105 protein-coding genes (2 of these 105 running past the window's edge) are annotated in these 115343 nt (G+C 59.6%); 49 read left to right on the top strand and 56 right to left on the bottom strand.

Going from position 1 to position 115343, the window contains the following annotated elements:
* Both ACYVDM_RS11550 and ACYVDM_RS11545 read left to right on the top strand, forming a co-directional pair.
* Window positions 1-689, top strand: partial view of an RNA polymerase sigma factor gene (locus ACYVDM_RS11550; RefSeq protein ID WP_415785690.1) — the 3' portion only. The gene continues 589 nt to the left of window position 1, outside the view; the window shows 689 of its 1278 coding nt (coding positions 590-1278); its start codon lies beyond the left edge, outside the window; it ends in the stop codon at window positions 687-689.
* Between the two features lie 134 nt (window positions 690-823).
* Complete coding sequence (locus tag ACYVDM_RS11545; RefSeq protein ID WP_415785692.1) at window positions 824-1252, top strand: DUF4168 domain-containing protein; 429 nt, start codon at window positions 824-826, stop codon at window positions 1250-1252.
* 49 nt (window positions 1253-1301) lie between these two features.
* On the opposite strand, the gene ACYVDM_RS11540 is transcribed toward ACYVDM_RS11545, so the two are convergent.
* From ACYVDM_RS11540 to ACYVDM_RS11530, 3 genes are all read right to left on the bottom strand, one after another.
* Window positions 1302-3059, bottom strand: a complete 1758-nt coding sequence (locus ACYVDM_RS11540; RefSeq protein WP_415787027.1) for an ABC transporter ATP-binding protein — start codon at window positions 3057-3059, stop codon at window positions 1302-1304.
* Between the two features lie 4 nt (window positions 3060-3063).
* Window positions 3064-3282 carry a SlyX family protein gene (locus tag ACYVDM_RS11535; RefSeq protein WP_415785694.1) on the bottom strand — a complete coding sequence of 73 codons (219 nt, stop codon included), beginning with the start codon at window positions 3280-3282 and terminating at the stop codon, window positions 3064-3066.
* 177 nt (window positions 3283-3459) lie between these two features.
* A complete protein-coding gene (locus ACYVDM_RS11530) occupies window positions 3460-4038 on the bottom strand; it encodes a TetR/AcrR family transcriptional regulator (protein WP_415785696.1) in 579 nt (192 codons plus the stop codon).
* A gap of 122 nt (window positions 4039-4160) precedes the next feature.
* On the opposite strand from ACYVDM_RS11530, the gene ACYVDM_RS11525 reads away from it, so the two are divergent.
* The 4 genes from ACYVDM_RS11525 to ACYVDM_RS11510 all read left to right on the top strand — a co-directional run bounded on the left by ACYVDM_RS11525 (window position 4161) and on the right by ACYVDM_RS11510 (window position 8320).
* Window positions 4161-4895, top strand: a complete 735-nt coding sequence (locus tag ACYVDM_RS11525; protein ID WP_460475387.1) for an SDR family NAD(P)-dependent oxidoreductase — start codon at window positions 4161-4163, stop codon at window positions 4893-4895.
* Between the two features lie 64 nt (window positions 4896-4959).
* Window positions 4960-5727 carry an SDR family NAD(P)-dependent oxidoreductase gene (locus ACYVDM_RS11520; protein ID WP_415785700.1) on the top strand — a complete coding sequence of 256 codons (768 nt, stop codon included), beginning with the start codon at window positions 4960-4962 and terminating at the stop codon, window positions 5725-5727.
* A gap of 27 nt (window positions 5728-5754) precedes the next feature.
* Window positions 5755-6351: an NADPH-dependent F420 reductase gene (locus ACYVDM_RS11515; protein ID WP_415785702.1), complete on the top strand. Its 597-nt coding sequence runs from the start codon at window positions 5755-5757 to the stop codon at window positions 6349-6351.
* 121 nt (window positions 6352-6472) lie between these two features.
* A complete protein-coding gene (locus ACYVDM_RS11510) occupies window positions 6473-8320 on the top strand; it encodes a choice-of-anchor I family protein (protein ID WP_415785704.1) in 1848 nt (615 codons plus the stop codon).
* A 30-nt stretch (window positions 8321-8350) separates the two neighbouring features.
* On the opposite strand, the gene ACYVDM_RS11505 is transcribed toward ACYVDM_RS11510, so the two are convergent.
* The 3 genes from ACYVDM_RS11505 to ACYVDM_RS11495 form a co-directional block, all read right to left on the bottom strand.
* Complete coding sequence (locus ACYVDM_RS11505; protein ID WP_415785706.1) at window positions 8351-9610, bottom strand: multidrug effflux MFS transporter; 1260 nt, start codon at window positions 9608-9610, stop codon at window positions 8351-8353.
* A gap of 237 nt (window positions 9611-9847) precedes the next feature.
* Entirely contained in the window at window positions 9848-10255 is a 408-nt protein-coding gene (locus tag ACYVDM_RS11500) for a YbaN family protein (RefSeq protein ID WP_415785708.1), read from the bottom strand.
* A gap of 397 nt (window positions 10256-10652) precedes the next feature.
* Complete coding sequence (locus ACYVDM_RS11495) at window positions 10653-12053, bottom strand: aminotransferase-like domain-containing protein (RefSeq protein WP_415785710.1); 1401 nt, start codon at window positions 12051-12053, stop codon at window positions 10653-10655.
* A 157-nt stretch (window positions 12054-12210) separates the two neighbouring features.
* Here ACYVDM_RS11495 and ACYVDM_RS11490 point away from each other — a divergent pair, with 157 nt between their 5' ends.
* The 5 genes from ACYVDM_RS11490 (at window position 12211) to ACYVDM_RS11470 (ending at window position 17938) form a co-directional block, all read left to right on the top strand.
* Entirely contained in the window at window positions 12211-13497 is a 1287-nt protein-coding gene (locus tag ACYVDM_RS11490) for a hydroxymethylglutaryl-CoA reductase, degradative (protein ID WP_415785712.1), read from the top strand.
* Window positions 13498-13563: 66 nt separating this feature from the next.
* Entirely contained in the window at window positions 13564-14016 is a 453-nt protein-coding gene (locus ACYVDM_RS11485; protein ID WP_415785714.1) for a hypothetical protein, read from the top strand.
* Window positions 14017-14030: 14 nt separating this feature from the next.
* Complete coding sequence (locus ACYVDM_RS11480) at window positions 14031-15413, top strand: tripartite tricarboxylate transporter permease (RefSeq protein WP_415785716.1); 1383 nt, start codon at window positions 14031-14033, stop codon at window positions 15411-15413.
* A gap of 145 nt (window positions 15414-15558) precedes the next feature.
* Window positions 15559-17676: a TonB-dependent receptor domain-containing protein gene (locus ACYVDM_RS11475; protein WP_415785718.1), complete on the top strand. Its 2118-nt coding sequence runs from the start codon at window positions 15559-15561 to the stop codon at window positions 17674-17676.
* On the top strand, window positions 17666-17938 hold the full coding sequence (locus tag ACYVDM_RS11470) for a TonB-dependent receptor domain-containing protein (RefSeq protein WP_460475416.1): 273 nt from the start codon (window positions 17666-17668) through the stop codon (window positions 17936-17938). The genes ACYVDM_RS11475 and ACYVDM_RS11470 overlap by 11 nt, the downstream gene beginning before the upstream one ends.
* 55 nt (window positions 17939-17993) lie before the next feature.
* On the opposite strand, the gene ACYVDM_RS11465 is transcribed toward ACYVDM_RS11470, so the two are convergent.
* From ACYVDM_RS11465 to ACYVDM_RS11445, 5 genes are all read right to left on the bottom strand, one after another.
* Window positions 17994-19319: an ankyrin repeat domain-containing protein gene (locus ACYVDM_RS11465; protein ID WP_415785720.1), complete on the bottom strand. Its 1326-nt coding sequence runs from the start codon at window positions 19317-19319 to the stop codon at window positions 17994-17996.
* A 238-nt stretch (window positions 19320-19557) separates the two neighbouring features.
* Window positions 19558-21156 carry a GMC family oxidoreductase gene (locus ACYVDM_RS11460; protein ID WP_415785722.1) on the bottom strand — a complete coding sequence of 533 codons (1599 nt, stop codon included), beginning with the start codon at window positions 21154-21156 and terminating at the stop codon, window positions 19558-19560.
* A complete protein-coding gene (locus tag ACYVDM_RS11455) occupies window positions 21156-21962 on the bottom strand; it encodes a shikimate dehydrogenase family protein (RefSeq protein WP_415785724.1) in 807 nt (268 codons plus the stop codon). The genes ACYVDM_RS11460 and ACYVDM_RS11455 overlap by 1 nt, the downstream gene beginning before the upstream one ends.
* 81 nt (window positions 21963-22043) lie before the next feature.
* Window positions 22044-23024, bottom strand: a complete 981-nt coding sequence (locus ACYVDM_RS11450) for a transketolase family protein (RefSeq protein ID WP_415785726.1) — start codon at window positions 23022-23024, stop codon at window positions 22044-22046.
* A gap of 2 nt (window positions 23025-23026) precedes the next feature.
* Entirely contained in the window at window positions 23027-23842 is an 816-nt protein-coding gene (locus ACYVDM_RS11445) for a transketolase (RefSeq protein ID WP_415787031.1), read from the bottom strand.
* Between the two features lie 155 nt (window positions 23843-23997).
* Here ACYVDM_RS11445 and ACYVDM_RS11440 point away from each other — a divergent pair, with 155 nt between their 5' ends.
* On the top strand, window positions 23998-24702 hold the full coding sequence (locus tag ACYVDM_RS11440) for a GntR family transcriptional regulator (RefSeq protein WP_415785728.1): 705 nt from the start codon (window positions 23998-24000) through the stop codon (window positions 24700-24702).
* Between the two features lie 9 nt (window positions 24703-24711).
* A complete protein-coding gene (locus ACYVDM_RS11435) occupies window positions 24712-25779 on the top strand; it encodes a glycerol dehydrogenase (protein WP_415785730.1) in 1068 nt (355 codons plus the stop codon).
* 148 nt (window positions 25780-25927) lie between these two features.
* Here the strand turns inward: ACYVDM_RS11435 and ACYVDM_RS11430 are convergent, their stop codons facing one another.
* Genes ACYVDM_RS11430 through ACYVDM_RS11420 form a run of 3 tightly spaced genes read right to left on the bottom strand, consistent with a single transcriptional unit; the run spans window position 25928 to window position 28592 of the window.
* Entirely contained in the window at window positions 25928-26863 is a 936-nt protein-coding gene (locus ACYVDM_RS11430; protein ID WP_415785732.1) for a beta-keto acid cleavage family enzyme, read from the bottom strand.
* Window positions 26850-27794: a 3-hydroxyacyl-CoA dehydrogenase gene (locus ACYVDM_RS11425; protein ID WP_460475386.1), complete on the bottom strand. Its 945-nt coding sequence runs from the start codon at window positions 27792-27794 to the stop codon at window positions 26850-26852. Before ACYVDM_RS11425 ends, ACYVDM_RS11430 begins: the two co-directional genes overlap by 14 nt.
* Before the next feature lie 15 nt (window positions 27795-27809).
* Window positions 27810-28592 carry an SDR family oxidoreductase gene (locus tag ACYVDM_RS11420; protein ID WP_415785736.1) on the bottom strand — a complete coding sequence of 261 codons (783 nt, stop codon included), beginning with the start codon at window positions 28590-28592 and terminating at the stop codon, window positions 27810-27812.
* 334 nt (window positions 28593-28926) lie between these two features.
* Here ACYVDM_RS11420 and ACYVDM_RS11415 point away from each other — a divergent pair, with 334 nt between their 5' ends.
* From ACYVDM_RS11415 to ACYVDM_RS11390, 6 genes are all read left to right on the top strand, one after another.
* Entirely contained in the window at window positions 28927-30126 is a 1200-nt protein-coding gene (locus tag ACYVDM_RS11415) for an ABC transporter substrate-binding protein (RefSeq protein WP_415785738.1), read from the top strand.
* Window positions 30127-30226: 100 nt separating this feature from the next.
* Entirely contained in the window at window positions 30227-31093 is an 867-nt protein-coding gene (locus ACYVDM_RS11410) for a branched-chain amino acid ABC transporter permease (RefSeq protein ID WP_415785740.1), read from the top strand.
* A gap of 13 nt (window positions 31094-31106) precedes the next feature.
* A complete protein-coding gene (locus ACYVDM_RS11405) occupies window positions 31107-32888 on the top strand; it encodes a branched-chain amino acid ABC transporter ATP-binding protein/permease (RefSeq protein ID WP_415785743.1) in 1782 nt (593 codons plus the stop codon).
* A complete protein-coding gene (locus tag ACYVDM_RS11400; RefSeq protein ID WP_415785745.1) occupies window positions 32881-33585 on the top strand; it encodes an ABC transporter ATP-binding protein in 705 nt (234 codons plus the stop codon). Before ACYVDM_RS11405 ends, ACYVDM_RS11400 begins: the two co-directional genes overlap by 8 nt.
* Window positions 33586-33625: 40 nt before the next feature.
* Window positions 33626-34621 (top strand): NAD(P)H-quinone oxidoreductase, encoded by a 996-nt coding sequence (locus ACYVDM_RS11395; RefSeq protein WP_415785747.1) that lies wholly within the window; start codon window positions 33626-33628, stop codon window positions 34619-34621.
* A 5-nt stretch (window positions 34622-34626) separates the two neighbouring features.
* Window positions 34627-35388 carry an SDR family oxidoreductase gene (locus ACYVDM_RS11390; RefSeq protein WP_415785749.1) on the top strand — a complete coding sequence of 254 codons (762 nt, stop codon included), beginning with the start codon at window positions 34627-34629 and terminating at the stop codon, window positions 35386-35388.
* Between the two features lie 157 nt (window positions 35389-35545).
* Here the strand turns inward: ACYVDM_RS11390 and ACYVDM_RS11385 are convergent, their stop codons facing one another.
* From ACYVDM_RS11385 to ACYVDM_RS11360, 6 genes are all read right to left on the bottom strand, one after another.
* Entirely contained in the window at window positions 35546-36289 is a 744-nt protein-coding gene (locus ACYVDM_RS11385; protein ID WP_415785751.1) for a FadR/GntR family transcriptional regulator, read from the bottom strand.
* Window positions 36276-37037 (bottom strand): SDR family NAD(P)-dependent oxidoreductase, encoded by a 762-nt coding sequence (locus ACYVDM_RS11380; protein WP_415785753.1) that lies wholly within the window; start codon window positions 37035-37037, stop codon window positions 36276-36278. The genes ACYVDM_RS11385 and ACYVDM_RS11380 overlap by 14 nt, the downstream gene beginning before the upstream one ends.
* Window positions 37038-37059: 22 nt before the next feature.
* A complete protein-coding gene (locus ACYVDM_RS11375; protein WP_415785755.1) occupies window positions 37060-38490 on the bottom strand; it encodes a dihydrolipoamide acetyltransferase family protein in 1431 nt (476 codons plus the stop codon).
* Entirely contained in the window at window positions 38490-40754 is a 2265-nt protein-coding gene (locus tag ACYVDM_RS11370; RefSeq protein ID WP_415785757.1) for an alpha-ketoacid dehydrogenase subunit alpha/beta, read from the bottom strand. The genes ACYVDM_RS11375 and ACYVDM_RS11370 overlap by 1 nt, the downstream gene beginning before the upstream one ends.
* Window positions 40755-40780: 26 nt before the next feature.
* Complete coding sequence (locus ACYVDM_RS11365; protein ID WP_415785759.1) at window positions 40781-41587, bottom strand: SDR family NAD(P)-dependent oxidoreductase; 807 nt, start codon at window positions 41585-41587, stop codon at window positions 40781-40783.
* A gap of 245 nt (window positions 41588-41832) precedes the next feature.
* On the bottom strand, window positions 41833-43041 hold the full coding sequence (locus tag ACYVDM_RS11360; protein WP_415785761.1) for an RNA-guided endonuclease InsQ/TnpB family protein: 1209 nt from the start codon (window positions 43039-43041) through the stop codon (window positions 41833-41835).
* A gap of 137 nt (window positions 43042-43178) precedes the next feature.
* On the opposite strand from ACYVDM_RS11360, the gene ACYVDM_RS11355 reads away from it, so the two are divergent.
* From ACYVDM_RS11355 to sorU, 4 genes are all read left to right on the top strand, one after another.
* Complete coding sequence (locus ACYVDM_RS11355; protein WP_415787034.1) at window positions 43179-44663, top strand: SulP family inorganic anion transporter; 1485 nt, start codon at window positions 43179-43181, stop codon at window positions 44661-44663.
* A 178-nt stretch (window positions 44664-44841) separates the two neighbouring features.
* Window positions 44842-45903: an NAD(P)H-dependent flavin oxidoreductase gene (locus ACYVDM_RS11350; RefSeq protein WP_415785763.1), complete on the top strand. Its 1062-nt coding sequence runs from the start codon at window positions 44842-44844 to the stop codon at window positions 45901-45903.
* Between the two features lie 193 nt (window positions 45904-46096).
* Window positions 46097-47338 (top strand): SorT family sulfite dehydrogenase catalytic subunit, encoded by a 1242-nt coding sequence (gene sorT, locus ACYVDM_RS11345; RefSeq protein ID WP_415785765.1) that lies wholly within the window; start codon window positions 46097-46099, stop codon window positions 47336-47338.
* A 14-nt stretch (window positions 47339-47352) separates the two neighbouring features.
* Window positions 47353-47733, top strand: a complete 381-nt coding sequence (gene sorU, locus ACYVDM_RS11340) for a SorU family sulfite dehydrogenase c-type cytochrome subunit (protein WP_415785767.1) — start codon at window positions 47353-47355, stop codon at window positions 47731-47733.
* Here sorU and ACYVDM_RS11335 read toward each other — a convergent pair.
* The 5 genes from ACYVDM_RS11335 to ACYVDM_RS11315 all read right to left on the bottom strand — a co-directional run bounded on the left by ACYVDM_RS11335 (window position 47714) and on the right by ACYVDM_RS11315 (window position 51543).
* Window positions 47714-48532 (bottom strand): HpcH/HpaI aldolase family protein, encoded by an 819-nt coding sequence (locus ACYVDM_RS11335; RefSeq protein ID WP_415785769.1) that lies wholly within the window; start codon window positions 48530-48532, stop codon window positions 47714-47716. The two genes, sorU and ACYVDM_RS11335, sit on opposite strands and share 20 nt — an antisense overlap.
* 8 nt (window positions 48533-48540) lie before the next feature.
* Window positions 48541-48858, bottom strand: a complete 318-nt coding sequence (locus tag ACYVDM_RS11330; protein ID WP_415785773.1) for an NIPSNAP family protein — start codon at window positions 48856-48858, stop codon at window positions 48541-48543.
* Complete coding sequence (locus ACYVDM_RS11325; protein ID WP_415785779.1) at window positions 48855-49823, bottom strand: Bug family tripartite tricarboxylate transporter substrate binding protein; 969 nt, start codon at window positions 49821-49823, stop codon at window positions 48855-48857. The genes ACYVDM_RS11330 and ACYVDM_RS11325 overlap by 4 nt, the downstream gene beginning before the upstream one ends.
* 62 nt (window positions 49824-49885) lie before the next feature.
* Window positions 49886-50779, bottom strand: a complete 894-nt coding sequence (locus ACYVDM_RS11320) for an SMP-30/gluconolactonase/LRE family protein (protein ID WP_415785781.1) — start codon at window positions 50777-50779, stop codon at window positions 49886-49888.
* A 32-nt stretch (window positions 50780-50811) separates the two neighbouring features.
* Window positions 50812-51543 (bottom strand): RraA family protein, encoded by a 732-nt coding sequence (locus ACYVDM_RS11315; RefSeq protein ID WP_415785783.1) that lies wholly within the window; start codon window positions 51541-51543, stop codon window positions 50812-50814.
* Between the two features lie 167 nt (window positions 51544-51710).
* Here ACYVDM_RS11315 and ACYVDM_RS11310 point away from each other — a divergent pair, with 167 nt between their 5' ends.
* The 4 genes from ACYVDM_RS11310 to ACYVDM_RS11295 all read left to right on the top strand — a co-directional run bounded on the left by ACYVDM_RS11310 (window position 51711) and on the right by ACYVDM_RS11295 (window position 54683).
* Window positions 51711-52508 carry an IclR family transcriptional regulator gene (locus ACYVDM_RS11310; protein WP_415785785.1) on the top strand — a complete coding sequence of 266 codons (798 nt, stop codon included), beginning with the start codon at window positions 51711-51713 and terminating at the stop codon, window positions 52506-52508.
* 167 nt (window positions 52509-52675) lie between these two features.
* Window positions 52676-53272 carry a TetR/AcrR family transcriptional regulator gene (locus ACYVDM_RS11305; protein WP_415785787.1) on the top strand — a complete coding sequence of 199 codons (597 nt, stop codon included), beginning with the start codon at window positions 52676-52678 and terminating at the stop codon, window positions 53270-53272.
* Between the two features lie 152 nt (window positions 53273-53424).
* Window positions 53425-54360: a DnaJ C-terminal domain-containing protein gene (locus ACYVDM_RS11300; protein ID WP_415785789.1), complete on the top strand. Its 936-nt coding sequence runs from the start codon at window positions 53425-53427 to the stop codon at window positions 54358-54360.
* A gap of 2 nt (window positions 54361-54362) precedes the next feature.
* Window positions 54363-54683 carry a chaperone modulator CbpM gene (locus ACYVDM_RS11295; RefSeq protein ID WP_415785791.1) on the top strand — a complete coding sequence of 107 codons (321 nt, stop codon included), beginning with the start codon at window positions 54363-54365 and terminating at the stop codon, window positions 54681-54683.
* 75 nt (window positions 54684-54758) lie between these two features.
* Here ACYVDM_RS11295 and ACYVDM_RS11290 read toward each other — a convergent pair whose 3' ends face one another.
* The 5 genes from ACYVDM_RS11290 to ACYVDM_RS11270 form a co-directional block, all read right to left on the bottom strand.
* On the bottom strand, window positions 54759-55736 hold the full coding sequence (locus ACYVDM_RS11290; RefSeq protein ID WP_415785792.1) for a Bug family tripartite tricarboxylate transporter substrate binding protein: 978 nt from the start codon (window positions 55734-55736) through the stop codon (window positions 54759-54761).
* A gap of 151 nt (window positions 55737-55887) precedes the next feature.
* Complete coding sequence (locus tag ACYVDM_RS11285; protein WP_415785794.1) at window positions 55888-56826, bottom strand: LysR family transcriptional regulator; 939 nt, start codon at window positions 56824-56826, stop codon at window positions 55888-55890.
* Window positions 56827-56847: 21 nt separating this feature from the next.
* A complete protein-coding gene (locus ACYVDM_RS11280) occupies window positions 56848-58512 on the bottom strand; it encodes a thiamine pyrophosphate-dependent enzyme (protein WP_415785796.1) in 1665 nt (554 codons plus the stop codon).
* Between the two features lie 267 nt (window positions 58513-58779).
* Window positions 58780-66831: a hypothetical protein gene (locus ACYVDM_RS11275; protein WP_460475385.1), complete on the bottom strand. Its 8052-nt coding sequence runs from the start codon at window positions 66829-66831 to the stop codon at window positions 58780-58782.
* Window positions 66832-67108: 277 nt separating this feature from the next.
* Window positions 67109-68032, bottom strand: a complete 924-nt coding sequence (locus ACYVDM_RS11270; RefSeq protein WP_415787036.1) for a LysR family transcriptional regulator — start codon at window positions 68030-68032, stop codon at window positions 67109-67111.
* 305 nt (window positions 68033-68337) lie between these two features.
* On the opposite strand from ACYVDM_RS11270, the gene ACYVDM_RS11265 reads away from it, so the two are divergent.
* From ACYVDM_RS11265 to ACYVDM_RS11250, 4 genes are all read left to right on the top strand, one after another.
* Complete coding sequence (locus ACYVDM_RS11265) at window positions 68338-69534, top strand: acyl-CoA dehydrogenase family protein (protein WP_415785800.1); 1197 nt, start codon at window positions 68338-68340, stop codon at window positions 69532-69534.
* Between the two features lie 12 nt (window positions 69535-69546).
* Window positions 69547-70683, top strand: coding sequence for an acyl-CoA dehydrogenase family protein (locus tag ACYVDM_RS11260; protein ID WP_415785802.1), 1137 nt, complete (start codon window positions 69547-69549; stop codon window positions 70681-70683).
* A 4-nt stretch (window positions 70684-70687) separates the two neighbouring features.
* On the top strand, window positions 70688-71938 hold the full coding sequence (locus ACYVDM_RS11255; protein WP_415785804.1) for a CaiB/BaiF CoA transferase family protein: 1251 nt from the start codon (window positions 70688-70690) through the stop codon (window positions 71936-71938).
* Window positions 71939-72049: 111 nt separating this feature from the next.
* Window positions 72050-73021 carry a tripartite tricarboxylate transporter substrate binding protein gene (locus ACYVDM_RS11250; RefSeq protein WP_415785806.1) on the top strand — a complete coding sequence of 324 codons (972 nt, stop codon included), beginning with the start codon at window positions 72050-72052 and terminating at the stop codon, window positions 73019-73021.
* Window positions 73022-73110: 89 nt separating this feature from the next.
* Here the strand turns inward: ACYVDM_RS11250 and ACYVDM_RS11245 are convergent, their stop codons facing one another.
* The gene (locus tag ACYVDM_RS11245) at window positions 73111-74154 is read right to left on the bottom strand and encodes an endonuclease/exonuclease/phosphatase family protein (protein ID WP_415785808.1); all 1044 of its coding nucleotides are present in this window, start codon (window positions 74152-74154) and stop codon (window positions 73111-73113) included.
* 137 nt (window positions 74155-74291) lie between these two features.
* On the opposite strand from ACYVDM_RS11245, the gene ACYVDM_RS11240 reads away from it, so the two are divergent.
* From ACYVDM_RS11240 to ACYVDM_RS11225, 4 genes are all read left to right on the top strand, one after another.
* The gene (locus ACYVDM_RS11240) at window positions 74292-74642 is read left to right on the top strand and encodes an ArsR/SmtB family transcription factor (RefSeq protein WP_415785810.1); all 351 of its coding nucleotides are present in this window, start codon (window positions 74292-74294) and stop codon (window positions 74640-74642) included.
* Window positions 74639-75064 (top strand): SRPBCC family protein, encoded by a 426-nt coding sequence (locus tag ACYVDM_RS11235; RefSeq protein ID WP_415785812.1) that lies wholly within the window; start codon window positions 74639-74641, stop codon window positions 75062-75064. Before ACYVDM_RS11240 ends, ACYVDM_RS11235 begins: the two co-directional genes overlap by 4 nt.
* 15 nt (window positions 75065-75079) lie before the next feature.
* Window positions 75080-75754 (top strand): glutathione S-transferase family protein, encoded by a 675-nt coding sequence (locus ACYVDM_RS11230; protein WP_415785814.1) that lies wholly within the window; start codon window positions 75080-75082, stop codon window positions 75752-75754.
* 222 nt (window positions 75755-75976) lie between these two features.
* Window positions 75977-77188, top strand: a complete 1212-nt coding sequence (locus ACYVDM_RS11225; protein WP_415785816.1) for an MFS transporter — start codon at window positions 75977-75979, stop codon at window positions 77186-77188.
* Between the two features lie 43 nt (window positions 77189-77231).
* Here the strand turns inward: ACYVDM_RS11225 and ACYVDM_RS11220 are convergent, their stop codons facing one another.
* Window positions 77232-78173, bottom strand: coding sequence for a LysR family transcriptional regulator (locus tag ACYVDM_RS11220; RefSeq protein WP_415785818.1), 942 nt, complete (start codon window positions 78171-78173; stop codon window positions 77232-77234).
* Between the two features lie 209 nt (window positions 78174-78382).
* Window positions 78383-79036 (bottom strand): hydrolase, encoded by a 654-nt coding sequence (locus ACYVDM_RS11215; RefSeq protein ID WP_415785820.1) that lies wholly within the window; start codon window positions 79034-79036, stop codon window positions 78383-78385.
* 160 nt (window positions 79037-79196) lie between these two features.
* Between ACYVDM_RS11215 and ACYVDM_RS11210 the strand changes: the two genes are divergently transcribed.
* The 4 genes from ACYVDM_RS11210 to arsB all read left to right on the top strand — a co-directional run bounded on the left by ACYVDM_RS11210 (window position 79197) and on the right by arsB (window position 82469).
* Window positions 79197-80105, top strand: coding sequence for a LysR family transcriptional regulator (locus tag ACYVDM_RS11210; RefSeq protein WP_415785822.1), 909 nt, complete (start codon window positions 79197-79199; stop codon window positions 80103-80105).
* A gap of 159 nt (window positions 80106-80264) precedes the next feature.
* On the top strand, window positions 80265-80597 hold the full coding sequence (locus ACYVDM_RS11205; protein WP_415785824.1) for an ArsR/SmtB family transcription factor: 333 nt from the start codon (window positions 80265-80267) through the stop codon (window positions 80595-80597).
* A complete protein-coding gene (gene arsH / locus ACYVDM_RS11200) occupies window positions 80594-81361 on the top strand; it encodes an arsenical resistance protein ArsH (RefSeq protein WP_415785826.1) in 768 nt (255 codons plus the stop codon). The genes ACYVDM_RS11205 and arsH overlap by 4 nt, the downstream gene beginning before the upstream one ends.
* 40 nt (window positions 81362-81401) lie before the next feature.
* Window positions 81402-82469, top strand: a complete 1068-nt coding sequence (gene arsB, locus ACYVDM_RS11195) for an ACR3 family arsenite efflux transporter (RefSeq protein WP_415785828.1) — start codon at window positions 81402-81404, stop codon at window positions 82467-82469.
* Between the two features lie 21 nt (window positions 82470-82490).
* Here arsB and ACYVDM_RS11190 read toward each other — a convergent pair whose 3' ends face one another.
* The 5 genes from ACYVDM_RS11190 to ACYVDM_RS11170 all read right to left on the bottom strand — a co-directional run bounded on the left by ACYVDM_RS11190 (window position 82491) and on the right by ACYVDM_RS11170 (window position 87299).
* On the bottom strand, window positions 82491-82889 hold the full coding sequence (locus ACYVDM_RS11190; protein ID WP_415785830.1) for a RidA family protein: 399 nt from the start codon (window positions 82887-82889) through the stop codon (window positions 82491-82493).
* A gap of 129 nt (window positions 82890-83018) precedes the next feature.
* Window positions 83019-83981 (bottom strand): MlaA family lipoprotein, encoded by a 963-nt coding sequence (locus ACYVDM_RS11185; protein ID WP_415785832.1) that lies wholly within the window; start codon window positions 83979-83981, stop codon window positions 83019-83021.
* Between the two features lie 197 nt (window positions 83982-84178).
* Entirely contained in the window at window positions 84179-85564 is a 1386-nt protein-coding gene (locus ACYVDM_RS11180; protein WP_415785834.1) for a sensor histidine kinase, read from the bottom strand.
* Complete coding sequence (locus tag ACYVDM_RS11175) at window positions 85561-86226, bottom strand: response regulator transcription factor (protein ID WP_415785836.1); 666 nt, start codon at window positions 86224-86226, stop codon at window positions 85561-85563. The genes ACYVDM_RS11180 and ACYVDM_RS11175 overlap by 4 nt, the downstream gene beginning before the upstream one ends.
* 191 nt (window positions 86227-86417) lie before the next feature.
* Window positions 86418-87299: a LysR family transcriptional regulator gene (locus ACYVDM_RS11170; protein WP_415785838.1), complete on the bottom strand. Its 882-nt coding sequence runs from the start codon at window positions 87297-87299 to the stop codon at window positions 86418-86420.
* A 109-nt stretch (window positions 87300-87408) separates the two neighbouring features.
* Here ACYVDM_RS11170 and ACYVDM_RS11165 point away from each other — a divergent pair, with 109 nt between their 5' ends.
* On the top strand, window positions 87409-88287 hold the full coding sequence (locus tag ACYVDM_RS11165; protein ID WP_415785840.1) for an NmrA/HSCARG family protein: 879 nt from the start codon (window positions 87409-87411) through the stop codon (window positions 88285-88287).
* A gap of 82 nt (window positions 88288-88369) precedes the next feature.
* Here the strand turns inward: ACYVDM_RS11165 and ACYVDM_RS11160 are convergent, their stop codons facing one another.
* The 7 genes from ACYVDM_RS11160 to ACYVDM_RS11130 all read right to left on the bottom strand — a co-directional run bounded on the left by ACYVDM_RS11160 (window position 88370) and on the right by ACYVDM_RS11130 (window position 95179).
* On the bottom strand, window positions 88370-89116 hold the full coding sequence (locus ACYVDM_RS11160) for an enoyl-CoA hydratase/isomerase family protein (RefSeq protein WP_415785842.1): 747 nt from the start codon (window positions 89114-89116) through the stop codon (window positions 88370-88372).
* Window positions 89116-90348, bottom strand: a complete 1233-nt coding sequence (locus tag ACYVDM_RS11155) for a CaiB/BaiF CoA transferase family protein (protein ID WP_415785844.1) — start codon at window positions 90346-90348, stop codon at window positions 89116-89118. The genes ACYVDM_RS11160 and ACYVDM_RS11155 overlap by 1 nt, the downstream gene beginning before the upstream one ends.
* Before the next feature lie 87 nt (window positions 90349-90435).
* On the bottom strand, window positions 90436-91146 hold the full coding sequence (locus ACYVDM_RS11150; protein ID WP_415785846.1) for an ABC transporter ATP-binding protein: 711 nt from the start codon (window positions 91144-91146) through the stop codon (window positions 90436-90438).
* A gap of 1 nt (window position 91147) precedes the next feature.
* Window positions 91148-91906: an ABC transporter ATP-binding protein gene (locus ACYVDM_RS11145; RefSeq protein WP_460475384.1), complete on the bottom strand. Its 759-nt coding sequence runs from the start codon at window positions 91904-91906 to the stop codon at window positions 91148-91150.
* A complete protein-coding gene (locus ACYVDM_RS11140) occupies window positions 91903-92862 on the bottom strand; it encodes a branched-chain amino acid ABC transporter permease (protein ID WP_415785850.1) in 960 nt (319 codons plus the stop codon). The genes ACYVDM_RS11145 and ACYVDM_RS11140 overlap by 4 nt, the downstream gene beginning before the upstream one ends.
* Window positions 92862-93767 (bottom strand): branched-chain amino acid ABC transporter permease, encoded by a 906-nt coding sequence (locus ACYVDM_RS11135; protein ID WP_415785852.1) that lies wholly within the window; start codon window positions 93765-93767, stop codon window positions 92862-92864. The genes ACYVDM_RS11140 and ACYVDM_RS11135 overlap by 1 nt, the downstream gene beginning before the upstream one ends.
* A 26-nt stretch (window positions 93768-93793) precedes the next feature.
* Window positions 93794-95179: an ABC transporter substrate-binding protein gene (locus ACYVDM_RS11130; protein ID WP_415785853.1), complete on the bottom strand. Its 1386-nt coding sequence runs from the start codon at window positions 95177-95179 to the stop codon at window positions 93794-93796.
* Window positions 95180-95372: 193 nt separating this feature from the next.
* Here ACYVDM_RS11130 and ACYVDM_RS11125 point away from each other — a divergent pair, with 193 nt between their 5' ends.
* Entirely contained in the window at window positions 95373-97388 is a 2016-nt protein-coding gene (locus ACYVDM_RS11125) for a helix-turn-helix domain-containing protein (RefSeq protein WP_415785855.1), read from the top strand.
* 50 nt (window positions 97389-97438) lie between these two features.
* On the opposite strand, the gene ACYVDM_RS11120 is transcribed toward ACYVDM_RS11125, so the two are convergent.
* From ACYVDM_RS11120 to ACYVDM_RS11090, 7 genes are all read right to left on the bottom strand, one after another.
* Window positions 97439-98149: an ABC transporter ATP-binding protein gene (locus ACYVDM_RS11120; protein WP_415785857.1), complete on the bottom strand. Its 711-nt coding sequence runs from the start codon at window positions 98147-98149 to the stop codon at window positions 97439-97441.
* A complete protein-coding gene (locus ACYVDM_RS11115) occupies window positions 98146-98868 on the bottom strand; it encodes an ABC transporter ATP-binding protein (protein ID WP_415785859.1) in 723 nt (240 codons plus the stop codon). The genes ACYVDM_RS11120 and ACYVDM_RS11115 overlap by 4 nt, the downstream gene beginning before the upstream one ends.
* Complete coding sequence (locus tag ACYVDM_RS11110; RefSeq protein ID WP_415785861.1) at window positions 98865-99914, bottom strand: branched-chain amino acid ABC transporter permease; 1050 nt, start codon at window positions 99912-99914, stop codon at window positions 98865-98867. Before ACYVDM_RS11110 ends, ACYVDM_RS11115 begins: the two co-directional genes overlap by 4 nt.
* Window positions 99914-100789: a branched-chain amino acid ABC transporter permease gene (locus ACYVDM_RS11105; RefSeq protein WP_415785863.1), complete on the bottom strand. Its 876-nt coding sequence runs from the start codon at window positions 100787-100789 to the stop codon at window positions 99914-99916. The genes ACYVDM_RS11110 and ACYVDM_RS11105 overlap by 1 nt, the downstream gene beginning before the upstream one ends.
* Before the next feature lie 15 nt (window positions 100790-100804).
* The gene (locus ACYVDM_RS11100) at window positions 100805-102001 is read right to left on the bottom strand and encodes an ABC transporter substrate-binding protein (protein WP_415785865.1); all 1197 of its coding nucleotides are present in this window, start codon (window positions 101999-102001) and stop codon (window positions 100805-100807) included.
* A gap of 81 nt (window positions 102002-102082) precedes the next feature.
* On the bottom strand, window positions 102083-102853 hold the full coding sequence (locus tag ACYVDM_RS11095) for an SDR family NAD(P)-dependent oxidoreductase (protein ID WP_415785867.1): 771 nt from the start codon (window positions 102851-102853) through the stop codon (window positions 102083-102085).
* A gap of 16 nt (window positions 102854-102869) precedes the next feature.
* The gene (locus ACYVDM_RS11090; RefSeq protein ID WP_415785869.1) at window positions 102870-104393 is read right to left on the bottom strand and encodes an aldehyde dehydrogenase; all 1524 of its coding nucleotides are present in this window, start codon (window positions 104391-104393) and stop codon (window positions 102870-102872) included.
* A 348-nt stretch (window positions 104394-104741) separates the two neighbouring features.
* Between ACYVDM_RS11090 and ACYVDM_RS11085 the strand changes: the two genes are divergently transcribed.
* On the top strand, window positions 104742-105476 hold the full coding sequence (locus tag ACYVDM_RS11085; RefSeq protein ID WP_415785871.1) for an IclR family transcriptional regulator: 735 nt from the start codon (window positions 104742-104744) through the stop codon (window positions 105474-105476).
* 93 nt (window positions 105477-105569) lie between these two features.
* Here the strand turns inward: ACYVDM_RS11085 and ACYVDM_RS11080 are convergent, their stop codons facing one another.
* Window positions 105570-106628: a GlxA family transcriptional regulator gene (locus ACYVDM_RS11080; protein ID WP_415785873.1), complete on the bottom strand. Its 1059-nt coding sequence runs from the start codon at window positions 106626-106628 to the stop codon at window positions 105570-105572.
* Here ACYVDM_RS11080 and ACYVDM_RS11075 point away from each other — a divergent pair.
* The 5 genes from ACYVDM_RS11075 to ACYVDM_RS11055 are packed head-to-tail and all read left to right on the top strand — an operon-like array spanning window position 106627 to window position 111652.
* The gene (locus ACYVDM_RS11075; protein WP_415785875.1) at window positions 106627-107784 is read left to right on the top strand and encodes an ABC transporter substrate-binding protein; all 1158 of its coding nucleotides are present in this window, start codon (window positions 106627-106629) and stop codon (window positions 107782-107784) included. The genes ACYVDM_RS11080 and ACYVDM_RS11075 overlap by 2 nt on opposite strands.
* A 45-nt stretch (window positions 107785-107829) precedes the next feature.
* The gene (locus ACYVDM_RS11070; protein ID WP_415785877.1) at window positions 107830-108969 is read left to right on the top strand and encodes an ABC transporter ATP-binding protein; all 1140 of its coding nucleotides are present in this window, start codon (window positions 107830-107832) and stop codon (window positions 108967-108969) included.
* Window positions 108969-109811 carry an ABC transporter permease gene (locus ACYVDM_RS11065; RefSeq protein WP_415785879.1) on the top strand — a complete coding sequence of 281 codons (843 nt, stop codon included), beginning with the start codon at window positions 108969-108971 and terminating at the stop codon, window positions 109809-109811. Before ACYVDM_RS11070 ends, ACYVDM_RS11065 begins: the two co-directional genes overlap by 1 nt.
* Window positions 109812-109834: 23 nt before the next feature.
* Entirely contained in the window at window positions 109835-110596 is a 762-nt protein-coding gene (locus ACYVDM_RS11060) for an ABC transporter permease (RefSeq protein ID WP_415785881.1), read from the top strand.
* A 42-nt stretch (window positions 110597-110638) separates the two neighbouring features.
* Window positions 110639-111652 carry a proline racemase family protein gene (locus tag ACYVDM_RS11055; protein WP_415785883.1) on the top strand — a complete coding sequence of 338 codons (1014 nt, stop codon included), beginning with the start codon at window positions 110639-110641 and terminating at the stop codon, window positions 111650-111652.
* Window positions 111653-111679: 27 nt separating this feature from the next.
* On the opposite strand, the gene ACYVDM_RS11050 is transcribed toward ACYVDM_RS11055, so the two are convergent.
* Window positions 111680-112081, bottom strand: coding sequence for a helix-turn-helix domain-containing protein (locus ACYVDM_RS11050; RefSeq protein ID WP_415785885.1), 402 nt, complete (start codon window positions 112079-112081; stop codon window positions 111680-111682).
* Between the two features lie 82 nt (window positions 112082-112163).
* Between ACYVDM_RS11050 and ACYVDM_RS11045 the strand changes: the two genes are divergently transcribed.
* Both ACYVDM_RS11045 and ACYVDM_RS11040 read left to right on the top strand, forming a co-directional pair.
* On the top strand, window positions 112164-112652 hold the full coding sequence (locus ACYVDM_RS11045; protein ID WP_415785887.1) for a DUF2938 domain-containing protein: 489 nt from the start codon (window positions 112164-112166) through the stop codon (window positions 112650-112652).
* Window positions 112653-112918: 266 nt separating this feature from the next.
* Window positions 112919-113608: a hypothetical protein gene (locus ACYVDM_RS11040; protein WP_415785889.1), complete on the top strand. Its 690-nt coding sequence runs from the start codon at window positions 112919-112921 to the stop codon at window positions 113606-113608.
* A gap of 78 nt (window positions 113609-113686) precedes the next feature.
* Here ACYVDM_RS11040 and ACYVDM_RS11035 read toward each other — a convergent pair whose 3' ends face one another.
* Entirely contained in the window at window positions 113687-114871 is a 1185-nt protein-coding gene (locus ACYVDM_RS11035; RefSeq protein WP_415785891.1) for an RNA-guided endonuclease TnpB family protein, read from the bottom strand.
* Window positions 114872-115112: 241 nt separating this feature from the next.
* Window positions 115113-115343 carry the final stretch of an efflux transporter outer membrane subunit gene (locus ACYVDM_RS11030; protein ID WP_415785893.1) on the bottom strand. 1188 nt of this gene lie beyond the right edge of the window, so only the last 231 of its 1419 coding nucleotides appear in the window; its start codon lies off the right edge, out of view — the gene reads right to left on this strand; it ends in the stop codon at window positions 115113-115115.

Here is a 115343-nt window from a genome sequence, read left to right as displayed (position 1 = left end):
TACTCGAAGTCGTTTACCTCATTTTCAACGAAGGCTATGCAGCGACGGCAGGAGACGACTGGATACGTCCGGGACTATGCGACGAGGCATTGCGACTCGCACGTGTCCTCGCGGAACTGGCCCCACAAGAAGGCGAGGTACATGGACTGCTCGCATTAATGGAGCTGCAGGCTTCGCGGCTGGCCGCCAGAACGGATGCACAAGGTCAACCCATCCTGCTGATGGAACAAGACCGCGGCCGCTGGGATCCACAGCAGATCCGCCGTGGTCTGGCCGCACTGCAACGCGCCCAAGCACAACAAGAGCCCTTAGGTCCGTATACGCTACAAGCCGCGCTTGCCGCCTGCCATGCGCGCGCGGCGCACCCCGACGACACGGACTGGCCGCAGATCGTCGCCTGGTATGACGCCCTGATACAAGTCGCCCCTTCCCCTATCGTCGAGTTAAATCGCGCCGTAGCAGTGGGGTTTGCCGTTGGCCCACAAGCCGGGCTGGCACTGGCGGATGCGCTGACCACCGACCCCGCGTTAGCCCACTATCACTTACTGCCCAGCGTACGAGCCGATTTTCTAGAACGCCTCGGCCGCCGCGCCGAAGCCCGCGCCGAGTTCCAACGCGCTGCCGATCTCACACGGAACGCCCGTGAAAAAGAGTTTCTACTGGCTCGCGCCCGGAAACTCAACTCCTGATCCCCCTTGAAACGCCCTGTAATATTGCTCCCCCTGTAGGCAGACACATGCGTAAACATCCGAAAGCTTGAACCCAAGCGGGTGAACTTGTCATCATGGACCTCTACGAAGTTTACTTAACGAAGGAGGTCTCAATGCCGCGTTCGACCCACGCTTTCTTTGCCGCTGCTGCCATTGTTGCTGCGAGCTTTTCGCCCGCTATCGCTTTGGCTCAAACGGCACCGGCTGCGCAGCCCCCTGCCCAAGCACCCGCAGCAGCACAGCCGATCCTCAAACCGACCGATAGCCAACTGGAAAAATTTGCCAGTGCCTCACAAAAGGTCGCGATGGTCGCCGATGAATACCGGCCCAAGCTGCAAGCCGCCAAAGACGATCCCGCTCGCGAACAGGTTTATCGCGAAGCCGATGAAAAAATGGTCAAAATGGTCCAAGCCGATGGCTTGACCGTGGATGAGTTCAACGGCATCGGACAAGCTGTCGAACAGGATCCGGCACTGCGCAAGCGTGTCATCGACATCGCACAGAAAAATGCCCCCGCAGGCGGCGCAACGACACCGCAATAAACGCATCGCTTAGCGATATCAGGGTCGCCCCGGTGGCGACCTTTTTTTATTACTGTTGCGGCACCGCTGGCCGTTCGCCAATCTGCTGACGCCACATGGCGTAGTACAAGCCGGTTTGCGCCAAGAGCTCGGCGTGCGTCCCGCTTTCGATGATGCGGCCCTTTTCCAGTACAAAGATCGTATCGGCATGCATGATCGTCGAGAGTCGATGCGCGATCAACAACGTGATCTGCCGCCGACTGGCCGAGATGCCACGCACCGTATCGGATATTTGCTCTTCCGTCAGCGAATCCAGTGCCGAGGTAGCCTCGTCGAAAATCAGCAATCTCGGTTGACGTATCAAGGCGCGTGCGATGGATAGCCGTTGCTTTTCGCCTCCCGAGAGCTTCAACCCCATCTCGCCTATCGTGGTATCGAGGCCGTCGGGAGACTTGTTCAGCAGATACGCACAGGCGGCCTGCTCCATCGCATGCGTGATTTCCTCATCGGTCGCATCAGCGCGCACCAGGCGAATGTTGTCGCGCAGTGTCCCGGCAAATAAATAAGGCTCTTGTGTCACCAGTCCTACCTGGCGACGCGCCCGGTTATAGCGCAGCACACGCGTGGAAATATCGTTGTAGAACACCTCGCCTTGCGCGGGCGTATAAAGCCCCAGCAGCAGCTTGACCAACGTCGACTTACCCGAGCCCGATGGTCCCACAAACGCGACGGTATCTCCCAGTGCCACCGAGAATGACACGCTATCCAGGGCATTATCGCGTGCGCCCTTGTGGCGAAAGGTCACCTTGTCAAAACGCAATTGCGTGATGGGCCCGCAATCTTGCGCCGCCTCCGGGCGTCGATCGATGGGCGTTTTCATCAACGCCTCAAAATTCGACAACGAGGCCTCGGCCTCTCGATACGCCAGAATGATATTGCCCAACTCCTGCAAAGGCGCAAAGATCGCCACAGAGATGAATTGCATGGCGATCAATTCACCGGTACTCAGCACATTGCGAAAAATCAGCCACAACAAGGCAAACAGAATGGCCAGCTTCAACAGGCTGAGCGTCACGCCCTGCAAAAACGACAGCAACCGAATTCGTTTGACCTTCTGCATCTCGAGTTCAAAGATGCGGACGGTCTGCGCCTGCAAGCGCCGGATTTCGGGAAAAGTCAGACCCAGACTCTTGATCAATTCGATATTGCGCAGCGACTCGGAAATGAACCCGGCGCTGCGATTGGTCTCGCGCACAATGGAACGCTGCTGCGTCTTGATCTCGCGGCTTAATAACCCCGTCAAACCACCCAACACCAGCACGCCAATCAGAAATACCGGGACCAGCAGCCAATGCCGTGCGACGGCATACCACACCAGAAACCCCACCCCCACCAGCGCGGCAAACACCGTATTAATGAACGTATTGATAAGGCGCTCGCAATCACTGCGTACCTTTTGCAGGAGCGACAGCGTCTCACCGCTGCGAAGGTCTTCGAATTCCTGGAATTTCAGGCGCATGGCCTGCCTCAGGCCGTCATTGAATAATTGCGTACCAAATTTCTGCACGACCAGCCGCGTCGTGTATTCCTGCAAGGCTTTGGCCAACCGCGACAACACGGCAATCAACACCGCCAACCCCAACAGCATCAACACACCCGACACCAGTTCGTCGTCGGTCTTGCCTGCACGATTAATCGCGTAATCGTCGATGATCTTGCCAAAAATGATCGGATCGATCAGTGCCAATACCTGGCTAGCGGCTGCCAGCAGTAAGGCCAGTATCGCTAGGCGCCCGTGGGGCCGCAGATAAGACCACAGAATGCGCATCGGATCAGTAGTGCGGCGGAATTTCGTCACGCAAGCTACGGAAACTGCCTCCTGCGCCCTCGGGTACTTGTTGCCGCAACTCGCCCAGCTCGCGGGCCAAGCGCTCGATCAATTGTTGCTGACGAAACAGCGCCTGATTCAGTTGGTCCAGCATATCGTCGGCCAAGCCGAGCTTGATCTCGAGATCCGCCAAGCGACGATCCGTATCAGAAGACGCATCCATAGCAATTCCACCCTAAGACAATCCGAGGCGTGCAACCCCGCTGCCGCCATCGCAGGCATTATCGCAGCTTGTCAAAAAAACCGCGCCGACGAAAAATGTCCGCCATCAAGCTCCGAGCGCATCGGCCTTTTTTCGTGTGGCCGAGGGCGACCATCAAGCATCCGATGCTGATCTGATTCAGCCCGTTGCCTTCTTTGCATCGTTGCCAGGCCGGCTTGTCAGGATGGCGCTCGTAATGAGGTGGACGAGATGATCCGCCCGCGACGCGAATGACGGTTGGTCAACCGTCCAGCCGAGAGCCGTTATCAAGGCGAACAGGTCGTCCCCATTCATATCGGCGCGCGCCGTTCCCTCGCCTTGCGCACGGACCAGTAGTCGCGCGCCAGCTGAGTGCACCGCTGCACACGACGCATAAAGAGCAGAGTCCGGGTTCGAGTGAGCGGCCGCCATCATAGCGACAACGCCTCTGTAGCTTTGGGTAAATACGACCAATTCTCGAAACCAAGCAAGAAGGGCTTCGTCAGCCGAAGTCGATGTTTCGAGTTCGGCTGCCTTCTGCGTCAGTGCGTCCAGATTGGTACACAGCAACGCTTCGAATAGGGCTTCTCGCGTCGGGAAATGACGAAGCAGCGTCGCCAACCCAACGCCGGCTCGGCGAGCAATATCGCGCATCGACGCGTCGGCGCCATGCTCGCTGATGGCGTCGCGCGCGACCGTGAGGATTTGGTTGCGATTTTTTTTGGCGTCGGCTCGCATAGGAATGTTGACAAATGGATCAGTGATCCATATAGTTCACATATGGATCGGTGGTCCACATCATACAACGTCATACAGCATTTCTCCAACTTCCACGTAACTCCCACAACAGGGCACATGACATGAACAGACTTAATGGAAAGACGGCCGTGATTACCGGCGGCGCTACCGGCATCGGCCTTGCCGCGGCAAAGCGTTTCATCGAGGAAGGCGCCTTTGTCTACCTCTTCGGCCGCCGGCAGGAAGCACTCGACGCCGCCGTGGCCGACCTCGGGCCCAATGCCCGCGCAGTGAAGGGCTCGGTCTCCGATCAGGCCGATCTCGACCGGCTCTACGCGGCGGTGAAGGCCGAACGTGGAACCCTCGACATCGTCTTCGCCAATGCCGGGGCGGGAGGCCCGCTTGTGCTCGGCAAGATCACCGCCGAGCATATTGACGAAACCTTCGACACCAACGTGAAGGGCACGATTTTCACAGTCCAGAAAGCGCTTCCGCTGATGGGTGCGGGCGGCTCGATCATCCTAACCGGATCGAGCGCCGGCACCACGGGCGCCCCGGCATTCAGCGCCTATAGCGCGAGCAAGGCGGCAGTGCGCAACCTCGCGAAGACCTGGGCCGAGGATCTGAAGGGCACGGGCATCCGGGTCAACGTGCTGTCGCCTGGGCCAACTGCGACCGACCTTGCAAAGGCAGCGCTCGGCGAAGAGGGCCAAAAGGCCTTCGCCTCGATGAATCCGCTCCAGCGCATGGCCGATCCAGCGGAGATCGGAGCTGTGGCTACCTTTCTCGCATCGCCGGACAGCAGCTTTATGACCGCCAGCGAGGTCGCCGTTGACGGCGGCCTGGCGCAAATCTGACGCGTGACACTCAGCCGCTCACGCCAGTGATCTGGTTATCACTACACCTACAAAGGAAAATCAAATGGAACAAGCTCTTAAAGGAAAAACTGCTCTCGTCACCGGAGCATCGCGGGGCATTGGTCGCGCCATCGCCGAACGTCTTGCAAAGGATGGTGCGACGGTCGCGCTGACCTACAACACCAGCAAATCTGGCGCAGACGAGGCGGTCACGGCCATCGAAAAGGCGGGCGGCACTGCGTTCGCGATCCACACGGACCTCGTTGACCCGGCGACCATCCCGATCTTGTTCGAAAGACTCGATGAGGAGTTCACCAAGCGGAACGGAAGCAAGGCCCTCGACATTCTTGTCAACAACGCTGGCAATTCCGGCTGGGTCGGCTTCAAAGACGCGACGCCGGACAATTGGGATACTCTGATGGCGGTGTACACCCGCGCGCCCTTCTTCATCGTTCAGGCCTCTCTGGATCGTCTCGCCGATGGCGGACGCATCATCAACATCTCTTCCGCTGCCGCTACGAAGCCCGTGACAGCCGCGCCCATCTACTCGATGGCCAAAGCGGCCATCAACAATCTGACCCATGCACTGGCGTCCGAACTGGGGCCGCGCGGAATTACCGCGAACGCAGTAGCACCGGGTTACACGCGAACGGACGTAAACGCCGCCCTCCGAGAGAATCCCGAACTCGTAAAGGCGGTCGAAGCCGAAATCGCGCTGGGACGCTTTGGCGAGCCTTCGGAAATCGCCGCCGTCGTGGCGTTCCTGGCCTCCGATGAAGGTCGCTGGGTCACCGGCCAGACGATTGAAGCGAGCGGCGGCTACAAGCTCTGATCGCACCTAAAAATTCAAGGAAAATATATGAACTACGCAATTATCGGCTTCGGCAAGATCGGACAAGCCCTTGCCCAAGCGTTTGCCCGCAGTGGCATCGAAGTATCTGTTGCAACCACGCGCGACCCGGAAAGCTTTGCGTCCGAGGCGGCCGCGATCGGGCCCGCGATCATCCCCAAAACCCTCGAGGAAGCCGTCACGGCGGACGTCATCTTTTTGGCTGTCCGTTTCGAGTCGCACCCGGCGGTCGCAAAGGCCCTGCCGAACTGGAAGGGAAAAACCATCATCGACGCGATGAATACGTTAGCCCCGCTTGAGGAACTGGGCGGTCTTCCCTCCTCTGCCGTGGTCGCGAAGGCGTTCACCGGAACTAAGCTGGTGAAAGGCTTCAACCATTTAGTCGCTGGTGTCCTTGACCAAGATCCGGCCGTACACGGTGGCAGGAGAGTCGTGTTTCTGGCGAGCGATGATGACGGTGCCGCAGCGGAGGTCGGTGCGCTTGCAGAAAAGCTCGGTTTCGCGCCGATCAAACTTGGCGGGCTTTTGGAAGGCGGACTGCTTGTGCATGCGCGCGGAAATAGCTGGGGCCACCTGATCTTTAAGGATTTAGTCAAATTCGAATGATGAGTCGTGAGGCAAATTGCCATGCGATTAAATCCCAACAAATATATTGTTGTAACAAAATGGAAACAAACCGCACCTAGTCTGTCGACTCTTACACACTCCATATCAAGCGACAGCAAAAATGAAAAAATGGAAACTGGCTGCGGCAGCTACTCTTTTGCCGCTGATCCTGCTGGGTTGCGGCAGCAGCAATGACGACGACGATGAGGACGATGTGCCGCCGCCCGTATCCGAAACGGCTCGGCACATCGCTTCCGTCGACTTCATCGGCCGCTATGAGACCAAAGAGTATGGTGTCAGTGCCGCCGAAATTCCTGCCTACGACGCCGCCACCAAACGCGTCTTTGTCGTGAATGCCCTGTCCGGCAAGATCGACATCCTGGATCTGCAAACCCCCGCGACACCCAGCCACATCGGCACCCTCGACGCCGAAGCCGTTCTGGCCGGCGCCGAGATCAACAGTGTTGCGGTCAACGGCGGCAAGGTCGCCGTCGCCATTCAGGCGCCGGTCAAGACCGATCCGGGCTATCTGGCCCTCTACGACGCCCAATCGCTCGCGCTGCTGGGCTCCGTCAAGGTCGGCTCGCTGCCCGACATGGTGACCTTCACGCCCGATGGCAAGACGGTCCTGATTGCCAACGAAGGCGAGCCCTCTGACGACTACACCGTCGATCCCGAAGGTTCGATCAGCGTGATCGATATCACCAACCCCGCCGCCCCCACCGCGCGCACGGCCGGCTTTACCGACTGGAACGGTAAAGAGGCGGCGCTGCGCACACAAGGCGTGCGTCTGGTCGGCCCTCGTGCCACGGCCGCACAAGACATCGAGCCTGAATACATTGCCGTGTCCGCCGATGGCGCAACCGCCTGGGTGTCCCTGCAAGAAAGCAACGCACTCGCCAAACTGGACGTCGCCAACGCCCGCGTCACCGACATCCTGCCGCTCGGTGCCAAAGACCACGGCGCCGACGGTAACGGTCTGGACGTCAGCGACACAGATGGCAAAATCAAGATCGCTCCCCTGGCTGGCGTGAAGGGCCTGTATATGCCCGATGCGATTGCGGCCTACACCGCGGGCGGCGCTACGTACATCGTGACTGCCAACGAAGGCGATAGCCGTCCCTGGGGCGAGGACAACGACGACTACTGGAACTGGGGCCGCGACGCCGACGGCAACTGGCTGGGGCTGGATGCATCCAACGCGCCGGGCTTTGTCGACGAGTTCCGCGTCAAACACCTGGTACACAAGAGCGGCTTTGACCGACGCGCGGGTGACGACCTCCCGCCCCAGTTGCGTCAACTGGCGCCCGGCGGACTGCTGGATCCGACGGTCTTTGCCTATTGCGGCGCGACCGAAGGCGATCCAGGTGATTGCCGCGAAGACGACCAGCTAGGTCGCCTGACCGTGACCTGGACCATGGGCTACAAACAAAATGCCGATGGCACGCCGCAATTGAGCGATGACGGTCGACTGGTCTATGACACGCTCTATGCCTACGGCGCGCGCTCGTTCTCGATCCGCGATGCGGACGGCAATCTGGTGTGGGACTCTGGCGATCAGTTCGAAAAGATCACGGCCCAGGCGTATCCCGATTGGTTCAACTCGGGACACGACGAAACCCTGTTTGACGATCGCAGCGATAACAAAGGTCCCGAGCCCGAGGGTGTGGCGTTAGGGTCGATCAGTGACAAGACCTACGCCTTTGTCGGTCTGGAACGCATCGGCGGCGTCATGGTGTACGACATCAGCGACCCGGCGGCCCCGGTATTCACGACCTATATCAATTCGCGTGACTTCAGCGTGGATTCCGACAAGGATCCCGGTGCGGCCGGCGACCTCGGACCGGAAGGCCTGGTCTTTGTGTCCGCCGCCGACTCTCCTAACGGCGAGCCCCTGTTGATTGTGGGCAATGAAGTCAGCGGTACGACGTCGATCTATCGCATTGTTCTGGAAGACGACGCGCTGTAATCCTGGATAGTCAGCGCGGTGTGCGGGCGTTCAGCCCGGCGCCGCGCGCCCGCGCAACGCGATCCGGAATAGCAACTGTCCCGACAATCCCGCGCCTGTCAGCACCAATGCCGTTGACAGTGCGGGCGATGTCCCCAGTCCTGCCAACGCGGCGCAGACCGCCCCGACCCCCATCTGCAACGCACCATACAGGCCCGCTGCAGAACCGATCACCAGGGGATTGAGGCTGACCGCCATGCTCAACGAGATAGGCCCAGCCATGCCGCAGCCAAACATATAAAAAAACATGAGCGCGACAATCGGCACAACCGTCGCATATCCCGCCAGCACCACCACCAGAAACAGTACCGCGGCCAGCGCACTCAACGCACTGCCCGCAACCATCAGGCGACCCATCGGCATTTTGCCAAGCAGCCGCGACGTCAGCATACTGCCCAGCCACACGCCGGACACCAGTATCGCCAGATACACCCCGACCTCTTGCGCCGGCCGATGCAATTGATTCACAAAAATGAATGGAGCCGAGGCGACGAAGGCGAACATGGACGTCGTCGCGCATCCACCGCCGATCGCATAGCCCAGGAACGCCCTGGACGCGAGTAATTGCCGATAGTGGCGCAACAGGGTCGCCATCGAAACGCGGGCCAGCGTGATCCCTGTTTCGGGCAGCATCCGCCACGCCAGAATGAAATTCACGATGCCCAGCACACACAGGCTGAACAACACGGCCCGCCATCCCAGCCACCCTGCCAGCGCGCCCCCCACAACGGGTGCGACCCCCGGCGCTACAGTCACCATCAGGCTCATCAAAGCCAATCGCTTTGCGGCCTCGGTCGAGGTGGCCGTATCACGTACGATCGCGCGGCCCAATACCAGGCCCGCGCAGCCGCCCAGGGCCTGAAACAGGCGCGCGGCAATCAGGGCGTAGACCTGCGGCGCCAACGCCGCCACAAACCCCGCCACGGTATAAAGCACCAACCCCGCCATCAAGACACGGCGGCGCCCATAGCGATCGGAAAGCGGACCATAGATCAATTGCCCCGCCGCCAGCCCGATGATGTACAGGCTGACCGTCATTTGCATGGCGGCATTGCTTGCATTCAGGTCCTGGCCGGCCATCGCCAACGCCGGGACAAAGATATGCATGGCCAGTGTCCCGCTGAACGTAAACAACGCTAGCAGCCAAAGCGGCACATGTTCAACGCGAGGGGGAGATTGCGGCACGTCTGAGGTGGTCTGCGACGTGCGTTGGTCGTTAATAGTGCCTTGCGGCAACGTAGGAGTGTCCATGAGGAATTAAATGACGCATCAATTAATTGTAGCTCAAAGACCCTCCTGCTTAAAATCCTCGTCACGGCGTCGCCAAAGCGCCAACGACGCTCAGCGGACAAAGGGTCACTCAGTTTGGCACCAACGCGAGAGGACAAGCGTGCGCGCGATCGCGACGTTGCGCGCCCTGCTGTTCAGCGCCGGCTACCCATTGCGGCTGCGCCGAACCTGGGCCCAACAGCCGGAGCCATAGCGACCTTAAGAAGTACGCGGCGTGGGGCGAGCTAACAGCCATATTGCGCAGCCCGCCATCCCTATGCTGACCAGTGCTCCCAACCACCATACCGGGTCGACGGTGTACCAAAAAACCGCCAACCCTATTGCGATCCCCAAGACAGCAAACGCCTTGCCACGCGCAGAAATAGCGCCCTGCTCTCGCCACGCCACGATCGGCGGGCCGAACTGCGGGTGCTGCAGCAGATAAGCCTCCCAACGCGGTGAGGCTCGGCCAAAGCACGCCGCAGCCAAAATCAGGAAGATCGTCGTGGGCATCACGGGCAACAGGATACCGATGATCCCTAGCACCAGCATCAATATGCCCAGCGCCCCATACAGTCTGCGCGTCCAGCGGCCGGTGTGCCCGCGGTCTTGCTGCCCATCGGCCATACCCACGTCCTTTCAACCCTCAGTCCGACCGCCAGCCCTGTGCCAGGCAGTTCTGCGCAAATGGTACCCCTTCGGCCCCCTGTCCGGTGGCGCGCCGGTCTCGCGCCAGGTCATGCCGCGTCGTCAATCCTCAATGGCTGCGTACCGTTGCCATCGTGCACGACGCCAGGGCTTACGTGGCCACAAATGCACGCCGCGTCCAACTGCGTGAATCACCGGGTTATCGCCTGCAATTCCGTGACGACTTTGCGAGGGACGCGTCGCTGCTGTTTCGCGACATTAACCTGTAGGGTTATTTTTGCTACGTCGATAACCGGTCCGTCTCGCCGTTTTGGATGCGTTCTGGAGAGTGTATGTATCGCCTGGGACATTTACCACACCAGCCGAGACAAATCCGTCACCTCTCGCGGCTTAACAACCCCTCCACAGCCCGCTGAAAACGCGGGTCCAGCATGGCGGCAACGTTGCAGCGGGACCAGCGTGAGACAGCAGCCGAATCGAGGTGAAACAATCGTCCCGGCGCCATTTTCACGTTACGGGTCAACAGCTCCTGCGCCCATTGCAACGAGTCACGAACGCCCGGAAATGCCACCCAGAGATAGAGCGATTGTCCGCTGCGGACAAAGACCTCGCAGTCATGGTCGTCCAGCCACTGCTGGGCAGAGGCGCAAGCCGCGCTCAGTTTTTGACGCAGCTTGACAAGATGGCGCTCGTAGTGCCCTTCACGCAGCATGATGTCGACCATTCGTTCACAATACTCGGAGCCACTCACGTGAATCAGTGCGCTCAGATCCGCGAGGTCACTGGCCAGGGTGGCATTGCAGGCGATAAAACCTACGCGTAGCGCGGCCGAAAATGATTTGGAAAAGCTCCCGATATAAATCGTGCGCTCGAGCTGATCTAACGTAGAAAGACGCACACTCGATGGGGGTTTGAAATCGGCAAACGGGTCGTCCTCGACGATTAGCAAATTATGGCGTTCTGCCAGTTGCAAAACGCGATAGGCCTTTGCCGCGCTGATATCGGAGCCCGTAGGATTGTGTGCCACTGATTGCGTGAAAAATAGCCTTGGACGTTCACGTATCAAGATAGATTCCAACGCCGCTAAATCCGGACCATCAGGTAATCTCGGCACACCGATGACCCGTGCGCCAGCAAGTTTCAATTTTCCAAACAACAAGTAATAGCCCGGCTCATCCACCAGAACCGTCGCCCCTGGCGGCACAAAATAGCGAATCACCAAATCCAGCGCCTGATTTGCGCCTTGAGTCAGGACCAGTTGATTCACGCTGGTCTCTAGTCCCAACACGCCAAGTTTACGAACCAGACTATCGCGCAGCGGGGCATAACCGTAGCGATGCCCGTAACGAAACAACGAACTCAACCCAGTGCGCACCACCTTTTGGTGATAGCGGTCCATGCGCATATCGGCCAGCCATTCGATAGGCGGAAAGCCATCGCCCACGGCAGTGGTATCGGGATGACTCTTTAGCTGTTCGCGCATTAACCAGACCGTGTCCATCGCCCGATGCAGTTGCCCGGAGTCTTCGTCGGTCCGCACATTGCGCTGCAATTGCGGCAACACGAAAAAGCCCGAGCCCCGACGCGGCTCGATCATGCCGCGCGAAACCAGCATCTCGAACGCAGAGACCACCGTATTCGTTGCATATCGATGCAGACGCGCCAACTCGCGCAGCGATGGCAGCTTGTCGCCGGGTTGATACACCCCGTCGGAGATCTGCTGGCCAATCGCGTCGGCCAGTTTTTGGGCAATGGTGCCGGGACGTTGAACGCCCATGTGTGATGAACTCCCTTCTTACAACGGATACGCGGCAACACCGAAATTGTTGCACCGCAATGATACTGTTTGCACAAACTGTACCTTTTATAAATGGTGCAGCTTCAATACAGTGCGCTCCATTGTTCCGCATTCTCTACGCTTTTGGAGCCTTTCCGTGGTTGCTGATTCCCGTTTGCCCAACTTTCGTGCCCTGACCCCCGCTGAACGCTGGGATGCGCTGGCCACTGCTTGCGATCTGACTGATGACGAACGCGCGCTGGTCGCCCAGCCGGGTGCGCTGCCGACCACGCTGGCCGACGGCATGATCGAAAACGTCTTTGGGACATTTGAACTCCCCATGGGCGTGGCCACCAATTTCCAGATCAATGGCCGCGACGTATTAATTCCCATGGCGGTAGAAGAACCCTCTATCGTCGCGGCGGCTTCGTACATGGCCAAACTGGCCCGTGAGGATGGCGGTTTTCAGACCTCCAGCACCCTGCCCCTGATGCGCGCCCAGGTACAAGTCCTGGGCATGTCCGACCCCTACAGCGCCCGCATCGCCCTGCTCCAGGCCCGTGACCAGATCCTCGAACGCGCCAACAGCCGCGACAAGGTATTGATCGGTTTGGGCGGCGGCTGCAAGGACATCGAAGTCCATGTCTTTGCCGACACCCCCCGCGGTCCGATGATTGTCATGCACCTGATCGTGGACGTGCGCGACGCCATGGGTGCCAATACGGTCAACACCATGGCGGAATCGGTCGCCCCCCTGGTCGAAACGCTGACGGGTGGCTCCGTGCGTCTGCGGATACTCTCCAACCTGGCGGATTTGCGTCTGGCCCGGGCACGCGTGCGCGTCACGCCACAAACCTTGGCCACGCGAGAACGCAGCGGCGAATCCATCATCGAAGGCGTGTTAGATGCCTATACTTTTGCCGCGATTGATCCTTACCGTGCCGCAACGCACAACAAAGGCATCATGAACGGTATCGACCCCATCATCGTCGCGACCGGCAATGATTGGCGGGCCGTCGAGGCAGGCGCCCACGTGTACGCCAGCCAACAAGGTAGCTACACCTCGCTGACCCGTTGGGAAAAAGACAATAGCGGCGCGCTGGTCGGCACCATCGAGCTTCCCATGCCGGTAGGCCTGGTGGGCGGCGCGACCAAGACCCATCCCCTTGCGCGCCTGGCGCTCAAAATTATGCAGGTCAAGAGCGCCCAGGATCTCGGCGAAATCTGCGCTGCCGTGGGCCTGGCGCAAAACCTGGGCGCATTGCGAGCGTTAGCTACCGAAGGAATTCAGCGCGGCCATATGGCCTTGCACGCTCGCAACATCGCCCTGGTCGCGGGTGCCGTCGGTGACGAAGTCGACGCCGTCGCCAAACAACTCGCCGCCGAGCATGACGTGCGGACTGATCGCGCGCTCGAGATTCTGCAAGCCTTGCGCGACAAGTAAAGTCATCCCTCAAAAAAAGCGCCGACCACCTCAACGGCGCATTCAACATCCCTGGAGACACACCACATGACATCCAAGCACAAGGACCCTCGGGCCGGGCAGCTCGCCGAGGTCTGGGGCGATACGGTCGATCTCAGGCACTTGGCCTGGGCGATCGGGATCGGCATCGGGATTAGCGTGCTGGGCTTTTACAGCGCCAGCGAATGGTTGGCGTCGATCGTCGAGTCCCGACAACTTGCACACGCATACGCGATGCTGGCCGGCTTGGCGGGCTGCATCATCGCAGGCGTGATTTGCGCTCGTGCCTTTCCGCCAAAACGCGCCGTGACCGAAACGGAAATCTCCGTCGATCCACAATGGCGACAAGAGGTCCTGGACGAACTCGCCCAGCAATCAGGCGGCATGGGGCGCCTCGCGGACCTGCCGCCTGTCGCGGTCCAGGAACTCAAAGAGCTCAAGCTCTACGATCTGTTCGCCGAAGCCGAGGCAGCCGAGCGTGCCTCGGCCGCCGGCCGTTAACAAGGAGTCATCGCATGGATCCACATCTGATAGAACAGATTGCGGTGGCGGCCGGCATGGGCCTGATAGGCGCCGTGGTCTTCGCTGCCATCGGCCTGGTATCGGGCACCGACGAAACCACCACGCTCGCGCCGTTGACGCTGCTGACCGTCTTGCTGGGCGTGCCGCCCGCCGGGGTATTTACGTTCTTTCTGGCCGGTGCCGTCGCAAAACATATGACGCATGCCGTACCGACCGCGTTGCTGGGGATCCCCGGCGACACCATGGCCATGCCCCTGTTGCAGGATGCCAATCTGCTGCGCAAATTGGGTGTACCGCATATTGCCCTGCGAAAGATGGTCTCCGGCGGTATCATCGCCGCCTTCATCGCCGTCCCGCTGGCCGTCCTGTTCGCCGTCATGCTGGCGCCCTTTGGCGCCTTCATCACCAAAACGGCACCCTGGATTTTCCTGGCTGCCGCCGTGCTGATTGCCTACTTTTCCGCCGGTCGTTGGGCATCGGTCGCGTTACTGGTGCCCTTTGTCGTCCTCATCCTGGGCCTGCAAAGCTTGACAGCCCAATACGATGTGAAACTGAGCATCAGCTATTTTCTGGGCATTGCCATCGGGCCGCTCGTTGCGGACTTATTCACGGTACTGTCTCCCGCTGGCCGTCAGCGCATGTCACGCGATAGCGTACGTCAATTCAATCTGGCGCCCGATGTAAAAGGCTGGTCAGGATATTTCCCCAATCCGTTCAAAGTCCTGGATCGCACCCAGGCACGCTGGACCTTCGCCACCGCGGCCGTCTCCAGCGCCACCTTTGTTTTCAGTCCAGTAGCCATGACCGTTGTGCTAGGCGAGGTCGTCGGCTCGCGCATCAAGCACGCCTACCATCGCCTGACCACCGTGCTGAGCGCCCGTAATGGCGTCACCGAGGCCACCTATATCGCAGAAGCCCTGATCCCACTGATCGCCTTTGGCCTACCGTTAAGCCCAGTCGCGGCTGGCCCCGCTGCCCCCCTGTTCAATGCGCCGCCACGCTTTACCGTGGATGCCGCGACAGGTCAGACCCACAACTTGCACAACCTGTTGAGCCACTGGGAGTTCCTGGGTTACGGCATGCTTTCGGTGATCCTGGCTGCGATTGTGTCTTATCCATTCGCGATGAACTTCGCCCGACGCGCCGCACTGTTTGTCTCGCGCAAGGTGAGTCATGAGGCCATTATCGCCACCTTTGTCGGCCTGATCATTGTCATCAGCGTCTGGGAAGGCCAACTGCTGGGCTTACTGGTGATCCTGACCATGGGTCTGGTGGGCGGCTTGCTATCGCGCATTTTTGCCTTTAACACCGGCGTGCAGTTCATGGGTTACTACACCGCCGTACTGAGCGTGCCCGCCCTGGTCAAACTGCTGTAATAACGAAGGCATCATCTCATCAGGCCGATGGGATGATGCCCTCTTGAAAAATGGAGTTTGAGGGCGAACGCCATCCGAAGCATGCATAATAGGACGGTATATCTGGTCTTGCACAAGACCTCGTCTGAAATTATCTTGCATAGCGATGTCTCCCTTCTTGCCAGACTATCGTCCCACTTGGCGGCGATGGTACGCCACTGTCGCGCTGCTCCTCCTCACGCCCACCGCGTTCGCGCAAATCCGCGCCCTCGAACCGGTCGTCGTCACGAGCACTCGCTCTGACACCAGCCTGCTCGACACGCCGGCCTCGGTCAACATCGTCGATGGGGTCCAGCTGCGCGCGGACAGCCTGCAAATCAATCTGTCGGAAAACATGGGCAGCGTACCAGGCCTGCAGATTCAAAACCGGCAAAACTACGCCCAGGACCTTCAGATTTCAATACGCGGGTTTGGGGCACGCTCCACATTCGGCGTGCGCGGTATCAAGATATTTGTCGACGGCATCCCCGCCACCATGCCGGATGGCCAGGGCCAGACCTCCAACATCGATATTGCCTCGGCGGATCACGTCGAAGTCCTGCGGGGGCCATTTTCGGCCCTGTATGGCAATGCCTCGGGCGGTGTACTCCTGGTCGAATCCGAGACCGGTAGCGGGCCGCCCGCGCTACAAGCCAATTTCGCGGCAGGTAGCTACGACACCTATCACTATGGCGCCAAGGCCAGTGGCGAGGTCGATAATGTTGACTATGTGGTCAGCGCCAACCGGTTTACGACCGGTGGCTACCGCGATCACAGCGGCGCCCGTAAAAACCTGGGCAACGCCAAACTCGGTCTGCAACTGGACGACGACAGCCGATTAACGATCGTCGCCAACAGCGTCGACCTGACCGCGCAAGACCCCTTGGGCCTGACCCGCGAGCAATACGAAGACAACCCTCGCCAGGCCACATCACAGGCCGACCTTTACAACACCCGCAAGACCGTGCGGCAAAGCCAGGGCGGCCTCGTCTACGAACGCCAGATCAACGCCGACAACGAATTGCGCGCGATGGTGTACTACGGTCAGCGTCACACTGTGCAGTATCAATCCATCCCCACGTTCGTCCAGGCCAATCCGCGCCACTCCGGTGGCGTCATTGATCTACGACGCGAATATGCGGGCGCAGATCTGCGCTGGACGTCGCACCTGAGCCTGGCCAACCAGCCTTTGACCTTGATCGGCGGCCTGTCCTATGACACTCTCAGCGAGCGACGCAAAGGTTATGAAAACTTTCTAGGCAGTGCCAGCGCACCGACCGAGCTCGGCGTCAAAGGCAAACTGCGTCGCGACGAAACGAACGACGTCGACAGCCTGGACCCCTACCTCCAGGCATCCTGGCAGTTCGCGCCGGGTTGGAAGCTCGATGCCGGTGTGCGCTATAGCACCGTCAACTTTGACTCTGACGATCATTACGTTGATGCGCCCAACGTCGACGACAGCGGCTCGACGCGCTACCGCAAAGCCCTGCCCGTGGCCGCACTCAGCTACGCGTTCACGCCCCGGACCATGGCCTATCTCTCGTACGGGCGCGGTTTCGAGACCCCGACCACCAGCGAGCTCTCCTACCGTCCTGACGGCGACCCAGGCTTGAATCTGGGCCTGCAACCCGCCCTGAGCGACAACTACGAAGCCGGCGTCAAGACCGAGGTCGGCGATGGGCTGCTGTCCTTTGCGCTGTTCCATATCGATACACACGACGAGATCGTTTCCGCGGGCAGCCTGGATGGACGCACCGCTTATCGCAATGCTGGACGCACCCGCCGCGATGGCGCCGAACTCGGCTGGAGCGGCAATATCGCCTCAAACTGGCGCGCCGACCTCGCCTACACCTGGATCAACGCACGCTATCGGGATACCGTCGCTGACTCGAATATTCGCGCCGGCAACAAGATTCCGGGCATTGCCAGTCAGATGTTGTACGGCGCCCTTGCCTGGGCCCCTTCCGAAGGCTGGCGCGCGGGCATCGAGGGTCGTTACGTCGGCAAAATCTACGTCAACGACGCCAATAACGACACCGCGCCGGGCTACTTTGTCGCCTCCATATCCACCGGCTATCTCTGGCGCCGCGGCCCCTGGGAGTGGAACGCCTATGCGCGTATCGACAACCTATTCGATCGCGAATACATCGGCTCGGCCATCGTCAATGACGGCAACGACCGCTACTTCGAGCCCGCCCCGGGACGCAACTGGAGCGCAGGACTGAGCGTCAGTTATCAGTTTTGATGTCCAGAAACAACCCGGCGACTCCGACAGCGACTACAGCATCGACCGCGAAGTCACCCCCTACGTCGGCGTGATCTATGACCTGGAGGATAACCTCAGCCTCTATGGCAGCTATAGCGAGATCTTCGTTCCACAAAGCGCCTACGATGCCGGCGGCAGCCTGCTGAACCCCATGACGGGCGAAGACTACGACGCCGGCCTGAAAGGGGAATACTACGGCGATCCGCGCAACGTGATGGTGTCGCTAACCGCAAGGATGTAATGCCAGCGGCATAGCGGTGCACGACAGGGCGCCGGATTACATGTCTCGGCAGCCCTTAGTCATCATCGACGACGTCGCTATTGGCGCCATGGTCGTGCAATGCTTGAATCGTATCCAAATCTCCTTGAGCCACCGCCATCTTCAAGGGCGTCACCCGGTCCCAGGCGGAGTGATTGGGATTCGCGCCCTTGGCAAGCAAAGCGTTAATGGCCTGCGGATTCCGCATTTCGATAGCATGCATCAGTGCCGTGCGCGACTGCATCGCACGCTCCTCGATGTTTGCGCCGTACTGGCACAACGCATTGATGGCATCCGGTTTATTCTGCTCCGCCGCAATGAAAAGCGCTGTGCGAAATCCATAAGTCTGGGTCGCGTTGACATTTGCACCGGCCGCACAAAGCACCTTGATCGCCTCGACATTGCCGTCTCTCGAGGCGACGCCCAGCGCCGTAAAACCCTCTTCATCACGGCCCTCTAGATCCCCCACCCCGTGCGCCAGGATCTGCCTGAGGAAGGGCATATCGTTGGCGGCCACCACCCTGAGGGGGAGTGTCTTCATCCGCGTGCCGCCCATCTGTATCAGGCTGTCTAACCGGGCAGCCCCGTTCTCCGACGAAGTCAATGATTTTAATTTTTCCAGACTGCTATTGACGATCAGATCGGCCGGCAGGCGTTCTCCGTCGTCTATCATTGTCCCTACCGAATCCATGTCGCCGTTGTGCCATGCCGTCAACAAGGAGTTACTTCCCTCTGCCCCTTGCTTGACGACGTGTTCGCCCTCCTTTACGGAGGCAAGCGAGTTCGCCGCAAACAACAAGGTAACCATATCGAGGCCAGCCCCGTCCAGTAGCTTTTTGCAGTCTTGTGTCACGCTCGCGGGCGGATTCGCCGCTTCGTCACTGTTACGTCCAAAGCTCATGGGATTGACGCCCGCAGAAATCAGGACTTTGGTTGCCTCCACATTGCGATCGCTGACCGTACGCTCAAGTGCGTCCAGTCCGGACAGCCCAGCATCAATCAGCGATTTCACGACGTTGATATTGCCCCCTTCGGCGGCAGACAGCAATGCGTTGCAGCTATTTTGATCTTTGGCATTCAGGCGATCAGGCTGCTTCACAAAGCTCGGCAGCAATGCCAGAACGGCATCCTCGTCACCCAACGCAGCCGCAACATGAAGCAACGTTTTTCCGTCCCTGCCCGAGTCGGCATCCATCACTACCGGCGCATCTGGGCTGAGCTGCTTAAGCATATGGACGAGCCTGCCCAGATCGTGTTTTTCCACAGCATCGCGTAGCGCCTGCAGTGTGGATGGCTCATGGGCAAGGTTAGCGTAATGGTAGATAGACGTACCGGCAGCTGGGGAAATTGAGGAACGATACATGTTCGGTGTACTCCGTTGGCTAAACAGGGAGAAGACCTCTGAACAGAAGCAGTCACAACATCCGACAGCGATACGCTATCGATACAGCGTCCATTCGAGACGACGTAAGACGTACAGCGGTAGTAACGAAACGAACGGATGTAGTTCCATATTTCTATGGAATGTCACTTCACATTTCATTACGCGCCCGCTGACATCGGCCGCCGATCACCCCAAAGCCCTGCCAGGCCGTTTCGTCTTACACCACGCCTGCGTCCTCCAAAATCAAATCGGCCGCCTTTTCCGCCACCATCATCACCGCGGCCTGGGTGTTGCCCGACACCATGCGCGGCATGACGGAAGCATCCACGACGCGTAGACCGGCTACCCCGCGCACCCGCAAACGGGGATCCGTCACTGCGCGGTCATCACTTCCCATGCGGCAGGTGCCAATGGGGTGATAAATGGTCTGTCCGTTTCGACGCGCGAAATCCAGCCATTCATCATCGGACTGAACGGCATCGCCCGGACTGATCTCCTGTGCAACATAAGACCGTAGACTGGGTTGGCCGACGATGCGCCGCGCCAACTGCATCCCCCGCACCAGGCTGATGCCATCGCCCTCCTCGTTCAGAAAATTCGGGCGGATGACAGGTGGTTCAAATGGATCGGCCGTCTTAAGGTGGATACTGCCCACCGATTGAGGACGCAATTGCGCCACACCGATCGTCATTCCCGGATGGCGATCCAGAATGCGCTCGGCGGCATTCGCATAGCTGGCGTGGACAAAAAAGTACTGCACATCCGGTGCGGGCAGATCAGGCGATGATTTCACAAAACCATGTATCAGGCCTGTGCCCAGGGTCAGTATCCCTTTGTGCGCGGCGTAGTACGTCAGGACTTGTTTCGCTAAACGCCAGCCGCGCGACATCTCGTTCAGGGTCACTGTCCCCTGAACGCGCCAGTTCATCCGCGTGGCGAAATGATCGATATAGTTTTCGCCGACTTGGGGCTGGGCATGCACGAGCGGTATGCCCAACGCCTGCAGGCGCTGGGGGTCACCCACGCCCGACAACTCCAGCACCTGCGGCGTCTGGATCGCACCCATGCACAGCAGCGTTTCGCGTATCGCGCGCACCGTGTGTGGTTTGCCGTCCTTGTGATAGACGACGCCCACACAGCGTTGACCCTCAAACAACGTACGCAGCACATGCGCGTCGCAGATCACATCCAGATTTTTCCGTCCGAGGGCGGGCTTAAGGTAGCCATCCACCACACTCCAGCGACGCCCGCGGTGCTGCGCCACTTGGTAGTAGCCGAATCCCTCTTGATCGGCGCCGTTGTAATCCGGGTTGATAGGCTGGCCGTCTTCGCGAGCCGCGTCCAGGAGCGCCTGGGCGATGGGATAGCGTTCGGCCACTTGTTCGATATGCATGGGGCCGGAGGTGCCACGCCCCGTTCCGCCTGGTGCATAGTTTTCGATCTTGCGAAAATATGGCTCGACGTCTGCCGCGCCCCACCCGGTCGCCCCGCCATCGCGCCAGCCATCGTAATCGGCGGGTTGGCCCCGCACATAAATCATGCCGTTGATCAAGGTAGAGCCGCCCACGCCCTTGCCACGCGGCACCGCAATCGTGCGGCCCAGCACATTGTCTTCGGGCTCGGTGTGGAATCGCCAGTTATATACCGGATTAACCAGCAATTTGCTAAAGCCCGCCGGGATCGAAATCCACATGCTCTTTGCGGTGGTGCCGGCCTCGATCATCAAGACGCGATACTTGCCGTTGGCGGTCAGGCGATTGGCCAGTATGCAACCCGCCGTGCCGCCACCGGCAATGACGTAGTCGTATTGATCCATCAGTCACCGGCCCCCGGAACACCCAGCGCTTTCGCCATGAGCGGAATCTGGCTGGCCAGCATGGGCGCACCGTCATGCACGCGGCATCCTCGCGCCTGTGCAGCTTGCAACAAGGCCGTTTCCCTGGGCTGCATGATGATCTCGCACACCAGTTGATCTGGTGTCAGGCGACTCACGTCCAACGGCAACGCATCCCCGACCGCTAAACCCAGAGACGTCGCATTCACCACGACGTCATGCCCCGAGGGGTCCGGCGTGCCCACGTGGATTTGCGCATCCGGGATCAAGGTCAGGATGCGAGTTTTCAGATCTTGGGCTTTGGCTTGGGTACGATTCGCGATGGTCAGGCTGGCCACGCCGGCCTGCGCCAAGGCAAAGCCAATCGCGTTTGCCGCACCGCCGGCCCCGGCCAGATAGGCCGTCTTGCCTTTTAGTTCATGCCCATTGCCAAGTACACCGCGTACGAAGCCCTCTCCGTCCAGCATCGTCGCGATCAATCGTCCATCGGCCTCGCGGCGCACCACATTGGCCGCGCCGATCAGCTTCGTGGCATCCGAAGCCTCGTCCACCAGAGCCAATATGGCAGTCTTATGCGGCACCGTGACGATGAATCCGCCCAGATTGCGTAGCGCCCGAAGTCCCGCCACGACGGTCGCCAGCGTGTCTGGTGTTGCATGAAAGGGAACGCACACGCCATCGTGTCCGATCTGGTCGAAGTATTCATTCAAACGCTGCGGCGTTTTTACATGATGAATGGGATCGGCCACAATGCCGTACATGCGCGTAGCGCCGGTGATTTCTTTCATGTCACGAACTCCTGTTCTGGTGAGGCCTACGCCGCGCCGGCGACGCCACGGCCTTCTATTGCGTCATCCATACCGCGGGGTTCAGGCCCCCAATTGCTCCAATGCCACCGCCTCAATGCCGGCGGCATCCAGCTGGTAATGCTGATATAGCGTGGTCGGCGGCGCGATCAAACTATATTCATCGTAGATCCCGTGACGACGCAGGCGAGTACCCGAGCCCACATCGGTAAGGACTTCCGCCACTGCGGAACCCAATCCGCCCAAGACGTTGTGCTCTTCGACGGTCAACAATTGCGGGGCCGAGCGCGCGGCTTTCAGCACTGCGTCGCGATCCAGCGGTTTGATCGTGGGCATATCGATGACCCCCACGGAAATCCCCTGCTCCCGGAGCGCCTCGGCCGCCTGCAGTGCCCCACTCACGGTAATGCCGCAAGCGACGATGTTCAGATCATTCCCGATGCTGTGTTCAATCGCGCGGCCAAACTCAAACGACACGCCGTCTTCGTATACCTTCGGATCACGCCCGCGGCCTATCCGAAAGTAAATCGGCTCCGGCCAATGCACCGACGCCTTGATCGCGGCCGCCAATTGCGCGCCATCGGCCGGCGACACGATCGTCAATCCGGCGATGGCACGCATGGTCGAGATGTCTTCGGTGGCGTGATGCGAGGTTCCGTAAAAGCCCAGACTGATCCCCGTATGATGGCCAATCAGGCGCACCGGTAGTTTGGTATAGGCCACATCCATGCGTATCTGTTCGCAGCACAGCAACCCCATAAACGACGCAAATGTCGCCACGAAGGGCATGTAGCCCGTCGTCGCCAGCCCCGCCGCGGTGGACACCATGTTCTGCTCGGAGATACCGAATTGCACGTATCGTTCGGGGTACGCTTCGGCGAAACGATTCAGGCCGTTCGAATACTGCAAGTCGGCAGAGCCCGCTACTATCGGATGACCGTCTTTGACCAATTCGATCAGCGCATCGGACAGATAACTCAGCCCTGGGTTGACCGCATTCAGCGCGCGGTACTGCCAGGAGTCGGGCGTCAAGGTTTGCGTCATGCTCAAATCTCCCTGGACTGGATTTCGTTGATTGCGATCTGCGCATCGACGGGCGCCAGATAGCCCAAGTGCCAACCTGGCTCGGTTTCCATGAACGAGACGCCTTTGCCTTTCACGGTCCGGGCAATCAGGCATGCGGGTTTGTCTCGTGTATCGTCCGACTTCAGCTTGCGCAGGGTGTGCGTCAACGCATGGAGATCATGGCCGTCGACTTCGTGGACCTCCCATCCAAACGCGGTCCATTTGTCACTCAAAGATTCCACGCCCATCACGTCGTCGACCTTGCCATCCAGTTGATAGCCGTTGCGATCGACAATGGCAATCAACTTTGAGAGCTTGTTATGACCGGCAAACAGAGCGGCCTCCCATACCTGCCCCTCTTGCATTTCACCATCGCCCAGCATCACAAACACGTTGTAGGAACGCTGGCTCATACGGCCGCCCAGTGCCATGCCGATGCCGTTGGACAAAGCATGCCCGATAGACCCCGAACTGAAATCGATACCGGGCACCTTGGTCATATCCGGATGATCGCCCAAGGGGCTGCCCAAACGCGTATAGCCGTCGAGCAACTCGCGCGAAATGAAGCCATGGTCCGCCAATACAGGAAACAAGCCGACGGCAGCGTGGCCCTTGCCCATCAAAAAACGGTCACGATCGGGCCAGGCCGGCTCGCCTGCCCGTAGCCGCATCACGTCGTAATACAACGCGGCGAATATCTCGGCGCACGAAAACACCGAGCTGTAGTGCCCGGTCTTCGCGATTTCGATCAACCTGACGGTTTCCAGGCGGATATAGCGGGCCTTTTCACGCAACATCGCAATCTGCCGCGGGGTGGGAGGCTGAACGTTTAGTGTCATCGGCGTCTCCATTCTTCTTCAGGATATATGATATATAATATACCTGAATCGAGTTTATGGTCTATGCCGGGCTAGAATTCACCCGTCCTGTCATCTGCAAGCCTATTCACGTCATGTCCAGCCTGAAACCTGTCAAAAAAGAAAACCTCTCCGTCAGGGTCTACAACGAAATTCGTAATGCCCTGATCAACGGGCAATACGAACCCGGCGAGCGGCTGATCATCGGTGAACTGGCAGCAGAAATGGGCGTGTCCATCACGCCCGTTCGTGAGGCAATCTTTCGGCTGATCAGCGAACAGGGCCTGGAGATGCAGGCTGCGACCGCGGTGTATGTTCCCTATGTCAATTCGGAAAAATTGCGCGAAATTCAGCAAATCCGCTTTCACCTCGAGGGCATGGGCGCGGCCGAGGCCGCCAAGAACATTACCCGCAAGCAACTGGACAGCCTGGTCGCGCTGCAAAAGGAATTCATTTCCTGCACTTCGACAGACCCCAAGCGCGCCAGCGCCCTGAACCGCAAATTCCACTTCTCTATTCTCGAGGCCAGCAACAAACCCATCTTGCGCGCGACGGTGGAATCGTTCTGGGTCATCACCGGTCCCATTCTCAAGGTCTTTCATATCAAGACGGCGGGGTTGGACTACGCAACCGATGAACATCGCCACGAAGCGGTGATCGCGGCACTGCAGGCGCGCGACCCCGAGGCTGCCACCAAAGCGCTGCAGGCCGACCTCGTCTGGGGCGGACAGATCATGATCGACTGGCTGGTCGAAAAAGAAAAAGAGCAGAAATTCCTCAGTACGCCGCCACGCAAATAGGGAGACACCATGCTTAAGGTTTTCGGGGGGCCGAGCCGCTACGTCCAAGGACCGGGCGCCTTGCTTACCCTGGGTGAATCGGCCGCGTTGTTTGGCCGACGCGCGGCGCTGGTCATCGATCGCTATGTGCACGGTGTGCTTGGCGACCGGTTGGTCGATCTCTGCCGCGCCACCCAAGTGCAGTTGACCCCCTTGATCGTCGAAGGGGAAATGACGCCTGAAACGATCGCGTTGCTGCGCGAGCAAGCCCTGGCACTGGCGCCGGACATGACGATTGCGGTGGGCGGCGGAAAGGCTCTCGATGCGGGCAAGGCCGTCGCAAAAGCCCTGCACCAGCACTTGATCACCGTCCCCACCGTCGCGTCCAACGATGCGCCGACCAGCAAAAACTTCGTGCTGTATGACGCCGATCACCATCTGCTGGCGGTCGAGCATATGCTGTTCAACCCTACGCTCGTATTGGTCGATACCGAGGTCATCAGCACGGCCCCCGCCCTGTTTTTTCGCGCGGGGATGGGCGATGCCATTTCGAAAAAATTCGAGGCGGAACAGTGTTGGCGCAACGGCGGACAAAACATGTTCAATGCCTCGTCGACCCTCACGGCGCAACTGATCGCCGATGGCTGTTTGCGCATCTTGCTCGCCGATGGCGCCGCCGCCCTGGATGCCGCCGGCACGGGCAAACCGACACCGGCTTTCGAACGGGTTGTCGAGGCCATGATCCTGATGAGTGGCCTGGGCTTTGAAAGCGGTGGTCTGTCGATTGCCCATGCCTTGACGCGCGGACTGCCCCGGATTGCGGGGGTGGGTCAGGCATTGCACGGCCTGCAAGTCGCCGTAGGGCTGTTGGTGCAATTGGATCTGGAACATCGTTCGGATGGCATGCTGGAGGAACTGGAGACTTGGTATGCGAGAGTCGGCCTGCCTGCCCGATTAAGTGAACTTGGCGCCACCGCCATCGATGAGGCGGCGTTGCGCGAGGCCGCCACGTTGACTCTGGCTGCGCGGCACGCCCGTCATTTCGACCGCACCTTGACCGAGCAAGAACTCACCGACGCGCTACGGCGGCGCCGCTAACACAAGTGGCTTTGGCCAGAGGGCGCTTCGGCGAAACGCCCTCCTCCCACGGGCCACACGCGACTCGAGCAAAACCGATACGCGCCTGATTCTGCGTAGCCTGCGCAACCGCGTCAACGCTATCGGCGGCCCTGTTTCGCGGCTACGTTTAAAACGCCACCTGATCCGCGCCCTTCAGACCGAGTTTTTCACGGGCTTCGTCCGGCGTGGCGATATCCAGGTTCAACGCTTCGGCGATAGTACGGATGCGCTCGACCTGCACACGATTCGATTCCGCCAGTTGCCCCGGCCCTATCCACAACGAGTCTTCCAGGCCCACGCGGACGTTCGATCCCATCGCCGCGCCGATAGTCGCCAGCGGAATCTGATTGCGTCCGGCGCCGAGGATCGACCATTGATAGTCGTTGCCGAACAATCGATCCGCCGTACGCTTCATATGCATCAAGTCTTCGGGGTGCGGGCCAATGCCGCCCAACAGACCAAACACCGACTGAATAAAGGGCGGCGACTTGACCAGGCCACGATCCACGAAATGCGCCAGGTTGTACAGGTGGCTGATGTCGTAGCACTCGAACTCGAAGCGCGTGCCGTTTTGATTGCCGACCGTCAGGATGGACTCGATGTCCTCATAGGTATTGCGAAAAACCACCGCCCGGCTTTTCTCCAGATGCTCGCGCTCCCAGTCATGCTTGAATTCCTTGAAGCGATCAAGCATGGGATACAAGCCGAAATTCATCGAGCCCATGTTCAGCGACGCCAACTCCGGCTTGAACGTCGCAGCCGGCCGCATACGCTCCTCTACGGTCATATGCGGGCTGCCGCCCGTCGTAATGTTGATGACGGCGTTGGTGCGTTCCTTGATCTTCTGCAGGAACGGGCGAAACAATTCGGGATCCTGCGACGGCTTGCCGGTTTGCGGATCGCGCGCATGCAGATGCAGCACAGCCGCGCCGGCCTCGGCGGCCCCAATGGCCGCCTCGGCGATTTCGTCAGCCGTGACCGGCAGGTGCGGCGACATGCTCGGGGTATGAATCCCGCCCGTCACGGCGCAAGTGATGACAATCTTCGGTTTAGCGCGGGCCATTCTTGTCTCCAGTTTGAGTTTTATGGCGTATCAGTTTCATCAATTGCTCGTCGCGCCAGAATCGGCGCGCGTGCAGCTCACTAGCGGGTAATTGCTCTCGGCGCTGCTGATGCAGACTGCCCACCAGCGCCTCATCCCAAGGCACGGGTTCGGCCTGCGTCGCGCCTATAGAGTGATACAAGGGGCCGTACCGGGCGCAATAATCGGCCAATCCGGCGGGCGCATTCAGGTCGATCGTTTCGAACGGCCCCATAAACGACCAGCGTAACCCCAAGCCGTCTTTAATGGTAGTGTCGATGTCCTCGGCACTAGCCACCCCCGCCGCCGCCAGACGAAACGCTTCGTGCAGCAACGCGCCTTGCAAGCGATTGAGCACAAAGCCTTCGATCTCGTGACGAACCGTGATGGGCTTCTGACCCAGTTCCTGCATGATCTGTCGCGCCGTCTCAATCGCCTGCGGCGAGGTCCAGGGCGCACCGCAAAGCTCGACAAGCGGCACCAGGTACGGTGGATTCACGGGATGCACCACCAGGCAGCGATGCCGTCCAGCCAAGTGTTCCGTGTATTCGCTGGCGGGCAGACTCGATGTGGAACTGCCTATCACCGCGTGCGGCTCGGCATATTGATCCAACTCGGCAAACACCACGCGCTTGATTTCCAGACGTTCGGGTGAGTTTTCCTGGATATAGTCGGCGCCGGCCAGCGCCGCCGGCAGCGAGTCCACGATACTGACATGGCTGGCTGCCGCCTGAGCATCGTCAAGCAGCCCATAGCGCTGCAGCTCAGCCAGTTGCTGGACAACCAAGTCGCGCGCCTGGCCCAGGCTATCGGTCTGCACGTCGTAGAGCCGTACGTTCCATCCCTTGCGAGCAAACACAATCGCCCAGCCCTGACCTATCAAACCCGCGCCGATAATTGCAACGGTACGCATCGTGGTCTCTCCTGATCAGTAAAGTTTCTGGGTGAAGCCATCGATCACAATGGCTTGTCCGGTCACACTGCGGGCGGCCTCACTGGCATTGAACAACACCATATTGGCAATATCCCGCGCCGTCACCATACGACCCAGCGCCGCCTGGCTCTCGTATTGCTCGGCGATCTCGTCCACCGGACGCCCCAGGGTCTTTGCCTTGGCGGCGATCACCGCCCGGATACGCGGTCCTTCGACCGCCCCGGGCAGAATGGCGTTCACGCGAATGCCATGCGGGCCCAACTCGATCGCCAATGTTTTGGTAAAGCCGATGACCGCCCACTTCGAGGCAGAATAGGCGGACCGTCCCGCAAAACCCAAGTGGCCCGCCGCGGACGACAGGTTGATCATGACGCCGGCCTTGGACTGCTTGAGCATAGGCACCGCCTGGCGCGCGCAAAGAAACTGCCCGGTAATATTGACGGCCAGCGTCCGGTCCCAGTCGACCTTGGCCAGGGTTTCGACGTAGCCCGTCGGCCCTGCCACCCCGGCGTTATTGATCAGAATGTCCAGGCCGCCGAGCTCTGTATGGACCTGCCGGAACAAACGCTCCACACTGAACTCGTCCGACACATCTGCGTGCGCCGCATGCAAGCCCGGCATGCTCGCGGCAGCCTCAGCCAATCGGGTGTCGTTCACATCGCAGATGAACACGGTGGCGCCGGCACCATGAAATACCTTGGCCATTTCCAGGCCCAAGCCGTCGGCACCTGCCGTAATGAGGACCTTTTTATCCGCGTAGTTCACTTCCTCGAACATGATCGTTGTCTCCGTATGGTTATGGGCGCGGTGAGCCGTTTACGATATACGATATATGAGTATTTTGATCAACGGCGCGCAAATTTTTATCGTTTTTCAGACTCTCGAGCGCTCGCTACGCGCGCAACGAAATGTGACAAAAGAATGAAATAATTGCCCCAAAACCCTGTATTCATGCGGGTTTAGGGAAATCCCCGATTCATGACATCGCCCTGACCACTAGAATCAAACAGGGCTTATGGCAGCCCAAAATTACATATATCATATATCATCATAAAGCAGGCTGACACGACAAGCCCGCGTGAACTCCCACATCAACAACAGGAGCGAGACAGTGTTCAAAATCAAGAAAGTTGCAGTGGCGCTAGGGATATGCGGCGCACTATCGGCGACCAGCGTGTGGGCAGACATAAAGGTCGGCGCCCTGTTCCCCTTCAGCGGCGCACTGGCGCTACTGGGCCAGGAAAGCTATCGCGGCCTGGAGTTGGCGGTCAATGAAATCAACGCGGCGGGCGGCGTCAATGGCGAAAAAATCGAGCTCATCAAAGCCGATGCCGTCGATCCGACCCAGGCCGTGTCCGAAACCAAGCGTCTGACCTCGTCGGGTGTGGTGGCCGTGTTTGGCAGCTATGCATCCGGCATTTCCTATGCGGCATCGCCAGTGGCCGAATTGGCGGGGATTCCGTACTTTGAGCTGGGCGCGACCGCCCACAAGATCACCACGCGCGGCTACAAGTATCTGTTCCGCAGCAATCCCAACACCTCACTGTATGGGGTGGCCGTGGTCGATGCCCTGCACGACATCGTCGCCCCGGGCATGGGACTGGATCCGAAAGACATCGTCATCGGCATCATCCACGAAGACGGCCCTTATGGCACCGACGTCGCGGCTACCGAGCAAAAACGCGCCAAGGAACTGGGCTATACCGTCGCGGAAGTCCTGCCCTATTCGGCCAAGACCGTGGACTTGTCGTCCTTGATCCTGCGTCTGAAGGGCGCCAAGGTCAATGTGGTCTTGCAAACGGCCTATCAAAACGACGCGATCCTGTATTTCCGGCAGGCCCGCGCGGGCGGCTTTACCCCCAAGGTGGTCATCGGTGCGGGAGGAGGCTATTCGCTGGCTGACACCGCCAAGGCGGTGGGCGCCGACATGAACGGCGTCTTCGATCTGGACTTCCCGCAGGCGTCGATCAATCCGGCAGGCGCACCCGGGTTGGACAAGTTCCTGCAAGCCTATAAAACCACCTACAAGAGCGATCCGCAATCCGGCCATAGTCTGACCAACTATGTCGGCGCCAAGGCCTTCTTTGCGGCCATCGGCAATGCCAAATCCACCGATGCGGACAAAATCCGCGAAGCAGTGCTGGCCTACAAGAAGCCTGCTGGCGAAACGGCGAACGGTTGGGGCTTTGACTTTGGAGAGGATGGCCAGAACACTGCCTCGTCGTTCTATGTCATGCAGTGGCAAGGCGACGACCTCGTCACGATCGCCCCGTCGAATCTCGCTCAAGGCAAGCCTGTCTTCAAGAAATAGGCGACGTGCCCCGCGGGCCGCCCGGCAGAGACGGCCCGCGGTTCAAAGCGTTCTGGCCCACGCGGGCGCCGGGACGCTTTTTCATCATTGAGGTTGCACAATGGACATATTTGTTCAACTGGTCATCAACGGCTTGTTGCTGGGCGGCGCCTACACCATCATCAGCCTGGGGTTGACGCTGATTTTTGGTGTCGTGCGCGTCGTGAACTTTGCACATGGCGAGTTCCTGATGATAGGCATGTATCTGGTCTATCTGGTCGCGACACATTTAGGCGTGCACCCCTATGCCGGGTTGATTCCCGTCGCGGTTGTGCTGTTTGCGCTAGGCGCTCTGACGCAAAAAGCCATTATCCAGCCCCTGCTGAATGCCGATGAGCATATTCAGATTTTTGCGACAGTCGGCGTCTCGACGATCTTGCTGAATCTGGCGCTGGTGATCTTTGGCGCCAACGTCTATCGCGCGCCCGTCGAACTGGGCACCAACGTCTTCAACGTGGGTGCTTACACCGTGGTCACCGGCCAGTTGATCACCTTTGTGGTCGGCATCGGCTTGGCCATCCTGCTGCATTTGTTCATGCATCGCACCTATCTGGGCCGCGCGCTGCGCGCCGTCGCCCAACACCGTTATGCCGCCATGTTGATGGGCGTGAACGTCAATAACGTTTATGTCATTGCCTTTGGCCTGGGAACGGCATTTGTCGGGGTTGCCGCCGGATTACTGGCGCCGCAGTATCCCGTGTTTCCGACCGTGGGCACGTACTTTGTGCTCACGGCGTTTGTCATCGTCGTGCTCGGCGGACTGGGCAGCCTGTACGGCGCCGTCGCCGGATCGATGATCATCGGTGTGGTCGACACGCTAGCGGGCTATTACATTGCCCCCGACCTGAAAGAAGTCGTGTATTTCGTGATCTTTTTGCTGATCCTTGTCCTGCGTCCTACCGGCCTGTTTGGCATCGGCACAGAATAACAAGGAGTCTGCCGTGTTTCCCGATATCCGTCACCCCAAAACCTATATCAGCCTGCTGCTATTCCTGGTCATGTTCCTGGTGCCCGCCATCATGGGCACGGCATTCTGGACCAATTTGTTTGTCCTGTTGTTTGTGTTTGCCTCACTGTCGGTCGCCTGGAACATCGTGGGCGGTTATGCCGGCCAGTTGTCATTGGGCCACGCCGTGTTCTACGGCATAGGCGGCTATACGGCCACGCTGCTGACGCAAAACTTCGGCATCACACCCTGGATCGGCATGTTTGTCGGCGCCCTCATTTCTGCCGCGGTCGCCATCGTCATCGCCTACCCTACGCTGCGGTTACGCGGTCCGTTCTTTGCCCTGGCGACGATCGCCATCCTCGAAGTAGTGCGTCTGCTGGTCATCCACGAAGAAAGCTGGACGGGCGGATCCAGCGGCATCAGTTTGCCGTTGAACATAGGCTGGACCTGGATCGTCTTCCGGGAAAAAATCAATTACGTCATCATTGCCTTTGCGTTGTTCTTGTTCGTCGTGTGGGTCTCATGGTTTGTACGCAAGTCGCGCGCGGGCCATTATCTGATCGCCATCCGTGAACGCGAAGACGCAGCACTGGCCGTCGGTATTCATACGGTACGCGTAAAGATCCTGGCGGCGGTTGTGTCGGCGATGTTGACCAGCGTCATTGGCACCTTTCACATCACGTATCTGACCTTTGTCGATCCGAGCTCGGCATTTTCGCTGGACTTGTCGATCCAGATCGCCATGTTTGCCTTGATTGGTGGGCTGGGCACCGTCGGTGGTCCCATCGCCGGCACATTTCTGGTTCTGCCGGTCGCTGAACTGGCACGCGGCTGGCTCAGTAGCGTGGGCAACGGGATGCACGGGCTGATCTATGGCCTGATCCTGGTGATCGTCGTATTGACGATTCCCCGCGGCCTGGCCGGCGCGTTCGGCCCCACGATTGAACGCCTGCTAGCGCGCCTGCCGTATTTAGGTACGCGTAAACCCACGCCGGCAATGCAGCACGGACTGGTCACCACTCAGACCCCGCATCGTGGGGAACCGGTATTGCGTGCAGAAAATCTGTTCAAGAGCTTTGGGGGCTTGCGCGCCACGGATGATGTGTCGTTGCAACTGAATGAGCGCGAGATTCTGGGCATGATCGGCCCCAACGGTGCGGGCAAAACGACGGTTTTTAATCTACTGTCCGGATTTTTATCGCCAGACAAAGGTTCCGTCACATTACGGGACAAGGACGGCAACTGGGTCTCGTGCAGCACGCCCGATGCCTTCGCCCACAAGGGGCTAGGCCGGACGTTCCAGACCGCCAAGCCTTTCACCGGCCTGACCGTGTTGGAAAACATCATGCTGGGCGCGTTCATCAACACCCGCGACCCCGAACAGGCCAGGCAAATTGCGTTGTCGGTCGCCGAGCAAACGGATCTGCTGAAGTCGCTGAACACGGAAGCGCGCAGCCTGACCGTGGGCGGCATGAAGCGCCTGGAAATCGCCCGCGCCCTGGCGACGCAGCCACGCATTTTGCTGCTGGATGAGGTCATGGCCGGCTTGAACCCGACTGATATCCAGAAAGCGATTGAGATGATCCGGCGTATCCGTGATTCGGGTGTGTCCGTGCTGTTGATCGAACACATGATGCAGGCCACCATGGCTCTGTCGGATCGGATTATCGTGCTCAACGAAGGCGCTGTGCTGGTGACGGGATCTCCTAAGGAAGTGGTCGAAAATCCCGCGGTGATCGAAGCCTATCTGGGCAAGGAGTACCAAAATGCTTAAGGTATCGAATCTGAGCTCGGGATATGGCAAGACGCAAGTGCTCAACGGACTGGACTTTGAAGTCAATGCGGGGGAAATCGTCACCTTGATCGGTGCCAACGGCGCGGGCAAGACCACCACGCTGAAGACTTTGTGCGGCGTCATCGGCAGCACGACCGGCAAGGTGGAATTCGAAGGCCGGGATCTGACTAACCGCACCCCTTACGATGTCGTTGATGCGGGGATCACCATGGTCCCGGAAGGCCGCCAGTTATTTCCGCACTTCACCGTGCGCGACAACCTGCTGATGGGATCGTACAAGCGTGCCGCGCGACCGATGGTAAGCCGCAAACTGGACGAAGTACTGGCCATTTTTCCGCGTGTACGGGAACGCCTGACCCAATATGCAGGATCGTTGTCCGGTGGCGAACAGCAAATGGTCGCGATTGCGCGCGGCATGATGGCAGATCCAAAGCTGCTGGTATTTGATGAGCCTTCGCTGGGCCTCTCGCCGCTGCTGGTGCAGCAGATGTTCGACATCATCCGCAATGTGACGGAGCACGGCATGACGGTCTTGCTGGTCGAACAGAACGTCTTTCGCACGCTGCGCCTCGCGGACCGCGGTTATGTCCTCGAAAATGGGGCAATCGTGCTCACGGGCACCGGTGCCGAATTGCTAAGCAACCCTCATGTCAAAAAGGCCTACCTGGGCCATTGATGATTCACAATATTTTCTCTGCTTTATAAGGACTGGCGCCATGCCGCTGACTTGCACATTTATCGATCACGGCCCGGGAGGATCCCCCGACTGCATGAAAGTAGCTACGCGCCTGATGGAGGCGCCTCTGGGTCGGCAAGTACTGATCGAAGTGGCTTACGCCGGCGTCAATCGCCCCGACGTGCTGCAGCGTGCGGGGGCTTATCCTCCGCCTCCCGGCGCGTCTCCCTATCTGGGCCTCGAAGTCTCCGGCCACGTCATCGCCGTCGGTCCCGATGTTCATCATCAGAAAGTCGGCGACGCCGTTTGCGCCTTGACGCCGGGCGGGGGTTACGCCCAATACTGTCTGGCCGATGAACGACATTGCCTGCCTGTGCCGAAGGGGCTGGACATGCTGCAAGCGGCGGCCATCCCGGAAAACTACTACACGGTATGGACCAATGTCTTTGAACGCGCCGCCTTGCAATCCGGCGAAACGCTGCTCGTGCATGGCGGCTCGAGCGGCATTGGCCTGACAACGATTCAGTTGGCGCATGCGTTCGGATCCCGGGTGTGGACCACCGTCGGTAACTCGGCCAAAGCTGCCGCTTGCACGCAGGCAGGCGCGGATCACACGATTCAATATCGCGAGCAGGATTTTGAAGAAGTGCTGCGCGAGGCCACCAATGGCAAAGGCGTCGACGTCATTCTGGATATGGTGGGCGGCGATTACATCAACAAAAACCTGCGCAGCCTGGCGCTGAACGGCCGGTTGGTGCAGATCGCTTTTCTCGAGGGCAGCAAGACACAGATCGATGCCATGCCCATCATGCTCAAGCGTCTGTCGTTCACCGGATCGACGCTGCGCCCGCGATCCGACGATGACAAGGCGGCCATCGGCCAGGCGTTACAACAGCACGTCTTTCCGCTAATGGAGTCGGGGCGTTGCCTGCCACTGATCGATCAAGTGTTCTCCCTGGATCAAGCCAGCGAGGCCCACGCACTGATGGAAAGCAGCAAGCACATCGGCAAAATCATGCTCAAAGTCAAGGACTAACCTACATGCGCTTTCAGAATCAAGTCGCTATCGTGACCGGCGCCGCGGGCGGCATCGGCAGCGCCATCGTCGAAGGCCTGTTGGCCGAAGGGGCGTACGTGGGCTTGATCGATGCCAATGCGACGGCCGGCGCAGCCTATGCGGACCGTTTGCGGGCCGCGGGGCATCGCGTTCATTTTGTACCCACGGACGTGTCTCAATTCGATGCGTGCCAGACAGCCTACGACGCGATGACAGACGCGCTCGGCCCGGCCACGATTCTGGTCAATAACGTCGGCATTTCCCCCAAGACCGACGGCCGCGCACTCAACGTCTGGGAAATGCCGCCGCAGGAATGGGATAAGGTCGTAGACGTAAATCTGAATAGCGTGTTCTACATGACACGCTTGGCCACGCCCCATATGGTCAAACAGAACACGGGCCGCATCATCAACATGTCGTCCGTCGCCGGGCGAGCGTACTGCGACATTGTGGCGGCACACTATGCCGCGACCAAAGCCGCATTGATTGGGCTGACCCGGCATTGGGCTGCGGAGCTGGGGCCGCATCAGATCACCGTAAACGCCCTGGCGCCAGGCCGCATTGCGACGCCGCTTTTAAAAAGCGTGCCCCAGGAAATCAACGACGCCGTCGTTAATGTCACTGCGCTGAGACGCTTGGGCACCCCGGAGGAAGTCGCGGACGCGTGTTTATATTTCGCTTCGGATCAGGCGCGGTTCGTCACTGGCCAAGTGCTGGACGTCGCCGGCGGCTGGCTAATGACCTGACGGTGAGCGGGTCGTGGCCGCAGCGGGTGGGTCGCACTTGCTGCAGATCGATCATGCTCACTACAGATGGACTGTACTCGCCGCAGATCGACCATGGTCGCACCGCTCTGGTTATGATCCCGACGGATCGATCGTGCTAACCGCCCTCGCCCATGTCCTATTCCCGGTACGAGGCGAGCCGGGCGGCCGCATTGTGCAGATGCGTGGTGGCCGCTCGCGCCGCCAGTTCAGGGTCTCCCGCCTCGATCGCATCCAGGATGGCCTTGTGCTCGGCCTGCACCTGCCACACGAGATCCATCGACCGATTGCGCGTGTTTTTACGCGCGGTACGTATCAGTCGCCGTACGCGTGCATCCAGGAATTCCGCAAAGGCGATGAAGTGCTGATTGTGGCTGGCGCGTACGATGGATTGGTGAAACTGCTCGTCTTCGGCGGTGCCATCGGCCAACTCGCGCGTGGCATCATACAGGCGCGCATAGCTGTCGCGAATCTGCCGCAGCTCGTCTGCGGTACGGCGTTGCGCGGCCAGCCGGGTGGCCGAGACCTCGACGGATAGCAAAAACTCAAACAATTCAGCCAGGTTATCGCCATCGTCCATGCCCGTGTCCAGGCGAAAGACACTACTGCCATGCGGATTAACGAATTGACCTCTACCTTGTTGAGAAATAATCAGGCCATCCGACTTCAGCATGAAGATGGCTTCGCGGATGACGGGTCGACTGACTCCGTAGCTCGTCGCGAGACTCGCCTCGGAGGGAAGTTTCTGGTTTTGATCGACGATATCGCCCTGCAAAATCGCCTGACGCAGACGCTCGGCGACCTCGCCCGGCAATGTCGTAGGCCGGGGAATCAGGCTGGCGCGCAACGGATCTTGGACCCTTATGCGATCATCCGCAGACATAGAGCCCCCCGTTGACCTGCAGGACTTCGGCAGTGATGAAGCTGGCGTCGTCGCTGCACAAAAACGCCACCGCCGCGGCCACCTCGTGCGCCTGTCCCAGGCGCTTGACAATGGACTGATCGATGGACTCCGCAGCGCGTGTCTTGAGTAGTTCCGATGTCATAGGGGTTTCGATGATGCCGGGCGAGACGGCGTTAACGCGCGTGCGCGGCCCCAACTCTCGGGCGATACTGCGCGTAAAGCTCAATAGCGCGCCTTTGGACGCGCTGTAATGCGCATTACAAAACGCGCCCCGATGCGCGGCCATGGAGCTCAGGTTCACGATGGCGCTGCCCTCGCGTAACAAGGGCACGAGTCGTCGCGTCAGATAAAACACACCATCCAGGTTCACGGACAAGGTACGCCGCCACTGCTCATCGCTCATCCCGGCCAATGGCTCGGCCAAATAGATGCCGGCGCAGGACACCAGGAAATCCACACCGCCAAAGGCTTGCTCGATCAGTCGGGCTGCGTGTGTCGCGGCCTCGGGATCCGCCAGATCCGCCGCCATTGTGGCGATGCGGGCTCGACGGGTTGGGTCGCTGCCGCCTTGCAGCGTCGTGGCCAGCGTGTCCAACGCGTCCTGGTCCAGATCCAGCAAGAACACATTTGCGCCGTCGCGAAAAAATCGCTCTGCCACGGCACGCCCGATGCCGCCTGCGGCGCCCGTCACCACCAACGTGCGTCCGGAAAAATCATAAGTCGCCATGATGCCGCCTTCACAGATAAATTCAGACCAGCATGGCCCAGGGGTGCTCGATGTAATGGGCATAACGAGACAACCATTGTGCCGCCAACGCACCATCAATCGCGCGATGATCGACTGACAGAGTGCACTTCAATACTGGCTCGACACGGACCCGGTCGTCCACGGCGATGGGAATACGCTGCACCGCGCCAACCGCCAGAATCGCCGATTGAGGGGGGTTGATGATGGCGCCGAAACGCGCCACCCCGAACATCCCCAGATTGCTGATACTCAAGACACCGCCCTGATAATCGTGCGGCGCCAGTTGACCGGCGCGAGCGCGCCTCGCCAGCTCCGCCATGGTCCGACTGACCTCGGTCAGGGACATCGCGGCGACGTCTCGCAGCACCGGCGTGTATAGGCCTCCCTCCGTGGACACCGCGACACCGATATCCACGTCGCGATAACGCAGTAACGCGTCGTCCGTCCACGTCACGTTCATCTCTGGCATATCGCGCAACGCGCAGGCAACCGCCTTGATCACAAAATCGTTGATCGAGATTTTTCCTTCGACCGAATGGTTAATTTGATTGCGTAGTGTCAGCAACGCCTCCACTCGACAATCGACGTCCAGATAAAAATGGGGAATCGTGGATTTGCTCTGCGCCAGTCGACGCGCAATGGTCTTGCGCATATTGGAATGTGGGATACGGGTGATAGTGTCTGGATTACCGGCATCCTCGGGGACTGAACGCTGATGCTGCGCGTCAGCAAATTGGGCGTGCGCCAGTCGTGCTGACTGCAACGCTGGCTGCGATATCGACGACGATGCGAACGCCGTCTGGCTGGCATCGACGACATCGCGCTTGACGATGCGGCCATTGGGCCCCGAGCCCGGCAGATCGCGCAAATCGATCCCATGCTCGGCAGCCATGCGACGCGCCAGGGGACTGGCGAAGACTCGCCCTTGCTCACGCGTGGACTCGGGTGTCGAGCCCGCGCCGGGATCGGTGTCCATGGTCCGCACCTGGGTCGCACTCGCGTCGCTGGCCGCGCCTGTTTCCGCTGGCATTATTGCGACCGGCATCCTGTCGGCCCGAAACGATGACGATTTTGCCTCCTGAGACGATGTTTCCTCAGACGACGTTTCCCGAGACGATGCGGTCTGGGACGATGATGACGGTCCCGCTATCCGCACGGAATCCAGCAACGATTGTGCTTGGGCATCCGTTTCACCCGCCATGAGGAGCACGGCAACGGGCGCGCCTACGTTGACCGCCTGTCCGGCCGCTACCAACGTCCGGGACAACGTGCCATCGTGCTCGGCGAGCAGATCGACGGTTGCCTTGTCGGTCTCGATCAGCGCCAGCGTGTCTCCCTCGCGTACCGATGCACCGGGCTCGACCTCCCACGACAGCAGGGTAGCCGACTCCGCATTCGCCGCGATTTCGGGCATGCGTACCAGACTGGCCATCACGCCGCTCCTTTGTGTTGCATGACAAGCCGCAAACCGGCAACGACCTCCTCGGTACGCGCCGCGGCAGCGCGCTCGAGTACCTTGGAAATGCTGGGTGCGGCCTCACCGCCAGTGACACGCTGCACCGGTTGATCCAGCCAATCGAAAAAGCGTCGCTGAATTTCATCGGCCAGCCACGCACCATATGACGTCCCGCGCGCGCCCTGCTCTACGATCAACACGTTGTTGGTCTTGCGCAGGCTTTGTCCTACGGTGTCCCAATCCAGACTCGCACGATCCAGCCAACGCAAATCAATCAGATCCGCCGAGATGCCGGTCTCGTCCAATGCGTGTTCCGCGTGCTGCACCATCGAGAGATACGTGATCACCGTCAACTCAGATCCCGTCCGGCGCAAGCAGGCACGTCCCACAGGCAGGCAATAGTCATAGTCATCCACCGGGCCTATCGCCGTGGCGTTGTAGAGATCCACATGCTCGATCACCAATACCGGATCCTTGCAGCGCAAGGCCGTATTCATCAAGCCCACGTAATCGAACGGCGTAGAGGGCGCGACGATACGCCAGCCGGGACTCGTCGCGAAAATGCCCGCGGGGTCCATGGAATGCTGCGAGCCGTAACCCGTGCCCATGGCAACCTTGGTACGCAGCACCAGAGGTACATCGCTATCACCGCCAAACATATGACGAACCTTACCGATCTGATTGAACACCTGATCCGCTGCGACCCACATGAAATCGGGGTACATAAATTCGACAACCGGCTTGTAGCGCCCATCGACCGCCATGCCTGCCGCCAGGCCGATAAAGGCGTTCTCACTGATCGGTGTGCCCAGGCACCGCCCGGGATACAACTGACTAAGGCCACGTGTCGCGCCGTTCGTACCGCCCTTTAAGCGATGGACATCTTCGCCCATCACGATCACGGATTCGTCCTGCGCCATGCGGCGTTGCATCACATCGGCCACCACGTCGATAAACTTGCGCGAGGTCGTTGCGATCGAAGTGCCAGACTGCGCCTGGGTCTCGCCGGGTTCCTCGGCATAACGCGCGCCCAGCATTTCGGACAAATCACCCAGGATGCCAACATCGCGAAAATCCGGACTGGGCCAGAGCGCCGCCCGGATCTGGCGCTTGCCCGCTTGAGGGGATTGCGCATTCACCGTGACGCTGCCCTGTGCTGATTGCCCGCCCCCCGCGTCGGCCCCTTCTACGATTGTCAGCGCATGCACGGCCTGCGCCATGGCGGCGCGCACGCGATCATGCAACGCCTGGATCTCTTGCGCCGTGAGCAACCCTCGCGCCGTCATGCGATCCGCCAGCAGCAGCAGGGGATCGCGTGCGCGCCACGCGGCCTCTTCTTCTTTGGTGCGATAACCGAAGGCGCTGCCCGCAAAGGGGCCGTTTTGATGAAAAAACCGATACACATCGGCCTCGATCAAGGTCGGTCCCTGCCCCGAACGCATATGCGCCAACGCTTGTTGCATCGCCAGATGCACGGCCAGTGGATCCATCCCGTCCACTTTCCAACTGGGGATGTTGAACGCCCCGCCACGTGACGACAAGCGCGTCTCCGATGTGCTCTCCTCGACGCCCGTCGAGACGGCATAGCGATTATTCTCGATGAAAAAACACAATGGCAATTTCCATGCGGCAGCCAGGTTCATCGTCTCGAGCACCGAGCCAATATTGACGGCCCCGTCGCCAAAGTACGTGACCATCACTGCGTCGGTCCCCGCTTGGCGGTTGGCCCAAGCCTGGCCCGCCGCCATCGGCACACCACCGCCCACGATGGCGTTCGTGCCAAGCGCACCCGCCTGCGTCCAGCGCAGATGCATGGACCCGCCACGCCCGTTGCAATAGCCCTGTGCCAAGCCCAGAATTTCGGCCAGGGTTTTTTGGAGCACCTCTTGCACTGTTGCATCGATCTCTGCCGTAGGGTCCATCCCCTCGGGATGGACATACGCCAGGGCCTTGGACAAAAACTGATGATGCCCTCGATGCGAGCCGTTGACGCCGTCGGCCGCCGTCAGCCCCACAATCGACCCCGCGGCCCCACCCTCCTGACCGATACTGGAATGCGCCGGTCCATGCACTAGGCCCTGGGCGGCCAGATCGAGCACGGTCTCCTCAAAACCACGTATCAACGCGCAGTGTGTCAGCAAGGACCCCAGTAACCGCGGATCGGCATGCGCCCAGTCCTGATCGGTGGTCGTGAGTTGCAACCAGGGTGATTGAGGGGCCAAAGGATGAAGTATGGACATAAATTATGTGTGATCGCAAAGGTGATTCAGAGATAGCCGTTGGCCGTCCAGCCGCCATCGGCCACGAAAGCATGACCCGTCACAAAGCTCGCCGCGTCCGAAGCCAGAAACAGCGCCGCCTCGGCAATCTCCTGCGGCGACCCCAATCGCCGCATGGGCGTGTGCGCCGCCAGACGATCCGCATCCAGTGCGCCACGCGCCACCAGATCGTTAACCAGATCGGTGCGAATGTAGCCCGGGCAAATCGCATTGACGCGTATTCCCCGCGGCGCCCACTCCACCGCCAGGGACTTGCTCAACGCCACGACAGCGGCCTTGGATGCACAGTACGCCGCCCTTTCCGGCGCGGCCACGATGCCATACATGGATGCGGTATTCAGCACGACGCCGCTGGCCGTGCGCACCATCCGTTGTGCGGCTTGCTGGCAACAATAAAACAGCCCGTTCAGATTGACGTCGATCGCCCGTCGCCATTCGGCCGGCGCCAGCTCCAGCGTGGGGCGATTCATCGAGATCCCTGCATTGTTCAACAGCACATCGACCCGGCCGTAGCGCTCGTCGACGTCTCGAAATGCCCGCTCGACGGCCTCGTCGTCGGTGACCGATGCACAGATCGCCTGAGAATCGGCAGCGGGATATTGTGTTGTCAACGCGGATTGCGCCGCGGCCAGCGTGTCGGCATTCACATCCAGCAAGACTACCCGTGCATCATGTCGCGCAAAGGCGTGCGCCATCGCCAGCCCAATGCCGGACCCCGCGCCCGTACACACGACGACTTTGCCCGTTAACCCCGGGAACTGGGTCCGGGGGTTATCGGATTCAGGCAAGTGCATGTTTGTCTCTCACTGTTATGGCAGTGATGGAACGTCGAGCCCTTCCTGGCCCGCCACCCTGCGATGTTGAACAGACAGGATACGGCGCGATATGCTTATCTTACAACTAGGTATAAACCCTTTAATTGGACGATAACGACGCAATCTCCTACACTGCCGCACCGCAGCAATTCCCCAGCGCACGATAGGTCAGGCGAAACGATATTTCTCGCCGTCTTTTGTCGGCCGCCCATTCATTTGCTCTCTCAGATTTCTTGACTGCTCCCTTCCCTAAAGGAAAGGGATTCCCACTTCACAGAACCGAGCCGTTGCGCATCAACACTCATGCACTTAGGTCTTACCGTTTCTCCATGGGCTAACACCGCCAGCCCGGCGGCTAATACGTTATGCGCCGCGTTGATGTCACGGTCGTGGTCTGTGCCGCATCCCGGGCAGGACCAACGTCGCGCGCTCAACGGCAGCTTAGGTAACACGTGCCCGCAATGGCTGCAACGCTTGCTGGAGGGGTACCAGCGATCCACCCGCACGAGTTCACGTCCACACCAACGCGCTTTGTACTCAAGCTGTCTCACGAACTCCGCCCACCCGGCATCGCCGATCGATTTAGCAAGGCAGCGGTTTTTCTGCATGGCTGACACAGACAAGCTTTCTACGGCGGTCACTTGGTTCTCGTGGATCGACCGGGTAGAGAGCTGGTGCGGGAAATCCCTGCGGGTGTCTGCGATCTTGGCATGCAATTTGGCAACTTTTAGTCTCGCCTTGGCACGGCGAGCCGAGCCGCGTTGTTTCCTGGCCAAGCGGCGTTGCAACTTGGCCAACTTGGCTTCATGCTGTCGAAAGACCTGCGGCGCATTGATTTTTTCTCCTGTTGAGAGGGTCGCAAAATGAGTCAGTCCCAGGTCAATGCCGATACAATTCAACGTCGGAGGTTTCTGCGCCACAACGTCATCGCACAGCAGGCTGACAAAGTATCGTCCTGCCGGGTCTTTGCTGACGGTGACGGTAGTGACCTTGGCGGTCTTGGGAATCTGACGGGACCAACGAATCGGGAGCGCCTCGCGCATCTTCGCCAATTTGAGCGACCGACCATCCCACCGAAAGGCACTGGCGGTGTATTCCGCGGATTGCGGGCCGTCTTTGCGTTTGAATCGCGCGTATCCCGTGCGTTTCGCGAAGAAATTAACGAACGCCGTTTGCAGATGGCGCAGCGTTTGTTGCAGGGGAACACTACTGACCTCGTTCAACCAGATGTGGTCCGGCATCTTTTTCAGCACCGTCAGCGCCGCCGAAGTGGCGTGATACCCCAGACGCTCTTGTCGCTCGGCCCAAGCCGTCGAACGAAGATTAAGCATGTGGTTGTAGACCACGCGTACGCACCCAACCGTGCGAGCCAGCGTCATCGCTTGCTCGGGCGTGGGATAGAACCGGAATCGATAGGCACGTTTGGTTTGCATGCCCAAGATACTATCCGCGCCAAACCACATAACTGGATATGCATCCAGACAACAGCTCACATAAGACCAATCCTGCAGCCTGACGGCTGCGCTCCTTTCCTCCCCGGCATGAATGCCGAGGTTTCTCGGAGCAAATGATGAAAACAACCCGCTTACGCGAAGAGTGGTTCTCTAACATCCGCGGCGACATCTTGTCCGGCATCGTGGTCGCACTGGCTCTCATCCCCGAAGCCCTGGCGTTTTCCATCATTGCTGGCGTGGATCCCAAAGTCGGTTTGTATGCCGCATTCAGCATCGCGGTCGTCTCGTCCATCGCCGGCGGTCGGCCCGGCATGATCTCGGCCGCCACCGGCGCGATCGCGTTGCTCATTGGCTCACTCGTCAAGACGCACGGTGTGGAGTACGTGTTGGCAGCCGGCATTCTCGCGGGCGTGCTGCAGATCGCGGCGGGCTATCTCAGGCTCGGCGCCTTGATGCGTTTTGTCTCACGCTCCGTCATCACAGGGTTTGTGAATGCGCTGGCCATCTTGATCTTCTTGGCCCAACTGCCGCAGTTGCAAAACGTAGCGCCGGTCGTCTATGCCATGGTGGCGGCCGGACTGGCCATCATCTACCTATTGCCTGGCGTGACCAAGTCGGTGCCTTCACCATTGGTCTGCATCGTCGTCCTGACGGCGATATCGCTGGCGATGGGCCTGGAGCTACCGACTGTCGGCGACATGGGCGCTTTTCCCGATGAGCTGCCAGTCTTTGCCCTGCCCCAGGTGCCGTTCTCGCTGGACACGCTGAGCATCATTTTTCCCTATTCTGTCAGCATCGCTCTCGTGGGGTTACTCGAGTCGCTGATGACCGCTAGCATCGTTGACGATTTCACCGACACGCCCAGCAATAAAAATCGCGAGTGTCGCGGCCAAGGTTGCGCCAACGTTGTTGCGGGCTTTCTGGGTGGCATGCCCGGCTGCGCCATGATCGGCCAGACGGTGATCAACCTGAAATCCGGTGGCCGGGGCCGTCTGTCCACCTTTGTCGCTGGTGCCCTGCTGCTGGTGCTGGTCGTATTTCTGGGACCCTGGGTACGCCAAATCCCCATGGCCGCATTAGTTGCCGTGATGATTATGGTTTCGATCAGTACCTTCGATTGGCAGTCGTTGATCAGGCTGAGAACCAACCCCAAGAGCTCATCAATCGTCATGCTGGCCACCGTCGCCACTGTGGTGTCGACGCATAATCTGGCGATTGGCGTGGGTCTGGGCGTGCTGTTGAGCGCCATCTTCTTCACCGAAAAGGCCCGGCGTATTTTGGTAGTGGAATCGTCGCTGGATGAAAACACCCGCGAACGCCATTACGTGGTGCGCGGCCAAGTATTCTTTGCCTCGTCAGAAGCACTGGTGTCCGAGTTTGATTTCAAAGAGCCGATCCACTCGATCCGTCTCGATCTGTCGCACGCGCATTTCTGGGATATCACCGCGATTGAGGCACTCGATCGCATCGTCCACAAATTCCGCCGTAACGGCATGACTGTTGCGGTCACGGGCCTGAACCGAGCGAGCGCAACAATGATCGAAAAGTACGCTACACACGATAAACTCAGGGAAAACACCGCCGCGCCGCTATCGCACTAGGGACGTGCAGTGAGCCGTGCTGGTGATGGGATGACTTGAGTCCAGTCACCAGCACGCCTATGCTTCGGCAATCAGAACGCACTATCATCATTGTCACGCTGCAAAAAAACCCACGCTGCGCCTTCGGCTTGCTGCCCACCTCGCGGCGAGCCGCCCTACGGCAAAAATAGGAGATATCATGAGTGCGTCTGAACAGTTGCTTTCTCGACTGGGCCTTTCCCATCCGATCATTCAGGCACCGATGGCGGGTACCGCGACACCCGAGCTCGCAGCGGCTGTCTCGAATGCTGGCGCACTGGGTTCGCTGGGTATTGGCGGCAGCACGGTTGCCCAGGCGCGCCAGATGATCCAGGACACCTACGCGCTCACAAACAAACCTATTAACGTGAATGTGTTCTGCCACACGCCCGCCGCGCCGGATCCGAAGCGCGATGCCGCGTGGGTAAACTATCTCACCCCGCTGTTCGCGGAAATGGACTTGCCGCTACCCAAAGCGCTATCCGAAATCTATCGCTCATTTCTGCAGGGAGATGAGGCCTTTGACATGCTGATGGAACAACGCCCAGCGGTCGTCAGCTTTCACTTTGGACTGCCGGCGGCCGATCGCGTCCAGGCGCTACGCCAGGCCGGTATCTACACCCTGGCCTGCGCCACCAACTTGCACGAAGCCGCTCTGATCGAACAGGCTGGCGTGGACGCCATCGTCGCGCAAGGCATCGAGGCCGGTGGCCATCGCGGCATGTTCAACCCCGAGGCGATTGACGAGCGCTTGAGTACTGCCGTACTCGTGCGACTGCTGGTACGGCGAACCCAACTGCCCATCATCGCCGCCGGCGGCATCATGGACGGCGCCGGTATCAAAGCCATGCTGGACCTCGGCGCGGCCGCCGCACAGCTTGGCACCGCGTTCGTAGTCTGCCCCGAATCCGCCGCCAATGACGGCTATCGTGCCAATCTCCAAAGCGCGCGTGCCTCGTCCACCCGATTGACGAGCGTACTGTCGGGCCGCCCGGCACGAGGGCTGCTCAATCGCTATATCGCCTATGGCGAAGCGGACGGCAGCCCCTCCCCCGCGGCCTATCCCTATGCCTATGATGCCGCCAAGCAGTTAATCGCCGCTGCTACCAAGCGAGGCAATCATGAATTTGCCGCGCACTGGGCAGGTCAAGGCGCGCCGCTGGCCCGCGCATTACCCGCCGCCGAGTTGGTCGCGACGCTGGCGGCTGAATTGGCGAAGTAGCGGATACCAGAGTGCAAATGGGTTTATATATTTTTTGACTAAAAACCCAGATGCTTACAACCGATTGACATATAGGCACGCATTGCCGATCATGGCAAGCATGCGTCGTCACGGCGGCACGCCGCCAGGCGGCGCAGCATAATCACAATACCGCGCCCGCCCCCGCAATGCGCGGCAAACGGAGAGCCACGCCATGGAGACTACACCCCTCAATCCCGCACGTCGCCGCCTGCTGGCCGGTAGCGCCGGCGCGTTGGCCGCGGCCGGCCTGGGCGCCACCGGCGTCGTGCGCGCCAGCGAACCAGCGACCAGCAAGGCCGCTGTCCCCGCCGCGACGACAGCAGCCAAACCGCTACCGCCGTATGCCGCCTGGAAAGATGCCGATAGCGTCATCGTCCACAGCGCCAATACCATCGAGACCCGACGCAGCGCATTCGGCGACGGCGTCATCACGCCGACGCGCGAACTGTACGTGCGCAACAATCTGCCACCGCCCGATGCCTCCATACTCGATGACCGCGATGCCTGGTCGGTCGAGATCCAGGGCGTGAAGAATCCACGCACGCTAACTCTGGGCGAGCTCAAGACACTGGGCGTGGACACCATGGCCACGGTGCTGCAATGTTCGGGCAACGGCCGTGGATTCTTTCCCCACAAGCCCAGCGGCACGCAATGGCAGGTTGGCGCGGCCGGCTGCGTATTGTGGACGGGCATTCCAGTGCGCACCCTAGTTGAATACCTGGGCGGCATCGAGGGCGACCCCACCTACATGACGGGCACCGGCGGCGAACAACTGCCTGAAGGCCTGGATCCGAATACCCTGACGGTAGAACGTTCGGTGCCGCGCGACACGCTGCAAGATGCCATGCTGGCCTGGGAAATGAACAACGAACCTTTGTCGCTGGCGCACGGCGGGCCGTTGCGGCTGATCGTGCCAGGCTATACGGGCGTCAACAACGTCAAGTACATCAAGCGCCTGGCGTTCACGGCCGAGCAAAGCCCCGCCAAGATCCAGCAAACCAGCTACCGTCTGGCGCCCATGGATGCCAAACCCGGCCCCGACCAGCCGTCGGCTTGGGCCATGGGTCCCAAATCCTGGATCACCGCGCCCGGTGCCGAAGGCGCACCTGTCAAGGCAGGCCGCGCGCTGGTGCGCGGCGTGGCGTTTGGCGGCATTCATGCGGTCAAACGCGTGGACGTGTCCATCGATGGCGGCAAGACCTGGAAGCAGGCCGCGCTGGTAGGCCCTGACCTGGGCAAGTACGCCTGGCGCCAGTTTGCCCTGGCCGTCGACTTGCCCGCCGGCCAGCACACCCTGGCCAGCCGTGTCGAAGACACCGAAGGCAATGTACAGGTCGAGAACCGCGTCGAGAATGTGCGCGGCTACTTGAATTCCAGCTGGCGCGACCATGCGCTGACGGTCAACGTGTCATAAACATGGCGGCATCGATGCAGCACCCAATTGCGCAGTCTCTTCACGACCGCTGCCGCGCTCGCGGCTGGCGGTTTTTCCTGCCCTCACTCACCGTTGGCCTGGTCGGTCTGTATGCCACCTGTGCCGGCGCGGCCGAACCCGCCAATGCCGAAGCCGGCCGCGCGCTCTTTACCAAAAACACCACGCCCGCCTGTGCCGTCTGCCATACGCTGGCCGACGCGGGCGCGGTAGGCGCCATCGGCCCCAACCTCGATGAACTGAAACCCGATGCCAACCGCGTCGCCCAGGCGCTGCGCAATGGCATTGGTGTCATGCCCGCTTTTGAATCGCTCAGCGATGCGGAGGTGGACGTGTTGGCGCAGTACGTCTCCAGCGCTACAGGCGCGACCCAATAGGCAGCCTGGCCGCTTGCCTGACAACGCTCAGTTGCTGAACCGCCCCTGCCATCATGAAGCTCATATCTGTGCCAACCGAAAAATACTGTACTCCCATATCGAGTAGTCGGCGCATGAGTTGAGGACGATTCGTTACCCCTCCGGCCCCTACAAACTTGCCGTGACGCTTGGCTGCAGCCAGCACCTTGGCAAAGGCAGCCGCCACGACCTCGTCGTCGTCGGCCTGCCACCCTAATTCGGCGCCTAGATCCCCCGATCCTACAAACAGCATGTCGACACCCTCGACTGCGGCCATTGCATCTGCCGCCGCAAGACCTGACGCGCTTTCTACCATAACAACGATAAACACAGCGTCGTTCAGCGCGCGACAAGCCTGCGCTGCCGGAAAGCTTTGGTAGTGCAACAGGGGTTGTCCGGTGCCCACCGACCGTGAGCCCCGAGGCGGGTATAAGGCGGCATCGACCGCGGCGCGCGCCTGACTCGCGTTTTCCAAATGTGGAAGAATCAAACCCATTGCTCCGCCATCAAGCACGCGGCCTATCAACGAGGCATCAACCGCTGGCAGACGTACCAAAGGTACGACCCCCGCCTCGCGCGCCGCATGGCACAACAAAGCCGTCGTTTCCAGTGACAAGACGCTGTGCTCCAGATCCACATACAGCGTATCAAAGCCTGCACTGGCCGCGATACGCCCGATCTCGTGGCTACGCATGATACGCAAGCTCATCGAGGCAACGACGGCGCCGCTAGCCAAGCGGTCCTTGAGTGGATTACGGGCAAGGTCAACCAGGGTGCTCATGATTCATCTCAAATATGAATGGGACAAAATGAAGCCGGCGTAAGAATTTTGACCTCCTGTGCCACAAAAGTACCCCGGTTACTCACCTTGAAAGCCTGCCATGCTTGGTCAGCTTCCAACGCCAGGCGTCGCTGCTCACGGTCCGAAAAACTGTCATAAACCCAAATATGTACAACCTGATTAAGCGGGCCGATTTCGCTTAAGAAAAATCCCAGCAGACGTCCCAAATATTTACGTTGCAGCGGTAGCGCGTCCCGCTCGTAACGTTCGAGATAATCTTCCATGCGACCATGGGTGATGGTGTAGGTGCGTTGCTCGAATATCATTCAGTCCGTATCCCCGCCTCTTTCAACCATGGCAACCAACGTTCGAAATCCGCGTCCCACCGAGCCTTAAAAGCAGCGGCATTCTGCGGATTGCTAAACCCGGCATCTGCCAATTTCGCAGCCACCTCAGGCCTGTGAACCGTTTCATCCAGAGCCCGCTCGAGTTCCTGGCGCGCTGCGACCGGCATACCTTTAGGCACCAGCACGCCGTACCAATTCGTCAGTTGCAATTCCGGCATACCTGCTTCCTCGGCGGTTGGAATATCCGGCAATAAGGGCGAACGTCGCTTGTCGAAAATCACCAGCCCTTGAATGCGTCCATCCTGGATATACGGTTTGAGGACTGGCACGTCAGCATTCACCAAGTCGATATTGCCGGCCATCAAATCCACCAACGCCGGCGCGGCGCCACGATACGGAATATGCACGAGAGGTACCTCGGCCGTACGGGCCAAAAGTTCGGCCCCCACGTGCATCGTGCCGCCCACGCCAGTCGAGCCGTAATTGAGGTTCTTTGGACCCTTGGCCTTGGCAATCAACGCCTGCAACGACTCCACGTTCAAGCCAGGGCGCACCGCCAGCATCGTCTGCACTTCGCCCAGCAGGTAGACCGGATCAAGATCATGACGCGCGTCATAGGGCAGATTGGACGTCGTCCCCGCACTCAGTACCAAGCTGGATGTGCTCAACAGAATCGTGCTGCCGTCCGGTTTGGCCTTAGCCGCGTAGGCGGCTCCCACCGTACCGCCCGCCCCTCCTCGATTCTCGACGATAACGGTCTTGCCTAATGCTTCACTCAATCCCGGTGCTACGATCCGGGCGATCTGATCCGTTGGCCCGCCAGCGGAAAAGGGCACAACGATCTTCACTACATCCGTCGACTGAGCCGGCATGGCGGCGGCACCTGCGATCACAAGCAGAAAAATGCGTGATACACGGGCGAAATGCGTAAGTGTCAATAACACAATGAGGTCTCCTCGGATCTTGTGTCCATTTCTCGTTGAGGCACGCAACGCTCAGAGAGCCTTCAACCACCGTAGCGTGGCTCCGGTAGTCCGTGCACGCCGATATTCAGCGCTAACAATGCACCGGCCAAAGGTTCTGCCGCCTGTTGCGCAGGCGTAAAACGTTGAGAATGGCTAGTGATAAATAGCGTGCCCAGGTCGTCGCCGCCAAAGGCTGGGCAGGTGGGATTGGTCACCGGCAATTGGATAATGCGATCCACCCGACCATCCGGCGCCAAACGCACGAGTTGCCCCGTTGCGACCATGCAGTTCCATACAAACCCGTCGGCGTCTACGGTCGCTCCATCGGGCCGCCCCTCTTGGTGTGTCCAGTCCTTAAAGATGCGTCGATTAGAAATCTCGCCCGCGTCAATGTCGTAATCGAAAACCCAGATCATCTGGTTATGTGTGTCCGCAAAATACATGCAGCGGTCATCGGGGCTAAAACTGATGGCATTAGGTAATACAAAACCATCCAGCTTGGCGGTACACCGACCATCGGGATCCAGCCGATATAAGGTACCCAGTGGATCCCGCTTGGTATCGTGCATACTGCCCACCCAAAAACGGCCGCGACGATCACATTTCCCGTCGTTCAGCCGCATTCCCGGCGCACCCTGCAACGGATCGGCGATCAACTGCTCGGGCTCGCCGCTAGCCGGGTCAAAAATAAACAAGCCCCCCGGAGCCGCCAACAAAAACCCGCCTTTTTCGCGCAAGGCCATTGATCCGGTGACAAGCGCTGGATGCAGGCGTTGAGCGGAGTGCATGCCGCTATGAGGCTCGTACGACTGTAACGCCGGCCGACGAACATCCACCCACCACAGACGCTGACTGCGCGCGCACCAAAGTGGTACCTCCCCCAGGATGTCGCCCGCGTGTACGGCAACATGAATGGGAACCTGAGTCTCAATCATGAAATCTCCTCGCTTCTTTCTTCGGTATCGAATTATTTGTATTTAGTCGCCGCCAGCGTGGCCAGGTCTATTCCCGCCGCGATGTCGGCCTTCTGCCGGTTATCGCCAGCGTCAATCTTCTCTGCCTGCAGCAACACACTCTCGGCATGTGCATAGGGGATAAACACCACGCCGGCCTCATCGGCCAAGACCAGATCCCCAGCCTCAACGGACACCCCGCCGATGCGTACAGATCCATTGATTTCTACGGTCTGCAGTCTCCATTTGCCTGTGATAGGCGTCACGCCGCGCGACCAGATCGGAAAATCACGTTCACGGCTGCTGTCGGGGTCGCGAAAAGAACCGTCGATAATGGCACCGGCGCAGCCCGCACGATGAGCGACGGCAGCAGATTGCCCTCCCATGTTCGACACGCCGATCAAACCCTCGATAACCACGACATCGCCGGGCTCGGCCTGGTTGTACGCCTCGTGCTCACCCATTGAGCTCTTGCCAGTCGCAGCCGCCGTGGTGGGGCTATCTCGACGCGCTACGTTCCGTACCGTGACGGCCTGCCCAATCATCCGACGCGATGCTAACGTGGGTTGCAACACCGACGCCGGGATTGCGCCGCACAGCCCCAGGATATCCATGGCGTCGGACACCGTACCTGTCAGATCCTCAAGCGCGGCATATCGTGCCAGCACGTCCGAATCCAGGCGCGGCAGTGTCGTATAACGAATCGCTTCGGGCGGAACACGCCCCGTTAGTGGCTTATCAATCATTTCGGGTCGAAGGCGTCAATGAACTCGCGGCAAGGAACACGTTGAAGCCACGAAGCGTAGCGCCAGACTTAAGAAACCCATAGATTTCAAATGCTGGGATTTTTCCGTTTTCCCAACATCTCAAACTATCGCCGCGCTATGCTGCCGCCATGAGATACGGATCCCTCATGACGAATCACAACGACCGAGGGTCAAGCTTGGGGCGCGCTTTTGCCATTCTTGACTTGTTTACGCTCGAGCACCCGGTCTTGACCGTTGAGATCGTTACAGAGCATCTGAAGTACACGCGGTCGATGGCCTATCGTTATCTGCGAGAGTTAGCCTGCGCCGGACTGGTGACACCCACCGCACCCGGCGTTTTTAGTCTAGGGCCGAGAATTATCGAGCTGGAACGTTTGATGGCGCTGACCGATCCGCTGTATCGGGCCGGTCTTGAAGTCCTGCACGAGGCGCCAAGCAACTCTGCCCTGCTGCTGCACAATCTGTACGAAGACAAGGTGCTGTGTATCCTCAATGCAGGTCCGGACACACTGGACTGTAGTGGGCAACGCATCACGATCCGCCGCGCCCGTGGCATACCCTTTCCGTTATTTCAAGGCGCCGCATCGTTAGCATTACTTCCCTGGCTATCAGCACATCAAATTCGCGAGACTTACTTGCAGAATACAAAAGCCATCGCCAACGCAAGGCTGGGCGACAACTGGGAGGAATTTCGACGATCTATGATGGCAGTGCGTCGCACGGGATACGCGACCAGCCACGGAACCATCACTCCGCTCGTCAGCGGTGTGGCCGTCCCGATTCTGGCGCCTAGCGGCAGGCTGCTGGGAAGCCTGGCCCGTGCCATGCCGACCGAACTCTTACAGAAAATCGGAGAAGCGCAGGTGGCAGATGATCTTTATCCGCTGGCACAACGTATCGCAAAAACATGCGTGAGCGCATCAGCGCGGGACGTCGCGCCGTAATCCACCGCCCTACTACCGTGTTGCATGCTCCCTCTGATCCTCACAACCTTGACATGTGATCAACCAACTAGTAGATTGATGTGATTATCAATGCCATCATGGCGGCCCGAGTGCGTTTGCCACGTGCCGTTGCATACCTTTTACGCAAATCGACCCCATCCCTTTCCATGAGCCTCGAACTATCCCCCAGAGCCACCGAGATTGCCGAGCACACAAAGCTATTGCTCGCCGCGGGTGGCTATAACGGATTCAGCTATGCGGATATCTCCGACAGAGTGCATATCGGCAAGGCCAGTATCCATCACCATTTTCCGAGTAAAGCGGAACTGGTGCTTACCGTGGTTTTGAAGCATCGCGAGCAATCCCGCGAAGGGCTGGCCGCGCTCTCGCAGCAAGTCAATGACCCGCTGGGCCAACTCACGGCGTACACCGATTATTGGGCCACGTGCATACGCGAGGGTACGGCGACCATGTGCATCTGCGCGATGCTCGCGGCGGAGTTGCCCATGATCCCGCAAGAGATCGCCGACGAAGTACGCGGCTATTTTTCGGACCTGACGGCCTGGATCGGAGCCGCCCTGGAAAAAGGGGTCTCGACGGGTCAGTTTCAGCTGCGCGAGAGCGTAAATGTCGAAGCACAAACCTTTATGTCGACCATTCACGGCGCGATGCTGACGGCGCGCGCATTCGGTCGGCCTGAAGCATTTTCGTCCGTCGCCCGAACGGCAATCGACCGTCTGCAGGCGCCCACCGACCGGGCATGAGTCGAGGGTTGTCCGGAGCGCGCCCACGTGCGATTCGGCGCGATGAATCCGACCTCGACCGTATAGGTAAATCCCAAAGACCAAGCATAATAGGCAAGCAGTCAAAAGCCATGGCGTTACCATGGACACGGAACTAGCAGGGAGAGAGATGGATGGAGTTCAAGGACTACTACCAGACACTGGACCTCAAGCCAGACGCCTCGGATGACGAGATCAAGCGCGCCTACCGCAAGCTTGCCCGCAAATATCATCCCGATGTCAGCAAAGAAAGCGACGCCGAAGCACGCATGCGTGACATCAACGAGGCCTACGACGTGCTGCGCGACGCGGAGAAACGTCAGGCGTATGACAAACTCGCCAGCGGCGCTTCGCCAAACGGGGAGTTTCAGCCGCCACCTGGCTGGGACGAGGGTTTCGAGTTCCGTCACACGGCAACGCCGGGCGAGGAAGCGCAATTCAGCGAGTTTTTCTCCTCGCTGTTCGGCGGTCGTCAGCGGCACTCTGCGCACCAGAATTTTCGGGCTCGTGGCGAAGACCATCATGCCATCATCGAGATCGACCTCGAGGACGCCTTGAAAGGCGCCACGCGCGACATCAGTTTACGCGCGGTACATCTGGACGATCAGCACCAGCCACAAATGCAAACACGCACGCTCAGTGTGCGTATCCCCGCTGGTGTGCGCGAAGGCCAGTACATCCGCCTATCGGGCCAGGGCATGCCTGGACATGGCGGCGGCGAAAATGGCGACTTGTACCTTGAAGTCCGTTTCAAGCCTCACCCGCGCTATGCGGTGGATGGACGTGACCTGACCATGACATTGCCCGTCGCGCCTTGGGAGGCGGCGCTGGGCGCCAGCGTCAACGCCCCCACGCCTGGCGGTACGGTAGAAGTCACCATCCCGGCAGGGTCGAATAACGGCCGCAAACTGCGGCTGCGCGGCCGAGGAATTCCGGGTAATCCCGCCGGAGACCTGTACCTGATACTCGAAGTCATCCTGCCGCCCGCCGATACTGACGCCGCCCGGGCCGCTTATCAAAAAATGCAGCAAGACCTGCCCTTCAATCCCCGCCGCCACTTGGAGGAATGAGCATGAAAACAGTAGTCATAGCCACCAGCGACACCATCGTGGGCAAGGCGCAACCGTTGAGCGCGGATGAACTGGCGTGCGCCTGCGGAGTCGAGGTGCAATGGATCGCCCAATTGGTGTCGGTCGGTATCGTCGAGGCGACAGGCGCGCAGCCAGAAGACTGGCGTTTTCACAGCGAGGATCTGAGACGTGCACGGGAAGCTCGTCAACTCGAACGAGATTTCGACGCAAGCTTGGATGCGGTCGCGTTGATCCTGGACCTGAGTCAGGAGGTCCGGCAGTTGCGGGCCCAACTGCAGCGGACTAACAGGTATCCCGTTTGATAAGCGATCAGTAATTCCAGAGCAGTGTTGCCTGGTTGGCACCCAACACCTGACAGCGTACAGGTAGGTAAGTCGCTAGTTCGCGGTGATCCCCGCCGTCTCCACCACTTTGGTCCATTTCGCCAGATCGTCCTTCACGATTTGGGCCAACTCGTCAGGTGATCGATAACTTGCGTTGGAGCCTTGTGCATTCATCTGGGCCTTGAACTCCTCGGAGGTAATCACCTTTTCCATGGCGGTCGTCAGTTTCTTCACGACGTCGTCGGGCATGTTGGCAGGGCCAAAGACTGAAAACCAGGCCTCGAGCTGAAACTCTGGCAGGCCGGCTTCAGCCGTGGTCGGTATATTCGGCAACTTGGGATGTCGTTGGCTACTGGTGATGGCCAGGGCACGCAATGTGCCGGCCTCCAGATGAGACATCGCCGTGGGCGGCGTCGTGATGAACATATTGATGCGGCCCGCCAGCAAGTCCTGCATGGCGGGCGCGGCGCCGCTGTACGGTACGTGCACGATATCAACACCAGTCTGGATCTTGAAAAGCTCACCGCCCAAGTGCTGGATAGAACCGACACCGGAGGACGCGAAGTTGATCGTGCCGGGCTTTTCCTTGGCGAGATCAATGAGATCCTGCAACGTTTTGGCCGGAGAGCTCGCGGGCACGAGAATCAAATGCGGACCGCGGATGACTTCGGCGATAGGCGTGAAATCCTTGATCGGATCCCAGCCCAGATCCTTGGTCAGTACCGGATTACCGGTATGGAATCCTTCGTACGAAAGGACCAGCGTATAACCATCCGGTTTCGCTCGCGCGATGTAGGCGTTCGCGATGCTACCGCTCGCCCCGGCACGATTTTCTACGATCACGGTCTGGCCTAGCTCGTCTTTTAATTGCTTGGCCAATGCGCGGCCCGCAATGTCGGTGGTGCCGCCGGCGGCTACTGGAATAATCAAGGTAATGGGACGATTCGGAAAATCGTCTTCGGCGGCATGCGCACCGATAACCGTTGCCAGCATCAAGCTAGCGACCATCGTGCGGAATAGTTTTTTAAGCATATGTCTCTTCCCCAGAATATTGTTTGCATGAGAGTCACGCGCGCTTGAACCTAGAGCACAGGAGAATTATGCTGACCATCGAGCCAGTCTTCTATGGCTTTTCTCTTGTATCAGCTATGCTTTTTTAGTTTAGAAAGTATGCGGTCAATACTCAATGCACCTCAAGATGCAGAGGTACGGGGGCTGAACTTGCTGCCTCTTGCAGCACAGGGCGAATTTGCGCAAGTACGGCACGACCCTCACGGGTGAGCGGCCGATTCAGTGACGTCGCGATCATCAGCCGAGTTGCCAGCTCGGGGGAAACAAGGGGCGTCGCCCTCAGCTTCCCCGCTTTGACTTCAGCCGCCACGGCGGGCATCGCCAATACCGTATGGGCAATCCCCGCGATCGCGACTTCTTTCATCAAGGTCAGCGTATCAAGCTCGTACTGAATATCCAGCGACGCCTTGACCTTGTTCATTCCCTGGTCCAGCGTACGGCGCAGTCCGTGCGAGTGGCTGGGCAATGCCATGGGCAGGCCATCAAGCTCGGCCAGGGAGACGCTGTCGCGCCCTTTGAAGCCAGCCTTGACGATAAGCCGCGGATGCGACACGAGAAACAGGCGCGCCGTCGCAAGAGGATCGACCGCAATATGCTGCGACCGCCTGGCGTCGTGCAAGATGGCGATGTCCAAGCGGCCGTCGACCATCCACTCATGGACGTAACCACTGTAGCCAGTCAGGAAATTCAACCGGATACCCGGCGCAACGGCACGCAGTTTTTGCAGCAACGGCAATCCAATAAGAGACATCACCGTGGGCGTGAGGCCGATCGTGATCGCGCCGCAAAGCGGACGTTCGGCAGCGAGGCCATCCGCAGCCTGTGCAAGCTGTTTCAACAGCGGCCGAACACGCTCGGCAAAGAGTTCTCCCTCGGGTGTCAGTGTGACCCCGCGGCCATGTCGGTAAAACAGTTTGGCGCCACAGTCCTCTTCGAGGCGTTGCACCTGACGACCCAACGCCGGCTGTGCCACGCCAATCGTGCTGGATGCCCGGGAAAAACTGCCGTAGTCAGCCACCAAGAGGAAATACTCTAGACGCTTGAGATCCACATATCACCTTTTAAAGGATATCTAGCCCGGTGTCGCACGCTGGCTGGGAAGCACCGCATTCAGGCTGGTCGCGACCTCGATGAAGTAGGGTTCGTCGGCAGCCAACCCGCGTTCGATGGCGGAGTCGACCTGATCAAGCCGATCGACCAACTCGGACGGTACGCCGAAGCTTCGAGCCATGGCCACAAAATCCGGGCTGTTGATGTTCGTTCCGACATAGCGTCCCGGATAAGTACGATCCTGGTGAATTCGGATCGAACCATAGCAATGGTTATTCGAGAGAATGAACAAGATCGGCAGTTTTCTATCCACGGCCGCCATCATTTCGTTGCCCGTCATCATGAACCCGCCGTCGCCGACCAGGCAAACCACTTTGTCCCCGGCGTTACGCAGTTGTGCCACGATCGCGCTGGGCGTACCGTAACCCATCGCGCCTGAAAAAGACGCGATCAGTCGCTGCTCATCGTCAAAGGCAAAATGACGATAAACCGGCGCGGCAAACGTGCCCGCGTCCAGACAGATTTTCACCGACTTCGGCGACTGCTTCTTGAGCGAGCGCACCACTTCGACAAAAGGCACACCGTCCGATACCTGGATGTTGGGCCAGGCGGCGTATTGCTCCTGGATCCCGCGCAGCGTACTGACCCACGATAGCCGTTCGTCATCGATGGATATGCCGAGATCACTGTCGAGCAGCGCCTCACAAAGCGCAGCAGCATCGCCAACGATGCCGACATCGGCCGCGAAATGCTGATTCACAATCTCGGCATCGGCAATGCAATGCACCAGTTTTTGCGCGGGCCGCGGATATCGCGGGAACGTATAGCCTTGCGTCGTCACATCGCCCAGACGCGTGCCCAACGCAAGGATCAGGTCGCTGGACGCAAAGGCCTGCATCTGATGTTCGGGATTCGCCAGATCCAGATTACCGGCATACAGCGGATGGCTATTCGGAAAGAGATCATGCCCCCGAAACGACACGGTGACCGGCAAGTGAAATTTCTCGGCCAACGCTTTCAGTGCCTGCCTTCCCCCTTCCCGCGCCAGCGCGCTGCCTGCGATGATCAACGGACGCCGGGATCGTTCGATCAATGCCCTGACCTGAACCACATCCGCCGGATTGGGACGCGTCGGAATGGACTGCTGCGACACCCATGCATGCTGTGCGACCTCTTGTTGCTGAATATCCTCGGGAATGACGAGGACGACGGGCCCCGGCACCCCCGACGTTGCGACGCGTATCGCCTTGAATGCGGCGACGGCGAGCTGCTCCGGCTCGATGACCTCGCAAACCCATTTGGCGATCGATCCATACATCTGTTGGTAGTCGATCTCCTGAAAAGCCTTTTTGCGCAAATCCCGTTTGGGGACCTGGCCGACAATCAGGATCATCGGTGCCGCGTCCTGCTGTGCGGCATGAAGGCCAATCGCGGCATTCGCCGCCCCCGGTCCCCTACTGACCATGACCACGCCAGGTCGACCGGTGAGTTTGCCATCTACCGCCGCCATAAAGGCCGCCCCGCCCTCGTGACGGCAGGTCACCACATCGATATCACTGAAATCGCTCAGGGCGTCCAACACACCCAGATAGCTTTCACCAGGCACCAGGTACACACGGTCTATTCCATTGTTGGAGAATACGCGCAGCAGCGCATGAGCAGAGGTCGATCCAGGAGTGGCAGTCATAAGCGTTATCAGGGACGTTGGTAGAGCGTGCGAAGCACCGAGGCATTATTGTGTTCAACGCAAGCGTATTGAACAATGGCATAGCTTTTATATCAGCTATGCCATTGAGGCACTACAGATTTACGATCTTCGCGGCACGACAGATCTGCGGTTTACGTAGTTTCTGATGCTCTCGCCTAAGAAACGCCGTCGGCAGCGGCCGCAATGAAAACGCCGGGCAGCAAGCCCGGCGTTTTCTTCACTCACCTTGCCAGAGGCGAGTTGCCGTCAGAATGGGATACCCACCTTCAGGGAACCGCTATTGCTCGAGGCGTGGCTCGAAAACTCACCCTCATACTGCAAGCGCACATCGACGCCGCCTTTGGTCGAGATCTGCAGGCCTGCCCCGACGCGTGCCACCGAGTCATCGATCGGCAGCGAGGTCTGGAACCCGCGGCTGCCACTCGGCGCGCCGGAAAAGCGTGCCTGCGTTTTCCACTCGTCGTCGGTCAGGAAGGTCGCGCCGACATAGGCGTAGGGTCGCACAGTCGCCCCCTTGAGATCCACTCGGCCACCAAATTCCAGGGTGGGCGAGAAGGCGAACGTGGTTTGATCGCTGCCATCGATCTTCAAGGCGACGTCGCTGCCGTTTTCGCTGTAACCCGGCATACGAGCATAGATCGCATCGATGTCCATGTAGGGCTTCAGGTAGAACGAGGGGAAGGCGAAGGTGCGTGCCACCCGCAGGCGCGCAGCGGCGCTGTAGACGTCGGGATCGCTGGAGGCCGAACCGCCGAATCCAGGCACACCGACCTGCCGCTTGGTGTCGTAGTGGCCGTAGCTGCCGCTCAAGCCCGCCGCTAACAGCCATGGGCCGATTTCGTGCTTCAGGGCAACGCCCAGGAAGCCGGTATCGCCCGAGCTGCCGACCCGTCCGCTATCACTGCGCAGCGAATCATTTTGATAGGCTGCAGACACACCCACAAACCAGTTCTGCGCGACCTTTTTCTGGACGCCCACTTGATAGGTCGTGTTGTCACCCGAAAAACCGGACACATCACCCTGGCTGCTTTGGCGCGACTCACGATGCGAAATCTGTCCCCAGACGCATTCGCTTTCGCCGGTCATCGCATCCGTGTCCTTGAACGTGGGGCAACTCATCAAGGTGCTGCCGAAACGTTGTATGTTGGCCTGCGCTTGGGTGGCCGGCGCCAACATGACATCAGGCGACAGATTGGAGAGCAAGTCCCGGTAATTACCCGACCCTTGCTCGGCTACGTTATCCAGCGCCGCGAACAGTTTGCCGAATTTGCCCGGCGCGCCCGCATCCCAGATCTCCTGGAAGTGACCGGCGATATCGGCCTGCCTGGAGCCCAACTCCAATGCCGGCGCGTCGAAATCGGCCCCGTCGACGGACAACTGATATTTCTGGCCGTCACGATAAAGCGCGTAATCGAAAATCGGCGATTCTCTGGGTGCCAACTGGCCTGTGGCATCGCCATCGACAGCCAGCACGGTAACGCGACGCCCGGGTAGCAACGACAGAGCCGCGATGTCGAGCTTGCCGTTGAGTCGAGCGTTGCCCTTCACATGCAGCAGATCGGCACTGCGGTGTTCAAAATCGGCATTGACCACCAGGGTGCCCTGCGAGCCTTGCGTGAAGTCGCCGGAAATCGCCGTGCTGTCGACGATGCTATTGTTGCCGACAATCAGCGTCCCCTCGTTGATCACGTTCGCATCGTAGCGTCGGGCGCCCACCAGAACCCCACTCGAGACCGGCGCAGCGACCTTCGCGGTCATCGCGGTCATCGCCGCCGGGCTGACAGTGCCGGCACCCACGTTGGTGACCGTTCCCGCCGCATTACTGTCCAGATTGGACATCAAGATATCGCCGACGATGACACCCGCGTTCTGTAGCGTCAGGACACTGCCTGCGCTGGTGCTACGGGTACCGTCATAGCGTATGGCAACGCCCGATGCGGCCGAAACCTGCGCACCCGCCACCACGGACAACCAATTCTGGTTGCCCCCTACCAGCCACATACCCGCCCCTTTCTCGCCAGTGCCGCCAGCCACATTGCCATTGATCGTCAGATCCATTCTGCCATCGGCGGAGGGTCCCTGGCTCTGGGCAAATATCCCCACGGCATTGTTGCCTGTCGCGGAGACATTGCCATACTGAGTCACGTGGATCAAACCGCCGCTTCCTGTGCGGTCGACACCGGTGGGGCCTGCGGATGCAGTCGACGAGTCGCCGCGCAGTCCGCCCCCGCCGCCGATCGATTGGGCCAGAATGCCAAACGCATTCTCACCTTCGGTGACGATGTCGGCGTTGACGGACACGGTCACGGCAGCGCCATTGCCCCCGCCCGCGTCGGAGCCACCATCGGCGGCCGATGGCGACACGCTTAGCGTGGCGATCGAGGGATCGCCCGCGATGCCACCCCCGCCGCCGATCGACTGCGCGACGACACCATGCGAACCACGGCCCTCTGTGTAGACCTGAGACCCTTGAGCAAGGGTCACCTTCGCCTCGCCGCCATGGCCGACCGCGTCGCCCTGACCGCCCAGTGTCACCTGCGACAGCCCGACGCCAGCGCCGCTGGTCGCGATACCGCCGCCACCGCCTATCGATTGCGCGACCAGGCCAAAAGCGCGATCGCCGGTCGTACCAATGCGCAAGACGGCATTGTCGACCGTGACCGTTTGCGCGTTGCCATAGTCAGTGCCGCCCACGACGATGTCTCCGGCCACACTGCCGCCATCGGCTGGCAACGTCATCCCCGCCACCCCGCCGCCGCCGCCGATCGATTGCAGCACCACGGCATGAGCATCGGCGCCATCTGTCACAATCGTCTTGGATCCATACAACCTGACCTTGCCTCCGTCCTGGGTATGAGATGAATCGGAAGATTGTGCTCCCCCTACATTCATCTTGATACCCGTTCCGGAAGCCAGAACCGCAGCGAGGCCCCCGCCCCCGCCTATGGATTGGGCCAGGATGCCGTACGCGCCATCGCCGGCGGTAACGATGCCTGTCGTTTCGGCACCATCCACTCGCAAGGCAATGTCGCCGCCATACCCGTTGCTACCGCCACCGCCACCCACTTTTACGGCACCGACGGTGGGCGAGGACATATCCTCCGTATCTGAACTGATATAGCCTGCCCCGCCGCCGCCGCCGATCGATTGAGCGAGCACGCCCATGGCCCAATCGCCGCTCGTGCTCACCGAGCCTAGTGCCGCGACCGACACGGCGTCCTGCTCTTTCAAAGGATTGCTATTGCCAACCGCTTTCTCCGACTGTCTGGTGTCGTCGTCGTCATCGGACGTGTCAATGTCCTCCATGTCGCCGGGATCTCCGCCGACATTCAGGTACAGCAACGATTCAGTAGGAAGCGCGCCACTGGGATCGCTAGTGTCATCGCTGCCCAACGATTTCACCGCAGCGCCCGCAACGCCACCGCCGCCGCCGATCGATTGGGCCACCATGCCATGCGATACGTCGCCCAGAGTTACGACATCGTTGGTGTTCTGTAGAGACACCACACCGGCATCACCACCGTCTCCACCGCGCCCACCGAGATGCACGGTGAGTTGGGCGGTCGTGTGCTCGCCTTCGTTGAGGCCACTCTCCCAGGGATACAGTGACCGGGAGGCACCCACTCCCCCTCCGCCGCCGATAGACTGTGCCAACAGGCCAGGCGAGAAATCCCCCTGGGTGCCGATGGCAAAGTCGCCTTCGACGAGAACGTTGCCGCCGTCGCCACCCGCGCCGCCATGACCGCCAATTTCCAGCCCCGTCGTAATGTTGAGGGGCCTGAAAGCGCCCCAGACCCCCTTCGGGTTGGAGATGTCGTTGATTCCACCTACCCCCCCGCCGCCGCCTACGGATTGCGCGATCAATCCGGTGGCCAGATCACCCTTGGTCAAAATCTGAACGGACGAGCAGTCCTTCCCATAACCACAGGCCGCCACGGTCCCGCCGTTTCCGGCGTTGCCACCGTGACCGCCCAGCGACAGCACCAGTGAGTAGTCCAGGATGAACGAGTTCGCACCATAGTCGGCGGTGCCGCCGACACCACCACCGTTGCCTATCGACTGCAGCACCACGCCGTGCGAACCGTCACCCGAGGTCTGCACGATGGTGTCGCCGTGGGCCGCGAAGTTGACCGCACCGCCATGGCTGCCATCACCACCGTTTCCACCCTTGCTCGAACCGACATTCAAGGTGCCAGAGAACAGAGCGGTCCCAACGTTGCCTATGCCCCCCCCACCGCCGATCGACTGTGCCAAGACGCCATATGCCATGCCGCCCTGGGTCACGATGGACGAACCATCCAGCAGATTGACATCCGTCTGCCCGCCCAAGCCGCCGGCGCCGCCGGAGCCGCCAACGGAAATTACGCCGGAATACAACGACGTTTTGCCGCCGGCCGAGGCAAGGCCGCCTTCACCACCGCCACCGCCGATCGACTGCGCCACGATGCCGTCAGCGTAGTCGCCTCTCGTGTTGATGTCGCCCTGATTGTTGACGGTGACCAGACCGCCCTGTCCGCCTGCGCCGCCCTTGCCACCCACGGCAACCGACATCCGGCCACTGGTGCTGAATTTCAGCCGTTTGCGGTTGTCCTTGAGGTGGTTTACAAATGACGTGAGGCTATTCAGTATCGAACCATTATCGGCCCCGACAGAGCCTCCCAGGCCACCGCCGCCGCCGATCGATTGCGCCATGATCCCATCGCTATTGCGGCCCAGCGTCGAAATAGTGCCCGCGTTCTGTACCGTCGTGGCCGCCCCATCGCCCCCTCCGGGGCCGTTTCTGCCGACGGCTACCGAGAGGGTCAGCGACGGCAGTGCCGTTCCAGGTTTGGGTCTGATCTGCCCCCCAATGGAACCCACCACGGCGACGCCCTGCGACTCACCGCCACCACCACCCACCGATTGCGCAACGATCCCCCGTGCGCCTGAGCCGCTGGTGACAATGTAGCTGGCCGCGTCCTGATTCACGTTGACCAGACCGCCACTGCCGCCCACATTACCTTTGCCGCCAACGGCAACCGATGCCGACACACTGGCATACGTGCCGAAGGCATAACGCGTGGAATAGGCCGCGCCACCCGAGCCGCCGCCGCCACCGATCGACTGCGCCAGTACGCCCGTCGCATAGTCACCTGAGGTCGAAATGGGGCTTTTCGTCATATTCACATCGACGGCCGCGCCATCGCCGCCCACACATACGTCATCTGCGCACTGGCCGCCAACTGAGGCCTGTAACTGCACATTCACGGTACTAGCGGTACCAACCGCCAAAGAATAGATAGAGGAATCTCCCCCGCTTCCGCCCCCGCCACCGATCGATTGGGCGTGAATGCCACGTGAATATTGGCCAAAGGTCGTCAAAGCGGTATTGGAGATATCCACATTGACATCGCCACCGTCGCCGCCCGCACCGCCCGAGCCGCCAAAGGCTAGGTTGACCGGGATGGTGACGCCGAACCCCCCCTCTACCGGTATGCCAAGAATGGCGTTGTCTATTACCGAGTTCCCGCCCGTGCCGCCGCCTCCACCGATCGACTGAGCGAGAATGGCGGTAGAAGCATCCGCGTCCTTGGGAGCTTCGTCTTCAGTTTCGGAATTGTCATCGTCCCCGGAATCGTCGTCCCCCGAATCGTCGTCCCCGGAATCCTCATCGTCGGAATCATCATCGTCGCCGCCGCCGTTCATAATGTCGTCAATCACATCGGCTACGGCGGCCACATCAGCCTGGCCGAGTGTCGTGATCGAACTGTTATCTAAATTCACATTGACCGCGCCTCCATCGCCGGCTACGCCGCCGGTGCCGCCGACGCCCATGTTCAGGGCGACTTCGATGCTGACCGAGGCGGTGATAATGCCGCCTCCCGCGCCACCGCCGCCGCCGATCGATTGCACTTCCAGGCCGCTGGCCATGCCGCCTTCCGTCTCGATATGCAGGTTTGATCGATCGACCGTGACGGCTCCGCCTGAGCCGCTTCCGCCGCCATCACCGCCCATCTGGAAAGTCAGGTCGGCAAGACCGCCACCGATTGCGCTGCCGCCAGATCCCCCGCCCTTGCCCACCGATTGGACCAGCATGCCCTTGGCGGCAGCGCCCGTGGTGCTGATGCTGGCGTGCTCACTGCCCGACACCGTGACCGCGCCGCCGTCGCCACCGCCCTCTCCAGCGCCACCCACGCCGATACCCGCAACGATCGCCAAGTCAAAGGCAGAGCCACCGTCACCGCCCCCGCCACCGATCGACTGCGCGGCAACGCCGTGCGCGAACCGGCCCGACGTGGTGATCGTGCCGATGGACGTGACGTCGACCTCGCCACCGTTGCCACCGGCCTGACCTTGTCCGCCCACGCTCAGGATACCCCCGGTGCCGGCGGCGTCGCCGCCGCCTCCTCCAATTGACCGGGCCACCAAGCCTTTTGCGGCATCCCCCCAAGTGGCGATCGAGCCCGTGTTAGCGACTGACACTTTGCTGCCGTCGGCATCCTGTGCCGCATCGGACGTTCCGCCAATCGCGATGATGCCCCCGGCGGCTCCAGCCGCCCCGCCACCGTTGGCGATCGACTGGGCCAAGATGCCATGTGACGCGAATCCGCTAGTGTCGATGATGCCGGAATTCGATACCGTCACCTCGCCGGGATTGCCGCCCGCCTGGCCATCGCCGCCGACTTCCAGCACTAGGCCGGCAGCCACACCGCCAGCGCCGCCGCCGCCCGAAATCGATTGCGCCAGGATGCCATATGAGAATGCGTCCGCCGTATCGATAGAGGCACTGTTGGCAACCTTCACGTTGCCGGCGTCGCCGCCATTACCGCCATTGCCCGCCCCTCCGCCGATGATCCCCACAAAGTCACCTCCCGTGCCGCCACCACCGCCCAACGACATCGCGACCAGGCCGCTGGCAAAGCGGCCTTTGGTGATAATACGCGCCGTCCTATCAGTCACGACCTGAACATCGCCGCCATTGCCACCGAATCCACCGCCACCGGTGCGGCCGGCCACGGCCAAGTTGTCATCCCCGTCGCCGCCTTCGCCACCGCGACTGATGGCCACGACACCGTTGATCCCGTTGCCCGACGTCGTAATGTCGTAGGCTAGCCCACCCGAGAGCGACACGTTGACGGAACCCGCGTTTCCCCCGTCGCCACCGACATCGCCGTTCGGGCCCTTGCCGCCCTGCCCGCCTAAGCTGGCGGCGCGAACGGCGGCACCCGTGCGAATGACGTCCTCCACATCAACATCCTCGCCGCTATCGACCTCCTCGCTCGTGACATCGACCGAGATGCCACTATTGACATTGACGGTGACCGTGCCACCGTGACCGCCCAGGCCACCCTGATCGTCGTTATCTTCGGAGTAAAAGCCCTCGGCACCGTCGCTCTCGGCCAGGATGCCGTAGATTTCCTGGCCCTCGGTCTTCGTGTTGACACGCAACTGCAGTACGGCGCCCGTATTGTGATCGACCTCCACGGTGCCGCCTGAGCCAGCATTGCCGTTCAAATGACCGCCAAAGCCGCCAAAAGACCAGGCCCGAATACCGGTGACCAGGTCGGCGGAACTCTGGATCGGCGCTTGTGCGCCAATCTTGATCGCGCCGTTGTTCACGACCTTTGCCAATTGCCCCGCGCCGCCGGCTCCGCCATGCTGATTGTCGAACAGCGCACTATTTTGCCGGCCGCCCGCACCACCGCCGCTTTGTGCAAGCACCCCTTCGAAATTGCGGGAAATCGTGCCGTCGACTTCGTATTGCGCCGTCCCGTTCACCGTTACCCGGACGTCGTTGCCGTTGGCACCGGTGCCTCCATTGGAGTCATTGTCATCGTTGTCATCGAGTTCGCCGGCACCGCCTTGCGATATGCCGGTGATAAAGGCACGCGGCGTGGATGCAGAACTGTTGACGTTCACCGCCATCGTGCCAGAGCTTGTGATGGTGACACTGCCGACGCCACCTCCCTTGCCGGCGTCTTCGCCCTCACCGCCAAACGTCTGACCGAACAGCACTCCGCGATAGGTATCGAAGTTCGACGATACGGTAAACGTCGCACCGGTATCGTTGATCGTGACACTCGGGCTCGCACCGCCGTCGGTGGTGCCATTGCTGTGGGGTGGGTTGTACCCTCCGACTGACGTGCCCTGAATGCTTGTATACGTCTCGGTAGTACTGTAGTTGCACTGCCAACCGTTAGATTCGGTACAAGCTGCCGAAGCGGGCGAGGTGCTTGCGAGCAAGCCCGTCGTCACTGACGACACGAGGATGTGGCGTTGATACGCCAGCTTCCGACGAATTTTCATGCTGCCAGCCATGTTGTTCTCCGTTTTCCGGGTGCCGACGTCTCTACGCCGCACCGCAACAATCAGACCCGTCTCATTAAGTCGCAAAATGTGGGGGAACGCAGCAATTTTTCGACGAATCGCCGGTTTCTCTCGACGAAATGAAAGCGCGACGTTTCGCAAGCGCCACGTTTATGGGTTTGTGACGGACAGATGTCTTTAATGCGCGTCTTGGCCCGCCTGTCGTCAAGGATGGGCGCTGACCACGCGACACGCGATCCGCTTGACGCATCGCGTGTCGCAGGCGCCGTTATTTGGCCGGCAATAGTCCTGGCCGGCCCTCATGCGCGGCATGGGCCTTGTCCAGAATGAACTCGATCAGCATCGACAACGCGCGCGGGTGATGGCGGCTGGGCATATACAACAGGTACATGCCGCGGCCGAAAATGCTCAGGCGCCAGGTGTCCAAGGCGGTCAGCAGGCGGCCTTGAGTCACGTCTTCGTACACAACGTAATCAGGTACCACCGCCACGCCGAGCCCCGCCAACGTGGCATCGCGCAAGAATGGATAGTTACGCGACGCTACAGTGGGAACCAGCGTTACTTGCTGGCGCTGGCTACCTTGATAAGCCGACAGCCGCAGCGGCCGGCCGATCACGGCGGCGCTGATGATGGGCGCAGTGCATAGCGACTCGGGCCGTTGGGGCAGCCCTTGCCGCGCCACATACGCGGGCGATGCGCAAGCAACATAACGCACCTTTCCGAGTTCGCGCGCCACCAGATGGCCGGGCGGTTCGGACATAATACGCACGGCAATATCCACTTCGTCGCGCAACAGGTCTTCCACGCTGTTCTCGAACAGCACGTCGAGCACAATGTCCGGATAGTTGCGCTTGAATTCCAGCAGCCAGGGCGACATGACGAACTGGCCGTAGCCGCTGGGCACGCTCAAGCGCACACGGCCCTGTGGTGTTTTGCCCAGGGTTTCCACCGATTCGTGTGCAGCGGCCAACTCATCGCGGATGCTGCAACCATGCTGGTACAGCTTCAGGCCGATTTCGGTGGGTTCGACCCGGCGTGTCGTACGGCGCACCAGCTGCATGCCTACGGCGCGCTCCAGTTGGCCCAGGTGGTAGCTGACATTGGCGCGCGTCATTTTCAACCGGCGCGCGGCCTCGCTCAGGTTGCCTGCGTCCAGAATCTCAACCAGCAAAGTCAGGGATTTCGTGTCCATAGCGGGCATTGTCAAATTTTCCTGTACGCAGTGTCAACGGCTGATGTCATTGTCAAGATTCGCTTGCTGATCAAGAATAAAGAGCGGTACCCGCATCACCTATCACACTAGACAGGCTGCATCGCCTGCGCCTCCGGAGACATGACCCATGGCACAACGCGCCGGCCTGCGAACCTGACGAAATGGCTATCGACCCGATCTATGCGCTATCGCGCCTGCCGGCGCGCGAGGACAAGTCTGCCCTGTGCATGGGCTGTGCCCCATGCGCCCTGCCTATTTGACATTTATTCAGCACGAGAGCATTCATGGATCTGAATTTCACTCCCGAAGAAGAAGCCTTTCGCACCGAAGTGCGCGCCTTCCTGGCGGCCGAACTCCCCCCGGCACTGGCAAGCAAGGTACGCGCAAACCGGCGCCTGACCAAAGCCGACATGGAGGCTTGGCACGCTATCCTGAACGCGCGCGGCTGGCTGGCCAGCCATTGGCCCCGCGAATATGGCGGTACCGGCTGGACACCGATACAGAGCTTCATCTTCGAAAACGAATGCGCCCTGGCCCACGCCCCGCGCATCGTACCCTTTGGCCTGAGCATGCTGGGCCCGGTACTGATCAAGTACGGTGACGAGGCGCAAAAGCGCCACTGGCTGCCGCGCATCCTGAATGGATCCGACTGGTGGTGCCAGGGCTACTCCGAACCTGGATCGGGCTCGGACCTGGCATCGCTGACGACCAGCGCGGTGCGCGACGGCGATCACTACATCGTCAACGGCCAGAAAACCTGGACCACCCTGGGCCAGCACGCCAACATGATTTTCTGCCTAGTGCGCACTCGCAGCGAAGGCAAGCCACAAGAAGGCATCAGCTTCCTGCTGATCGACATGACCACCCCGGGTATTGACGTGCGGCCCATCATCACCCTGGATGGCGAACACGAAGTCAACGAGGTGTTCTTCTCCGACGTGCGCGTGCCCGCGATCAATCTGGTGGGCGAAGAAAATCGCGGCTGGTCTTGCGCCAAGTACCTGCTGACGTACGAACGGACCAATATTGCCGGCGTGGGCTTGTCCACCGCCGCCCTGCAACAGCTCAAGGAAGTGGCCGCCCGCCAGCGCAAAAATGGCCGGCCGCTGGCGCAAGACCCGGCTTTCGCGGCGCGCTTGGCGCGCGTCGAAATCGAGCTCGACAACATGCGCACCACCAACCTGCGTGTACTGGCCGCCGCCGCGAACGGTGGTGCACCCGGCGCCGAAAGCTCCATGCTGAAAATCCGCGGCACCCAGATTCGCCAGGAAATCACGGCGCTTAATCGCCGCGCCATGGGAGTCTATGCACGCCCCTATGTCGCACAGGCACTCGAAGATGGCTACGACGGCCCTGGCATCGGCCCGGCCGGCGCCGACAGCGCGGCTGCCCAGTACTTCAACTACCGCAAGCTGTCGATCTTCGGCGGCTCGAATGAAATCCAGAAGAACATCATCTCGAAGATGATTCTCGGACTGTAAGGACGAATCCGCATGAATTTCAACCACACCGAAGACCGGCGCATGTTGTCGGACATGTTGAAACGCTTCGTGGCCGAGCAGTACGGGTTCGCCGTGCGCGACCGCATCGCGAGCTCGCCCGAAGGCTATAGCGTGCAACTCTGGCAACGCTATGCTGAACTCGGCGCTATCGGCGCGCTCTTGACCGAAGCCGATGGTGGCCTGGGCGGCAGCGGCTTCGATATCGCCGTGGTGTTCGAGGCACTGGGCCGCGGTCTGGTCGTCGAACCCTTTCTCGATGCGTTGATGGCCGGCGACGCCATCGCCGCCGCCGGTACGCCGGTACAAAAGCAGGCGCTTGAGGACCTGCTGGCCGGCGCGACCATCATGTCGCTGGCCCATGCCGAGCCCCAAGCTCACTACGAACTCGCGCACGTCCAAACGCGCGCGCAACCCGACGGCGAGGGTTGGCGCCTGAACGGCGCCAAGGCCGTCGTGACGCAGGCCGAGCATGCCGACCTGTTCGTCGTGTCGGCACGCACTGCCGGCGCAGACGACGATACTGACGGGATTTCGCTGTTCATGGTGCCGGCCGGTACACCCGGCCTGCATGTGCAGGGCTATCCGCTGATCGACGGCGGTCGCGCTGGCGACCTGACGCTGGTCGATGTGCAAGTGAGTGCCGACGCGCTGCTGGGGCGACCCGGCACAGGCCACGCCGTGCTCGAGCGCAGCATCGGCAAGGGCATGCTGGCGCTGTGCGCAGAAGCCGTCGGTGCCATGGACGCCGCGCGCGACGCCACGCTCGAATACCTGCAGACGCGCAAACAGTTCGGCGTGCCCATCGGTCGCTTCCAGGCATTGCAGCATCGCATGGCCGATGTCCTGCTCGAAATCGAGCAGGCGCGTTCAGCCGTGATCAACGCCGCCGCCCAGCTTGATCACCCCGACCGCACGACCCGCGAACGCACCCTATCGGCCGCCAAATACACCATTGGCCGCGTAGGTAGCCTGGTCGCCGAAGAATGCATCCAGTTGCACGGCGGCATCGGCATGACCTGGGAACTGCCGCTAGCTCACTACGCCAAACGCCTGGTCATGATCGACCATCAATTGGGCGACGAAGACCATCATCTCGCCCGCTTCATCGCGCTCGCGCCGCAGGATTGACGTCATGACCGTCGAGACGTCAACGCCGCCCACCGACAGCCCGGACCTCCCGCTCGAAGGCATCCGGGTCCTGGACCTGTCGCGCGTGTTCGCCGGCCCTCTGTGCGGCCAGGTACTGGCCGACTTCGGGGCCGAAGTCATCAAGGTCGAACACCCCGTACGCGGCGACGACACGCGCGACTGGGGTATGCGCATCGGCCATACCGAGACTACCTACTACAACAGCATGAACCGCAACAAGCGGTCCATCACACTGGACCTGCAGTCGGCCGAAGGCGTCAAGATCATTCACGACTTGCTGCCGCAGTTCGACGTCGTGATCCATAACTTCAAGAGCGGCGGCGCCGAGAAACTGGGTCTGGGCTATGAGCAACTCAAGGCCCGAAAATCCGATCTGGTCTATTGCGCGGTCGGCGGCTATAACAGTGCCGGCCCCGAAGCTGCGCGACCCGGCTACGACCTGGTCATCCAGGGCGAGACCGGCATCATGGCGATTAATGGTGAAGCGCATCAATCGCCCTTGAAGTTCGGCGTGGCGGTGGTCGACATGATGACCGGCATGTATGCCGCCCAGGCCGTACTGGCCGCGTTGTTTCGCCGCGAACGGACCGGCCGCGGACGCCTGATAGAAATGGCGCTCTACGATTGCGGCCTCACAGTCAGCAGCTACTATGGCTTGGACGCCATGCTGCTGGGCCGCGACCCGCAGCGCTATGGCAACGCCCATCCCTCGATCGTGCCGTACGGCATGTTCGAATGCGCCGATGGACCGCTGATCGTTGCCGTGGGCACCAATGCGCAATTCGACAAGTTCTGCCGCCAGGTCGTCATGCGTCCCGACATCGTCGAGGATCCGCGCTACGCCACCAACGTAGAACGTGCCAAGCACCGTCTGACGCTGCTGCCCATGGTGATCGAGCTGTTCCGTGAATTTGAACGTGATGTCCTGATGCAACGCCTGACGTCCTGCGGCATTCCCTGCGGCAAGGTGCTGGGCCTGCACGAGGCGCTGACCAGCGAACGTACGCGCCAGGGCGGCATGTTGCGTGAAATGCCGCATCCCGCGGCAGGCAGCACGCATGTCTACGCGCCGCCGTACCGCCTGGACGGTCAGCGCTTGCCGATCCGGTGCGCGCCGCCCACGTTGGGCGAAGGCACCAAGGAAGTGCTGCAGCGCCTGCTGCAATTACCCGATGCTGAATTGCAGGCTTTGCAAGCTAAGGGGGTGTTAACCCTGCCCGACCCACCACCATAAATAAAGAAACGGAGACAAACCATGCACCAAAAAAAAGCCCCCACGCTGCGCCTTCGGCTTGCTGCCCCCCGAGGGGGTATTTTTTGCCTTGAGGCGGCCCGGCGGCAAAAAATGACCCGTCGTACCTGCCTGGGGCTGGCGCTGACTGCCACGCTATGCGCGGCGCTGCCTTTGCCGGCCCTGGCGCAAGACAAATTCCCCACCAAGCCCATTACGTTGATCGTGCCCTTTCCTGCCGGCGGCTCTACCGACCGCCATCTGCGCGCCATTGCCGAAGACGCCAGCAAACACCTGGGGCAAAACGTGATCGTGGAAAACCGCCCGGGTGCGGGCGGTACGCTGGGGCCGGCCAATATGGCCAAGAGCGCCAAGCCCGACGGCTACACCGTCAGCCTGTTCCCCTTGGGTATGCTGCGCATGCCCTACATGATGAAAACCGATTGGGACCCCATCAAGGACTTCACCTACATCGTGGGTCTGTCCGGCTACACCTTCGGCTTCACGGTGCGTAGCGACTCGCCGTTCAAGACGTTCAACGACTACATCGACGCCGCGCGTGCCAAGCCGAACACTATCGACTACGGGTCGACCGGCGTGGGTTCGTCGCCACACCTGCTGATGGAGGAAATCGCCATCAACGCCAAGGTCAAACTGAACCACGTGCCGTTCAAGGGCAACGCCGACCTGCAGCAGGCGCTGCTGGGCGGGCACATCATGGCGCAAAGCGATGCCACCGGCTGGGACCAGTTCGTGGACTCGGGCAAGATGCGCTTGCTGGTCACGTTCGGCGAAAAGCGCACCAAGCGCTGGCCGGAAGTGCCCACTGCCGAGGAATTGGGTTATGGCGTAGTGTCGAGCTCACCCTACGGCCTGGCCGGCCCCAAGGGCATGGACCCGAAGGTAGTGCAGATTCTGCATGATGCCTTCAAGCAAGCCCTGTTCTCGCCGCGCAGCATGGAAGTCATGCAGCAGTTGAATCAGGAACCCGCGTATCGCAACAGCAAAGACTACCAAGAATGGGCACAAGCCACTTATGCCAAGGATAAACAGTTGATCGAGCATTTGGGGTTGATGGCCAAGTAGTGTCGCTGGGTGTCCGACGTCGTTATCTCGACGTCGGAGCACGGTGCGCATTCGCATGGCGTCACGCGGACAACGCGGGCGGCCCTGCGTCAAGGAGTCTCGTGCTGTTCAACAGGCCGGAATTTGAACGCCGCGCGGATGATGCCGTGGTCGTTGGTGCCGCGAGCCTTGTGATCGTCGAAATTCAAGTGGTCATTGTTGACCACCATACCGTCGAAAATCCAGCGACGCTTACGGCTGTTGTCGTAGAACTCTTGGCTAACCAGAATATGATCCAGCGACTCGCGCATGTCCTGGTAGACATGGGTGTAGTACACATCGCGCGTGTCCCGGTATTCCTGCAAGGTTTGCGCCGTGTACAACACCACGTCCCCACCGCCACGCGAATCACCCACCAAGTAACGCGGCTGTTCTGTCAGGATGTTAGCCGTATTGCTATGCTGGCCGTCGTTGATATCACCCAGCACGATCACCGGCACGTCACTGTCCTTCATCAAATCCGACAACAAGAATCGCAGGGCGGCTGCCTCGGCGGTGCGACGGATGGTCGATAACGCCGCGCCCAGGTTTTTTTGGTGGTTGCGGTAAAGATCCCGGTCGCGCTTGAACCAGCCCTCGTTGTAGACTTTGGTCTCCCCCTTGGACTTGAAGTGGCACACGTATACGTGCACATCGGGTTCGGACTTGCGCGGCTTGATGGTGAAATGCAGCACCGGGCGTGAAAATCCGTCAATGTTCACTTCGATCTGCGGCGTCTGCGGATCGTCGCCGCTTGAATGCAACAGGAATCCTTCGGGAAAATCGCTGATCCATTCCGGCTCGCCGCTAAGCAGGCCCTTGCGCACCGCCGCGCCACACACGATGCCGGCCCCATCCGTATTGTCCGGCACCACCATCTCATACTCGTCGGCCAAATCTGCGGCCACGATGGCGGCTGCCAACGAATCGGCATGCCACAACTCCTGGAAGCCGAACACATCCGAATTCAGTTCGCGCAACTGGCGGGCCGTCCATTCGATCTTCAGCGCGTACTCGTCGCGACTCCAACCCGCTTTATCGGTATAGATGGGCAGGCCCGGCTCATTCAGGTTGTACAGATTAAAAGTGGCGATACTGAGTCTGGACAGGTTCATCGGCGCGGCTCCCGGTAGATATCCGAAAAAATCTAGCTCAGTCATGTGACAACCTTAAGAAGGTTGTGCGGTGTCTCCCCCTCGCCGGGAAGTCTCTGGGGTTGACAAGAGGCGATGGCAGTTAGATACTTTGCCATATGGCGAACTATTTAGAATCCCTGGATCAGACTTTCGCAGCCTTAGGCGACCCGACCCGCCGAGCCATCCTGGCTCGGCTGGAACGCGAAGGCGGCGTCACCGTCAGCCAGTTGGCACAGCCCTTTCCCATCAAGCTACCGACGGTCATGAAACACCTGGACGTGCTTGATGCCGCAGGCCTGATTGTGCGCAGCAAGACCGGACGCACCGTCACGGTTCGTCTGTCGCCCGAGCCTATGCAGGCCGCGATGGACTGGCTACGCCGCTACGAACATTTCTGGACCCACAGCCTCGATCGCTTGACCGCCTACGCAGAAAACCAGGAAGCTCAACGGAGACCCAAACCATGACCAGCCTGACCTTGGTACGACGTATCAACGCACAACCCACCACCGTATTCGACGCCCTGACCACGCCCGACGGCATTGCATGCTGGTGGGGCCCGGATGACGGCCCTGTCCTGGTCGCCGAAACCGATGTCAGAGTCGGCGGCCGCTTTCGGGTGCGCTTTCGCATGCTCGATGGCAGCGAACACGAAAGCAGTGGCGAATACTTGCGCGTCGATCCCCCTCACCACCTGGAAATGAGCTGGCGCTGGTCAGGCGACGAAGACGGCGGCGAATCGCGCGTCGAGATCGCGCTGCGCGCCACCGATACAGGTACCGAGCTCACCTTCACCCACGCCGGCCTGCAAGACGAAGCCTCGCGCAGCGGCCACGAAGAGGGCTGGAGCGGTGCGCTGGACAAGCTGGTGCGGCATTTCGCCGCCTGATCCGGAGACCAAGACATGATCACACTCACCGCATTCCGCTGGGTTCCGCCTTTTGCGCAGGGGATGGTGCGCGACTTACGCGTACGCTGGGCGCTCGAAGAAGCCCGCCTGCCCTATCGCGAACATCTGATCGGCACGAAAGACCAGGCCAGCCCCGAATACCGGACACTGCAACCCTTCGGCCAAGTGCCGGCCATCGAAGAAGACGGCCTCAAACTGTTCGAGTCCGGTGCCATCGTCCTGGAAATCGCCGAGCGCGGCACAGCCCTGCTGCCACCCGATGCCCAGGGCCGCGCGCGAGCCCGCGTCTGGACGCTGGCGGCCCTGAACACGCTAGAGCCACCCATCATGCAGCTGGCCTCCCTGGATATATTCCATGTCGACCAGCCTTGGGCAGCCCCTGCCCGGCCCACCGCGGAGCAGGCCGTATGCAAGCGGCTGGACGAACTGGCGGCCTGGCTGGGTCAACGCGAGTATCTTGAAGACCGTTTCACCGTGGGCGACCTGATGATGTCCTCCGTGCTGCGCATTCTGCACAACACTCCGCTGGTGACCGACCGCCCCGCATTGCAGGCCTACCGCGATCGCTGCGAAGCACGCCCCGCCTTCGCCAAGGCACTCGCCGATCAGTTGCGGCCGTTCGCCGAATTCGAGGCCGCCCGGGCGGCAGCAAACCGAACAACAGGCTAAGCCATCAAGCAACAGGTAATTCACGCAGCGACGTGCCCAGACCCGGGACTTTTTGATCATTTCCGTACAGGAGCAGTGCGAAATATCTGAGCATTTCGACGCAATGATGACGAGGACGGTTGATCATTTACATACATTACGTATGCAAATTGACGTACGCGACGTATGCTTTTATCATGCCTCGTCCGCAACACGCGGACAATCCCCACCCCGGCATGCCTCATGACCCGCACTAGACACTCACGCTCCCGCCCTGCCAGCCAGCCGCGCACCCGACATCCCTGGATAGCGGTCGTGTGCGGCGGTTTGGCTACCTTCGCCATTGTCACCACCGAAATGTTGCCGGTCGGCCTGCTGACCTCTATCGCCGACACCGTGGGAACCTCTACTGGCACCGCCGGGCTGCTACTGACCGTGCCCGCCCTGCTTGCCGCCCTGTTCGCGCCGTTGGTCGTGGTGGCTGCCGGCAACATCGATCGGCGCCACATTCTGTCGGTGCTTTTCGTACTGCTCATCGTCGCCAATCTGGCCAGCGCCCTGGCGCCCAGCATGGCATGGCTGCTGGCGTCCCGCGTACTGGTGGGTTTATGTATGGGAGGAATCTGGGCCATTGCCAGTACCTTGGCCGTGCGCCTGGTACCCACCGCCTCGGTGGGGCTGGCCACGTCCATTATCTTTGGCGGTGTGGCGGCCGCCTCGGTCATGGGCGTGCCTCTGGGCGCACTGATCGGCGACCTGGCTGGCTGGCGCATGGCCTTCGGCAGCATGGCCATGCTGGCGGCGGTGGTGTTGGTTCTACACCTTTGGTCCATGCCGCCACTGCCCGTCAGCCAGTCGGTGTCCGTACGAAAGCTATTCGATGCTCTGTCCAATCAAGGCTTGCGTCTGGGCCTGATCATGACGATGCTGCTGGTCGCAGGCCATTTCATGGCGTTCACTTTCGTGCGCCCCTGGCTGTTGTCGGTATCGGGTTTTGACCCTGAATGGATTGGCGTGCTGCTGTTCGCCTACGGCAGCGCCGGCATCATGGGCAACTTCATCGCCGGAGCCAATGCCGCCCGACGAGCCGGCTGGACGCTGATCGTGATCGCGGCTGGCCTAGCCATCACGCAATTGCTGCTGTTCTCGACCGCGGACGGAGCCTGGGCGGGTGCGCTGGTGCTGGTGCTGTGGGGCCTTGCCTATGGCGGCGTATCCGTGTCCGTCATGACCTGGACCATGAAAGCCGCGCCAAAGGCGCTTGAGCCCGCCACCGCCTGGTCGGTGACCGCTTTCAATTCCGCTATTGGGCTCGGTTCGTTCGTCGGAGGCAATGTAGTCGACCGCTATGGTCTGCACGCCAATGTACTGGCTGCCTGCGGCCTGCTGCTATTGGCCCTGTGTGTGGCGGCGACGATTCAATACCGGTTCGTACGTCCCGGCGCCTTCGCGTAGCCGGCGGCACGCCAGGTCTGATTCTGCCCGAGCCGCGCCGACGCTAGACTTCGCGTCGCCCCAGCGGTGGTGCCGTCGATATCGGAGCATGCGTGCGCATCAAATCGACGATCCAGTCGATAAACACCCGCAGCTTGGCGCTTACGTGCCGGTTCGGCGGATACGCCACGTACATCGGCATCGGGTCGAGCTGCCAATCCTCGAAGAGCGGCAGCAACTGCCCCTGCTCCTGATGCGGACGGGACATATACTGCGGCAACCAAAGCACGCCAAGGCCGGCCAGACCCGCCTCCAGATAGGCGTTGCCATCATCCACGGCCAGCACGTATCGGCCTTGCACAGTCAGGCATTCCTCGCCACGACGCATGGTATACGGCAACGCCTTACCCGTGCGTTTCCACAGATACCCGACGGTACGGTGATGCGTATCTTGCAGTTCACTCGGATGGGTGGGTTTGCCTAAGCGTTGCAGATAGCTGGGCGCAGCGAACACGCCCAGCTCCAAGTCACCCACGTGGCGCCCCACCATCGATTGGTCGACCAGCTCGCCGCCGCGGACCACACAATCGACGTTCTCGCCGATGATGTCCACCGGCCGGTCGCTCACGCCCAGGTCGAAATGGATGTCGGGATAGCGCAAGTGAAACTCTGGCAAAGCCGGCACAAGGATCATGCGTGCAAAGGGGCTGGGTACATCCACCCGCAACCGCCCCCGGGGCGAGGCCGACGCGCTGGACAATTCACCCTCGGCGTCCTCCAGATCGGCCAATACTCGCATCACTCGTTCATAGTAGACCGCCCCATCGGCCGTCACGTTGACCTTGCGCGTGGTGCGGTTCAGCAGCTTTACGCGCAAGCGTGCCTCAAGTTGCTGCACCAGCTGTGTCACGGTGGTCTTGCTCATATGCAGCGTGGCCGCCGCCTTGGTGAAACTGCCGGTTTCCACCACACGCGCAAAGGCCTGCATTGCATCGAATCGGTCCATGTCCAGCTCCGGATAAAGCACTCATTGTTTGAATTCTACAAATAGTGCGAGCTGGATTCCTCAATGACCTTACTCATGCCGCCATACCTGCGTCCAGGCATGACGGCTTTCCTACACAGAGGGATGACGAGGAGATAGATAGCGAGGCTCGATAAGCGGTCAAGTTTCTCGCCACCTATCGCTCAACGACCTCCTCATCCTCGCTCAAATCAACCCGCGTTGCCAGGCACCGGCGTGTTGAGCAACTGCTGTTCCCACAGGTAGGCGATACCGCTGCCAGCGGCATGCTGCTTCATGACCTCGATCAGGTCGGCGACATGCTCGGTTCGCGCCCAATCGCGCTGCCACTCAGAGGCCACCGCCAGCCAGGTCATCATGTTCGCACCGGCCCCGATCATGCGCTGGATAGCGACCTCGTGGGCTTCGACTGAAATACCACCGCAAGCGTCGGTCACTACCGTGACATCCCAGCCTTCGCCGAGGGCCTGGATCACCGGCATCGCGACGCAAACCTCGGTCCAGAGCCCTGCAATGATCAACTGCTTGCGGCCCGTCGCCTTGACCGCATCCACCACCTTCTTGTCTTCCCAAGTGTTGATGAATGTCCGGTCGATCACCTCTTGGCCGGGGAATACATCGGTGATCTGAGGGAAGATGAGGCCACCTTGATGAGCAATCACGCTCGTCAGGATAGTGGGGACGCCGAAGGCTTTGGCGGACTTCGCCAAAGCGGTCGAATTATTGACGACCGCTTGCGGGTCATGGCTGTTTAAATTCGTCAATTGGAACGGCTGATGATCGATCAGAACAAGTACCGAGTCCTCTGGACGAAGAAGCGAATCAAGGCCATTGCGAAAAGTCATTATTTGCGTCCTCTGCTGCTGATGTGAGTGGGAGGGGGTTGTTTTCCGGTAGACATGCGCTCGTGGCGACGTTACCCGGAAGCCGTATTGTGCTGTTGCCGTTTACGATGCGGTAGTACCATCGCGTGGCTAGCTGTGTCGCAAAATAGGGAACGCTAAATTGGATATCGAAGAACTGCAGACATTCGTAGAGGTCGCCGATGCGGGAGGAGTTTCGCCTGCTGCGCTGCGGCTGGGCGTGGCCAAATCGATCGTCAGTCGCCGGCTCGCCCGCCTTGAAGCGGAGCTTGGCATCCAGCTGCTTGTACGATCCACCCGCGCGACCGCCCTCACAGAAGCCGGGATCACCTTCCGGGACTATGCCGCCAGAGTCTGCGCCGAGATCGACATCGCCAAGGAAACGATCCTGCCCGCCGGAGACCTTCGCGGTCGTCTGCGAGTCGCCGCGCCACTCACTTTCGGCCCGACGCACTTTGCTCCCGTCATCGCGGAAATGGCGCAACGCCACCCCCAGCTTCACATCCAGACCAGCTACAGTGATCGCTTCGTTGATCTCATTGCCGAGGGTTTCGATTGTGCGATACGGGTCGGCTATCTACAGGACTCCAACTTGATCGCAAGACGTATCGGCCCGATCTATGGAAAGCTCGTCGCAAGTCCCGGCTATATCAAGGCGCATGGATCACCTGAGACACCGGACGAGCTCGCTGCCCATTCTGCCCTCATGCAAGGCACCGAAACCTGGCAATTCAAGGACGGCGACAAGATCATCACGGCGCGTCCGCAGGGGCGCTTTCAGGCCGACAACGGGACCGCGCTAGTCGCCGCTGCGACGGCGGGACTCGGGATCGCGTACCTGCCCGATTGCCTTACCTATGAACATGTGAACTCCGGGGCGCTCGTACCGATCATGACGCGCTATCCCCCTCCCCCGGCGGCTGCCTATGTCGTCCGCCCGTCAGGTCAGCATCCCGCACGAAAGATACGAGCCCTCACCGAATTGCTGATCGAATATTTCGATCAGTCCCCGCACTTTGCAAGGACAGTCCCTGTCACTGTCGCTGCCTGACGACAACATTGATCACCAGATAGAGCGTCGACCGACGGTCGGCGCCTGTACCTGTCGCTTACCTCAATCGCTTGCGCGGTGACCCAGCGGCGATCAGCTCGGCCATGTAGGTTCAGCCTGCCGATAGACATCATTTATTGTTTCTATTATTATTGAATTATGGAAACGTCAAACGCTGTCGCCGCGCTCGCGGCCCTCGCCCAAGAATCGCGCCTCGCGGTGTTCCGGCTACTTATTCAGGCCGGCCCCACCGGCATGGCCGCTGGCAAGATCAGCGAGGCGGCCGGCATCCCGCCCTCTTCGCTGTCCTTTCACCTGAAAGAGCTCGCCCACGCGGACATGGTCACCTCGCGGCAAGAAGGCCGCTTCGTGATCTACGCGGCGAATTTCTCGACCGCCGCCGACCTGGTGGCATTCCTCACAGAAAACTGCTGCGACGGGCAGGCGTGCGACCTGCCTTGCACCACGGACGCGGCAAAGGTACCAGCATGAGACTTCGCCATCTTTCCGACCCTGACGTCCTGCCGGCCCTGGACAAGTCCTTTGCTATCAAACGCCCGGCGCTCGACCTGACGGACGATGCCCAGCCGGTTCGTATCCTGCTGCTGTATGGCTCGCTTCGCCCCCGCTCGTTCTCGCGACTGGCCGTTGAGGAGGCCGCACGGCTGCTGCAATTCTTCGGTGCGGAAACGCGCATCTTCGATCCGTCGGACCTGCCGCTGCCCGACCAGATACAAAACGATGATCACCCGGCCGTCAAAGAATTGCGGGCCCTATCCGAGTGGTCAGAGGGACAGGTCTGGTGCAGCCCGGAACGCCACGGCCAGATCACTGGCGTCATGAAAGCGCAGATTGACCATTTGCCGCTTGAAATGGCCGGCGTGCGACCGACGCAAGGCCGCACCCTGGCCGTGATGCAGGTGTCCGGCGGCTCGCAGAGTTTCAACGCCGTGAACACCCTGCGCCTACTCGGTCGCTGGATGCGGATGTTCACCATCCCGAACCAATCCAGTGTCGCCAAGGCGTACCAAGAATTCGACGAGGCGGGCCGCATGAAGCCCTCGCCCTATTACGACCGAATCGCCGACGTGATGGAAGAACTGATGCGCTTTACGGTACTGTTGCGGCCGCACCGCGAAGCCCTGACAGACCGCTATTCCGAACGCAAAGCGGCAGGCCGCATCATCGACCAGGACACCGATCTCTCATCCATTGCTATTGCTCCTCAACCCCAGCTCGAAAGCCAAGCGCAATGACCGAAAAAACCTATCACCCTCGCATCCACCGTACCCCCAAATGAGCACGGGCACGCAGGCCATCGCCGCGACGTCGCGCCAGGCCTCTATGAGTGGGTTCGAGCGATACCTGACGCTGTGGGTAGCTCTGTGCATCGTCGTCGGCGTGGCGCTCGGCCAAGGCCTGCCTGATGTGTTCCACTCCATCGGTCGCATGGAAGTGGCCCAGGTCAATTTGCCGGTGGGCATGCTGATTTGGGTAATGATCATCCCGATGCTGGTCAAGATCGACTTCGGGGCACTGCACCAGGTCAAGGAACACTGGCGCGGCATCGGTGTCACGCTGTTCGTGAATTGGGCCGTCAAGCCATTCTCGATGGCCCTGCTGGGGTGGCTCTTCATCCGGCATGTGTTCGCGCCCTTTCTGCCAGCCGAGCAACTAGACAGCTACATCGCGGGCCTGATCTTGCTAGCCGCTGCGCCCTGCACAGCAATGGTATTCGTGTGGAGCCGGCTTACCAACGGCGACCCGCTTTTCACGCTCTCGCAAGTCGCCTTGAACGACGCCATCATGATCGTCGCCTTTGCCCCCATTGTCGGACTGCTATTGGGCATCTCCTCGATCTCGGTGCCCTGGGACACGCTGCTGATTTCAGTCGTGCTCTACATCATCGTGCCGGTGATTCTGGCGCAGCTCTGGCGACGGTATCTGCTCAAGCAAGGGCAGGCAGCCTTTGATCGCGCCATGCAAACAATCGGGCCGTGGTCGATCATTGCACTGCTGCTGACGCTGATTCTGCTATTCGCCTTTCAGGGCGAGGCCATTATCCAGCAGCCGCTGGTGATCGCCATGTTGGCCGTGCCAATCCTGATTCAAGTGCTCTTCAATTCCGGGCTGGCTTACTGGTTGAGCAAGCGGGTCGGCGAAAAGCACAACATCGCTTGTCCCGCGGCGCTGATCGGCGCCAGCAACTTCTTCGAGCTGGCCGTGGCAGCCGCCATTAGCTTGTTCGGTCTGCACTCCGGCGCGGCGCTGGCAACCGTGGTCGGCGTCCTGGTCGAAGTGCCCGTCATGCTCTTGGTCGTACGCGTCGTGAACCGCTCTAAAGACTGGTACGAACGAAGCTGAACGATCCCCCGCTACGTTCTATCAGCCACCTTCCGGTAGCTTGGCGATGACCTTGATTTCGAACTGAAAGCCAGACAGCCAGGTGACACCAATCGCGGTTGCGGTCGGATACGGCGCCTCGCCCCAGTATTCCGCGGCCACAGCCCAGGCGCGTTCGAAATGGGTGTCCGGGTCCACCATGAACACTGTCACGTCGATGACATCGCTGAAACTGCAGCCGGCCGCAGCGAGGATAGCGTTGAGATTCTGGAACGCGAGGCGCACCTGGTCATCAAGTTCCGGCTCGGGCGAACCATCGGCCCTGCTACCGACCTGGCCGGACACGAACAGCAGGCCATTGGCGCGGATCGCGGGAGAATAGCGGTGCAGCTCGTACAGAGCATGGCGTTCGGGCGGGGTAACAACGTCACGGGTGGTCATAAGGCGTACTCTTTAGGAAAAGCGGTTGGAGAGGTAGCCATTATGGGATTGCGCCAGTCACGGATAAACCCGCAGTTCGCACAATCACTGTTTGCATTAGCCAAACAATAGAATGCCGGTTCGTATCTGTCAGTTCTTGGCAATTTGGCTTTTACGCTTTTGCATCCATGCATCGCGTACGAATGTGTACTCGTCCAATGCCTCGGCACGCATCTTGTCCAAGGGCAAAGCAGCAGACCGCATGCTACCAATCTGGACGACCTTGAGGGCAATGCTCACTCCCTGATTGTCGATGTACCCCGTAGGGTTCAATGGGCTGTCTCCAAACCCGCTGACGAAATCTCGCACCGTCTTGGGTCCATAAAGCGGTACGACAAAGTACCTGGAGTCGTCCCACCCCCAGCTAGCGAATGTCTGGCCGAGGTCCTCATCGGCGCGATCAAGCTCCCACTCGCTAGCCGGGTCGAACATACCGCCGACTCCGGCAGTAGTGTTGATCACAAAGCGTCCCAGCGTTGTGGCGGCCCCGACGGGTTGCCCTTGCAACAACTGATTCACCAGGGTCCGTGGCTCTTTCAGATTCGAAAAGAAGGACGTAACCCTGCGCTGCACAACGTCTGGCACCACCGTGTCATACGCCACGCCGACGGGGCGAACGAGGTATTTGTCAAATTTGGTATTGAACGAGTACATCAAACGGTTATAACCTTCCCATGGGTCGTTGACCTTCGTGTCGTAGTCACCTTCAACATCCTCTTCAGCGCCAGTAGGGAAATCGGCAAGTGCGACCACGTCCCCGGCAGACGAGATCGACGCGCTATCCGCGAACGCGATCAAGCCGTTGCCAACCGCCTGATTCCCGTTGGATACATCCAGGCTGGCGGTTTCGTCGGGCGTCTCGCTACGAAAGTCGCGGCGTTCTTTTGACGAATCTGCCACGGCCGACGGTGCATCTATCGGCGCGAGACCAAACGCCTCCGCCGTAGATTGCGACACGGGTAGAGAGGAAGCGGATGGGGTCTTAACAGTGCTGCTGCATGCGCTTGTGCCCACCGTGATCGCCGCGAGTACGAGGAATTGAATTGCCTTCATTTTTTGAACTCCCACGCCGAAAGCAGGGGCGCCCTTCGGCGAATGAGGTAAAAGAGAAATCGTTAAGGCAGAAGCGACAGACGCCGCCAACGACCAACGACATTTGAGTGGCGTGCCTACAAGCACAAGCTTGTGAGATCGGATACTACCGATGCGGTTTTAAGCGCTTTTTAGCGTTTTTAAGAATTCTTCACGAGTTAGATCGCCGTCTGAAAAAATCCAGGAAAAACAACTCGCACCGTGAGCCCACGTCCATCCAGTCCAGTATCGACTTTGATCGATGCGTTGTGCGACTTGGCAATGCTGGCGACCAATGACAGGCCGATCCCGCTACCGCGCACCTTCGTCCCTGCGGCGCGATAGAAGCGCTCGAAAATAGCTTCGCGCTCAGCGGCGGCGACGCCTGGGCCGTCGTCGGATACCTCCAGGTAAACATCGGGCGTCATACCGGGTTTTGCATCGGCAACATAACCGCAACACACGAGCACAACACCTTCGTCCGAGGTGTATCTCATGGCGTTGTGCAGCAGGTTACGCAGCAGGATTCCGATCTCGTCGATATCGCATTCAATGATGCAGGAGCGCACATCCAGGTACAGCGATCGTCGATTCTGGCTGGCGTATACCTCGACTTCCTGCGCGACGTGCTCCACAAGCTTTCTCAGATCGGCATGCGCACGTTTGGGTGCCTTGGTGCCAGCGTTGATTCTCGCCAGGTCAAGCAATTGCTCGGAAAGCCGGGTGCTGCGTTCGGCCACAACAAGCAGTTTCTTCAAGGCGGCGTCTTTGCCCTTGAGCTCTGTCGAGTTCAGGGCGATCTCCGCTTGTGCGTGCACGGCCGACAGCGGTGTGCGTAGTTCATGGGCCGCCTCCCCTATGAATCGCCGCTCACCCTCGACGGCTTTGTCGAGTTGCAGAAGGAGATCGTTGAACGAGGCGACAAAAGGATGCAGCTCCGTTGGCAGGTCATGCAGCGGTAAAGGTGTGAAATCGAAGCTGTGCCGATGGCGCATGCTTGCACTCATGGCGCGCACGGGCTTGAAGGTCCTCTTTGTCACGAACCCCATGATGACACCGACAATAAGAAGAAGCACTGTAGCCACGATGAGTACATGCCCCGCCACGTCGCGCATGTCCGCGTCCACGACGTCTTGAGGGTTGCCGGCCTGGACGGTCACTCGCCCGGTCTTGTCCGATACAGAGTAGACACGCCACTTCTTACCTTCGATGACCGTCGACGTCAAACCATCGGTAAAGTCTGGTTTGAATGGTGACGTCGGTGCGCCAGGCGTGGCGACGAACAATCGATGACGATCGATCCATATCTGGAAGACCAGCAATTCGAGGTCAACATCAGGCGGATCACGCAGTTGCAAGCCTGGCCCCGCTCGCTCTGCAAAGCTGCTGTCGGCCGGGATCGTCAACAAGAGCTGGGTAGCAATGGTGGCCAGTTCCTTGTCAGAGGTGCTGGTCTGATTCAGAGAGAACTGCATAAAAACGACCCCGACCACGGCGATCCAACTCAACACAATGGTTGAGACGACCACGACGATCAGCCGTGTGTTCAACGATCGCGGTTTCATGCCGTTGGCCGACCGATGACATATCCCAACCCATGAACGGTCCGAATCAAATCGCCTCCAAGCTTGCGACGCAGTTGGTGGATAAACACGGCGATGGTGTTGCTTTCCACGCCGCTGGCGCCGCCATAGACCATATCCTCCAAATGATCGCGCGTCACTACGTGGCCTGGACGTTCCAGTAACGCCAACAGTGTGCGGTACTCATGCGCACTGAGGGTGACATCGACACCCGCCTTACTGACAACCCCGCGGGCTCGATCAACCTGAACGTCTCCATGCGTGGATATCGGGACGACACGCCCCTGGCTGCGGCGAATGACCGACCGCACGCGCGCCCAAAGCTCGTCGAACTGAAATGGCTTGATCAGGTAATCGTCCGCGCCAGCATCCAGCCCGGAAATCCGCTCGCTCAACTGACCTCGGGCAGTCAGGATCAGCACCGGCGTAGAGTCATAGTGGTTACGCATGGAGCGCAGCACCGTCAAGCCGGAATCGCCGGGAAGCCCCAGATCCAGTAGTACGGCGGCATAGACGTGATCTGTCAGGGCCGTGCGTGCCGCGTGCGCATCGCCAACGTGGTCGATGCTCCATCCGCTCTGGCGTGCGCCATCGCAAATGCTCTCTCCCAACATGGGATCATCTTCTACCAGAAGAAGGTGCATATGATGTCAGTCCGTTGAGCTAAGCCTGGTTTTCTTCTCTCATCATGGACGAATCGTTTTAGTATTTTATTAAGATCCAGGAAAAGAATATCCGAATCGCCTCCTCCCTCATGGTGTCCATCTATCCAGTGCATAGCTTTCATCACCTGATTTCTCGATCCGGCATTTATTTGTCTCGCAACGCCAAGACGTCAAGATTCAATGACGAATGATCCGCTTGGGTATTGGGCGCACATGAACGCCACGAAAGCGCGAACCTTGGGACTCTGCAACCGGCGAGAGGTGTGCAGAACCCAAAGTTCAACTTCGTCGCCAACCATTCCCCACGTCACTAATTCGCCCTTTTCCAGGAGCTTCCCGATGATGGATTGGGGCAGCATCGCCGCCCCCGCGCCAGCGGCAATCGCATCGCGGACGGTCAGGAGCGAAGACAGACGTAAAACAGGCTGTGGTTCAACGGTCAGTCGACCATCACGGACAGACCAAACATCTCCATCGCGATAGGTCGGCATGACGACTGCCGGAACCGGGACGGGCTTAATGCGCCGCCCCTTCGGCATATCAACAGAAGGGGCGGCGGCAAGGACCAGCCTGTCTTTGGCAAAGCACCTGCCGACCAATGAGCTGTCCTTGCGTGGATTGATCCGAATGGCAACATCGAAGTGTTCGTCAACGAGATCGACGGAACGATCCTCCGCTGCGACCTCGATCTGCACTTCGGGATAAATGGCCACGAACTGAGCAGCAAGCCGTCCCAATGCCAACTGCCCAAACAAAAGAGGCGCCGCGATACGTAGACGGCCACGCGGCGTCGCAAGGCCATCCCGTGCCGCCGCGACTGCTTCGGCAACCTCGAACATCGGCCCCTCCGTTCTGCTCAGTAACAGCTGGCCGGCTTCGGTCAACTCCAGGCTACGGGCGCCTCGCTCCATCAGCCGAATGCCCAGTGCCTCCTCAAGATCAGCGACACGACGCGACAAGGTTGCTTTAGACCGGCCGCTGGCGCGGCTGGCTCTACCAAAGCCACCGTGAGCGGCTACGAGTTGGAAATCCTCAAGCGCGTTGAGATCCATGATGTCTCATATTTGATACAAACAGTCTATATTTTAGAGTCTTTGTTTTGAACATGGAACCCATTATCGTTTGGTCATACGCAACCCACACCCCAAAGGAATAATCGTCATGACCATTCTCGTTACCGGTGCTACCGGCACTATTGGCGGCCACGTCGTCGAACAGCTTGTAAAGCGCGGCGCCGATGTTCGCGCCCTCGTCCGCGATCCCTCGAAGGCCAGCTTCCCGAAAGGCGTCGGCGTCGTCCAGGGCGACCTGCTCGACGTCGACTCGCTGCGCAGCGCCTTCTCAGGCGTCTCCACGCTGTTCCTGCTCAACGCAGTGGTGCCCGACGAATACACCCAGGCATTGATCGCGCTTAATGTCGCCCGTGAAGCCGGCATCGAGCGAATCGTCTACCTATCCGTCATTCACAGCGACCGTTACGTGAACGTGCCGCACTTTGCGGGCAAATTCGGTGTTGAACGCATGATCGAACAGATGGGGCTCAACGCCACCATCCTGCGCCCGGCTTACTTCATGAATAACGATCTCACCATCACAGACGTGGTGACTGAATATGGCATCTACCCAATGCCGATCGGCAGCAAAGGACTCGCCATGATCGACGCGCGCGACATCGGCGAGATCGCGGCCCTCGAACTCATCCGCCGCGAACAAGCCGCCACGCCTCTTCCCCTAGAGCAAATCAATCTCGTTGGACCTGACACGCTGACCGGCACGAATGTCGCCGCGATCTGGACGGAGGTTCTGGGTCGCCCGATCGCCTATCCGGGTGATGACACTGCCGGATTCGAGCAAAACCTCCGACAGTTCATGCCGAGCTGGATGGCTTTCGATATGCGCCTGATGAGCGAGCGTTTCCTCACTGAGGGCATGATTCCTGACGCCGGCGATGTCGAGCGCTTGACCGTGCTACTGGGTCGCCCCCTTCGCTCCTATCGCGACTTTGCCTCTGAGGTCGCGAAGCCAATTGCGGCGTCGTGAAGTAACGATCATGGATAATCCCCGACGCGGAATAGGATTCGGCCAGCCGCGCTCGGGCGTGGGAATCAGGGATGTTCTGCCGTCAGCGCGCAAGAAAACGTGCCAGGCCGGCCTTGGCCTCCTCACAGGTGAATGCGCGCTGGCCCAACGCTGCCTCGCGCGCAAAAGCCTCTTGAAAAGAAAGATGTCCCAGGGTCAAGGCCGCCTCCTTGATGACCGAGATGGCAATCTTGCCTTTCCTGGCGATGCCTTTGGCGTAGGCTAACGCGAGCTGCGCCAGTTCATCCGCGGGCACGACCCGGTTCAGCAAACCCATTTCCGCCAGCCGGCTGGCCGGAAAGCGCTCAGCCGTCATCATCAGCTCCATGGCAAAGGCGTAGGGAATCTGGCGTGTCAACCTGACCAACGTACCGCCAGCGGGAGTGAACCCCAGCGAGGCTTCGGGCAGCGAGAAAACCGCCGTGTCGGCAGCCACGCGGATATCGGCAGCCAACATGATCTCGAAGCCGCCGCCCATGCACAGACCATTGATGGCCGCCACCACAGGTTTGTAGAAGTTGGCTTGCTTCAGATGTGCGCCATCCCATTCTGAAATATCGAAGCGCCCTTGCGCCAATGCCGGTATCGATTCCGTCAGGTCCGCGCCCACACAAAACGCACGATCCCCAGCGCCGGTCAACAAGATGACCCGCACATCGGTGTCATCGTTGGCGCATACAAAGGCCTGTGCCAACTGCTCATACATCGCCAGCGTCAGCGCATTGAGTTTCTCTGGGCGGTTAACGCAGATATGCGCAATCTGCTCGCGCACCTCATAGCTGATGCTCATCAGATCACTCCTTCTGCAGACAGGCGCTCCAGTTCGTCGCCGCTCAGGCCCGCCCATTGACTGAATACCAGTGCATTGTGTTCACCAAAGGACGGTGCGGATCCCGACGCGTTAACCGGCGTTTTTGAGAGTTTCATAGGACTACCGAATGCTTTTACCTGCACACCATCCATAGCCACGGACACGAACATCTCGCGCGCGGCCAGATGAGGATCCTGCACGACTTCGGCCATGGTTTTGATCGGCGTGAGCGGAATCACATCTCCAGCCATTGCCTCCAGCTCGGCCTTGGTCCGATCCGCGCACCATCGACTGACAATGGGTGCCACGCGGCGCTCATACACCTGCGGATCAAAGCGTTTTTCCATGGAATCGATCTCGGTATCCGCACTCAGTTCGGGCTCGCCAAAAATCTTGCAGGCCTCGTGCCAGAATTTGTCGGTATAGGCGCCGAAAAACACAAAGCCATCCTTGCAGGCAAGCTGACCGTAGGGGCGTACGAAGGGGTGGTCATTTCCCAAGGGTTCGGCAACGATCTGGTCGACGGTGTAGTTAACCACCGCATGTTCGGTGAGCGTCACCACGGAATCCTGCTGGGCAACATCCACGAGTTGCCCCTCGCCGGTTTCCCTGGCGTGCATGACGGCAGCCAGCGCCGCAATGGTGGCATAAAATGAGGCCGACAGGTCGCCGATGATGGTGCCCACCCGCACGGGCGGCCGCCCTTTTTCGCCATTGAATGACCACAACCCGCCGGTTGCCTGTGCGCTGTTGTCGTACGCGGGGCGCTGGGAATGAGGTCCTGTCTGTCCGAACCCGCTAATGGAGACATAGACCAAGCCTGGATTGTTCTCTTTTAGCGTCTCGTAATCCAGCCCTATTCGCGCCATGGCGCCAGGGCGGAAGTTCTCCACCAGCATGTCGGCCTTGCCTATCAGTTTGCGCAGCAAGGCCTGGCCTTCGCTGGTTTTAAGATTAATGCTAATGCCCAATTTGTGCCGGTTGTACTGTGCAAAAAAAGCACTGGCCCTGCCAGTTTCTCCCTTCACAAAAGGCGGAAAACTACGCACGTAGTCAGGCTCGGCCGGGTTCTCGACCTTGATCACGGTGGCCCCAAGATCGGCCAACATCATGGTGCAGTATGGGCCCGCCACTACCCGCGTGACATCAATGACAACCAGCCCTCTCAAAGGACCGTCGCCCAGGGGCAGCCCTGCCTCTTCAGCATTCATTCATTTACTCCCGATTGCCCATGGCACAGGAGCCATGGTCGTTTTTCCTCGACGCGCGAACTCAATCCGCGAATGCGTCATCGCCCATCATGCCGTCAGCGCCATATCCATCGGCGGCGGGTTATGCAAAACATCCAGGCGATCCGCCGTCACGTAGCCACGCTCGATATAAAGCGTGGAACTCTGTACCTCCTCAAGCAGAGAGGCGTTCGACTCAGTGATCACCACGCAAAGGTGGGGATGCGATTGGCGCAAGGCCCTGAGCGAATCTCCATACTGCCTTGCCACGACAGGCGCCAGGCCCTGGAAGGGTTCGTCCAGCAGCACAAACCGCGTTCCCACCATCAGTGCTCGCGCCAGCGCAACCATCTTTCCCTGCCCGCCCGATAGCGCAGCGCCCGAGCGCGGCAACATCGGCTTGAGCTGCGGCATCGCTGCAAGGACCGTCTCTATTCGTTGTGCAATTTCTCGCTTGGACACATGCTGCACTTCGCAAGGCAACGCCATGTTCTGGACCACGCTCAAGGTGGGAAAGATGACCCTGTCTTCGGGCGCATAGCCAAACCCTGCCGCAGCACGCAGGTATACGGGTTCGGTTCCGATGTCCCGGCCGTCAAGCAACAGTTGGCCCGATGTCAGCTTCACTAGCCCCATGATGCTGCGCAACAGCGTCGTTTTGCCTGCGCCATTGCGGCCGACCACCGCAACGGTCTCGCCTTCTGGCAAGATGATGTCCACATTGCGCAGCACCGTGTTGCCGGCCAGGTCGACACGCACAGACTTGATATGCAGGCTCATCTCAACGCTCTCCCAGTACTTCGCGACGAATGATCGGATCGCTGAATACCGCATGCGGCGTGCCATCGGCTGCCACCTTCCCATCAATCCATGCCGCTGCCCGCGTGGCATAAGCCAGCACGATGTCAATGTCGTGCTCAACAAACCAACTGGTGACATTGCGCTCGCTCAATGCAGCCATGATGGTGCGCATCACCGCGTGTTTGTCCTCTGAGGCCACGCCGCTGGTCGGCTCGTCCATGATCATCAGCCGGGGTTCCAGCATCAGCGCAATGGCCACATCCAGCAGCTTGCGATGCCCTTCCGGCAAAACAGTCACCGGATCATTTCGGTAGGGTTTCAGTTCGACCAGCGCCAGCATTTCAGCGACCGCATTGCCATTGGCGTTTTGCGTCAGCGGTACCCAGCGGGAAATCTTGCGGTCGCGCGCGACCGACGCCAATTGCAGGCACTCTTGCACGGTGTGCTCGAGAAACAGTTGTGGTAATTGAAACGAACGCCCCACCCCCAACCGAGCAATCTGCCTGGGGCCTTTGCGAGTAATGTCCTGCCCCGCAAATACCACAGTGCCGCTGCTGGGCTTGATATAGCCGGTGCAAATGTTGATAAACGTGGTCTTGCCCGCGCCATTAGCCCCTATCACCGCCAGGTGCTCGCCCTTTTTCAAGGAAAAGTCGATATTGTCCGCGGCGGTGATAGCACCAAAGCGCAGGGTCAGCCCCGAGGTCTGCAACAGCAGTTCATCCGATGCGATGTTCATGATTTTCCACCTTCAGTCATCTTGCCCAGACGGAATTGCTGAAATCGTCCAACCAACCCGGAGGGCGCAAAAAAGATGACGATCAACAAGGTGACGCCCAGCACGATTTGCCAGATATTGGTGAAATACGCCGAGCCCACCAGCAGAATCAGCTCGAATACCGCCGCTCCCAGGAATGCACCGATGGCGTGGCCCGCTCCACCCAGAATGGCGATAAACACATATTCACCGGATCGAAGCCAATAGCCGCCTTCGGGTGTCATCAGCCCTTGCGTCAACGCCAACAGCGCGCCACCCACGCCTACTAGCGCCGACGACAGCACATAGGCTTCGATCAAGGCGGCCCGGGCCGACAGGCCTATGTATTCAAGCCGGGTTTCATTGGTGCGTATCGCGACCGCAATCTGGCCCGCCGACGATCTGAAGTAACGCTGCACCACCCAGCCAAGAACGATGGCCAACACAAGCGCCAGCAGCATCATGCCCCACTCGAACTCGCCGCGATCAAGCGCCATGCCGAACAGACGGGGTCGATCAATGCGCAGGCCGTCTGTCCCGCCCGTCCACGTATAGAGTTTCGCGGCAAGCGAATAGAACACCATAGAGATGCCCAGATTCAGCATGCCGAAAAAAATTCCCCGGTAGCGAGAAACAAAGGACGCCACCACAGCACCAATAATCACGGCGCTCAGCACGCCCGCTGCCAGCGCAAACAATGCATCTGTCCCGGGGAAGGCTTTGACCGTAAATGCCGCGCCGTACCCGGCAATCAGGGCGTACATGGCATGCCCAAAAGATACCTGCCCCGCACGCATCAGTACAGACAGGCCGAGCGCAGCCAACCCGTAGCCCAGAAAGGTAATAACAGGCATTCGCGTCCATGGCCAGATCCACGTCATCGCCAGGATGATGGCGGTCGCACACCCGATACCCAGAATAAAAGCCGAGTGCCGCATCAGATCCTCCTGGCCGTGGCCACGGTAAACAAACCGCTGGGCCGTACCAACAGCACCACAACCATCATGAGATAAGGCATGACGACTTCAAGCTCTGGAAACGTATAAATTGCCAATGCGCGAGCCAGGCCGATCAGGATGGATGCAATCAGGGCGCCGGTAATCTGGCCGAGACCCGCCGTCGCGATCACGGCAAAGGAAGTCACCACCATATCGGCTGCCACGCCCGGCACAAACGTTGTCATGGGTACAGACAACGCCCCGCCCACCGCCCCCAAGGCGCCGGCCAACGCAAACGTCATCAGTCCCATGCGTGCCGCGTTAATCCCTAGTGCGCCCGCCACTTCACGATGGTGAATGACCGCCACCAATTTTCGGCCGGTCGTGCAATAGCGCAGCAGCCCCTGCAGTCCCAGATAGAAAACCAACGCGATGCCTGGCACCAGCAGCAACTGGTATTTCATGAAGGTCACACCCAGGAGATCCATCGTCCCCATGCGGCTGGCCAGTTCCCCGGCATTGACAGGCGTGGCACCCCAGATCATGCGCTGCAGATTCTCAAGGATCATGAACGCGGCAAACGTCACCAGCAACTGCAACACGGGGTCGCGATCCTGAAAACGCCGCATGATGCCGCGTTCCAGCAGCGCACCTAGCACACCGCCCACCAGTGCCGCCGTCACCAAGAGTGCCAGCACCAGTGTCAGCGTCGATGTGTCGTGCGGCAATAACCAAACCACGACGGTGGCCGCGCTATAGCCGCCGAATGCATAAAAACTGCCATGCGCGACATTGATGACGCCAAACACACCGCAAATCAATGTCAGACCCAGCGCAATCATGAACAACAGGCTTGCATACGACAGCCCATCGACTGCGGCCAGCAGCAATAAATGGAGATTCATTTCCCGCTTTCCCGGACGATCACGCGTTATTTGCCTACACCCTGGATCAGCTTGCTTTGCACCATGTCTGGCTTGAGCGTCTTGACCCAATCTTCCGAGATCGCACCTACGGGCGGCGCCACCAGTTCAGCGGGATAGAACAGCAGTTCTCCGACCTGCGGGAAGGGGTAGTCGGAATGCTTGAGCGTCACACCATAAAGTTGCCCCTGCATTGCCTGGCCGTCTTCACGCATCTCGATGGGTCGCGACAGTCCGCGATATTCCAGCGAACGCAACGTCGATGCCAACTGATCAGTCGTCGGCCACTTGCCCCCGTTGTCTTTCAACGACTTTTTATACGCCTCGGTAGTGGCTTCAAGCGCCTGGATCATGTGATAGACCGCAAAGTTAGGATAAGCACCTGTTTCTTTCTTGAACTTCGCGACGAAGTCCTTGGCCTTCGGATCATTCACAAATTCCGGATCGGCAAAGTAGCCGTCACCCACAAACCCCACAATCACACCTGGCGGCACTGCGTTGCCCAATCGTTCAAGCGAAGAATCGGCCAGTGGCAGCACGAACTGTGACGTCTTGAGCAAACCGCGCTGCGAGGCCTGGCGCAAAAACGTATCCAGATCGCCACCCCAGGCAGTCGACAGCACGACGTCGGGCCGCAGCGCTTGCAGACGCGTCACTTCGGCGGAATAGTCCGGTGCGCCGAACTTGGGGAACATCTCGGCAACGATTTTCACGTCCGGTTTGAGCGCCAACAACGTGTTGCGAAACAGGTCCCAGGAGTCACGGCCCCAGGCATAATCCTGGTTCACCACCGCCAGCGTCTTGAAATCCGGCTTGACCTTCAACAAATGCAGTACCGCGGCCACCATTTCCAGCGTGCCATTCGGGCCTGTTCTGAAAACGTAGTTGTACTTTTTCCCTTCCAGCACCTTTTCTGAAGAGCACTCCCACAGAATATTGATGACCTTGAGGTCCTCCGCCACAGGCGCCAGCGCACCGCAGTAGCCGCTGGAAATGGCGGAGAGCATCACTTTCTCGCCAGGCTCCTGCGCCAGCCGCCGATACTCCGTCAGGAATTTGTCGGCGCCCTGCCCCTCATCAATCCAGGTTTGCTTAAGTTTGACCCCATCAACGCCGCCTTTGGCGTTGAAATCCGCTATCCACATATCAGCGGCGACTTTGGCGGGCGCCCCCAGCACGGAAGCGGAGCCGCTCATGAAGGTGCTCATCCCAAGCTTGATCTCGGCAGGCCGGTCCGACTGGGCAAATGCGGATGCCGTAACCATGCACAGGCTTAAAAAAAAGCCCCCACGCCGCAGCCACTGCGTGGCTTTGCTGCCCCCAAAGTGCGTATTTTTTATTTTGGGACGGCCCAGCAATAAAAAGTCGGCCAACGGCCATATCAGCGTTTTCATTTTGTCTCCATTACTTTAATTAGTAGTTAAGGGAGATGATGAATTCGAAGGGCCGGACCAACAATGTCTATTTTGTCCTGTTGAATCTCGTTTTTATGTATTTTTTAAACATCCCATAATCTGAGGCAGGGTTTACGATATGGATAAATGAGCCAACCCTCTCCATCAGCGCCTTACTATTTTTTCCCTCACCATGACACCTAATCAGACGACAGCGTCGGTCGCCGTCGAAGCATCCTCTGGCACGCATGCGATGGACACGATCAGGTTTCAGGCCAAATTGCTAGGCTTGCTGCGCAATGGCGCAAGTGCTGAAGAGTTACTGCAATTGCAGGAGCAAAGCGGGGACATCGCGCACGAACCTGATCACAAAGAATTAGTGGCCGAAAGCATTCAAGCAGCCTCTTCTATTCAGAAATTGCAAGCTATACAACTGCAGCGCGAAAAAGGCCTATTGGCCGTACTGGAGACGGCGCAAGATCTCACCGCGATCAGGGACCTGGATCTCGTGCTTCAAGCCATCGTGCGGCGCTCGCGACAGATCTTTGCTACGGATATCGGCTATCTGACCAACTATGATCGTGTGCGCAATGATTTCTATATCCGCGCCACAGATGGAGCGACATCCGACCGGTTCAGAAATGTCCGTGTCCCTCCTGACCACGGCATTTGCGGCCACGTCCTCAAGCACAAAACACCCTATCACTGCACCAACTACATGCAGGACCAGGGTTTCATGCATGACAGTGGTATTGACCTGGCCATTGCCGAAGAAGGCGTCTGCTCGCTACTGGGCGCGCCACTGATGGTTGGCAACCACTGCATTGGCATACTTTGCGTCTGCGATCGGCAACCGCGGGGCCATGAGCCTTGGGAAATCTCCATGCTGGCAACACTGGCCGCACAAGCGGCCATTGCCATAGAGAACGCCCGCCTCTTTCAAGAAACCCAGGTCGCACTGCAGCGCGTCAGCGAAGCCAACGCCTTGCTGCACCAACAAACGATCGAGATTGCTGACGCCGCCGAAGCTCATGAGCAGATGACCAAACTCGCGGCGCGTGGCGGGTCGGTCACCGATATTCTGCAGATGGTGGCATCACTGCTGGGCGCAGAGGTTGCGTTACTCAACGAGGCCGAGCAGCTCACCTATCACGCGCGCGCGCCGCAGGCCACTACCGACCCCCAACTTTCCACACTATTTCAGAGCGTCGAGGTGCAAGACCTCGTGCACAAAGCCTTGACCCAAAGCCGCCTGTCCGGCCAGTCAAAATCCGTCGCGCCGGCGCCAGACCTGGTCTTGAAAATTGCGGCCATCACCGGCGCAAATGGTCTGCTGGGTGCCATGCTGATGCTGTCTCGCGAGGCAATCTCCGACACCCAGATTCGCACCTTCGAACGCGGGGCATTGGTCGCAGGCGTCGCCCTTCTATCTGAGGAACGCAGCAAACTCGCGCTAAGCAGCCGAAGTATCGCGACGATCAGATCGCTGGTGACCTGGCAGCAAGAGCCGCTGAACGTATTGCAGGCGTTGACTGAACCGCTCGGACTGGATCTGAACTCCCCTGTACGGATCATGGCGCTGCATGTTGAAAGCAATCATCTGGAGTACGCGCTACGCCGCATGCGGCCGCGTCTGCCACGCTCGGTCTTAATGGAGACACTCGATGGCCTTATCGTGGCCATTTACGCCGCTCATCACGCAGAAGAAACTCAAACCGCTGTCCAGTCGACACTGATGCAGAATTCACGTCTCAATGTCGTAGGCGTTTACTCAGACACCATTACGCAAATCAGTACGCTGCCGCAGTGCTTCCGCTCGCTCAAACGTTGCATTGATGTGCTCCTGGCCCTGAACCGCGACAACGAGCTGGTTTCCGAAGCGCTGTTTTCGATGTATGCGCTGCTGTTCGAACAGCGCGGCACCAAAGACCTGAATTCATTTATCCAGGCCAGTGTGGGCGAGCTCATCGCCCATGACCTGCGTCGCCATACCAATCTATGCGGAACGCTCCTGGCCTATCTGGACGAATCACAAAGCATCAAGATTGCCGCCGACGCTCTAGGTATCCACGTCAACACCTTGCGCCAGCGGCTGGAGACGATAGATCAGTTGCTTGGAAACTGGCGTAACGGCAGTAAAACACTGGAAATTCAAGTTGCTTTACGCATGCACAAGCTTAATAGTTCGCTATCGCGGGTGATCGAGTGAGGCGTGTTTTTATATCCAATGACCAACGGTTATCAAGGGCAAATTTACGACTAACTCCCAAAATATGCAGCCTTCACGGTCGGATCGTTCATTAGCTGATTCGCGGGCCCCTGGTTGACCAACTCACCGCGTTGCAACACATAGGCATAGTCGACAGACCTCAGGCTGAGTTGAACATTCTGCTCAACCAACAGCAAACTCAACCCTGTTTGCGTGAGCACACCCAGCACAGAGAAGATCTCCTCGACGATCCGTGGTGCCAAACCGATTGAGGGTTCGTCCAAAATCAACAGGCGAGGACGCGTCATCAATGCACGTCCTATCGCGACCATCTGCTGCTCGCCACCGGACAAGGTTCCGGCCCGCTGGCGTGCCCGTTCTCGTAACCTCGGAAAGAGATCGAGCACATACTCCAGTGTCTGTACGCGTTGCGCTTTAGCCTGTCCAAACGTCGAGGCCGCAATCAGATTCTCCATCACGGTACATTCGGCGAATAACAGGCGGCCTTCCGGCACCGTGGCGATACCCGCCTGGGTCCGCAACGAAGCTCTATCTTTGCTGATCTCGCGGCCATCCCAGCAGATGGACCCGCGACGAGACGTAATGAGGCCGTTGATCGTTTTAACGATCGTGCTCTTGCCCGCACCATTTGAGCCGATCAACGCCACTCTCCCCCCTGACGGAATCTCTATGGCAATGTCGCGGATGATCTCGGCCTTGCCGTAGCCGGCGATGACTCCACTCACGCTGAGGGCGCTCATTGGCCGGTCCCTCCCAAATACGCTTCCTGCACGCGTGGATCGCGAATCACGTCCTCAGTGCGACCACAGGTCATCATTTCACCGAAATTCAAAACCACTGCGTTTTCGCACAAACTCAGGACCACCGGCACGGAATGCTCCACAACGATCACCGCCAGCCCACGCGCGGAGAGTCTTTTGATCTGGGCGCACATCGCCTGGGATTCGGGTCCCGTCAACCCGGCCAGCATCTCATCGAGCAGCAGTAGCTGTGGTTCGGTGGCCAGCGCCCTGGCAATCTCAAGGCGGCGCAAATCAGCCACATTGAGCGTGTCCGCATCGACATCTGCCAAGCCATCCATACCCATATCCCGCAGCACCACCTCCGCGGCTTGTTCTGCCTGCTTTGCAGAGGCATGCCTTGAAAAGGCGGCCACTTTTACATTCTCGGCCACCGTCATTCCCCGAAAGGGTTTGACGATCTGGAATGTCCTGACCAGACCGTAGCGACAGATATCATGCGAAGCGGCACCATCGATTCGCTGCCCTTTGAAATGCACCTCTCCCGCATTGGCACGCAATGCGCCGGACAGGCAGTTGAACAGCGTGGTCTTGCCTGCTCCGTTAGGGCCTATCACTGCAAAAACTTCACTGGGCTGCACCGAGAAGCTCACATCCTTTAGCGCGTGCAGGCCCCCGAAGGATTTGCTCAGCCCATTCACCGTTAATAATGCAGTCATGGCGCAGTCTCCGCCTGTTCACTACGGGAAGCAGAAGCAACCGGCGCCAGCGGTCTCTGCGCAGTATCGGATCCCTGAGCGATCTCGGCTCTGCGGGCCCCACGCCGGCGCCAGCGCTCTACGAGCCAGCCGGCCACTCCCTGGGGGAGCAACAGGGCCAGTATCATTAACAGCGCCGCATAAAAAATGACGTTACTGCCCTGAATGGCAGTGAGGCCGCGCAGAAAGTCACTGAACGGTACCAGTATCCCGGCGCCCAAGAGCGGCCCCCACAATTGGGACATGCCGCCGATAATGGAGAACACCAGCAGCTGTATAGTCAAATCAATACTCAAGACTGAGCGCGGATCCACAAACGCAACGTAGTTCGCATAAAACGCGCCGCACAGCCCTGAAATAGCGGCGCTGATCAGAAATGCCCGCATCTTCATGGCCCGGGCATTGACGCCAAGCGCCTGGGCAGCGTCCTCATTGTCACGCAGCGCCCGCCAGTAATAGCCTGTACGCGAATTGAGCAACAGGCGGCACAGAAACATGACCGCCATGAGAATGGCGCCGATAATCAATCCATAGGGCCATTTCTCCATGAACTGTAAGTGAGCAGGCCCATTGTCTGCGATAGGCATTATGATGCCGTCCGAACGTCCCAACCCATCCGTTGCGGAAACGACAAAGAAGGCAACCTCGCTGAAGGCCAGCGTCGCGATGGCAAAGAAATAGCCACGCAGTCCATAGCGAAAACACAAACCGCCGATGACGTAAGCCGCCCCGACGGAAAGCGCTACACCCATGGGCCAGGTCATCAACGGCGACCACCCGTGCACGCTATAACCCCAGGCAACACTGTACGCACCGATGCCGACGAACAAGGCGTGACCCAGCGACATCAAGCCCGTCATGCCGGCCATCAGGTTCCAGGCCACAGCTAACGCACCATAAAAGCAGGTGAGTACAAACACGTCCATCAAATAGTTGTCGGTCAGCGCATAAAGAAAGGCCGCACTCACGACAGAACAGACCACCAGCAAACTCGAATATTGCTTCATCAGTGGGCCCCTCTTCTGGACAAAAGGCCCTCGGGCCGCAGCAACAATATGAGGATCAGCAGCACGAACGGTACAGCCGCCGCGATAGAGGCCGAGAACCATGCCACGGCCACGCTTTCGGCAACCCCGACGATCAGGCCGCCAAGCAAAGCACCACCAAAACTGCCCAGCCCCCCCACAATCACAATGACGAAGGCCTTGAGCGTAAACAGAGCACCGACCGCGGGATTCACATAGAGGACCGAAACCAACAAGGGCCCTGCCACCCCCAACGCGCCGATACCTACGGCCATGGCCCACCGATACACGCGTCCGATATCTATTCCAGATAAAGACGCCCCGTCATGCGACTGTGAGACCGCCCGCATCATGAGGCCGAAATCCGTGCGCCGCAGCAGAAGGTACAACACACCCAATAACAGAAAAGATGCCGCGCCGGCGATCATTTGCGGCACCTGCAGCATCACCATCCCCACGCCGAACCCTTCTGTAGAGCGCGGCAGAACGACCAGGCGGTTATCTCCCGTGAACAACAGCAAGGCAAAATGCTGGATCAGAAGCGACAAACCAATCGTGACCGCCATCTGATTAATTTCCGGCACGCGTATGGCAAAGCGCAACACACCAACGTACAGCAGCACGCCGCAGAGCATCAGCACAGGCGTGACCACCAAGATCGCCACAATGGGGTCCAGACCAAGCAATGCCCATAAGAAATATGCGGCATACATGGCGATCATCAAAAACTCCCCGTGGGCAAAGTTGATGATCCGCATCACACCAAAGACCAGGGTCAGGCCCACGGCGATCAAACCATACATCGCGCCGTTGGCCAGCCCTCCGATTAACGCCTGGAGCAGTATTCCGACTGTCATGGGTTCGGTTCGGTTTTACTCTGGAATGACCACTTGCTTGCTCGCCACAGCCTCGGGCCAGACGGTGACAAACTCGTTGTCGATCACTTGCGCGATCACGTACCTGACATGGTTCTGGCCATGCTCGTCAAAGGCCAGCGCATCTTCAGGCAGCAAGGAGGCGGGGCCATCAGGCAGATTCAGGGTCGCGAGCGCATCGCGCACCTTGACGGGATCAGCCGATCCCGCCTTGTCGACAGCCAGCGCTACCGCCCAGGTCGACGCGTACGCTTGCGCGGAATGGCTCAAAGGGATATCCCCATACTCGGCCTTGTAAGCCGCGACGAAATTTTCGGCCGCGGGCTTTTTGACATCCTGCATCCACTCCACAATGCCAAAGGTGTTCTCTACCAATGGACCCAACTGCAACAGGGTCGGATGCACATGGCCGCCAAAACCCAGGATCATGGGCTGAAATTTCTGGGCCGCCATGGCGCGCAGCAATACCGTTTCGTCGTCTACATAGCAAACGATCAGCACCAAGTCAGCGCCGCTGGCCTTGAGCTTGACCGCCTGTGTGCTCAGATCGGCCGAGCCTGTGCGAAAGCTCTCCTCAGCCACCACATTGATGCCGCGCTCACTCAGCTTGGCCTTGTACCCTTTGGCGACACCCTGGCCAAACGGACCGTCCTCATAGGCTATAGCTACCTTTTTGATGGGCTTGCCCTTGTCTCCAAGAAACGCCATGAAATCCATGACGTTGTCGGCCGCCCAACTGCCCTTGGGCGAAACCCGGAAAACAAACTTCAGGTTTTTTTCCGTAATGCTATCAGTCACGGCGCTGGTCACAACGAAAGGGGTTTTGTAGCGCTCGGCAACCTGCAAAGCAGGAATAGTGACCGCCGATGACCATGCGCCCATCAAGGCACTGACCTTGCTCCGCGATATCAGGCGATCGGCCTCGCTGCGCGAGACTTCCGGCTTGGATTGCGTATCGGCGACCACCAACTCCACCTTGGCCCCATTGAGCGACTTGATACCCCCTTGTTCATTGATCTGCTTGGCGGCTAGCTTGTGCGCGCGCAACAGTCTATCGCCATCCGCGGCAGTAGCGCCGGTCATGGGGACCAGCACGCCGATCTTGACGGTGTCAGCGGCATGAGCCGACCATGCACTCGCCATGGCGATCAGCGCGCAAGAAAACATTGACCCTATTATTTTGATTTTCGACATCTGCATTGCCTCCTCCTTGTGGCGAACCCAATCGCCGGGGTGATCGAGTGGCCTTATCGGCCTTTTTTTCTGCAGGCCGGCTTAGCGGCAGGTATAGCCACCGTCTACCGGCAAGGCCACCCCGGTGACAAAGGACGCGTCATCCGATGCCAGCCAAAGCACGGCATGCGCCACTTCCTCTGCTCGGGCCAACCTGCCCATGGGTACTGTGGTCAACAGGCGCTTTTCATTTTCCTCGGCCTGGGCCGCGTCACCACCACGGTTGGTGAATCCAGTTTTCATCGGTGTGTCGGCCAAACCCGGACACACGACATTGACCCGCACGCCGTCCGCGGCGAAACTTTGCGCAAGCGACTTGCCCAGGCCGACGATGCCGAATTTGGCGGTAGAGTAGATCGGGCTGAACATAGAACCCACCAGCCCCGAGATCGATGAGGTGAATACAATGGCGCCTCCCTGGCGCTTACGCATGTACCCCACCGCCTCGCCAGCGCCCAGAATGGCTGACGTCACATTCAACGACATCGCTTTGTGGTAATGAACCAAATCCAGATTTTCAATGGGCCCCGGACCCGGCATACCGGCATGAGCCCATAAAATATCAATGCCGCCCAGTTTGCGCGCCGCTTCGTGAATGCTGTCTTTGGCCCCCTCCTCGGTAGTGAGGTCGGCAACAATCGTTTCAAGCTTGCCTCCCCTGGCCTCGACGTCGGCGGCCAAGGTTTTTAAAGCTTCCGGATTGACATCCACCGCCGCCACGCGGGCGCCTTCACGGATAAACAGCTCTACGCCGGCGCGGCCCATTCCCGATGCGGCAGCCGTGATGACTGCCAGCTTGTTTTTCAATCGCATGATTTTCCTCTTTCGCTTATTGCGCGTATGCGTCCGGGAATTTTCCCGTAGTGCTGACAATCGTCGTGCGCGTCTCGAGAAAACTGTCGAGCGCCTCAAGGCCATTCTCGCGGCCCCACCCGCTGGCCTTCATACCGCCATAGGGTGTAGACCAGCGTATGTATCGATAGGTATTGACCCACACCATGCCGGCGTCAATGCGCGCCGCCACGCGATGGCAGCGACCCACGTCACGCGACCACAGCCCTGCTGTCAGCCCATAGCGAGTGTCGTTCGCAATAGCGATGGCTTCGTCCTCACCATCAAATGGAATCAGTGCCGCCACCGGTCCGAAAATCTCTTCGCGCGCGATGCGCATTTGATTATTGACTCCGGCAAACACCGTTGGCGCGACAAAATAGCCGTCGGCCAATGCCGGCTCATCCAGGCGTTTGCCGCCGGTCACAAGCTGTGCGCCTTCGCTGACGCCAATATCGATATACGAAAGCGTTTTATCAAGCTGAGCCTGGTGTGCCTGCGGGCCCATATGCGTTGCCTCGTCCAGAGGCATGCCGACACGCACCCGAGACGCTCTCTGCGCAAAAGCCTCTACCACCTGATCGTAGACGGGGCGCTCCACCAGAACGCGTGAACCGAGCGCGCAGCTTTGGCCGCATAGTGTCCATGCCGATCCTGTCGCTGCGTTGAGCGCCTGCTCAAGGTCGGCATCCGCAAAAATAATATGCGGGGCTTTGCCCCCGAGCTCAAACGTAAAGCGCTTGAGGCTCTCGGCACCGGTGCGCAGAATATCTTTGGCGGTGTTGCCCTCTCCGGTGAACGCAATCTTGTCGACACCTTCGTGCGCGACCAATGCGGCGCCGGCTTCGTGGCCATAGCCTGGCACAACATTGACAACGCCAGGAGGAAAGCCAGCCTCTTCAATAAGCCGTGCAAGCTCCAGTGCGGTGACCGGCGTCTGCTCGGCGGGTTTCAACACCACGGTGCAGCCCGCCGCCAGAGCGGGAGCCAGTTTCCAAGTCGCCGCCATCAACGGCACATTCCAGGGCACAATCGCGCCCACTACGCCTACCGGCAATCTCGTCGTGTAGACATGAACGGAATCATCCATAGGAATCGTACGGCCCGACAGCTTGTCCGCGAGAGACGCATACCATCGATACCACTGGTGATGACTACCGACATCCACTCGCGCGTCACGCAAGGCTCGACCCGAATCACGTGACTCGAGAACAGCAAGTTCGGATGCATGCTTCTGATAAACATCAGCCAGACGAAGTAGCAGTGCCGCGCGTTCCCAGCCCGGCATACGCCCCCATGGGCCCTCGAAAGCGGCACGCGCAGCCTGCACGGCCCGATCGATATCCTGAGGCCCCCCGTAGGCCACCACGGCCCAGGGTTTGCCGGTTGCGGGATCAATACTATCGATGAACCCGCCGTCTATGGGTGCCACCCACTCCCCACCGATGAAGAGTTTTTCATAGCGTCGCAATGCCCCTTCATGGCGGGGGGGATGCGATGTGGCAATGCCATCTCGATGCATTCCAGTCTCCAATTAATCTTGTATGTGAATTATTTATCCACAATATTGGATTTAAAATACAACACACAGAATAGGTAGAATCCCGAATAGAACACCATCAGGCAACGATTATTGAAGTTGTACGTGTCTAATTCGTTGATTTAATGAATTTTTATAAATTATTTTCCAAACTCAACGATGAAATTAATTTTCACTTGATTCTTTTCTTTCATATAAAATTCATGATCATGAATTTTTAGTCTTCGTATTAAATTCGGACCAATATGCCCTCTTCGTGAATGCACATCCGCATATATTGATAGAGTCGAACCCCACTCCCACCGATCCAATCAAAGGTACACAGCCCCCATGCAGGTCAAACAAGCTGCAAACGTCCTGACGCTTCTTGAGTATTTCGCCAAACGCAGGCGCCCCGCGACGCTTGCCGAATTGGCTGATGAGCTTGGTTGGCCCAGATCCAGCGCCTTCAATCTGATTGGCACCCTGGCGAGTAAAGGCTATCTGTATGAACCGCGAGCACGAGGCGGGTATTACCCAAGCCCGCAATGGGCGGCAACTATCGCTCCGATCGCCGACGCAGATCCCTTGCCAGAGGCGTTACTACAATTAGCCAAAGAGGTCGCCCAGGAAACAGGCGAAACCACCGCCATCGGCGCCTGTGCGGGTACGCATGTCATGTTCGTGCACGTCGCGGAGTCCAGCCAGCCCATACGCTATTTCGCACAGGTAGGCAGTCGAGTCCCCATCCATGCCAGCTCGGCTGGTCGTGCGATTCTGGTGCAGTACAGCCAACAAGAACGCCAATCGATATACCGAAAAATAGAATTTCAACGCTACACCGACACCACGCCCATGAGCATCGATGAGGTCGAGTCTGAAATCCGACACTCGGTAGAACGCGGCTATTTTCAAAGCCACGCCGAGTACCTGCCCGACCTGGTCGGTGTATCCCTGGCCTTGCCAGTACAGTCTCGCAAGCTATCGATTGTCGTGGCGGGGCCGATTTCCCGGTGCGAAAGCCGTCGTTTACTCACTGCCGAAATACTGCAGCGTGGCTTGCGTCGCTTTGCATCGGATCTGTAATCAACGACTGGACTGCATACCTGGGCCTTTACTGCGAACGCGTAGCACCAGGTCTCGGCATCATCTTCAAGACCGAATTCTCGCGGCTGCGCCCTAAAGCGAACGTCGCCCTTGCCCATGCGTTTTTTGATAAATACGCGGCGACATGCCGAAGCGCTCTCGAAAATCACGCGAGAAATGCGCACCGTCGGCAAAGCCGCAGTCCAGCGCAATCTGTGTGACGTTGCTGGGGCGATTGACCAGTAGCCAGCGACCATAGTCCAGCCGCAGGCGACGCTGAAAAGCCATGGGGGAAACACCCAACGCAGCATGAAAGGCACGCTCGAGCTGACGCCGCCCCAATCCGACATAACGAGCGACGGCATCAGCCGAAGGCGGATCGTCCATGCGCTGCTCAATAAAATGCGCAGCCTGCCGCACACGCACGTCCTGAATGCCGGTGAGGTCGGTATAAAAATGGGCCTGCGGCAAACGTGCAGGACGCATGCCCTGCAGCATCATGTGCCGCACCGCCTGCTGCGCCTTGTCCCGCCCGCAATGGCGCGCGACCAGATACAGACCGAGGTCAATGGCGGCAGTCGATCCTGCACACGTAATCAGGTCGCCCTCGTCGATAAACAGGCGATCAACCATCGCACGCGTTCCAGGAAACTTGGCACGAAAGGCATCCAGCACATTCCAATGCACGCACACGGCACGCGACTGCACCACACCCGCTTGTGCCAAGGCAAAGGTCCCGGTGCAGATCCCCAACAGCCTGACGCGCTTGGACACGGCCTTTAGCAACCAGTCCCTGAGCACCGGTGGTAGGTGAACATTCGGGTAATCATTTCCCCCACACACCGCGACATAATCGAACTGCGACGGATCCACCGCATCAAGCGCGCACTCCACGTCCAGCGTCATCCCGGCGCTAGCGCGCCGCGGCTTGCCATCCCAGCTCATCACTTTCCAGGCCGTATGAATCTGGCGGCTGCGTCCGCCATGGTCGCCCGCCAGTCGCAACGCGTCGACAAACCCTGCAAATGCCGTGAGCGTAAATTGGTCGAGCAGGATGCAGCCGACCGTCAGCTGGGGTTTCCCCTCATACGATGGCAAAAGCGCGTCTTCATAGGGAGAACCAGAAAACGCAGGCGCAGTCGAAGAAGCCATGTCGCAATTATTCAAGTTTATGACCCAGGATTTCAAGCGAGCGTACAGCACAATCGGCAAGATGGCACCGTACGTCACCATTAAAAATGATCGACAAGGGGAAAACGTCATGGCACGACCGATACGTAGTACGTTGACCGCAGCCGCTTTGCTTGCCAGCGGCCTGATGTCCCAACACGTTCTGGCGCAAGACAAGAGCATTACGGTTGCCTGGTACGGCGGAAATTGGGGCGAAGCATTTCGCGCCTGCGTAGCCGACCCGTATACCAAAGCGACCGGCGTGCGAGTCAATGCCGATGTCGGCACGTCGACCACGACCCTGGCCAAGCTGCAGCAACAGAAATCCGCACCGACCATCGATGTCGCCTACATGGACGGCGGTATCAGCGAACTCGCACAAGCCGCAGGCGTACTCGATTCGCTTGAACCGGCCGCCATTCCGAACATGAAAAACCTGCTCAAACAGGCCGTGTACAAGTCGGGGGAAAACACCTTTGCCGTAGGATCGGGCTACTACTCGCTGGGCCTGACCTACAACACCCAGGAAATCAAGACACCGCCCACCAGTTGGCAAGACCTGTGGAAGCCCGAATACGCAGGCGCGGTCGCCATCCCTTCGCCGTCGAACTCGTCGGGTGTGCCCTTCGTGCTGTTCCTGGCCAAGATATTCGGTGTTGACGGCGACAACCTCGACCCGTTATTTGCACGATTATCGAAACTCGATACGGCCCTGTTCTTTGACAGCTCGGGTGCCGCCACCAACGCCTACCAAAGCGGCGAGGCCATTATCGGCGCGCACTTCAACGTGGGCGCATGGGACCTGATCGACAAAGGGATGCCCATCGGGTTTGTGGTGCCCAAGGAAGGTGCATGGGCCACCGACGCCCGCTTGCACCTCGTCAAAAACGGGCCCAATAAACAGGCTGCGCAACAGTTCATCAACACGGCCCTTACCCCCGATGCCGCATCGTGCCTGGCAACTCGCCTTTATCTCGGACCCGCCGTGCAAGGCGTGAAGGTCGCCGAGGATGTGGCCCGAAAGCTGCCTTGGGGTGCGACAGGTTCAGTCGACAACCTGGCGTTGTTCGACTGGAGCATGGTCAATGCCCGACGCGCCGCCATCACCGATACCTGGAATCGCCAGGTCGCCCGCTAGACGTAAGTCGAATCAAGTCCGACACGCCAACAACAAGGTTTATCGATGTCAGCGTTATTGACTCTGGACGGCATATGCCAACGCTTCGGCGCTTCGACTGCGTTGGATCACATCCATCTGTCCGTCGAGCAAGGCGAATTCATTGCCTTGCTCGGGCCCAGCGGCTGCGGCAAAACCACACTCCTGCGCACCATTGCGGGGTTTCTGATGCCCACGACCGGTCGGGTTCTGATCGAGGATCAGGATGTGAGCACCCTTGCGCCTTATCGCCGGCCCTTGAATACCGTGTTCCAGAATTACGCCCTGTTTCCGCACCTCTCGGTGTCGGGCAACGTCATGTATGGACCACGCCGCACCGGCATGTCCCGACGCGAAGCGCAAGAACGATCGCGGGAAGCCCTGGATATGGTGGGTCTGGGCGAGTTCGCAGAACGTTTTCCGCGCGAACTGTCCGGCGGGCAACAGCAACGCGTTGCATTGGCACGGGCCATCGTCAATCGTCCCAAGCTCCTGCTGCTGGACGAGCCTCTTTCCGCGCTGGATTTAAAACTGCGCAAGCGTGTACAGCTGGAGCTCAAACACCTGCAACAAAAACTGGGCATCGCCTTTTTGTTCGTCACGCACGATCAGGAAGAAGCCATGACCATGGCCGATCGCATCGTGGTGATGCATGGCGGTCGAATAGAACAGGTCGGTACGGGAGCGGACATCTATCGCCGGCCCGCTTCCCGCTTCGTTGCAGAATTCATCGGCGAAGCCAACATCTTGCCCTGGGCCCGCGATAGCGAAGCACAGGTATCGCTGGATGGGACTGGGCTCATCTTGCCCGCCCATGTTCCGGTGCCCGTAGCCACACACGGGATCGCCGTACTACGACCGGAAGACATTCAAGTCGCGGCGCCAGCGTCCGGCGACATCGACAGCACGACGGCCGACCCCGTAGGCTCACTGGGGACACCCGCAGACGTCACCTCAAATGCCGTGCCCGCCGGTTGTCTGCAACTGACGGCCGTCGTCACCGATCTGGTCAGCGTTGGCAGTCATACCGTCGTGCATACGCGGGTAGGCGAGCTTACAGTGCTGGCACGTGTACCAGGCTTGCCCGACGAGTCCCTGGCTGTCGGAAAATCGGTCGCACTATGGTGGCAGCCCAACCGCATGCACCTCATCGGCGAGACGGTGTGATGTCTCGCCTGCGCACCCCTTTCCTGCTGCTGGTGATACCGCTGGCTTTTTTCGCGGCTTTTTTCCTGGCGCCTCTTGCCACCGTAGTGATTGCCAGCCTGACCTCGTCAAACGGTGACACAGGTCTGACATTCGATCATTACGTGCGCGTGCTGGCCGACCGGTACCACTGGGATGTGATCCTGGTGACGTTTCGGATCGGACTCTATACCACCATCGCCTGCCTGCTGCTGGGCTACCCCCTGGCGTGGTATTTGGTACGCATTGTGCGCTGGCGTACGTGGCGCCGGGTGTGCGTGATCATGCTGGTCGTCCCCCTGTTCACCAGCAATATCGTTCGGTCTTTCGGCTGGATGGTGCTTCTGGGTCGCAACGGTCTGGTCAATGACGGGCTGATGGGGATGGGTCTGGTCGATCGCCCCGTCAGATTTCTGGGGACCGAACTCGGCATCCTGATCGGCATGGTGTATGTGCTGCTTCCCTTTGTCGTGCTGGCCGTGGGCAATGCGCTGGCGTGCGTCGACACCAGTCTGGAACACGCCTCTTCCGACCTCGGTGCACGCCCTGGCGCGACCTTCATGCACGTCACGCTGCCATTGACACTTCCCGGCATCATGTCTGGCGCCATCATGGTATTTACGCTGGCCGTCAGCGCCTACGTCACACCCGCCCTGCTTTCGGGTGGTCGCATATCGGTGCTGTCCATGCTCATCTTCCAACAGTACAGCTCAGTCTTCGATTTTCATTATGGCGGCGCGTTGAGCGTAGTGCTGCTGATCTTCACGATGGCCATGGTCGGCCTGGCCGCCCGCGTTGGTACTCTAAAAGGAAGCACATTGTGATCGGCCGCTTCTTGATCCGAATCGTGTCCTGGGCTCTGTTGGCCTATCTTGTACTACCGCTGGTAGTCATTCTAGGCGCGTCGCTGAGCACAACACCGTTTCTGGCTTTCCCACCCGAAGGTATCACGCTGGATTGGTATCGAAAAATGATGGCCGATCCTAGCTACGTGTCGTCTTTTGCCACCAGCACACTGTTGGCCGGCGCCGCCACGATCCTGGCGGTAATCATGACAGTACCCGCGGCATTGGCGTTGGCCCGGTTTTCGTTTCCCGGAAAAGCCGCCGTATCCTCCATCCTGATGTCGCCCCTGGTCCTGCCGCACATCGTGCTGGGCGCCGCCCTGCTGCAGTTCGGCGCGTACTTCGGCCTGACGCGCAATTTTCTTGCCCTGCTGGTTGGCCATACCGTCATCGTCGCCCCGTTCGTATTGCGCTCGGCGTTTGCACTGCTCACGCCCGAACAGCGCGCACTTGAAGAGGCGTCCTCCGATCTGGGCGCTCGTCCCTGGACCACATTTTTCCTGGTCGTCCTGCCGCAGATACGCCCGGGCATTGTGACCGGTTCAATCTTTGCATTCATCTCGTCATTCATCAATGTCGAGCTCTCGATTTTCAACACCACGGCCGACCTCAATACGATACCGGTCAAGCTCTTCAACTACGTGCAGTACACGATCGACCCGACCATCGCGGCAGTCTCGGGCGCGACCATCATCGCCGCCGTCCTCGCCATCGTTATTCTGGATCTGACCATCGGCCTGGACATGTTGTCCGACCGCGAATAGCCCGTCCTTTTTTCCTTCCTCTTTCAGTCAGGAGTACCAGTCATGCGCAAGCAAGACGCGTTCGACGTCATCTATACCCATACCGAGGGCGAGCCCCTTTGCATCATCCACAGCGGTATCCCCTACCCTGCAGGCTCATCCATTCTCGAGAAGCGTGCGTTCCTGGAAGCGAACTACGATTGGCTGCGCAAAGCGCTGATGCGTGAACCCAGAGGTCACAGCGACATGTTCGGTGTGTTTCTCACCCCCCCTTCAAGCCCGGAATTCGACGCCGGTCTGATTTACATCGACGGCACCGAGTATTCCCATATGTGCGGACACGGCACCATCGCCGTCAGCATGGCCATGGTTGCGCTGGGTCTGGTGCCACGCGGCGAGAACGGCATGACCACCATCCGTTTCGAGACGACGGCCGGGTTGGTCGTTTCCGAAGTCGCGTCCGATGGCGACGAGGTACTGTGGACGCGTTTTGAGAACGTACCGGCCTACGTCGAGGCGCAAGACATTCCCGTACACATCCCGGGCTACGGTGACCTGAAGGCCGACATTGTGTGGGGCGGTAATTACTTCGGTATCGTCGACCTGACCGACTGCGCCCTACGCATCTCTCCCGACAACGGCAGCGAGCTTTCGCGCCTGGGGATTCTGGTGCGCGACCAGATCAACCAGACCCGTAAGATCCAGCATCCGACCCAGGGCCATATCAACAACCTGAACTACGTCACGTTCTGGCATCCCGCCACGATCGAAGGTGCGTTCTACAAAAACGTACACGTATTCAGCGCCGGTCAGCTCGATCGCTCGCCCGGCGGAACCGGAACGAGTGCCATGATGGCCATGTTCGAAGCGCGCGGCAAAATGGGATTGAATCAACCCATCCTGTCCGAAGGTTTACTGGGCAGCGGCACGTTCGAGGGTTGCCTGCTGGGCGAAGTTGATCTGGACGGCACCCGTGCCGTGCGCCCGACGGTCAAAGGTACCGCTAGCATCCTGGGCACAGCACGCTGGGCGATCGACCGCAATGATCCGGTGGGCGCGGGCTTTTTGATCCGCTGATAAACCAGCCGCGGAATGCGAAGTCGGCTACCGTCGCCGCCTTAAGGCACCGGTAGCCGCAGCCTTGAGCAACCGCTGAAATGTCGGACACTCAGCGTGGTTAGGGGCCGGGCATGCGGCCGCATGCCGCAGCCCCCGACTCATTGCCCGAAGCTGCTTGACGGTCGCATCAATCTCATCTGCCTTGGCCGACAACACACCTCTATCAATAAGCGGTCCTCCGCTTGGAGAGAGCATGGCGCGTATCTCATCCAACGAGAGGCCGCCAGCCTGACCAAGCGCGATGAGGGCCAACTGGTCCAGCACGTTAGGCGCAAACTGGCGGCGCACCCCTCGTGGGCCCGCTGACGCAATCAAGCCCTTTTGTTCATAGAAACGCAGCGTATGGGCGGGAACGCCGGTGCGTTTTGCGACCTCGGCAATATCCATTCACAGACCCCTTGACTTAAAGTTGACTTCAACTTTTATCATGCACCTGGAAAGTGAATAGGTCAATGTGAGAGAGGTAAATATGGCAACGCTGGAAGATGTAGCGCGGATCGTTTTGATGGGGATCGGCGCCACCGCCGTCATGGACGTATGGCTCATCTTCATGAAGGTCCTTGGCGTTCCAACGCTCAGCTTCGCACTGGTCGGTCGCTGGATAGGTCATTTATGGCGCGGTAAGTTCGCGCACGCCAGCATTGGGCAAGCAAGCCCCATCCGGGGCGAACTGACCTTGGGTTGGATAGCGCACTACGCCGTGGGCATTGCTTTCGCATGGCTGTTGGTGTGCATTCAAGGCGTTGATTGGCTGCATCAACCCATCTTGATGCCAGCCATTTCCGTGGGTGCGGCGACCGTTGCGGTGCCACTGTTCGTTATACAACCCGCTATGGGGGCAGGATTTGCATCCTCCAAGACGCCCACGCCAGCGAAGAATTGCTTACGCAGTGTGATGACGCATACCGTCTTCGGGCTAGGTCTCTATCTGTCTGCCGTACTGATCGCCTACGCGTGAAAGTGGGCTGAGCCACTATCGATAAGCGCCTCGCGAGATTCCGGCGGCGAGCAACAACAACTGGCGATTGCGCGTGACATCTTGCTGAAACCTCAGTTGATGATGATTGATGCGCCCTTGCTCGGATTGGCACGTCTGCTCTCCCCAGTACAATCCCGCAAGCTGTCGGTTGTGGTGGCGAAGTCTATTTCCCGGTACGAAAGCCGTCGTTCATTCACTACCGAAATACTACAACGTGGCTGGCGCCGCTTTGCATCGGACCTGTAATGGACGACTGGACTGCATACCTGGACCTTTACTGCGAACGCACTGCCTCAGGCCTCTGGAACGAGCCGTTGAACGCGATGACCAACCTCGCGTTCTGGATTGCCGCTGGGGTTGTTGTCGCCGTGTGCCGCCGTCGCGGCAAGGTACTCACAACCGACCTCAAGGTCTTGATACTGCTGCTCCTGGTGGTGGGTGCAGGTAGCCTGGCGCTGCACACGCTGGCTACGCGCGCGGCCGGCTTGGCCGATGTGGTGGGCATTGCCCTATACCTGCACGCTTGGTGCGTCGTGTACCTGCACCGTGTGTGGCATTGGCCCTGGCGACTAGCCTGGCTAGGCGTCCCCGGCTTCCTGTTGCTATCCACCGCCCTGGGCTGGGTCTGGCAGTCGATCGACATGCAGCCAGCCGCCTACCTCGCCGCCTGGACCGTGTTGCTGCTGGCCTGCCTGGATGCTGCGCGACGGCGCCAGCTGGCCGTCGCCAGACCATTGGGGTATGCCTGGCTCGTGTTCGCGTGCAGTATGGCGCTCAGACAAATTGATTCGACACTGTGCGGCGCCTGGCCCCATGGCACCCACTTTATGTGGCATCTACTTAATGCGTGCACACTGGGCTTGACGGTGTGGGGATTGGCGTGTGCACAGCGCGAGCCAACGCGGCCTTGCGGAGACACGTCCAAGGCGAAATGAATCCCCAGCAAAACAGGTACAGCCAGGCCGGCGCCACATTGCGTTTGCAACGCAGATACAATTTGACTGCTCCCTTCCCTAAAGGGAAAGGGATTCCCACTTCACAGAACCGAGCCGTTGCGCATCAACACTCATGCACTCAGGTCTTACCGTTTCTCCAAGGGCTAACACCGCCAGCCCGGCGGCTAATACGTTATGCGCTGCGTTGAGGTCACGGTCGTGGTCTGTGCCGCATTCTGGACAGGACCACTGCCGCACGCTCAACGGCAGCTTAGGTAAAACGTGCCCGCAAGCGTGGCAGCGCTTGCTGGAGGGGTACCAGCGATCCACGCCCACGAACTCACGCCCGTACCAACGTGCCTTGTATTCCAGCTGTCTTACAAACTCCGACCACCCAGCATCGCTGATGGACTTAGCAAGGCAGCGGTTTTTCCGCATGGCTGACACAGACAAGCTTTCTACGGCGATCACTTGGTTTTCGTGGATCAACCGGGTGGAAAGCTGGTGCAGGAAATCCCTGCGGGTGTCTGCGATCTTGGCATGCAGTTTGGCGACTTTTAGCCTTGCCTTGGCCCGGCGAGCCGAGCCGCGTTGTTTCCTGGCCAAGCGGCGTTGTAGCTTGGCCAACTTGGCTTCATGTTGTCGAAATATCTGTGGCGCATCGACTTTTTCTCCTGTTGAGAGGGTCGCAAAATGAGTCAGTCCCAGGTCAATCCCGACGCCAGTCGACGCGGGCGTTTTCTGCACCACAACGTCATCACACAGCAGGCTGACGAAATATCGTCCTGCCGGGTCTTTGCTGACGGTGACGGTGGTGACCTTGGCTGCCTTGGGGAGCTGACGGGACCAACGAATCGGGAGCGCCTCGCGCATCTTCGCCAATTTGAGCGACCGGCCATCCCAGCGAAAGGCACTGGCGGTGTATTCGGCCGATTGCGGGCCGTCTTTGCGTTTGAAGCGCGCGTATCCCGTGCGTTTCGCGAAGAAATTAACGAACGCCGTTTGCAAATGACGCAGCGTTTGTTGCAGCGGGACACTACTGACCTCGTTCAACCACAGGCAGTCCGACTTTTTTTTCAGGACCGTCAGCGCAGCCGAAGTCGCGCGATATCCCAGACGCTCTTGCCGCTGGGCCCAGGCCGTCGAACGAAGATTAAGCATGTGGTTGTAGACCACGCGCACACACCCAAACGTGCGAGCCAGCGTGATCGCTTGCCCGGGCGTGGGATAGAACCGGAATCGGTAGGCACGTTTGATTTGCATGCCCCAGATACTATCCGCGCCAAACCAAATTACTGGATATTCATTCAGATATCGGCTCATATCAGACCAATCCTGCAGCCTAACGGCTGCGCCCCTTTCCTCCCCGGCAAGAATGCCGAGGTTTCTCGGCGCAATGGATGAATAGTTTGTTTCACCCGTGTGAATCATCAAAGAATGACCACGATTGTGGCTGCAACGGGTTTATACGCGGCTGACAGCAGCGCGATTGCGCGCGTCGATATCACAGCTCAGATGCTGCGCTCCAATCACCTCCCACCGCGCCGAACAACTGCACGACAGCCACATCATGCTCCGTCGCCGCGTCAATGGCGCCCACACGATCGGCAAAACTGCTGCGCTGGCTGTCCAGATAGCGAAGAAAGCCATCCACACCTTGCTTGTACCGGGCCTCGGCCAGAGTCAACGCCTGAGTGCTTGCGGCAGCCAGGGCGCGGCGCGCCTGCGCTTCACG

The sequence above is a fragment of the Bordetella tumulicola genome, from assembly GCF_054779135.1.
Note: the sequence above shows the minus strand (reverse complement) of the source record. Positions and strands in the feature narration are given on the sequence as shown.

Excerpts from the sequence above, each read along its gene's own strand:
- arsH (WP_415785826.1), top strand. The coding sequence starts at position 80,594 with ATGAGACTTCGCCATCTTTCCGACCCTGACGTCCTGCCGGCCCTGGAC.
- ACYVDM_RS11110 (WP_415785861.1), bottom strand. The coding sequence starts at position 99,914 with ATGAAGCAATATTCGAGTTTGCTGGTGGTCTGTTCTGTCGTGAGTGCG.
- ACYVDM_RS11485 (WP_415785714.1), top strand. The coding sequence starts at position 13,564 with ATGACATCCAAGCACAAGGACCCTCGGGCCGGGCAGCTCGCCGAGGTC.
- ACYVDM_RS11535 (WP_415785694.1), bottom strand. The coding sequence starts at position 3,282 with ATGGATGCGTCTTCTGATACGGATCGTCGCTTGGCGGATCTCGAGATC.
- ACYVDM_RS11440 (WP_415785728.1), top strand. The coding sequence starts at position 23,998 with ATGTCCAGCCTGAAACCTGTCAAAAAAGAAAACCTCTCCGTCAGGGTC.
- ACYVDM_RS11420 (WP_415785736.1), bottom strand. The coding sequence starts at position 28,592 with ATGTTCGAGGAAGTGAACTACGCGGATAAAAAGGTCCTCATTACGGCA.
- ACYVDM_RS11135 (WP_415785852.1), bottom strand. The coding sequence starts at position 93,767 with ATGAATCTCCATTTATTGCTGCTGGCCGCAGTCGATGGGCTGTCGTAT.
- ACYVDM_RS11095 (WP_415785867.1), bottom strand. The coding sequence starts at position 102,853 with ATGCGATTGAAAAACAAGCTGGCAGTCATCACGGCTGCCGCATCGGGA.
- ACYVDM_RS11435 (WP_415785730.1), top strand. The coding sequence starts at position 24,712 with ATGCTTAAGGTTTTCGGGGGGCCGAGCCGCTACGTCCAAGGACCGGGC.
- ACYVDM_RS11480 (WP_415785716.1), top strand. The coding sequence starts at position 14,031 with ATGGATCCACATCTGATAGAACAGATTGCGGTGGCGGCCGGCATGGGC.
- ACYVDM_RS11545 (WP_415785692.1), top strand. The coding sequence starts at position 824 with ATGCCGCGTTCGACCCACGCTTTCTTTGCCGCTGCTGCCATTGTTGCT.
- ACYVDM_RS11065 (WP_415785879.1), top strand. The coding sequence starts at position 108,969 with ATGTCTCGCCTGCGCACCCCTTTCCTGCTGCTGGTGATACCGCTGGCT.
- ACYVDM_RS11450 (WP_415785726.1), bottom strand. The coding sequence starts at position 23,024 with ATGACGCAAACCTTGACGCCCGACTCCTGGCAGTACCGCGCGCTGAAT.
- ACYVDM_RS11295 (WP_415785791.1), top strand. The coding sequence starts at position 54,363 with ATGAAAACAGTAGTCATAGCCACCAGCGACACCATCGTGGGCAAGGCG.
- ACYVDM_RS11145 (WP_460475384.1), bottom strand. The coding sequence starts at position 91,906 with ATGAACATCGCATCGGATGAACTGCTGTTGCAGACCTCGGGGCTGACC.
- ACYVDM_RS11365 (WP_415785759.1), bottom strand. The coding sequence starts at position 41,587 with ATGCACTTGCCTGAATCCGATAACCCCCGGACCCAGTTCCCGGGGTTA.
- ACYVDM_RS11525 (WP_460475387.1), top strand. The coding sequence starts at position 4,161 with ATGAACAGACTTAATGGAAAGACGGCCGTGATTACCGGCGGCGCTACC.
- ACYVDM_RS11105 (WP_415785863.1), bottom strand. The coding sequence starts at position 100,789 with ATGACAGTCGGAATACTGCTCCAGGCGTTAATCGGAGGGCTGGCCAAC.
- ACYVDM_RS11530 (WP_415785696.1), bottom strand. The coding sequence starts at position 4,038 with ATGCGAGCCGACGCCAAAAAAAATCGCAACCAAATCCTCACGGTCGCG.
- ACYVDM_RS11245 (WP_415785808.1), bottom strand. The coding sequence starts at position 74,154 with ATGAACCTGTCCAGACTCAGTATCGCCACTTTTAATCTGTACAACCTG.
- ACYVDM_RS11505 (WP_415785706.1), bottom strand. The coding sequence starts at position 9,610 with ATGGACACTCCTACGTTGCCGCAAGGCACTATTAACGACCAACGCACG.
- ACYVDM_RS11100 (WP_415785865.1), bottom strand. The coding sequence starts at position 102,001 with ATGTCGAAAATCAAAATAATAGGGTCAATGTTTTCTTGCGCGCTGATC.
- ACYVDM_RS11230 (WP_415785814.1), top strand. The coding sequence starts at position 75,080 with ATGATCACACTCACCGCATTCCGCTGGGTTCCGCCTTTTGCGCAGGGG.
- ACYVDM_RS11495 (WP_415785710.1), bottom strand. The coding sequence starts at position 12,053 with ATGGGCGTTCAACGTCCCGGCACCATTGCCCAAAAACTGGCCGACGCG.
- ACYVDM_RS11410 (WP_415785740.1), top strand. The coding sequence starts at position 30,227 with ATGGACATATTTGTTCAACTGGTCATCAACGGCTTGTTGCTGGGCGGC.
- ACYVDM_RS11215 (WP_415785820.1), bottom strand. The coding sequence starts at position 79,036 with ATGACTTTTCGCAATGGCCTTGATTCGCTTCTTCGTCCAGAGGACTCG.
- ACYVDM_RS11255 (WP_415785804.1), top strand. The coding sequence starts at position 70,688 with ATGACCGTCGAGACGTCAACGCCGCCCACCGACAGCCCGGACCTCCCG.
- ACYVDM_RS11445 (WP_415787031.1), bottom strand. The coding sequence starts at position 23,842 with ATGTTGCGTGAAAAGGCCCGCTATATCCGCCTGGAAACCGTCAGGTTG.
- ACYVDM_RS11400 (WP_415785745.1), top strand. The coding sequence starts at position 32,881 with ATGCTTAAGGTATCGAATCTGAGCTCGGGATATGGCAAGACGCAAGTG.
- ACYVDM_RS11475 (WP_415785718.1), top strand. The coding sequence starts at position 15,559 with ATGTCTCCCTTCTTGCCAGACTATCGTCCCACTTGGCGGCGATGGTAC.
- ACYVDM_RS11185 (WP_415785832.1), bottom strand. The coding sequence starts at position 83,981 with ATGAAGGCAATTCAATTCCTCGTACTCGCGGCGATCACGGTGGGCACA.
- ACYVDM_RS11125 (WP_415785855.1), top strand. The coding sequence starts at position 95,373 with ATGACACCTAATCAGACGACAGCGTCGGTCGCCGTCGAAGCATCCTCT.
- ACYVDM_RS11090 (WP_415785869.1), bottom strand. The coding sequence starts at position 104,393 with ATGCATCGAGATGGCATTGCCACATCGCATCCCCCCCGCCATGAAGGG.
- ACYVDM_RS11260 (WP_415785802.1), top strand. The coding sequence starts at position 69,547 with ATGAATTTCAACCACACCGAAGACCGGCGCATGTTGTCGGACATGTTG.
- ACYVDM_RS11045 (WP_415785887.1), top strand. The coding sequence starts at position 112,164 with ATGGCAACGCTGGAAGATGTAGCGCGGATCGTTTTGATGGGGATCGGC.
- ACYVDM_RS11515 (WP_415785702.1), top strand. The coding sequence starts at position 5,755 with ATGAACTACGCAATTATCGGCTTCGGCAAGATCGGACAAGCCCTTGCC.
- ACYVDM_RS11205 (WP_415785824.1), top strand. The coding sequence starts at position 80,265 with ATGGAAACGTCAAACGCTGTCGCCGCGCTCGCGGCCCTCGCCCAAGAA.
- ACYVDM_RS11085 (WP_415785871.1), top strand. The coding sequence starts at position 104,742 with ATGCAGGTCAAACAAGCTGCAAACGTCCTGACGCTTCTTGAGTATTTC.
- ACYVDM_RS11330 (WP_415785773.1), bottom strand. The coding sequence starts at position 48,858 with ATGATATTCGAGCAACGCACCTACACCATCACCCATGGTCGCATGGAA.
- ACYVDM_RS11165 (WP_415785840.1), top strand. The coding sequence starts at position 87,409 with ATGACCATTCTCGTTACCGGTGCTACCGGCACTATTGGCGGCCACGTC.
- ACYVDM_RS11050 (WP_415785885.1), bottom strand. The coding sequence starts at position 112,081 with ATGGATATTGCCGAGGTCGCAAAACGCACCGGCGTTCCCGCCCATACG.
- ACYVDM_RS11070 (WP_415785877.1), top strand. The coding sequence starts at position 107,830 with ATGTCAGCGTTATTGACTCTGGACGGCATATGCCAACGCTTCGGCGCT.
- sorU (WP_415785767.1), top strand. The coding sequence starts at position 47,353 with ATGCAGCACCCAATTGCGCAGTCTCTTCACGACCGCTGCCGCGCTCGC.
- ACYVDM_RS11265 (WP_415785800.1), top strand. The coding sequence starts at position 68,338 with ATGGATCTGAATTTCACTCCCGAAGAAGAAGCCTTTCGCACCGAAGTG.
- ACYVDM_RS11075 (WP_415785875.1), top strand. The coding sequence starts at position 106,627 with ATGTCGCAATTATTCAAGTTTATGACCCAGGATTTCAAGCGAGCGTAC.
- ACYVDM_RS11520 (WP_415785700.1), top strand. The coding sequence starts at position 4,960 with ATGGAACAAGCTCTTAAAGGAAAAACTGCTCTCGTCACCGGAGCATCG.
- ACYVDM_RS11430 (WP_415785732.1), bottom strand. The coding sequence starts at position 26,863 with ATGGCCCGCGCTAAACCGAAGATTGTCATCACTTGCGCCGTGACGGGC.
- ACYVDM_RS11305 (WP_415785787.1), top strand. The coding sequence starts at position 52,676 with ATGAGCCTCGAACTATCCCCCAGAGCCACCGAGATTGCCGAGCACACA.
- ACYVDM_RS11425 (WP_460475386.1), bottom strand. The coding sequence starts at position 27,794 with ATGCGTACCGTTGCAATTATCGGCGCGGGTTTGATAGGTCAGGGCTGG.
- ACYVDM_RS11355 (WP_415787034.1), top strand. The coding sequence starts at position 43,179 with ATGAAAACAACCCGCTTACGCGAAGAGTGGTTCTCTAACATCCGCGGC.
- ACYVDM_RS11300 (WP_415785789.1), top strand. The coding sequence starts at position 53,425 with ATGGAGTTCAAGGACTACTACCAGACACTGGACCTCAAGCCAGACGCC.
- ACYVDM_RS11370 (WP_415785757.1), bottom strand. The coding sequence starts at position 40,754 with ATGTCCATACTTCATCCTTTGGCCCCTCAATCACCCTGGTTGCAACTC.
- ACYVDM_RS11290 (WP_415785792.1), bottom strand. The coding sequence starts at position 55,736 with ATGCTTAAAAAACTATTCCGCACGATGGTCGCTAGCTTGATGCTGGCA.
- ACYVDM_RS11190 (WP_415785830.1), bottom strand. The coding sequence starts at position 82,889 with ATGACCACCCGTGACGTTGTTACCCCGCCCGAACGCCATGCTCTGTAC.
- ACYVDM_RS11035 (WP_415785891.1), bottom strand. The coding sequence starts at position 114,871 with ATGCAAATCAAACGTGCCTACCGATTCCGGTTCTATCCCACGCCCGGG.
- ACYVDM_RS11155 (WP_415785844.1), bottom strand. The coding sequence starts at position 90,348 with ATGAATGCTGAAGAGGCAGGGCTGCCCCTGGGCGACGGTCCTTTGAGA.
- ACYVDM_RS11540 (WP_415787027.1), bottom strand. The coding sequence starts at position 3,059 with ATGCGCATTCTGTGGTCTTATCTGCGGCCCCACGGGCGCCTAGCGATA.
- ACYVDM_RS11170 (WP_415785838.1), bottom strand. The coding sequence starts at position 87,299 with ATGGATCTCAACGCGCTTGAGGATTTCCAACTCGTAGCCGCTCACGGT.
- ACYVDM_RS11240 (WP_415785810.1), top strand. The coding sequence starts at position 74,292 with ATGGCGAACTATTTAGAATCCCTGGATCAGACTTTCGCAGCCTTAGGC.
- ACYVDM_RS11320 (WP_415785781.1), bottom strand. The coding sequence starts at position 50,779 with ATGATTGAGACTCAGGTTCCCATTCATGTTGCCGTACACGCGGGCGAC.
- ACYVDM_RS11455 (WP_415785724.1), bottom strand. The coding sequence starts at position 21,962 with ATGAAAGAAATCACCGGCGCTACGCGCATGTACGGCATTGTGGCCGAT.
- ACYVDM_RS11160 (WP_415785842.1), bottom strand. The coding sequence starts at position 89,116 with ATGAGCATCAGCTATGAGGTGCGCGAGCAGATTGCGCATATCTGCGTT.
- ACYVDM_RS11335 (WP_415785769.1), bottom strand. The coding sequence starts at position 48,532 with ATGAGCACCCTGGTTGACCTTGCCCGTAATCCACTCAAGGACCGCTTG.
- arsB (WP_415785828.1), top strand. The coding sequence starts at position 81,402 with ATGAGCACGGGCACGCAGGCCATCGCCGCGACGTCGCGCCAGGCCTCT.
- ACYVDM_RS11310 (WP_415785785.1), top strand. The coding sequence starts at position 51,711 with ATGACGAATCACAACGACCGAGGGTCAAGCTTGGGGCGCGCTTTTGCC.
- ACYVDM_RS11150 (WP_415785846.1), bottom strand. The coding sequence starts at position 91,146 with ATGAGCCTGCATATCAAGTCTGTGCGTGTCGACCTGGCCGGCAACACG.
- ACYVDM_RS11180 (WP_415785834.1), bottom strand. The coding sequence starts at position 85,564 with ATGAAACCGCGATCGTTGAACACACGGCTGATCGTCGTGGTCGTCTCA.
- ACYVDM_RS11275 (WP_460475385.1), bottom strand. The coding sequence starts at position 66,831 with ATGGCTGGCAGCATGAAAATTCGTCGGAAGCTGGCGTATCAACGCCAC.
- ACYVDM_RS11380 (WP_415785753.1), bottom strand. The coding sequence starts at position 37,037 with ATGGCGACTTATGATTTTTCCGGACGCACGTTGGTGGTGACGGGCGCC.
- ACYVDM_RS11140 (WP_415785850.1), bottom strand. The coding sequence starts at position 92,862 with ATGCGGCACTCGGCTTTTATTCTGGGTATCGGGTGTGCGACCGCCATC.
- ACYVDM_RS11175 (WP_415785836.1), bottom strand. The coding sequence starts at position 86,226 with ATGCACCTTCTTCTGGTAGAAGATGATCCCATGTTGGGAGAGAGCATT.
- sorT (WP_415785765.1), top strand. The coding sequence starts at position 46,097 with ATGGAGACTACACCCCTCAATCCCGCACGTCGCCGCCTGCTGGCCGGT.
- ACYVDM_RS11055 (WP_415785883.1), top strand. The coding sequence starts at position 110,639 with ATGCGCAAGCAAGACGCGTTCGACGTCATCTATACCCATACCGAGGGC.
- ACYVDM_RS11390 (WP_415785749.1), top strand. The coding sequence starts at position 34,627 with ATGCGCTTTCAGAATCAAGTCGCTATCGTGACCGGCGCCGCGGGCGGC.
- ACYVDM_RS11465 (WP_415785720.1), bottom strand. The coding sequence starts at position 19,319 with ATGTATCGTTCCTCAATTTCCCCAGCTGCCGGTACGTCTATCTACCAT.
- ACYVDM_RS11250 (WP_415785806.1), top strand. The coding sequence starts at position 72,050 with ATGACCCGTCGTACCTGCCTGGGGCTGGCGCTGACTGCCACGCTATGC.
- ACYVDM_RS11270 (WP_415787036.1), bottom strand. The coding sequence starts at position 68,032 with ATGGACACGAAATCCCTGACTTTGCTGGTTGAGATTCTGGACGCAGGC.
- ACYVDM_RS11235 (WP_415785812.1), top strand. The coding sequence starts at position 74,639 with ATGACCAGCCTGACCTTGGTACGACGTATCAACGCACAACCCACCACC.
- ACYVDM_RS11225 (WP_415785816.1), top strand. The coding sequence starts at position 75,977 with ATGACCCGCACTAGACACTCACGCTCCCGCCCTGCCAGCCAGCCGCGC.
- ACYVDM_RS11385 (WP_415785751.1), bottom strand. The coding sequence starts at position 36,289 with ATGTCTGCGGATGATCGCATAAGGGTCCAAGATCCGTTGCGCGCCAGC.
- ACYVDM_RS11375 (WP_415785755.1), bottom strand. The coding sequence starts at position 38,490 with ATGGCCAGTCTGGTACGCATGCCCGAAATCGCGGCGAATGCGGAGTCG.
- ACYVDM_RS11120 (WP_415785857.1), bottom strand. The coding sequence starts at position 98,149 with ATGAGCGCCCTCAGCGTGAGTGGAGTCATCGCCGGCTACGGCAAGGCC.
- ACYVDM_RS11500 (WP_415785708.1), bottom strand. The coding sequence starts at position 10,255 with ATGGCCGATGGGCAGCAAGACCGCGGGCACACCGGCCGCTGGACGCGC.
- ACYVDM_RS11040 (WP_415785889.1), top strand. The coding sequence starts at position 112,919 with ATGGACGACTGGACTGCATACCTGGACCTTTACTGCGAACGCACTGCC.
- ACYVDM_RS11395 (WP_415785747.1), top strand. The coding sequence starts at position 33,626 with ATGCCGCTGACTTGCACATTTATCGATCACGGCCCGGGAGGATCCCCC.
- ACYVDM_RS11360 (WP_415785761.1), bottom strand. The coding sequence starts at position 43,041 with ATGCAAACCAAACGTGCCTATCGATTCCGGTTCTATCCCACGCCCGAG.
- ACYVDM_RS11460 (WP_415785722.1), bottom strand. The coding sequence starts at position 21,156 with ATGGATCAATACGACTACGTCATTGCCGGTGGCGGCACGGCGGGTTGC.
- ACYVDM_RS11130 (WP_415785853.1), bottom strand. The coding sequence starts at position 95,179 with ATGAAAACGCTGATATGGCCGTTGGCCGACTTTTTATTGCTGGGCCGT.
- ACYVDM_RS11510 (WP_415785704.1), top strand. The coding sequence starts at position 6,473 with ATGAAAAAATGGAAACTGGCTGCGGCAGCTACTCTTTTGCCGCTGATC.
- ACYVDM_RS11220 (WP_415785818.1), bottom strand. The coding sequence starts at position 78,173 with ATGGACCGATTCGATGCAATGCAGGCCTTTGCGCGTGTGGTGGAAACC.
- ACYVDM_RS11115 (WP_415785859.1), bottom strand. The coding sequence starts at position 98,868 with ATGACTGCATTATTAACGGTGAATGGGCTGAGCAAATCCTTCGGGGGC.
- ACYVDM_RS11350 (WP_415785763.1), top strand. The coding sequence starts at position 44,842 with ATGAGTGCGTCTGAACAGTTGCTTTCTCGACTGGGCCTTTCCCATCCG.
- ACYVDM_RS11315 (WP_415785783.1), bottom strand. The coding sequence starts at position 51,543 with ATGATTGATAAGCCACTAACGGGGCGTGTTCCGCCCGAAGCGATTCGT.
- ACYVDM_RS11280 (WP_415785796.1), bottom strand. The coding sequence starts at position 58,512 with ATGACTGCCACTCCTGGATCGACCTCTGCTCATGCGCTGCTGCGCGTA.
- ACYVDM_RS11080 (WP_415785873.1), bottom strand. The coding sequence starts at position 106,628 with ATGGCTTCTTCGACTGCGCCTGCGTTTTCTGGTTCTCCCTATGAAGAC.